This is a genomic window from Streptomyces sp. NPDC031121, from assembly GCF_055570615.1.
Genome location: NZ_JBVIGV010000009.1, coordinates 169921 through 283399, shown reverse-complemented (window position 1 = coordinate 283399; position 113479 = coordinate 169921). Strand labels below are relative to the sequence as shown.

Genomic DNA, 113479 nt, shown 5'->3' with positions numbered 1-113479 from the left:
GGGTGCGCCGCGGGCTCTGGTGCCGCGGGTTCGCGTCGGCGCCCGCGCCCCCGGCACCTTGCCCGGCGGCCCGCACCACGACGGCGGGCACGAGGAACCTCTCGCGCTGCTGCTCCCGCGCCGCCTGTTGGAGCCGGTCGTCCACCCGGAGGCCGGCGGCGCAGCCCACGGCCGGTGCGACCAGCAGGACGCTCACCAGTGCTGCGAACGCCACCCACGCCTCGACGAGATCGGTGCGCCGACGCAGCGGGTTGCGCCGCCAACGCCACACACCTGCCGCTGTCCACACGGTCCGGCACCCCCTTGCCTCCGCCTGTCTGCCGTCCATGCCCCCCGCGCGCCCGGAGACACGCATTCCGAGCGCTGGGAGGTGTGCCGCGCGAGCCGCTGCACGGTCCCCCGCGGTCGTGCGACACGTTCCGACTGCTCCAACGGGCGGCTGGTCGCGGTCGGTTCCGAACCGTCGGCAGAGCCCCCCGAAGGTGTCATTCCGAAGGCGATCCGCCCGCCGTGCGGCCGCGGACGTGGCAGCGCAGGCCGCCGAAGGCGGAGTCGGGCAGCCATGGGCCCGAGGGCCGCGGGCGACAAGGCGACAAGGCGACACACAGGGCGGGTGCCGGGGGTGCGTGCCGGGCGTCGCGACGCCGCGGGGCAACCCCATACAGGACCTAGGGGGGCGGGGGAGGAGCGGGCGGCGCCGGCCTCAGTCCAGGACGCGCACCTCGTCCCCGACCCGCACGGTGCCCGTCCGCACCGGCACCAGCTGCCGCCCGAACGCCAGGGACTTGCCGATCCTCCGGTGCCGGCCGAGCGTCATGAGCGGCTCCCTGCCGCGCTCCGCCGTCGCCTGGTCGGTCGTCGTGACGATGCACCTGCCGCACTCGCGGGCCGCGCGGAAGACCGCGTCGCCGATCGCGATCCGCCGCCAGCCGTCCTCGGCCCACGGCTCGGCGCCCGCGACGACGACGTTGGGCCGGAACCGGTTCATCGGCAGCGGCCCCTCCTCGGGGTGCTCGCCCTCCGCGATCAGCGAGTTGAGCGCGTCCAGCGACGCCAGCGAGGCGAGCAGCACGGGGTAGCCGTCGGCGAGGCTGACGGTCTCCCCCGGCAGGGCGTACTGCGGGTCCACGGGACGGCGTACGGCCGGGTCGTCGAGGTGCACGAGCCGCACCGGGATGCCCAGCCAGGCGCTGAACCAGTCGGCGGCGGCACCCGCCGCGACGACGGTCTCGACCTTCTTGCCGAAGAGCACCACCGGCTCCAGCGGCCCCGGCTCGGGCACCTCCACGACCAGCTCCGCCATGCCCGGCGCCGACAGTGCGACCGCGCCCCCGGCCAGCGGACGCGCGGCGGCCAACGCCAGGCGCGGCTGCTGCCGTTGCGTGACGACCGCACCCGACGTGTCGACCAGCGCCCACCGCCGGTCGCCGGACAGCCCCCAGGGCTCCACGGCCGCCTCGTCGGGAGCGGTGCCCGCCACCGACTTCACGGGATGGATGTGGAGCGCGTGCACGTACGGGTTCGCCATGCGTGCATCCTGCCAGGTGCTCCGCCGGCGCCCCAGCGCGCGCCGGCGGGCCTGTCAGGATGCCGCGAGGTGATCCTTCCGCCCGCTGGTCGGTCAGTAGCCGCGCCCCTGGTAGGGGCGGCCGTACGGGTCCTGGTACGGGGTGCCCGCGGCGGGTGCCGGAGTGGGAACCGGAACCTGCATGGGGCGCGGCGCCGCCGGGCGCATCGCCTCGTATCCGGTGCCCGCGGCGGCCGGTCGCGGCGGCTGCGGCTGGGCCTGCTGCATGTACCCGGGGCGGGGTGCGGCGGGCTGCTGCTGGGGGATGTACGGCGCGGGCGCGCTCTGTAGGGGCATGGGCGCGGGCGCCGCCTGCCCCTGGTACGGGTACCCGTATCCGCCCGTCTGCTGCTGCTGGGGCGGCGGTGCGGAGGGCGGGAGGGCGGCCGGCAGGGCCGGCAGCGAGGAGGACAGGGCCGGGAGGTTTCCACCGCTCGCATAGCCGGCGCCCGGCGTGTCGTAGGCGGCCGGAACCCGGATCGGGGCGATCTGCGGAGTCCCGCGTTCCGCCACGAGCGAGTCGTAGATGGGGGTGTCCGGGAAGGAGGGCGCGGAGTAGTAGCCGCCGCCATAAGTGGAGCGGGGGGAGGTCATGGGTCATAAGTTAAGCCCACGGCTTCACGGGGTCCATAGCGAGGCGTGACCAACCCCGCGCTGACCTGCATATTCCCAGGTCAGTGCCTCAGCTGTCACTTGACCTTCACGTGCACGATTCGCCGCTTCCGCCCCGGCTTGCTCCGACTCGTACTCGCCGGTTGGGTGTTGCACCGACTTGCCGCTGACGCAGCGTCACCGTGCGGTGGCCCCGTATGACATCGCTCCCGGGGTGAAATTTCCGTTTCATGCGTCGCTGGGGCGGGCGTAGGTCCGCCCCTTCCACGCGGCTCCGCGGCCCCGGTAGTGCTGCACCGCCGAGTCGACCGTCATGAGCAGGTACAGCAGGGCGGTGAACGGCAGCAGCGGCGCCAGCACGGCCGGCTGCCGGTAGTACCGCAGCATCGGCAGGTACGTCCCGGCCATCAGCAGCCAGGCCAGCCCGCCGGCCCAGGCGGTGGCCGGGCGGCCGCCGGCCAGGCCGGCCAGGAGCGCGGCCGGCGGGACGAGGTACACGAGCACCAGCGCGGCCACCGTCCCGGCCAGCAGCAGCGGTTGGTGGCGGAGCTGGGCGTAGGCGCTGCGCGACACCATCCGCCACAGGTCGGCGAGCGCCGGGTACGGGCGCACGCTGTCCACGCGCTCCGCGAGCCCCAGCCAGATCCGGCCGCCGGAGTCCCGGACGGTCCGGGCGAGGGAGACGTCGTCGATGACCGCGTGCCGGATCGCCTCCGGCACCCCGGCCCGTACAGCCGCCTCGGTCCTCAGCAGTACGCACCCCCCGGCCGCGGCGGCGGTCCGGCCGCCCGGGCGGTTGATCCGGCGGAAGGGGTAGAGCTGCGCGAAGAAGTACACGAACGCCGGGACGACGAGCCGCTCCCACGGCCCGGCGGTCCGGAGCCGGGCCATCTGCGAGACCAGGTCGAGGCGGGCGCTGGTTGCGGCGGCGACGAGTTCGCGGAGGCTGTCGGGGGCGTGGGCGATGTCGGCGTCGGTGAGGAGGAGGTAGTCCGGCTCGGCGGGCGCCGAGGCGCGGGCGACCGCGATGCCGTGGCGCAGGGCCCACACCTTGCCCGTCCAGCCGGGGGCGGGCTCGCCCGGGGAGACGACGGCGAGCGGCAGCCCGGGGTGCTCGCGCGCGAGGCGGCGGGCCAGGTCGGCGGTGCCGTCGGTGCTGCCGTCGTCGACGAGGACGATCCGGGCCTCGCCCGGGTAGTCCTGCGCGAGCAGCGAGGGGAGGCTGAGCGGCAGCACCCCGGCCTCGTCCCGCGCGGGGACGACGACGGCCACGGAGGGCCACCGCGCCGGGGCGGAACGCGGGGGCAGGCGGACGTCGGTCCGCCAGAACATCCCCTGCGCGAACGTGAGCCACAACCAGGCGGCGAGGGAGGCGCAGGCAGTACCGAGAAGGCCCATGCCGGGCAGTGTGCCGAACCCTCCGGGCCGTGTCCCGCACCCCGCCGGCGCGCCGCCGCACGGCGCGGAGCCACCCGGCCACCCCGGCCGGCGGCGGCCGCGTACCCGGGCGGGGCGTCTGCGAGAGCGGCGCCGGCAGAGCCGCCGGCGCTGTTAGCGTGCGGTTCATGATCAAGGGCGGCGGGGCAGGCCGAATAGGCCGAATAGGCCGAATAGGCCGAATAGGCCGGATGGCGGGGGACAGTGGCCCGGAGCGCGTGCTGGTCGCCGCGAGTTTCGTCAACCGGGTCGGCAACGGCCTGTTCAACGCGGCGTCGGCGCTCTACTTCACCCTGGTGGTGGGCTTGCCCGCGGCGCAGGTCGGTGCCGCGCTCACCCTCGCCGGAGTGATCGGTTTGGGCGCCGGGATACCCGGAGGGCATCTCGCCGACCGGTGCGGGGCGCGCACGGTCATGATGTCGGCCCTCGCGGTCCAGGCAATGTCGATGGCGGCCCTCGTCCTCGTCGAAAGCTGGGCCGCGCTCACGGTCCTCGCGACGGTCGACCAGATCGCCGCGGCGGTCGGCGGGGCGGCGTGGGGGGCTCTGGTGGCCCGGGTCGGGGGTGAGCGCCCGGCCGTGTTCAGGGCGAAGCTGCGCACCTTCGTCAACCTGGGCGTCGTCCTGGGAACGGTGGGTGCCGGGCTGGCGCTGGCCGCGGACACCCGCGGCGCCTATGTCGCGCTGATCCTCGGGAACGCGGCGAGCTTCGCCCTGTGCGCTCTGCTGCTGCTCCTGCTGCCCCGCTATCCCGTGCAGGCCGCACCACCGCGGCAGCGCCGCTGGCTCGCCTTCGCGGATCGGCCGTTCCTCGCGTTCGCCGCCCTCTACGGGGCCATGGGACTGCAGTACCCGGTGGTCTCCCTGCTCCTGCCGATCTGGATCTCCGAGCACACCGAAGCGCCGCGCTGGACGGTGGCCGCGCTGTTCGCCGTCAATTCCGCCTTCTGCGTGCTGATGCAGACCAGGATCGGCTCGCGTGTCGAGACCCCGTACGACGGCGGCAGGGCCTTCCGCATTGCGGGGCTGCTCTTCCTCGTCAGTTGTCCGACGATGGCGCTGGCGGCGTACGCCCCCGTCTGGGCGGCGGCCGGACTGGTCCTGGGGGCGGTGTTCGTCCACAGCCTGGGAGAGGTCTGGGAGTCCTCGGCCGGCTTCGCCCTGGGATTCGGTCTCGCCCCCGACCACGCCCAGGGCCAGTACCAGGGTGTCCTCGGCCTAGGCTTCAACGCGGGCCAGGCCCTCGCGCCCGCGATCCTCACCACGGTGGTGCTCGGCCTGGGCACGGCCGGCTGGCTGCTGCTGGCGTCGTTCTTCGCGGCGCTGGGTGCTGCCGGGCCGTCCCTCGCCCGCTGGGGCATGCGGACCCGGACGCAGCCGGGCGCTGCCGCGGGAGCGGCCTCGTAGGCCGCCTCTTTCGGATCTTGCGCAACCGGCAAGATCCGGAAAAGACGACCCAGCCCGGCGGGTGTGCCGCGGCCCACAGCGGGGCCCGTCGGGGCGGGCGGGAGAGGCCCGTCGATTAAGGTGACCAGGTGAAGATCGCCCTCATGGACTCCGGAATCGGCCTCCTCGCGGCTGCCGCCGCGATGCGGCGGCTGCGGCCGGACGTCGATCTGGTCCTGTCCTCCGACCCCGACGGCATGCCCTGGGGGCCGCGCACCCCCGCCGACCTGGCCGGGCGGGCGCTCGGTGTAGCGCGCGCCGCCGCCGCGCTGCGGCCGGACGCGCTGATCATCGCCTGCAACACCGCCACCGTCCACGCCCTCCCCGCCATCCGTGCCGAGCTGGAGCCGCAGATCCCCGTCATCGGGACCGTGCCCGCGATCAAGCCCGCCGCCGCGGCGGGCGGCCGCGTCGCCATCTGGGCCACCCCCGCCACGACCGGCAGCCCGTACCAGCGCGGCCTGATCCGCGACTTCGCGGCCGGGGCGCGCGTCACGGAGGTGCCGTGCCCGGGCCTCGCGGACGCCGTCGAGGCGGGCGACGCCGATGCCGTAGCGTCCGCCGTGGCGGCTGCCGCCGCCCTCACCCCGGCCGACGCCACCGACATCGTCCTCGGCTGCACCCACTACGAACTCGTCGAGCCCGCCGTCCGGGCGGCGCTGGCCGAGCGGACCGGCGGCGCCGACCTCGTCTACCACGGCTCCGCCGAGCCGGTCGCCGTCCAGGCGCTGCGCCGGATCGGCGCCGCCCCCGACCCGGGCGCACCCGCCACCGGCTCCCTGACCGTGCTGCTCAGCGGCAGCGAGGGCGCCCTGCCCGCCGCGGCGCTCGGATACGCCGAGGGCCGGCTGCTGGCCGGCGAGGGCGCCGCGGTCGCCGGCCGCTGACCGGGCCCGGGCGGCGGCACCCGTCCGCCGCCTACGCCGCCCCTGCCAGCCGGGTCGCGAGGGCGCGGAGGCCCTGGGCGTCCAGGACGCGTTCGCCGAACCCGGGCAGCGGTACGCGCAGGGGCCCGGTCCATGCCGCGGGGATCGCCGACTGGCCGTAGAGGGCCCCGGCCAGGGTGCCTGTGACCGCGGCCACCGTGTCCGTGTCTCCGCCGAGGTTCACCGCGGCCCGTACGGCCTCCGCGAAGCCGGTGGTCGTCCGCAGGGCCCACACCGCCGAGCCAAGGCACGGCCACACCGCGCCGTTGAACTCGGTGGCGAGTCCCGGGTGCCAGTCCGGGGCGAGGACGCGGGCGTAGCGCTCGCGCTGCTCCGGGGCCACCGCCGCGAGCGCCTGCGGCAGCCGCTCCAGGGGATGGACCCCGTCGAGCGCCGCGCGGACGAGCTCGTGGAGGAGGGCCGTGCCCTCCCAGGCGGCCGGGTCGCCGTGCGTCAGCGCGGCCAGGCGCCGGGCCGCGTCCATGGTGGCCTGCTCCCCGGCGGACGCGAAGAACACCGCCGAGGTGGACGCCCGCATGAGGGAACCGTTGCCCGCCGCTCGCGCGTTCACCTGGAAGTGCAGTGCCGCGGCGAGGTCCCAGGGGTCGCCGCTGGTGAGCACCTGTTCCGTCTGGATCCCGATGTCCTTCGGCCCGGCGGCCGCCCAGCGCCGGAACCGGTCGAAGACGTCGGGGAGTTCGAGCCCGCCGTGGTCGAGGAGGGATTCGCCGACGAGGACGGCCATCTGCGTGTCGTCGGTGGCCTCGCCGGGATCCCAGCCGCCGCCCCCGCGCATCTCCGACCCACGGGCCGCGAGTTCGCCGGCGGGCCCGAACTCGTAGGGCGCGCCGAGCGCGTCGCCGACGGCCGAGCCCAGCACTGCGCCTGCGGCGCGGTCGAGACGGGTCGTCAAAAGGCCTCCTCGTGCGGGTCGGGGCAGGCACAGTCCAGCACGTCTCGGGCGAACGCGTCCAGATCGTCCAGCCCTGCGGCGGCCATGGTGGCCGGGGCGCCGGAGAGGAGGTGCCAGAGCGCGCCGTGCAGCGCGAGGGTGAGGGAGCGGGCGTGCGCGGGCCCGGACGGCAGCCCGGCCGCGCGCAGCAGGCGCCCGTGCGCCATGGCGCCCAACCTCGGCCAGGGCGCCTGCACCGCCCTCCTCGACGCGGAGGCGCTCGGCCGGGCGGTCGCCGCCCACGGGCGGGCCGGGCTGCCCGCGGCGCTGCGCGCGTACGATCGCGAGCGGCGCCGCAGTGCGCAGCGCGTGGCGTTCGGCTCCCGCGCCCTGCACCGTTTCGCGACCGCCCGCCGCCCCGCCCTCCGGGACGCGCTGGTCGGCCTCCTGCCCGGCTGACCGCCCGCCCCCTGCCCGCACCGCAGCGGACCCGGCGGCTGTGGGCGCGGCCCTCCCCGGACAGGTGCGGCTGCGAGGCGGTGCCGCACATGCGGAACGTGAGTACGCTGCTACCCATGACGGGTCACCCCCCTGGTCCGCTCTGGGCGGGCCGGGCCTCGAACCGCGGCCAGTGGCTGCTGGCCCTCGCCGGCGCCGCGGCCCTCGCGCTCGGCATCCAGCTGGCCGTCGCCTCCTCCTGGGGCGCGGGCACCGTGGCGCTGCTCATGGCCGTCGTCGGCTGCATCGCCGTCGGCCTGCTGATCCTGTACGGCACCCTCGCCTTCGTGTACGTGGCCGTCACCATCGACGCCGAAGCCCTGGAGGTCCGCTGCGGGCACATCGGCCTGCCGCGGCGCACCGTCCGCCTCGCCGACATCACCCGCGCCGAGTACGTGCCCCACATCACCCCGCAGCAGTGGGGCGGCTGGGGCCACCGCTGGCGCCCCGAGAAGGGCACCGCCGTCATCGTCCGCCGCGGCGAGGGCCTCGCGCTCCACCTCGGCGACGGCCGGCTCTTCACCGTCACCGTCGACGACGCCGAGAACGCCGTCCGCGTCATCGACACCCACCTGCGGGCGCACACCCGCTGAGCACGCCACCCGACCCGCCAGCCTCCGACCCGGCGGACCGGCCGCGTACACTCCGCCAGATGAGCAGCAGTGTCATCCGAGAGCCCCGATCCGCCGGAGCGGAAGCCGATGCCGGTGGCGGTTCCGCGCGGGCCGGGGGCGCAGAGCAGCCCGGGCGGAAGGCCGCCGCGGTCCGCGCCCTCCTCGCCGCCGGCTCTGGTGCGCTGCTCTACCTGAGCTTCCCGCCGCGGCCCCTTTGGTGGCTGGCCCCCGTCGCCCTCGCCGTGCTCGCCGGCTGCCTTCGCGGCCGCCGCGCCCGTGCCGCGTTCGGGCTGGGCCTCCTCCACGGCCTGGGCTTCCTGCTGCCGCTGCTCGTGTGGACCAGCCAGGGCGTCGGCCCGGTCCCGTGGATCGCTCTGGCCTCCCTCGAAGCCCTCATGATCGCCGCGACCGCCGCCGGTATCGCCGTTGTCGGCCGGCTGCCCGCCTGGCCGCTGTGGGCGGCCGCCGTGTGGATCGCAGGGGAGGCACTGCGGGCCCGCGCCCCCTTCGGCGGCTTCCCCTGGGGCAAGCTCGCCTTCGGGCAGGCGGACGGCGTCCTCCTCCCGCTCGCCGCCCTCGGCGGCACGCCGCTGCTGTCCTTCGGCACCGCCCTGTGCGGCTTCGGCCTGTACGCGGCCCTGCTCGCCGCCCGCGAGAGGCCGGGCCGGGCCACCGCTGCGCTCGCCGCGCTCGCCGTGGCCGCACCCGTCGGAGCGGCCCTCGCGGCCCGCCCCATGGTGTCCTCCGCCGCCGAGGACGGCACCGCGGTGGCCGCCGTCGTCCAGGGCAACGTGCCGCGCGCCGGCTTCGACTTCAACGCCCAGCGCCGCGCCGTCCTCGACAACCACGCCAACCGGACCCTCCAGCTCGCCGAGGAGGTCCGTACGGGCAAGACGCCACGGCCGGACTTCGTGGTGTGGCCGGAGAACTCCTCCGACATCGACCCCTTCACCCAGCCGGACGCCTACCGCGTCATCGACAACGCGGTGAAGGCCGTCGGCGTGCCCGTCTCGATCGGCTCCGTCCTGGCCCCCGAGACCGGCCCGCTCCGCAACACGGTGATCCGCTGGGACCCGGCCAAGGGCCCCACCGACACCTACGACAAGCGCAAGATCCAGCCCTTCGGCGAGCGGATCCCCATGCGGTCCGTGGTGCGCCTGTTCAGCAAGGACGTGGACCGGGTGAGCCGCGACTTCGGCCCCGGCAAGGAGCCCGGCGTCTTCGACATGGGCGGGAGCCGCGTCGGCATGGTCACCTGCTACGAGGCAGCCTTCGACGACGCCGTCCGCTCCACCGTCCGGGCCGGCGCCCAGGTCATCGCCGTACCGAGCAACAACGCCACCTTCGGCCGGACCCAGATGACCTACCAGCAGCTCGCCATGGACCGCGTCCGGGCCGTCGAGCACAGCAGGACGGTCCTCGTCCCCGTCACCAGCGGCGTCAGCGCCGTCATCCTCCCCGACGGCAAGGTCGTGCAGCAGACGGAGATGTTCACCGCGGACGCGCTCGTCGCGGAGATCCCGCTGCGCTCCACCGAGACCCCCGCCACCCGCCTCGGCCCGCTGCCGGAGTACGCGCTCCTCGCGCTCGCCGCCGGCGCGCTCGGCCTGGTCCTGGTCCGGCGGATCCGCGCCCGCGGCCGCGCCGCCTGACGGGCCGCGCCCGCGGCCTCGTATGGTCGGGGGATGACACCTGAGTTCATCCGCGAGATCCGCGAGCACGCCGGGAACCGGCTCCTCCTGCTGCCCGGCGTCACCGCCGTCGTCGTCGACGACCTCGGGCGCGTGCTGCTCGGCCGCCGCGCCGACACCGGCGGGTGGTCCGTGATCGGCGGCATCCCCGAGCCGGGGGAGCAGCCCGCCGACACCGCCGCCCGCGAGGTGTACGAGGAGACGGCCGTCCGCTGCGTCCCCGAGCAGGTCGTCCTCGTCGAGATGCTCGAACCATTCACCTACCCCAACGGGGACGTCTGCCAGTTCCAGGACATCACCTTCCGCTGCCGCGCCACAGGCGGCGAGGCCCGCGTAAACGACCACGAGTCGCTGGAGGTCGGCTGGTTCGCGCCGGACGCGCTGCCGCCGCTGCCCCCCTTCGCCCTCCACCGGATCCGCCGCACCCTCGCCGGCGGGCCGACCTGGTTCGCACCCGCGTCCGAGCTGCCCGCCGAGCCCGCTGCCGTTCCCGCGGCGGCCGCCCCGGCGGCGCAGGAGGCGGCCCCCGCCTGGGTGCCCGAGGGGATCCCCGAGTAGGCCGCGCCCTCCCGGCGGAGGGGTCAGCCGCGCGCCGCCTCCCGGTACAGGCGTACCGCCCGGTCGCCCATCACCGCGCTGTACGAGACGTCCGGGTCCGTGCCCCCGCCCTCGTGCCCGCCCAGCACCCCGGCCACGGCGCCGCCCACCAGCCACGGACTGCCGCTCGTGCCGCCGCTCAGGCCGGGGCAGGCGATCCGCCGCTGCGTCGCCGAGTGCAGGGCCGTCGTGTTCGTGCAGCGCAGCGGCGCCTCCGCGGTCCGCGGGTAGCCGACGACCGTCGCCGCCGCGCCGGCCGGCTGCCCGCCCGCCACGGGGAAGCCGCCGACGGCCTCCTCCACGGGAAGGGCCGCCCCGCCGCCCTCCGGGACCACCGTGGCGAACGCCAGGTCGGCGTCCGGGTCCTCGCCCTCGGTCCAGGACCGCGCCGCGTGGACACCGGTCAGCCGCCACACCCCGTACGGGGCCCTTCCGTCGCGGTAGCCGGGCGCGAAGACCGTGTTCAGCGGGTCACCCAGGCAGTGCGCGGCGGTGGCTATGAGGTTGCGGCCCGCGCTGCGGACGACGGAGGCGGTGCAGAAGTGGCCGCCGTCCAGCCCTCCGGCGAACAGCGGCCCGACCCGGTCGGCCGCCGCGCCGGTCGGCGCGGGGTCGGTGGTACCCGGGGGCGGCATTGCGGACGCATCCGGCATGTGGACGCCCAGCAGGGCGGCCATCGCGGCGAGGGCCGCGAGCGTCCGGGCGGCCCGGCGGACGCGGGTGCGGCGCGGCGTACGGCTCGGCAAGCGCGGAATCATGGTCCGAGCCTCCCCGTCGAAACCATGAACGGAGCCAGCTGTTCCATATGAATCGGCTGTGAATCCCGACCCGGCCCCCGCCCCGAGCCCACCCCGCTGGGCCCTAGCGGCGCTCGTACACCGTCACCCGGCGGCCGCGGACCTCCCGGTCCGCCACCACCGCGAAGTGCTCCGCGAGCACCTTCGCCTTGGCCGCGTCCCGCGCCGCGCCCGACGGCTTCGCGACCCGGGCGGCATCCGTCACCAGCAGCACCCGGCGCTGCTCCAGCAGGGCCGCCCGGATCCGCGCCGGATCCGCCTCCTCGCCCTTGAGCGTCGCCGACTCGACCGGGCCGCGCTCCAGCGCCACGTCCGCCAGTCCCGCGAACGCGCCGGGCGACACCAGTGCCGTGTCCCTGCGGGCCGCCGGTACGAACACCACCGCGTCGCCCGGCCGTCCCAGCCGGGCCACCTCCCCGGCCACCGCCAGCACGTCGTCGACGCGGCTGGCCGGGGACCGCTTGGCCAGCGACTGCGGCAGCAGCGCGAGCACCGCCGCCGCCACCACGGCCGGCACCAGCAGCGCCGATGCCCTCGGGAACCGGGGTGCGAGGGCCCGTACGCCCGCCCCCAGCGCCGCGCCCACCAGCAGCGCCAGCCCCAGCATGCCGAACAGCACGTACCGCTCCAGGAACAGCGGCTGCACCAGCGACAGCGCGATCAGCGCCAGCTGCGGCACCGCCAGCAGCGGCAGCCCCACGGCGGCGGCCGACAGCCGCCCCGCACGCGGCCGGTCGGCGGCCGCGCACAGCCCGCCCACCGCCAGCAGGACGGCCGGACCGATCATCATGTGCCAGGTCAGCGGCGGTATCCAGGACACCTGGTCGGACTGGCTGCGGCTGAACAGCACCAGCGGCAGCGCCCCCGCGACCGCGCAGGCCGCCGCTGCCGCCCAGCGCCCCACCACCGCCCGCGGCGCGCCCGTCCACCACAGGGTCGCCGCGTGCGCCGGAAGGATCAGCAGCGACAGCCAGTTCAGCAGCGCGCACACCAGCACCGCCAGCGCGTACGCCGTCCAGCGCGGCCACCGCCGCCGGCCCGGCCGCCCGCCCTCCGCCTCGGCCCCGTCCGCGAGCAGCGACACCAGCAGCAGCGTCGACAGCCCCGCGCCGGCCGCGACGAGCGCGTACGGCCGGCCCTCCTGGAGGTGGAACTGCACGGCCGGCAGGAGGGGCAGCGCGAAGCCCGCGCCCAGGCCGGCCCAGCGGCCCGCCAGGCGCTCCCCGAGCAGCGCCGTGCACGCCGCGGCGGCGGCGACCGCCAGCACCGACGGCAGCCGCAGCGTCGCCGTGCCGGGCCCGAACACCTCGAAGAGGCCGTGCATCAGCAGGTAGTACAGCCCGTGCACGGCGTCGACGTTCCCGAGCATCGCCCAGATGTCCCCGGCCGACCGCCCGGCCACCTGCCAGGTGGCCGCCTCGTCCCGCCACACGCTGTCCTGCCGGGACAGCCCCCACAGTCCGAGGCCCGCCGTCCAGAGCACCGGCGGCAGCCATACGGGGAGGCGGCGGAGGGCGGTTCTCGTGGGAAAGGCCATGGGGCGGTTCGAATCCTCGAAGGAGTGTGCGAGCAGAAAGGGTCAGTCTATGGACGCCCCGGACGGTTCACCGCCCCGCTGTTGTGCACCGCGGCGCGGGAGCGCAACGCCCCGGCCGCCCCTGGCCTCACCGCACAGGAGCACGAACGAGGGGCGGTACCGGGTGAACCGGCTCATCCACGACCACCGCGAGAGCGATCTCGCCGCGGTCGTCCGCCTGCGTCACCGGCGAGGCCGACTTCACCGCCCACGCCCGCTGCTGACCCGGCCCCCGCGGCCGCGCGCCTCCCGGCCCCCGCGCCGGCCTGCCGGGCCCCGTCCCGCCCTGTCCGGCCCGCGCGGGCAGGCTACCGTCCCGGTACGGCCTTCCTCGTCTTCATGACCCTGCCGGGGCTGGCGCTGCTGCTCACCGCAACGGCCTTCCTCGACCTCGCCCTCGCCGGGCTGCTGCCCTGGCGCTGGGGCGGCCACACCGGCCAGGTCTCCTCGACCGGATTCGAGTAGCTGCACGCGTCCTTCTCGCCGGGCAAGCAGAACGAGCTGAAGGAGCGGCAGAGCACCCTCGTGCTGCGCGACGACGAAGAGGACGGCGCCCCGCCCCGCTCACGCCTCGACCTCGACGGCGGCCGCGCCGTGATCCGCCTCCCCGCCGGCCCGGACGCCGGCGGGGCTACCGCTCGCAGCGGTAGGTGAAGCCCGTCCGCGCCGTGTGCTCGCCGGGGGAGACGATCTCGACCGTGGCGGAGGCCGCGTAGGCGCCCTCGCCGCGGAACGTCCACAGCAGGTGGAGGCGGGCCTCGTCGCGGCCGCGCGGGACCCGTTCCGTGAGTGCCTCGGTGCGGGTGCCGTCGCTGCGGAGCCAGCGGTACGTGATCGTCCCCGGGCGCCCGTTGGTGCGTACGAGGGCCACCACGTCGGCGGTCGAGTCGCAGCCGGGGTCCCGGCCGTCCGCGGTGGCCGCCGACACCTCCCGTACCGCCAGGCCCGGCCCCCACTCCTGCCACGCCAGGTAGCCGAGTACGCCGGCCAGGACGGCCCCGGCCAGGGCGTAGCGGCGCCACTCCGGGCGGCGCCGCGGGCGGGGCGGGACCACCACGGGGAACGGGGCCGGCGCCGCCGCCGTCACGCCCGGCCCGAACCGCAGGACGGAGCCCTCGACCCGGTCGGGGACGGCGTCCCGGGGCTCCGGCGGCCCGTCGACCCAGTGGCTGCCGAGCACGGTGGCGCTGTATTCGTCGTCGTCGTTCATGCGGGGGAGCAACTCCTCACGACGAGGCTGTCGGTGGCCGGGCCCCGGCCCGCCGCGGGGGAGGTCGTGACCCGGACCCCCCAGAGGCAGCCGCCGCCCTTGAACGTGTGCGTGACCGGCCCGGCCGCTGCGAGGGCCGCGGTACCGCCGCCCGCCGTGTGGTCGTACACGGTGGTGCCGTCGGGTTCGGCGAAGGGGTCGCCGTCGTCGCCGGTGAACCACTGCACGGTGACGCGGACCGTACCGGTGCCGGTGGTCTTGAAGGAGATGTCCGCCGCCGCCGTGTCCGGGCCGGTCTGCGCCAGCTGCACGCCGACGGCGTGCACGACCGGCGTCGGCTTCGGCGTCGGCGTGGTGGTCGCCGAGGGCCGGGGAGACGGCGGCCGGGCCGGCGAGGCGGACACCGGCGGCCGCGCCACCGCCGAACGGCTCGGCGACGGGCGCGCCGACACCGACGGCGAAGGCGAGGGCTGACCGCTCGCCGACGGCGACGGGGCCCCCGGCGGCGAACCGGACGGCGACACGGACGGCGACCCGGACGGGTCCGCCGACCCGGACGACCCCGGCCCCGGCGAGCCGTACCCCGGCCCGGCCGGCTCCGGCCGCGACGTCGCGAACGAGTTCACCGCCCGCGCCCCGCCCGGCTCGCCGCCCACCGCGCTGTATGTGGCGCCGACGACCACCCCCAGCACGAGGGCCGCGCCCGCCGCGATCGCCCCGCGCCGCCCCGGGGCCCAGCCCGACCCCCGCCCCAGGGACGTCGTCGCGACCGCCGTCGTCCCCGAGGCCGTGCCCCCCGAGGACGGGAACAGCAGGGGCAGCAGCCCGGCCGCCGCCGCGAGCCTGCGCTGCCCGCGCTCCTCCCAGTCGGGCCCGTACGCGGCGAGCGCCGCGTGCTCCAGCTCCGCGACGAACTCCTCGGCGTCGGCGGGGCGCTGCTCCGGCGCCTTGGCCATGCCGCGGCGGATCAGCGTCCGGACGGTCTCCGGGGCCTCCTCCTCCGGTACGGGCGCCTCCACGTGCTGGACGGCGAGTTCCGCGAAGTTCTGCCCGGGGAAGGGCTTGTGGCCGGTCAGGCACTCGAAGAACGTGGCGGTCGCCGCGTACACGTCGGCCGCGGGCGAGGCCGGCCGCCCCTGCCACTGCTCGGGCGCCATGTAGGCGGGCGTCCCCGCCACGCCGGGGGTGGTGCCGCGGCGTGCCGCGATCCCGAAGTCGACGAGCTTGGAGGAGCCGTCGGCTGCGACGAGCACGTTCTCCGGCTTGTAGTCGCGGTGGACGACGCCCGCCCGGTGCGCCGCGGCCAGGCCGAGCAGCGAGCCCTTCAGTACGACGAGCGCCGCCTCCGGTCCGGTCTGCCCCGACTCCCGCAGCACGGCCCGCAGCGAGATCCCGTCGACCACCTCCATCACGATCGCGGCGCCGCCCGGCGCCTCCACGTACTCGTACAGCCGTACCACGTACGGGGAGTCCAGGCCGCCCAGGAGCCTCGCCTCGGCCCGGAACTCCGCGCGGAAGGCCGGGTCCTCGCGGAGCCGCTCGCCCAGGTACTTCACCGCGACGGGCGTACCGGTCGCCCCGTGCACGGCGAGGACCACGCGGCCGCCGCCGCCGGCGCCGAGCTCCCGGACGTGCGTGTAGCCGGGCACCGTCCAGCCGTACGTCGTCATCGTCTGCCCCCGTCCGTGGCGCCGCCGCGACCCGGTCCGGCCGCGTAGCCGTCCGGACACCCCCAGTGACACGGTTTCCGGCCGGGCCGGTTCCCAACCCGGCCGGCCCGCGCCTCGAACAGGCTCCGGTCAACCCGCCAGCAGCGCCAAGAGCCGGTCGAGGAAGGTGACCTGGGACGCGATCAGCTTCGCCTTCGCCTCCTCCGGGGTGAACCAGGCCACCCGGTCCAGCTCGGGGAACTCCGCGGTGCGGCCCGAGCGGGGCGGCCACTCCATCAGGAAGGTGCCGGGCACCATGAGCGCCGGGTCGAGGTCGGCGCGGACCGCCCAGACCACCACCTGCTTGCCGCTCGGCATCCGGGCCTCGCCCAGCGGGAGGTACGGGCCCTCGGGCGGGGGCAGGCCGATCTCCTCGGTGAACTCCCGCCGGGCCGCGTCGAGGGGCGCCTCGTCCGGTTCGTACTCGCCCTTCGGGATGGCCCAGCCGCCGGCGTCGCGGCGCTCCCACAGCGGGCCGCCCATGTGGCCGAGCAGCACCTCGACCGCGGGGGCGGCCCCGGCCGGGGCCGCCCCCGTCTCGCGGAAGAGGAGGAGCCCCGCGCTGCGCTTCGTCGTCATGGCCGCATGTATGCCCGGCGGGCGCGCCGGCAGTCCCGCCCCCGCGCGCGGCGGCGGCTCAGTGGTCGTGCGGGCCGTGGCGGTGGACCGGCCCGTGGGGCTCGCCGCAGTGCGGGTCGGCCGCGTCGTCCGCGGTGCGGCCGACGGTGAGCAGCGCCTCCTGGGCGTGGTCCACCTGGAGGGTGGTGTGCGTGATGCCGTACTCCTTGGCCAGCAGCCGCTCCAGGTCCCGCCGGACCGCGTGGCAGTCGCCCGCCGGCTCGACCAGCACGTGCGCCGACAGGGCCGCCTGGCCCGAGGTGATCGTCCAGATGTGCAGGTCGTGGACCTCGGTGACCGGCGGGTGCCCGGCCAGCCGGTCCCCCACGGCGTCCGGGTCCAGGTGGGCGGGGGCCGCCTCCAGGAAGATCCGGCCGGACTCGCGGACCAGCCCGTAGCCCGCCTTGACCATCAGCGCCACGACGACGAGCGTGGCGATCGCGTCGGCCTGCCGGAAGCCGGTGGTCAGGACGACGAGGCCGGCGACGGCCGTGCCGATGAACGCGAACAGGTCGTTCAGGACGTGCTGGTAGGCGCCCTCGACGGCGAGCGAGGAGCGGTTCGCCCGGGAGATGCACCAGGCGGCGGCGATGTTGACGAGGATCCCGGCGAGCGCGGTGACCAGCACCAGGCCGCCCGCCACCGGCGGCGGGTCGATCAGCCGCTGCACCGCCTCGTACGCCAGCCAGACGGCAAGCAGCAGCAGGGTGAGGCCGTTGGCCTGGGCGGACAGTATCTCGGCGCGCTTGAGTCCGTACGTGAACCCGCCGCGCGCCGGGCGGGCCGCGAGCCGCATCGCGATAAGCGCGAGGACGATCGAGACGGCGTCGGTCAGCATGTGCGCCGCGTCGGAGATCAGGGCGAGCGAGCGGGCGATGATGCCGATGGCCACCTCGACAGCCATGAACGTGCCGATCAGGGCCAGTGCGACGGCCAGCCACCGCCGGTCCGCGTCCGCGGACACGCCGTGGGAGTGGCCGCCGGGGCCGTGCCCGTGCCCGTCGTGGCCGCGGTCGCGGCCCCGGTCCTGTGTGTGTCCGTCGTCGTGCATGTGGTCGTGCACGCTCATCGCGTCCCCCGTCCGGTCGGTTCCGACGCGTGAAGTGAAGCGCACTGTGAAGCAATGGGCAAAGGCTGCAACGGGGACCGTTGTCATTATGGTTAAGACCCATCTGACCTGCGGTTATGCCCCGCCGTGAGGATCGTGGGAAAATCTGCTCATGGCCCAGCCCTCAGGTGTGCCGTCAGCCGCGCCCGAGCTCCTCCTGGAAACCGACGCGGGCTCGACCCCGATGAGCCCGAGCCGGACCTACCACGTCGGCCGCGACCCCCTCTGCGAGATCTGCCTCGACGACGCCCGCGTCTCCTGGCACCACGCCGTGCTGCGCCCCGAAGGCGACCACTGGACCGTCCGGGACGAGGACAGCACCAACGGCACCTGGGCCGACGGCCACCGCGTCCGCGAGTGGAGCGTCGGACCCGGCAGCGAACTCCGCTTCGGCAGCGCCACCGACGGCCCGCGCGCCCTCCTCGTCGACCGCGGCCCGGCCGCCCCGCCGCCGCCCGCGCCCCCCGTGGGCCCGCTCGCCGACCCGAGCCCGCGCGCCCCCGCGGCCGGCGCCCCCGCCCGCGTCTCCAGCCCGTCGCTGACGGGCACCTTCCGCCGCCCCACCTCCATCCGCCGGCTCCCCGCCGGCACCGCCGTCCGCATCGGCCGCGCCGAGGACAACGACCTCGTCATCGACGACCTCGTCGTCTCCCGCCGGCACGCCGAACTCCTCACCCTCCCCGACGGCACCCGCGAGATCCACGACCTCGGCAGCCACAACGGCACCTACCTCAACGGCGTGCGCACCGACCGCGCCGCCGTCTCCGAGGGCGACATCATCGGCATCGGCCACACCGCCCTCTGCCTGGTCGACGGCCGCCTCCAGGAGTACACCGACACCGGCGAGGTCTCCCTCGACGTCCAGGACCTCACCGTCGCGGTCGACCGCGGCCGCAAGACCCTCCTCGACGACGTCTCCTTCCCCGTCGGCGCCAAATGCCTCCTCGCCGTCGTCGGACCCAGCGGGGCCGGCAAGTCCACCCTGCTGGGCGCCCTGACCGGACTGCGCCCCGCCGACCAAGGCACCGTCCTCTACGACGGCCGCGACCTCTACCGCGACTACGCCGAACTCCGCAGCCGCATCGGGCTCGTTCCCCAGGACGACATCCTCCACGCCCAGCTCACCGTCCGCCGCGCCCTCACCTACGCCGCGGAACTCCGCTTCCCGCAGGACACGGCGAAGTCCGAGCGGCAGGCCCGCGTCGACGAGGTCATCACCGAACTCGGCCTCGGCCAGCGCGCAGGCCAGCCCATCCACAGCCTCTCCGGCGGACAGCGCAAACGGGTCTCCGTCGCCCTGGAACTGCTCACGAAGCCCTCGCTGCTGTTCCTCGACGAGCCCACCTCCGGCCTCGACCCCGGCATGGACCGCTCCGTCATGCACATGCTGCGCGGCCTCGCCGACGACGGCCGCACCGTCATCGTCGTCACCCACAGCGTGCTCAGCCTCGACGTGTGCGACCGGGTCCTCGTCCTCGCTCCCGGCGGCCGCACCGCCTGGTACGGGCCCCCGCAGGAGACCCTCCCCTTCTTCGGCTTCGACCAGTGGCCGGAGGCCTTCGAGGCGTTCGAAACCCAGCGCGACCGCGACTGGGCCGGCCAGTACCGCGCCTCCCCCCAGTACCGCCGGTACGTCCAGGGAGCCGCCCGCCAGCCCCGGCACCCCGAGGAGCGGCACTCCGACTCCTTCGCCGCCCCGCCGCCCAAGGCCCAGAGCTGGAGAGCGCAACTGTCCACGCTGGTGCGCCGCTACGCCGCCGCACTCGGCGCCGACCGAACCTTCCTCGCCATCATGGTCGCCCTGCCGTTCGTCATGGGCGCCATGGCGCGGGCCCTCGCCGGCGGCGCGCTCACCCGCGAGTCCGCAGTGAACGTCCTGCTGATCCTGTGCGTCGGCGCGGTCCTCACCGGCGCCGCCAACGCCGTCCGCGAGCTCGTCAAGGAACGCACCATCTACCAGCGGGAACGGGCCGTCGGCCTGTCCAGATCCGCCTACCTCATGTCCAAGGTGGCCGTGCTCGGCGCCGTCACCGTCGCCCAGGCGGCCGTCCTCACCCTCGTCGCCCTGTACGGCGTCGACACCAACGCCCCCGGCGGCCGCGGGGTGCTGCTGCCGCCGCTCGCCGAGATCACCCTCGCCACCGCCCTGCTGTCCTTCACCGCGATGATGCTCGGCCTCCTGGTCTCCGCCCTCGTCCGCAAGGAGGAGGTCACCATGCCGCTGCTGGTGCTGCTCGCCATCGTGCAGGTCGTCTTCTGCGGGGCGCTGCTCCGGCTCGACGGGGCACCGGTGATCGGGCAGCTCGCCTGGCTCGTGCCCTCCCGCTGGGCCCTCGGCGCGATGGCCGGAACCGTCGACCTCGGCGCGATCGTCCCCGGCGCGCTCACCGCCGACCCGCTGTTCGCGCACGACCCCGGCGTGTGGCTGCTCGACCTGGGCATGCTCGCCGCCCTGTCCGTGCTGTTCGGAGTGCTGGTCGTGCGGCTGCTGCGCCGCCACGAGCCGGCCATCATGCGGAAGTAGCGCGATGGGCGTACCCGCGGCATACGGCGGTGCCGAGTTCCGCCCCACGCACGTCGTCCCGCAGAGCGGGATGCCGGCCTGGGAGGAGCCCGACGTCTCCCGGCCCACCGTCTCCCTCGACCCCTTCCTGCCCGTCCAGCTGCTGTCCCGGCGGGGGGAGTGGGGGCAGATCCTGTGCGCCAACGGATGGTCCGCCTGGGTGGACGGCCGGCTCCTCGTCGCCGTGCCGCAGCCGCCCCCGACCGGCGGCCGGCCCGTCGCCCGCACCGAGGACCCCCTCCCGCTGCTCGCCCGCGCCGCCGACGCGCTGGACCGCTACCGGCAGGCCGCCGACGAGCTCGCCGCGGGCCGGCTGGACGCGGAGGGGTTCCGCAGCCGTACGCGCGGACTGCGGTCCGGGGCCGTCGTCGACGGCGAGTCCGCGTGGCTGTACGACGAGGCCTCCGGCCAGTGGATGTACGGCGACGGCACCCGCCTCGCGACGTACGCGGCCCCGGAGCCCGGCGGCGAGCCGGCCGCCCGGGCCGAACCGACGCCGACGGCCGTGGGAGAGGGCGGCTCCGCTGTGGAGCGCCCGGCCCCGGCCGCGCGGCGCGAGGGCCACGAGCCGACCCGGGTCGTCACCCCGCCGGAGGCGGGCGGCCGCTGAGCCCGCCGGTCACCGCCCCGGCGCCGCCGAACGCCCGCGGGCGGCGCGCCGGTGCACCGGCCGGGCCATGAGCGCACCGAGGAAGCCGGCGGCCGCGCCCCACAGCACGGCGAGGCCCACGTTCCGCCACAGGACGGGCAGCAGCTCCACCGTCGTGCCGAGCCCGCCCGCGTCGCCGATGCCCATCAGGGCCAGCCCGAAATGCGCCTCCACCGAGGCCAGCAGGGACACCGCCAGGGCGGCCGTCCCGAGGGCCACCGCCAGGTGCAGGGCGTGCTGCCGGGCCCGTACGTGCGCGGGGGAGCGGACGGCGGCCAGCAGGCCCGTGCCGAGCAGGGCGAGGACCGTGACGGCCACCAGCCACCACATGCGCCCGTCGTACCGGGCGAGGTCGCCGACGTCCACCGCCGAGCGGTCGGCGTCGCGCACGACCCGGTCCAGCACCTGCGGCATCGGCAGCCCGAACGGCCCCTCCGCCCGGGCGTCCCATGCCCCGCCGAAGCCGAGGGTGAGCGCGAGCCAGGCCAGGTTGGGCAGGGCGAGCAGGACCACCGCGAACACCCGATCGGGATGCCCGCGCGTGGCGGCCGCGACCAGGCCGGTACCGAGCCCGAGGGCCACGTACGCGAGGAGCAGCACGACGGTGGCGGACGCGGCGGGCCGCACCGCCGCGTGGAAGCGGACCAGCCGCGGCGGCAGCGGCGCGCGGCGCGACACGAGCAGCACCACCAGCAGCAGGCCCGTGATCCACAGCAGTCCGAACAGGAGCGTGGCCGGCAGATCGGCGCGGAAGCCGACCGTCGGCGCCGGCCCGAGGAGTTCGGCCGCGTCCTCCAGGGTCTCGTCTCCGGGGCTGACGGCGAAGTCCTGGCGGGCGAGCAGGGCGGTGCCGGTGAGCACGAGCAGCCACAGCAACACCAGCGGGGCGGCGCGGGCGAGGAGTTCACGCCCCCCGGCGACGGCCCTGTGCCGCAGCGGGCGCAGGAACAGCCATCCGGCGGTGAGGGCGCCCGCCAGGCTCACCGAGAGCGGCAGCAGTGACAGGCCGGCCTCCGCCCGGACGAGGAAGCCTTCGCCGCCCGCCACCTCGACCGAGCCCCCGGCCGCGAGGGCCACCACGGCGGCCACGACCCGCGGGAAGGCGCCGCCCGGCAGCCGGGCGGCGCCCGCACAGGCCAGTCCCGCGGCGGCGACGGCGGCCATCACCGCGAAACCCGCCACGACGGCGACGAGGGCGTCGCGCCAGGCGGGCCAGGCTCCCGGGGAGTCCGCGGAGGTACGGCTCACAGCGCCACCGTAGGCAGTCCCGGCTTGCGGCGACCACCGGAAGGCCGCACACAATGGTCCGCAGGAGTGGCCGCACCCCCGCGATCGGCCCATCCCGGCGACCGCGCCCCCGACCCGGCGGCCCCGTACCGATCCCGACCCGCCTCGGACCCGACCCGCCCCGACTCCGCCCCCGCCCCGGCGGCCCCGGCGGCGGGGCCCCGTCCGGCCGGGTCGCCCGCGCCCGGCACTGGAGCGCCCGTGACCACGCAGCCTTCCGGCATACCGCCCTCGGACCGCCCCGGCGGCCCTCCCTCCGGGCCGCCCGCCGGCCCGCCGGCGGGCCCGCTCTCGGGCGGCCCGGCCTCCGGCCCCCCGACGGTCACCGGCGGGAGCGCCCCCGGAGGCCCGCCATCCGGGGGTCTCCCGCCCGGCGGCGGGGGCGGTCCGGGCGGCGGCGGGCCGCCCGGGGCCGCCGGCCCGCCAGGCGGGCCCCGGCGGCCCCGGTGGCGCCTGCCCGCGGTGGCCGCGGCCGTCGCGGTGCTGGCCGCGGTCGTCGTGCTCGCGGTGGTGCTGACCCGGCCCGGCGGCGGACCGGCCGCGACGGGCGGCGAACTGTTCCTCGAACCGGCCTCCGCACAGGGCCGGGCGCCCTTCACCGAGTCCACGGCGACGGTCCCGGCCGGCGCCGCCGAAAGCCCTGCCCCGTCCGGGCAGGTCCCGGACCGGCCGCCCGCCACCGGCACGGTCACCACCCGCTCCCTCACGGGCGCATCCCCCGGCCTGTACGGCGGCACCCGCGACACGGCCAGCTGCGACATCGAGAAGCAGGTCCGCGCCCTGTCCGCGGAGCCGCCCGTGAACGCGGCCTTCGCCGAGGCCCTCGGCATCCGGCCGGCGGAGGTCCCCGGATTCCTGCGCTCGCTGACCGCCGTCACCCTGCGCGTCGACACCCGGGTCACCAACCACGGCTACCGGGACGGCCGCCCCCTGCCGTACCAGGCGGTCCTCCAGGCCGGCACGGCGGTCCTGGTCGACGACCACGGCGTGCCGCGGGTGCGCTGCGCCTGCGGCAACCCGCTGGACCAGCCGGTCGCGCTGAAGCCGGACTCGCGGCGCTTCGGGCAGCCCTGGACGGCGTACCGGCCGCAGGACACGGTCGTGATCAGGCCGACGGTCGTCGTCATCAACAAGATCACCTTCTACGACGCGCGGGACGGCCGCTGGTACCAGCGCCCCGCCGGCGGCGCCAAGGACCCGGACCGGCCCGTCACACCGCCGCCCGTCCCGCCCGGACTGGACCCCACCCGCAGCCCGGCGGCCACGGCGACCCCGACGGGCGGCCACACCCCGCCGACCGCGTCGGCGACCCCGACCGCCACCACGGAGCCTCCGACCGCCACCCCGACCGGGACGGGCAGCCCCGCCACCCCCACCCCGACGGCCGCCGAGACGGGCAGGGAACCGGAGCCGTACGGCAACCCCGCGAAGACCGGCACCCCGGCCCGCGCCACCACCCCCTCGGGGACGGAGCCCCGCTCGGCCACCCCGACAGGCGAGCCCGACCCCGGCGCGGCCGTCCCGACGGCCTCCCCCCGCCCGACCGAGGCCCCGTACGAGCCGACGCTCACCCCGACGGGCCCCACCCCGGGCTCCCCTCCGCCGACGTCCCCCTCACCGACCCCCCAGTGACCCGCCCGGCCGTCAGCCGGGACCGGCCGCCTCGACGGCCGCGGCCACGTCCGCCAGGTCCTTCGCGACCGCGCGGGCGACCGCCCGCGTCCCCAGCCGGTTCAGCAGCCGCATGAACACGCCCGGCGGCCTCCCGCCCGGCGCGGGCGACGCCGAGAACGCCATCCGGACGACGGTCCGCCCCGGCCCCCGCTCGTCCACCCGGAACTCCGACTCGTACCGCATGCCCGCGTTGAAGGCCTCGGCGACGTAGCGCCGCGGGGCCTCGCACACGGCGACCCGCATCTCCTCCGTCGCCCGCGAGCCGAACATGCGCCGCGTCTCGCGCCACCGGGTGCCCACCCCGAACGGGCCCGGGGTGAGCACCTCCACCGCCTCCACGCCCGACAGCACCCGCGGCATCGCCTCCAGGTCCGTCAGCGCCCGCCACACGCGCTCCGCCCGAGCGGCCACCTCGCGCTCCACGACCACCCGCTGATCTTCCATAAGCGGATTGTCGCGCCGCGCGGATCCCCGCGCGCGGCGCCGATCGGTGAGACCCTGGCAGCATGGCCGACAGGCGACCGAGCCCCGAGGTCCAGTGGCCGGCGCGGCCCGACACCAGTCTCGCGCTCAACCACATGGGCACCTTCGACTGGGACCTCGACAGCGGGCGGATGCACCTGGACGAGACCGCCCTCGAGGTCCTGGGCCTGCGCGCGGACGAGTTCAACGGCACCCCGGCCGGGCTGCGCGTCCGCCTCGCGCCACCCGAGGAGGCCCGCCTCGACGCCCGGGTGGCGCAGGCCCTCAAGGACGGGCGCAGCCACTACGGGGCGTACGTCCGGCGCCGCCGCCGCAACGGCACGGCCGCCTGGACCCACATCCAGGGGCACATCCTGCGCGAGCCGGGCGGCCGCCCGTACCGGATCATCGGGATCATCCGCGATGCCGCCCACGACCCCCGCGACTCCGGGGCGTCCGGCGACGAGGGCCGCCGCCGGATGACCGGTGTCGTCGAGCGGACCACGGCGATCCTCGCGCACGCCCGCACCGTCAACGACGTCACCGACGTGCTGAAGGACCCGGAGGCCCTCGGCCACCTCGGCGCCGTCAGCGTGATGCTCGGCATCGTCGACGGGGGCCGCATCCACCTCGTCGCCGAGGGCCAGCTCGGCACCTACGTCCCGGAGATCGAGTACACCCGCATCGAGGCCCGCTTCCCGATGAGCGAGGCCGTCCGCAGCCTCCAGCCCGTCTTCATCGCCTCCCGCGACGAGTTCCGGCTCCGGTTCCCCGACCTGTGGCCGTACATCGAGCCGCTGGACGTGCACAGCGGCGTCTACCTGCCGCTGATCGCGCAGGGCCGGGCCATCGGCGCGCTCGGCCTGCTCTACCGGCGGGAGGGCGACTTCACCGCCGAGGAGCGCAACGTGCTCGTCGCCCTCGGCAGCGGCATCGCCCAGAGCCTCCAGCGGGCCATCCTGTTCGAGCAGGAGCACGACCTCGCGGAGGGCCTGCAGCGGGCCATGCTGCCCCGGCGGATCCCCGACGTCCCCGGCACCCGGATCGCCGTCCGCTACCGGGCCGCGCGCATGGGGCGGAAGATCGGCGGCGACTGGTACGACGTCGTCCCGCTCGGCGAGGGACGCGTCGGCGTGATGATCGGCGACGTCGAGGGGCACGACACCGACGCGGCCGCCGTCATGGGCCAGCTGCGGATCGTCCTGCGCGCGTACGCCACCGAGGGCCACACCCCCGACACCGCCATGGCGCGGGCCTCCGCCTTCCTGCACGAACTGGCCACCGACCGCGTCGCGGCCTGCACCTACGCGGAGATGGACCTCGCCACCGGCATGCTCCGCATGGTCCGTGCCGCACACCACGACCCGCTGGTCCGGCGAGGCGACGGCAGCTGCCACACCGTCCCCGTGGCCGGCGGCCCGCCGCTCGGCGCACCCCCGCCCGAGCACCCCGGGGGCGGCACCGGCTACCCCGTCACCAGCGTCGAACTGCACCCCGGCGACACCCTCGTGCTGTGCACCGACGGCCTGCTGGAGCGGCACGGCGCCGACCGCGCCGCCGGCATGCGCGACCTCGTGCACGCGGTCAGCTCGGGCCCCGCCGACGTGGAGGAGCTGGCCGACGCGCTGTGCGACCTGATCGGGGACGCGGGCGGGCGCGACGACATGGCCCTCCTCCTGCTGCGCCGCCGCGGCACGCCCACGCCGCGCGGCGGCGGCCCCCTGCGGCTGCGCCTCGCCCCCGGGGACCCGCAGGGCCCCTCGGCGGCCCGGCACCTGATCCGGGCGGCCGCGGCGGCCTGGGGCGCCCGCGAGCTGACGGACGAGATCGAACTGGCGGCGGACGAGCTGATGACGAACGCCCTCGTCCACACCGACGGCGGCGGCCACGTCGGCCTCCGCATGACCGCCGAGGGCCGCATCCGGATCGAGGTGGAGGACTCCAGCAGCGCCCTGCCGCACCGACGCGAGGCCGGCGACTGGTCGGTCTCCGGGCGCGGGCTGCTGCTGGTGGAGGAGCTGGCGCAGGACTGGGGCGTGGAGCCCCGGGGCGGCGGCAAGTGCGTGTGGTGCGAGTTCGCCGTCCCGCAGCACCCGGCAGGCCCCTGAACACGGCCCCCGGGAACCCCGCCCCGGGGTGCGCCGCCCGGAAATCCGGATGAGGACAGTTGCCATGGCCACGTACCGTGGCCTCCCATGGAACCACTGACCGAGAAGCAGATCCGCGCGTCCTTCGTCAACTGCACCAAGGGCGAGGCCTCGCGGCTGAAGCTCCCGCCGGACTTCGGCGAACTCCCCTGGGAGGACCTGGACTTCCTCGGCTGGATCGACCCCGCGGCCCCGCTCCGCGCCTACCTCGTGCGCACCGGAGCCGACGGGTCCGCCGTCGGCATAGGCCTCCGCGTCCCGGTCGCCAACCGCACCAGCGCCGTCAAGTCCAGCGTCTGCCAGATCTGCCTGACCGCGCACGCCGCCTCCGGCGTGTCCCTGCTCGTCGCCCCGCTCGCGGGCGCCCGCGGCCGCGACGGCAACACCGTCGGCTCGTACTTCTGCGCCGACCTCGCCTGCTCCCTGTACCTGCGCGGCAAGCGGCTGCCCAAGCTGCGGACCCGCACCTACGAGGAGACCCTCACCCTGGAGGAGCGCGTGGAGCGGGCCCTGGCCAACCTCGACGCGCTCACCGCCCGCATCACCGCCTGACGGCACCCGGCGGCGCGTCACAGTCCGACGAGCGCGACCTCCGTGGCCTTGACGCTCGTCCACACCTGAGCCCCGTCGGCCAGGCCCAGCTCGGCGGCCGCGTCCGGGGTGATCTCCGCGACCAGGTCGGGCACGCCGGGCGAGGCGACGAGCACGCGGAGCCGGCTGCCGGCCGAGGTGATCTCCCGGACGGTGCCCGGCCACACGTTGCGCGGGCTGCCGGCCGGGCGTTCGCGGTGCACCGACACCGCCTCCGGTCCGAAGACCGCGAGCGCCGGAGCCCCCCCGGGCAGCGTCTCGGCCACCACCATCCGGCCCCCGCCGGGCAGCGCGAGCCCCTCGGCGGACGCGGTCCCCGGCCAGGCGTTCCGGCCCAGCATCCGCGCCACCCACGGCGACCGCGGATGGCGGGCCACCTCGGCGGGCGGCGCGTCCTGCAGGGTGCGCCCGCCGGCCAGGACGAGCACCCGGTCCGCCAGCGACACCGCCTCGACCGGGTCGTGCGTCACCAGCAGGCACACCCCGCCGAAGCCGGCCAGGTGCGTGCGCAGCGTGTGCCGTACGCGGGCCCGGGTCGCCTGGTCGAGGGCGGCCAGCGGCTCGTCGAGCAGCAGCAGCCGCGGCCGGGCGGCGAGCGCCCGGGCGAGCGCCACCCGCTGGGCCTGCCCGCCGGACAGCTGGGCGGGCCTGCGGCCGGCGAGGTCGCCGACGCCGAGCCGCTCCAGCCACCGCCGGGCCTCCCGCCGGGCCTCCGCCCGCGGCACGCCGCGCGCCCGCAGCCCGTACGCCGTGTTGGCCAGGGCGCTCAGGTGCGGAAACAGCGCCCCGTCCTGGGGGACCCAGGCGACCCGCCGCCGGTGCGGGGGCAGGGCGGTGGCGTCGGTGTCGCCGAGCCGCAGCTCCGCCTCGGCGCGCGGGGTCAGCCCGAGGAGGGCCCGCAGCAGGGTGGTCTTGCCGGCGCCGTTCTCGCCGACGACGGCGATGGTGGTGCCGGGCTCGGCGTCCAGGGTGAGCTCGGTGTACCCGGTGACCGCCGCGTGCAGGGGCCAGCGTCCGCCGCCGTACGGGGCCGCGGCCGCCTCCCCGGGCTCGTACGTGGCCTGCGGCGGAACATCCTCCGGGGGCTGGGGCGCGGGCCGGCGGCGGGGGAGCGGGGCGCCCGTCCAGCGTCCCCGCAGCGCGACCAGCACGGCCATGGCGATCGCGAGCAGCAGCAGCGACACGGACGTCGCCGCCTCCGGGCGGTCCTGGAGGAGCAAGTAGACCTGGAGGGGGAGGGTCTGGGTGGTGCCGGGCAGGTTGCCCGCGAAGGTGATGGTCGCGCCGAACTCGCCCAGCGCGCGGGCCCACGTCAGCGCCGCCCCGGCCGCGAGGCCCGGAGCCGCCATGGGCAGGGTGACCGTGAAGAACACCCTGACCGGGGCGGCCCCCAGCGACGCGGCGGTCTCCTCGTAGCTCGGCCGCAGTCCGCCGAGCGCGCCCTCCAGGCTGATCACGAGGAACGGCATGGCGACGAACGTCGCCGCGAGGACCGCCCCCGACGTGTGGAACGGCAGGGTGACGCCGAAGGACTCCTCCAGCCACGGCCCGAGCAGCCCGCGCCGCCCGAAGCCGAGCAGCAGCGCCACACCGCCCACGGTCGGCGGCAGCACCATCGGCAGCAGCACCAGCGACCGCACGAACGCCTTGCCCGGGAAGTCGACGCGGGCCAGCAGCCAGGCCAGCGGCACCCCCAGCAGCAGCGACAGGCCCAGCGCCCAGAACGACACGACGAGCGAGAGCCGCAGGGCTTCGAGGACGCCGGGGCTGCCGAGGTGGCCGCCGAGTTCGGACCAGGGGGTGCGGACGAGGATCCCGACCAGGGGCAGCAGCAGGAACGCGACGGCGAGCAGCGCGGGCAGCGCCAGCGTCACGGGCGGCCGGGTGCGGGGGGTGCGGAGTCTGCTCATGGCGCGGCTACGGCTTCTGGAAGCCGGCGTCCCGGAGGATCCTCTGCGCCTCCGGGCCGCCCAGCCAGGCGGTGAACGCGGCGGCGGCGCCGGCGTTCCCCGACTGCATGAGCGTGGCGGCCGGGTAGGAGGCGACGGCGTTCTGCTCGTCCGGGATGTCGACCGCGGCGACCTTGCCGGCGGACTTGGCGGCATCCGTCGCGTAGACGAGGCCGGCGTCGGCCTCGCCGAGTTCGATCTTGCCGAGCACCGCGCGGACGTTGGGCTCCTCGGAGACGGGAGCCACGCGAACCTGCTGGGCGTCAAGGATCTGGCGGCTGTAGCGGCCGACGGGGACCTCGGGCGCCGCGAGGACCACCTTGATCTTGCTGTCGGCGAGGTCCTTCAGTCCTGCGATCTTGAACGGGTTCCCCTTGCCGGTGGCGATGACCAGGCGGTTCCTGGCGATGACGGACGGGCTGCCGGTCTCCGCGGCCAGGCCGTCCATCGTCCTGGTGTCGGCGGTGACGAGGACGTCCGCGGGGGCGCCCTGCCTGACCTGGGCGGCGAGCTCCTGGGAGCCGGCGAAGGAGAAGGTGATCCGGGTGCCCGGGTGCGTCTTCTCGTAGGCCGCGCCGGCGGTCCTGAAGGCGTCGGTGAGGGAGGAGGCGGCCAGGACGGTCAGGTGGGCCGCCGCAGGGCCGGAACCGCCGGGGCTGCCGGCGCCGGTGCCTCCGCCACCGCAGGCGGACAGGGCGGGCAGCAGGAGGGCGGCCGCGAGGGCCGGGGCGGTGCGGCGCAGGCGGGCGGGGGACGGCATGCGGTGCTCCTCGGTCGGATGTGCGGCGGGCGGTCGGGGCGGACGGCTCGCGAACCGGCCGCCGCCTCCAGGACGCGCTGCCTGGCCGACGGAGTACGTCGACATATGCGACACGGTAGGCACCTCGATCGCGCACATGCAATCCTCTTCGGAGGAAGCGCATCGCAGATGCGGCAGACGTTGTGGCATCCGCCGAAACTCGTTCCGGTTTCGGGTCCTCCACTCGCTAGAGTCGTGCCATGGCAGAGGGAGCAACCGAAACGGGGACGGCCCGGGTGGACGCCTGGATCTGGTCCGTCCGGCTGACGAAGACCCGCTCGATCGCGGCGACCGCGTGCCGCGCGGGCCATGTGAAGGTCAACGGCGAGCGGGCCAAGCCCGCGCAGTCGGTGAAGGCGGGCGACGAGGTGCGCCTGTTCCACGCGGGCCGCGAGCGGATCGTGGTGGTCCGGCGGCCGGTGACGAAGCGGGTGGGCGCGCCGGTGGCCGCCGAGTGCTTCGTCGACAACAGCCCGCCGCCCCCGACGCCCGTCGAGGCGGCCGCGGTCGGCATCCGCGACCGCGGTGCGGGCCGGCCGACCAAGCGGGACCGGCGCGAACTCGACCAGCTCCGCCGGCGCTGACTTGCCCGGCGGGGCGGCGTGCACGGCCGGGGGCGGCAGCCCGCCCCGCGCGCGCCGCCCCGCCGCCTGGTCAGCCCTTGCGGTAGTCGTACGCCTCCTGCGCCGCCGAGGCGACGGCGTCCAGGGAGGCCCCCGACGAGGCCGCGACGAGCGCCGCGACCGCGCCCTCCACGAACGGGGCGTCCACCAGGCGGGAGCCGAGCGGCAGTCCGTCGTCCGCCAGGAGCGCCTTCACCGTCAGCACAGCGCTGCCGAGGTCCGCGATGAGGGCCACGCCCGCGCCCCGGTCCACGTCCCGCGCGGCCGCCGCGATGCGCTCCGCGCTCGTCCCCAGGCCGCCGTCCGCGGTGCCGCCCGCCGCGGCGACCGGGGCCACCGCCCCGCCCGCCGCCAGTCCGGCCGCCAGCTCCGCGACCGACTCCGCGACCTGCGCGCTGTGCGACACCAGGACGATCCCGACCGGCCCGCCGCTCATCCGGCCACCTCCGCCAGGGCCGCCAGCAGCAGCGCCGAGGACGTCGCGCCGGGATCCTGGTGGCCGATGCTCCGCTCGCCCAGGTAGCTGGCCCTGCCCTTGCGGGCCAGCATGGGGACCGTGGCCAGCGCCCCGGCGTCGGCCGCCTCCGCGGCCGCCCGGTACGACGTTCCGAGCGCCGCCACCCCGGGCAGCAGCGCGTCCAGCATCGTCTTGTCGCCCGCTGCGGCGCCGCCCAGCGCGGCGACCGCGGCGACGCCCGCGTCCAGCGCCTTGCGCAGGTCCTCGTCGGAGACCTCGGCGGCGTCGCCGAGCTCCTTGCCGGTGCGGCGCAGCAGCGTCCCGTACAGGGGGCCGGAGGCGCCGCCCACCGTCGAGATCAGGGTCCGGCCCGCCAGTTGGAGCACCGCGGCCGGCGTGGCCGGCGGCTCCGAGTCCAGGGCCGCCCGCACCGCCGTGAAGCCGCGCAGCATGTTGGTGCCGTGGTCGGCGTCCCCGATGGGGGAGTCGAGTTCGGTCAGCCGGTCCGCCTCGCGCTCCACGGCGGCCGCCGCGGTCGCCATCCAGCGCCGGAAGAAGTCAGTGTCACGCAACTCGGTCTCCTCGCCTCGCACCACACCGGCCGGCCGGTCCCGCCGCCACCTCAAGCTCAGGCCCCCCACCGCAGGGCGGCGGTCCGCACGGGCGCGTCCCACAGTCGCAGCAGTTCCTCGTCGGCGCGGCACAGCGTCACCGAGCAGCCCGCCATGTCCAGGGAGGTGACGTAGTTCCCGACGAGGGTCCGGGCGACCTGCACGCCCCGCTCCGCGAGCGCCGCGGAGACGTCGGCGGTGAAGCCGTACAGCTCCAGCAGCGGCGTCGCCCCCATGCCGTTGACGAGGGCGAGCACCGGACCGTCCTTCGGCGCGATGCCGTCGAGCTCCTCCACGACGGCGCCGACGGCGGTCCGCGCGATCTCCCGGGACGGCATCACCGGCCGCCGCTCGCGCCCCGGCTCGCCGTGGATGCCGATGCCCAACTCCAGCTCGCCGTCCGGCAGGTCGAAGGTCGGCGTGCCCTTGGCGGGCGTCGTGCACGCGCTGAGCGCCACGCCGAAGCTGCGCGAGGCCCCGTTGACCCGGCGGGCGATCGCCGCGACCTCCTCCAACGGGGCCCCCGCCTCGGCTGCCGCTCCGGCGATCTTCTCGACGAACAGGGTGGCGCCGGTGCCGCGCCGGCCCGCCGTGTACAGGCTGTCGGTGACCGCCACGTCGTCGTTGACCAGCACCTGCTCGATGCGGATGCCGTCCTCCTCGGCGAGTTCGGCCGCCATCCGGAAGTTCAGCACGTCGCCTGTGTAGTTCTTCACGACGAAGAGCACGCCCTGCCCGGAGTCGACGGCCGCGGCCGCCCGCAGCATCTGGTCCGGGACGGGCGAGGTGAACACCTCGCCGGGGCACGCCGCCGACAGCATGCCGGGGCCGACGAAGCCGGCGTGCAGCGGTTCGTGCCCGGATCCGCCGCCCGAGACCAGGCCGACGCGGCCGCCCTCGCGCGCGCCCCGCCGTACGACGATCCGCCGCTCGACGTCGACCTCCAGGTCGGGGTGGGCGGCCGCGATGCCCCGCAGGGCGTCGGCGACGACGGTCTCGGGACGGTTGATCAGCATCCTCATGGCGTCTCCCCGGGTGGAGCGGCGGCGGGCGGGCGGCAGGACGGGGTCCGGTGCAGGACCGGGCGGCCCCCGCCCGCGTCCCGGCGATCGGAGGCGAGCCTATGCCGCGGGGCGGTGCAGCGTCACGGAACGCGCAGGGGCCGCGGGCCCGGGTCACCCCGCGGCCCCGGGGCTGCCGGGCGGCGCCGCCGCGCGCACCCCGCACCACCCGTTATCGATCGAATGTTCGAACAAGGGGGTAGGCTGGACCCATGAGCACGCTTAGCGGCCCCTCCGCATCGGGCGGCCTCCCCGGCCTCCAGGGCTCCCTCTTCGACCAGGGGGAGGACGTCGGCCTCGGCCCCCTGGCCGGCCTGCGCCGCACGCAGCTCGGATCCGGCGCCTGGGTCGACCACCTGCCGGGCTGGCTCACCGGCGCGGACGCCCTCTTCGCACACCTCGCCGAGCAGGTGCCGTGGCGGGCCGAGCGCCGCCGCATGTACGAGCAGGACGTCGCCGTGCCGCGCCTGCTCGCCCACTACGGCGCGGGCGAGCCGCTCCCGCACCCCGTCCTCGAAGAGGCCCGCGACGCCCTCGGGCGCCACTACGCCGCCGAACTCGGCGAGCCCTTCGCCACCGCCGGCCTGTGCCTCTACCGCGACGGCCGCGACAGCGTCGCCTGGCACGGCGACCGCACCGGCCGCTCCGCCACCGAGGACACCATGGTCGCCATCGTCTCCGTCGGCGACCCGCGCGACCTGGTCCTGCGCCCGCGCGGCGGCGGCCCGACCCTGCTGCGCCTTCCCCTCGGGCACGGCGACCTCGCCGTGATGGGCGGCTCCTGCCAGCGCACCATGGAGCACGCCGTGCCCAAGTCCGCCAAGGCGGTCGGCCCCCGCATCAGCATCCAGTACCGGCCCCGCGGCGTGGCCTGAGGCTCAGGCGGGCCCCGGCCCCTCCGCCGCGGGCTCCCGGCGCACCGCCTGGGCTGCCGCCCGGAGCGAACGCAGCGCGAACAGCAGGACGCCGACGTCGTCGAGGTAGACCGGGTCGGGGAGCAGGTCCACCGGCGAGACCGTGTAGACCACGGCCACCCAGAACAGGGCCTTGTCGCGGAGCGGAACCCCCGCGTCGAGCAGCATCCGCCGCGCCCGCACCACCCGTACCAGCAGTACGGCGGCCGCGGCGGCCAGCACCAGGCCGGCCGCCGCCGCGGCCGTCAGCCAGAGCGTCGTCGAGTCCATGCACCCTCCCTGCCCGTTGCGTGCGCCGCCCGCCGGAGCCGCCGTGTCAGTCCTGTGCCCGCAGGCGGCGGCTTACCTCGCCGAGCCCGTCGGCGATCGCCTCCAGCTGCGCCGGGGTCAGGACGTCTATGAGGGCCTCGCGGACCGCCGACACGTGCCCGGGGGCGGCCTCCTCCAGGCGGGCCCGCCCGGCTTCGGTGAGGACGGCGAAGACCCCGCGGACGTCGGAGGGGCAGCTGCGGCGCTGCACCAGGCCGGCCTTCTCCATCTGCGTCACCTGGTAGGTCAGGCCGCTCTTCGAATTGATCAGGCCATTGGCGAGTTCCGTCATCCGGAGCTCGTTGCCGGGTGCGGCCGCGAGCCGCACGAGGATCTCGTACTGCGGGTGGGAGAGTCCGGAGTCGTCCTTGAGCTGCTGGTCCAGATGCCGGTTCACCAGGGCGGAAGCCGCCAGGAAGCCCCTCCAGGCGCGCATCTCCCGCTCGTCCAGCCATCGCGTTCCAGCCATGGCCCCAGGGTACACGGGTTGTTCCAATTTGAATCACTCGCTACTGTCGACCAGGATGGCGGTTCGAATTTGAACAACTCCCTCGCCGCCGAGGGCCGCCCGACCGGAAGGATCCCCATGACCAGCCCCTCCGTCGCCACGACGCAGTCGCAGGCCGCCGCACCGGCCGCCCCCCTCGCCCTGGCCGCGCCCGGACAGGACGCCGGCCTGCTCCTGCTCCGCCTCGTCCTCGGCCTGACGATGGCCGCCCACGGCAGCCAGAAGCTCTTCGGCTGGTTCGGGGGCGGCGGCATCAGCGGCACCGGCAAGTTCTTCACCTCCGTCGGCTACCCGGCGGGCGACGCGATGGCCGTCGTCGCCGGCCTCACCGAGACGCTCGGCGGCCTCGGCCTCGCCCTGGGCGTCCTCACCCCGCTCGCCGGCGCCGCCGTCACCGGCACCATGATCAACGCGATCGCCGTGCACGGCACAGAGTCCTTCTTCGCCACCAAGGGCGGCATGGAGTACGAACTCCTGCTCACCGCCGCCGCCGCGGCCCTCACCCTCACCGGCCCCGGCCGCCACGCCGTCGACCGCTTCGTGCCGTTCCTGCGCGCCCACCGGCTGACCCACGGCGCCGTCGCGCTCGCCATCGGCATCGCCGCCGCGGCCGTCACGCTCCTCGTCCGCGCCTGACGCACCGGCGCCCCGCCCGCCCGTCCGCCGCGGGCCGGCGGGGCGCCGCCCGCGACGTTTCCCCTGATTGGGGCAGCCGATCCGCGGGAAAAGCGCACGAATGACACAACCCATCGAAGACTACGCAATCATCGGCGACCTGATGACGAGCGCGCTCGTCGGCCGCGACGGGTCCATCGACTGGCTGTGCCTGCCCCGCTTCGACTCCGCCGCCTGTTTCGCCGCCCTCCTCGGCACCCGCGAGAACGGCCACTGGCGCCTCGCCCCCGCCGCGGCCGCCGAGGGCGAGCAGTGCACCCGCCGCGCCTACCTCGACGACACCCTGGTCCTGGAGACGTACTGGGACACCCCCGACGGCTCCGTCAAGGTCGTCGACTTCATGCCGCAGCGCGACACCGCCCCCGACGTCATGCGCATCGTCGAAGGCCTCTCCGGCAGCGTCACCGTGCGCAGCACCCTCCGCCTGCGCTTCGACTACGGGCACGTCGTCCCCTGGGTCCGCCGCATCGACAGCGAGCGCGTCGCCGTCGCCGGACCCGACTCCGCCTGGTTCCGAAGCGAACCGCCCGTGCCCACCTGGGGCGAGGCCAACAGCACCCGCTCCGAGTTCACCGTCTCCGCCGGCGAAAGCGTCGCGTTCGTCCTCACCTGGCACCCCTCGCACGAACCCCGGCCCCGCACCGTCGACCCCCGCACCGCCCTGCGGCACTGCATCGACGACTGGCGGGCCTGGACCGCGCAGTGCTGCTACGAGGGCCCGTACCGGGAGGCCGTCACCCGCTCCCTGATCACCCTCAAGGCACTCACCTACGCTCCCACCGGCGGCATCGCCGCCGCCGCGACCACCTCGCTCCCCGAGGAGATCGGCGGCGTCCGCAACTGGGACTACCGCTACTGCTGGCTCCGCGACTCCACCCTCACCCTGGGCTCCCTCATCGCCACCGGCTTCCTCGACGAGGCCCGCGCCTGGCGCGAATGGCTGCTCCGCGCCGTCGCCGGCGACCCCGCCGACCTCCAGATCATGTACGGCCTCGGCGGCGAGCGCCGCCTGCCCGAGACCGAGCTGCCCTGGCTGTCCGGCTATGAGCGCTCCGCGCCCGTCCGCATCGGCAACGCCGCCGTCGACCAGCTCCAGCTCGACGTGTACGGCGAGGTCCTCGACGCCCTCTACCTGGCGCGCACGGCCGGCCTGCCCGCCGAGCGCCAGGGCTGGCGCATCCAACTCGCCCTCCTCGACTTCCTGGAGCGCAACTGGCGCCGCCCCGACGAGGGCCTGTGGGAGGTCCGCGGGCCCCGCCGCCACTTCGTCCACTCCAAGGTGATGGCCTGGGTCGCCGCCGACCGCGCCGTGCGCACCCTGGAACGGGACCCGTCCGAGCTCGGTGACGTCGAGCGCTGGCGCGCCATGCGGGACGAGGTCCACCGCGACGTCTGCGAGAACGGCTACGACCCCGAACGCAACACCTTCACCCAGTTCTACGGCTCCCGCGAACTCGACGCCGCCACCCTCCTCATCCCCCGCGTCGGCTTCCTCCCGCCCGACGACCCGCGCGTGATCGGCACCGTCGACGCCGTCCGCGCCGAACTCGGCAGCAACGGCGGCCTCGTCCGCCGCTACAGCACCGAGGGCCCCTCCGTCGACGGACTCCCCGGGGGCGAAGGCGCCTTCCTCGCCTGCTCCTTCTGGCTGGCCGACGCCCTCCACCTCACCGGCCGCGACAAGGAGGCACGGGAGCTGTTCGAGCGGCTGCTCGCCGTCCGCAACGACGTCGGCCTCCTCGCCGAGGAGTACGACCCCGTCGCCGACCGCCAACTCGGCAACTTCCCCCAGGCCTTCAGCCACATCGCCCTCGTCGACACCATCCTCACCCTCGGTACCCCGGGCGGCCACCCCTTCGGCCCCCGCTGAGAGCGCCTCGGCCCGGCCCGGCCCGGCCCGCCCGCCCCGCCCAGCCCGGCAGGCTCACACCCGCCGCGGGACCGCCTCCCGCGACGCCAGCAGCAGCGCCACGTCGTCCGCCCTGTCGGCGACCCCGCGCGCCACGCCGATCAGCCGGTCCGCCGTCTCCGCCAGCGGCGACGGCCGGGCCGCGGCCAGCGCCGCCCGCAGCCGCTCCACCCCCACGTCGATGTCCGTGTCCGGCATCTCCACCAGCCCGTCCGTGTACATCGCCAGGACCGCCCCCGGCGCCAGCCGGAAGTCCGTCACCGGGTACACGGCCTCCGGATCGATCCCCAGCACCACCCCGCCCGGCAGGTCCAGCACCTCGGCCCGCCCGTCGGCGTGCCGCAGCAGCGGCTGCGGATGCCCCGCCCGCACCGCCTGCGCCCGCCCCGACACCGGGTCGAGGACCACGTAGCAGCAGCTCGCGAACTGCCCCGGGTCCAGGTCGATCAGCAGCCGGTTGGTGCCCGCGACCACCTGCTCGGGCGCGTTCCCGCTCAGCGCGAACGCCCTTACCGCGCTGCGCACCTGGCCCATCGTCGCCGCCGCCGCGACACCGTGGCCCTGCACGTCCCCGATGACCAGCGCCAGCAGGCCCCCGCCCGTCTCCACCACGTCGTACCAGTCGCCGCCCACGTCCATGCCCACCGTGCCGGGCAGGTACCGGCCCACCGTCGTGACATGCCGCCGCTCCGGCAGCCGGTGCGGCAGCAGGGCCGACTGCAGCCCCCGCGCCAGGGCCGCCTCCGAGTCGTAGCGCTGCGCCCGCTCCAGCGCCTGCGCGATCAGCCCCGCCAGCGCCGTCAGCACCGTCCGCTCCTCCGGGCTGAAGCCGCGGGGCGCGTCGAACCCGAGGATGCAGGAGCCCACCGGCCGGCCCGACGCGATCAGCGGCAGGAACGCCCGAGCCCCCACGTGCGCGTCCAGCGGGATCCCCGGGTACGCGGCCGCCAGGTGCTCCATCGACTCGAAGAAGATCGGCCGGCCCGACGTCAGGGTCTCCACGCCCGGCAGCCGCGCATCCAGCCCCACCCCGTCGAACCGGTCCAGGAACCCCTGCGGGAAACCCGTCTCCCACGCCAGGTACAGGTGGCGGTCGCTCAACAGGTAGATCGCCAGCTGGCGGCCCCCGAACGCCGGCAGAAGCTCCTGCGTCACCACCGCCGACACCTGCCGAGCCGTCACCGCCTCCGTCAGCGCGATCGCCAGCGCCACCGGCCGGTACAGGGCCGACGCCCGGTCCTCGGGCGCCCGCAGGTCCGCACCGCGCCGCGCCACCGCCTCCGGCGCGTACGCCGGCTGCTCGGTCCCGCCGATGACGACCGTCACCCCGTCCGGCCCCGGGTACAGGTCGACCGCCACCCACTCCCCGGGCGGCTGCCGGCCCCGCCGCGCGGGGAAGTGCACCGGGTCGCCCGCCATGAACACCGCCCGGAAGTGGTCCTCGTACGCCGGGTGCGCCAGCCAGGGCACCGCCTCCCACAGCAGCCGCCCCCGCAGCTCGGGACCGCCCGCGCCCAGCCGGCCCGCCGCCGCGTTCACGTACCGGATCCGCCCCCCGCGGTCCACGGACAGCACCGCCCGCGGAAACCGCTCCAACGCCTCCCGCGCACCCTGCGCCCGCCCCGGCGGCGGCACCAGCACCGGATCCCCCGACCACTCCACCACGGCCCCGTCCCCCGCCAGGGCCGCGAGCTCGGCGGCCAGCCGCGCCCCGACCGCCCCCAGCCGCTCCCGGTCTCCAGCCGGCACCGCCACACCCGGCGTGGCCGGCCGCAGCACGAACAGCACCCCGAACTGCTCTCCACCGGCGGAGACCGGCTCGTACAGCGACCCGAACGGGAACGGCAGCCCGGCCATCAGCTGCGGGAACCGCCGTGTCGCCGACTCCGCGTCCGGCAGGTACACGCCCGAACCCGTGCGGTGCGCCTCGGCGACCGGGAACGGCCGGTTCACCTGGATCCGCCACCACGGCCGGAACAACTGGCCCGGCACCCCGGTCAGCGCCGCCATCAGCAGCACATTGCCGGCTCCCGAGCGCAGGTACACCCCGCCCGCAAACCCGCCGACGGCCTCCACCGCCTCGCCGGCCGCCCGTACGAGCGCTCGGGCCAGGGCGTCGCGGCCCGGGCCGCTGTCCGGTCTCGCCGTCACACAGCCAGCATGCCCCCGCCCCGCCGCCACCGCGACCGCCGCCCGCCCGGCCCGGACGCCCGCCCGCCGGGTCCGGACGCCGCGCCGGCGGGGCGAACGACTCGCCCGTCCGGGGGGGACGGGCTCGCGCCCCCGCCGCCGCCCGCCCGGACGCGGGGCACGATACGCAGGCGTCCACCCCGCCCGCCCCCGGAAGGCAAGGCAGAGCATGCGGTTCCCGTACGACACCCTCGGCGAAGGGTTCCCGGAGTCGGCGACCACGGCGGCCTACTCCGCCGCCGACACCCACACCCTCCTGGAGGCGCTCGACGCGCTCGGCGGCGTCCACGGCCTCGACACCCTCGACCTGGCCTGCGGACACGGCCACAACACCCGGCTCCTCGCCCGCGGCGGAGCCCGCCGCGCCGTAGGCGTCGACACCTCCGAGGCGCTGGTCCGCAAGGCCCGCGCCCACGCCCGCCACATCCCCGGAGCCGTCGCCTACGTCGTCGCCGACACCGCCGAGCTCCCCAGGATGGGGCCCTTCGACCTCGTCACCGCCGCCTACCTGTTCAACGAGGCACCCGACCGGACCGCCCTCCACGGCATGTTCCGCTCCATCCGGGCCAACCTGCGCGACGGCGGCCGGCTCCTCGCCACCGTTCCCAACGCCGGGGCCTACCCCCACGTCGACTGGTCGCCGTACGGAGTCCGCATCGTCGAGCGCATCCCCGCCGGCGACGCGCCCCTGCTCAAGGCGCAGCTCGCCGACGACCCCTCCGTCGCGTTCGAGTTCCGCGAGTGGGCGCACTCCGACTTCGCGGAAGCCGCCGTCGAGGCCGGGTTCAGCACCGTCGCCTGGCAGCCCAACCGCACCCCGCCCGCCGACGCCGCACGCGACGAGGCCTACTGGAACGCGTACCGCGCCTGGCCCGTCAGCTCCCTCATGACCTGCACGGCCTGAGCCCGCCCGGCCCTCACTCCGCGGCGGCCGTCCGGACCAGCTCCACGATCCGGTCGCGGGCCGCCCGCCCCTCCGGCACCGGCAGCAGCGGATAGGCGTGCAGCAGCCCCGCCTCCTCGTGCAGCTCCACCTCGGAACCCGCCTCCCGCGCCCGCCGCACCAGCTCCCGGCTGTCCGTCGCCAGCACGTCCCGGGTCCCCGTGAACACCGTCATCGGCGCCAACCCCTCCAGCGACCCCCGCAGGGGGCTCACCCGCGGATCCTCCGCCGGCAGGGTCCCCGCGTACAGCCGCCCCGCCTCCCGCAGCCCCGACCGCGCCTGCACCGGATCCACGGCCTCCAACGCCGCCTGGTCCGGATGGCTCACCGTCAGGTCCAGCCAGGGCGATATCAGCACGATCCGGGACGGCTGCGCCCCCGTACGGTCCCGCAGCCGCTGCGCCGCGGCCAGCGCCAGCCCGGCGCCCGCCGCGTCCCCGACCAGCACCGTCCCGCCCTCCCCGCCGCCCTCGATCAGGCCGCTGAGCAGGTCCGCGGCGATCGGCACCGTACGGTCCGCCGTGCCCCGCGGGGCCAGCGTGTACGCCGGCACCACCACCCGGGCCCGCGCCTGCGTCACCAGCGTCCGCACCATCGCCCAGTGCGGCCGCACCAGCTCGTGGACGTAACCGCCCCCGTGCACGTACAGCACCCGGGCCGCCGGCTCGACACCCCGCGGGCAAGCGTCGTACACGGGCCACGCCCCGACGAACGTCCGCGATATCTCCGCGACCCGCCCCAGCGACCGGGGCGGCAGGTGCGATGCCGGCCGGCGCGCCGCCTCCGCGACCAGCGCCCGCACCGCCTCCGCACTCGCGAGCCGCCTCCGCCGGCCCGCCGCGACCAGCGCGACCGACAGCGCCCTGCTGCGCAGACTCGGCACGCCCGACACCTCCCCTTGCCCGACCCCCGCGGGCGGCCCATGCGCAGGCCACCCGCCCTTCACGGGAGGAGCATAGGCGTGAAGCTGCGCTGTCGACCCGCTTAAGAAATCCTCGATGGACTGATCACCGCGCAGGTCGGCAGATTGGACCCGTCGATACGCCGCACCAGCCCCACAGGCCGCGGCACCCCCTGCACATGCCTGGAGCCACCCCATGAAGGCACTCGTCAAGCACAAAGCCGAACCCGGGCTCTGGCTGATGGACGTCCCGGAACCGGAGTACGGCGCCGGGGACGTGCTGATCAAGGTGCTGCGCACCGGCATCTGCGGCACCGACCTGCACATCCGCTCCTGGGACGGCTGGGCGCAGGGCGCCGTCAAGACGCCCCTCGTCCTCGGGCACGAGTTCGTCGGCGAGGTCGCCGCGGTCGGCGCCGACGTCCGCGACATCGAGGTCGGCGCGCTCGTCAGCGGCGAGGGCCACCTGGTGTGCGGCAAGTGCCGCAACTGCCTGGCCGGCCGCCGCCACCTGTGCCGCAGCACGGTCGGCCTCGGGGTGGGCCGCGACGGCGCGTTCGCCGAGTACGTCGTCCTGCCCGCGCAGAACGTGTGGGTGCACCGCACCGCCGTCGACCTCGACGTCGCCGCGATCTTCGACCCGTTCGGCAACGCCGTCCACACCGCCCTGTCCTTCCCGCTCGTCGGCGAGGACGTCCTGATCACCGGGGCCGGCCCGATCGGCATCATGGCCGCCGCGGTCGCCCGCCACGCCGGCGCCCGCAACGTCGTCATCACCGACGTCAGCCCCGAGCGCCTGGAGATCGCCCGCAAGGCCGGAGCCAACCTCGCCCTCGACGTCTCGGACGCGACCATCGCCGACGCACAGGAGCGGCTCGGCCTGCGCGAGGGCTTCGACGTCGGCCTGGAGATGTCCGGCCGCCCCGAGGCGATGCGCGACATGATCGCCAACATGACGCACGGCGGGAAGATCGCCATGCTCGGCCTGCCCGCCCAGGAGTTCCCCGTCGACTGGGCGAAGGTCGTCACCTCGATGATCACCATCAAGGGCATCTACGGCCGCGAGATGTTCGAGACCTGGTACGCGATGACCGTCCTGCTGGAAGGCGGCCTCGACCTCAGCCCCGTCATCACCGGCCGCTACTCGCACCGCGACTTCGAGGCCGCCTTCGACGAGGCCGCCACCGCCCGCAGCGGCAAGATCATCCTGGACTGGACCGCGTAACCGCGGCCGCCCCGCACGCCACCTCCCCCCGGCCGGGTCCCGCAGAACCCTCCCCCCTCCGCGGGGCCCGGCCCCCTCCGTCTCCCTCAGCCTCCCTCCGTCCCCTTCCGCCGCACGGAGGAGAAAGCGAGCACCGCACCATGTTCGAGAACGTCCGCGAAGACCTTCGCGCCACCCTCGACGAGATCCGCTCCGCCGGTCTGCACAAGCCCGAGCGGGTCATCGGCACCCCGCAGAACGCGGCCGTCGCCGTGACCGCCGGCGGCACCCCCGGTGAGGTCCTCAACTTCTGCGCCAACAACTACCTCGGCCTCGCCGACCACCCCGAGGTCGTCGCCGCCGCCAAGGAGGCCCTCGACCGCTGGGGCTACGGCATGGCCTCCGTCCGTTTCATCTGCGGCACCCAGGAGGTCCACAAGGAGCTGGAGGCGCGCCTGTCCTCCTTCCTCGGCCAGGAGGACACGATCCTCTACTCCTCCTGCTTCGACGCCAACGGCGGCGTCTTCGAAACCCTCCTCGGCCCCGAGGACGCCGTCATCTCCGACGCCCTCAACCACGCCTCCATCATCGACGGCATCCGCCTCTCCAAGGCCCGCCGCTTCCGCTACGCCAACCGCGACATGGCCGAGCTGGAAGCCCGCCTGAAGGAGGCCGCGGAGGGCGGCGCCCGCCGCAAGCTCATCGTCACCGACGGCGTCTTCTCCATGGACGGCTACGTCGCCCCCCTGACCGACATCTGCGACCTCGCCGACCGCTACGACGCCATGGTCATGGTCGACGACTCCCACGCCGTCGGCTTCGTCGGCCCCGGCGGCCGCGGCACCCCCGAGCTGCACGGCGTCATGGACCGCGTCGACATCATCACCGGCACCCTCGGCAAGGCCCTCGGCGGCGCCTCCGGCGGCTACGTCGCCGCCCGCACCGAGATCGTCGAGCTGCTCCGCCAGCGCTCCCGCCCCTACCTCTTCTCCAACTCCCTCGCCCCCGTCATCGCCGCCGCCTCCCTCAAGGTCCTCGACCTGCTGGAGTCCGCCGGGGACCTCCGCGAGCGCCTCGCCGCCAACACCGCGCTCTTCCGCACCAAGATGACCGAGGCCGGCTTCGAGATCCTCCCCGGCGACCACGCCATCGCCCCCGTCATGATCGGCGACGCCGCCGAGGCGGGCCGCATGGCCGAGCTCCTCCTGGAACGCGGCGTGTACGTGATCGGCTTCTCCTACCCCGTCGTCCCCATGGGCCAGGCACGCATCCGCGTCCAGCTGTCCGCCGCCCACTCCACCGCCGACGTCGAGCGGGCCGTCGCCGCGTTCACCGAGGCCCGCGCGGCCCTCGCCGCCGCCCGGGGCTGACATCATGGAGGGGTGATCGACCCCCGCCGGCTGCGCATCCTGCGGGCCGTGGCGGACCACCGTACGGTGACCGCCGCGGCCGCAGCCCTGTACCTCACCCCCTCCGCCGTATCCCAGCAGCTCGCGGCGCTCGAACAGGAAACCGGGCACGCCCTGCTGACCCGCAGCGGACGCGGCGTACGGCTCACCGCCGCCGGCGAGATCCTCCTCGCCCACACCCACGAGGTCCTCGCCCAGCTCGAACGGGCCGAGGCCGAACTCGCCGCCTACGCCGGCGGCACCGCCGGCGAGGTCACCGTCGCCGCCTTCGCCACCGGCATAGCCGAAGTCCTCGCCCCCGCCATCGCCCGCCTCGCCCGCGACCACCCCGGCATCCGCCTCCGCGTCCGAGACGCCGAAGGCGACGAAAGCCTCCCCCTCGTCCTCGACGGCGAGGCCGACATCGCCCTCGCCGTCGAATACCGCGGCGCGCCCGGCGCCGACGACGGCCGCCTGTCCGTCGTCCCCCTCTACGCCGAACCCTTCGACGCGGTCCTCCCCGCCGGCCACGCCCTCGCCGACCTCCCCGAGGTCCGCCTGGCCGACCTCTCCGACTCCGACTGGGTCGGCCAGTACCCCGGCAACCCGTGCCACGACGTGACCCTCCTGGCCTGCGAACTCGCCGGCTTCCAGCCGCGCTTCCGCCACTCCTCGGACGACTTCCGCGCCGTGACGGCCCTCGTCGGCGCGGGAGCCGGAGTCGCCCTTGTCCCCCGCTCGGCCCTGCGGGGCATGGACCTCAAGGAGGTCCAGGTCCGCCCGGTATCCGGTCTCCCGGCCACCCGCCGCGTCTTCGCCGCAACCCGCAGGGGCGCCGAAACCCACCCCCTGCTGGCCCCGATCCTGACGGCCCTGACGACGGAGGCATCGCGGCTGGACACGCGGGAGTGAGGGGCGGCCCGGCGGGGGCGGGGGAGCTGCGGGGGGCGGAGGCGGAGCCGGAGGAGGCGGCGGGATGTGGTGTAACGGGAGCGGCGGGAGCGGCGGGAGCGGCGGGAGCGGCGGGGGCGGGATGGGCGGAGGCGGCGGGAGCCGGTTGGGCGGGAGCGGCGTGCTCGGGTCGGTCGGTGGCGGCGGGCGGGGCCGGTGGGAGCCGCGCGGGCGGGTCGGCCGAAAGCGGCGGGAGCCAGGTTTGGCGGCAGTTGCGCGCTCGTGTCGGCCGGAGGCGGCGGGAGCCGGTTGGGTGGGAGCGGCGCGACGGGGTCGGAGGGCGACGGCGGCGGCGGGGTTTTGGCGGGAGCCGGCCGGTCGGGGCCTGTGCGTGCCGGGGGTGTCCCGGCAGCCCATTGTCCTTCCGGGTCGGGCCGTCCTGTAAAGGGCGCGCCCGTTGGGCGCGTCGCTGCGCGATGGCCCTTGCGGGCCACCCTTGACAGGCCGTCCCGCCCCGGAATGCCAACAAGCTGCCGGGAAGCCCCCAGGGGAACGGCCTGGAGGGACCACGAGGCATGAGGGGCCATCAGAGCCCGTGCTCTCCCGCCCCGGCAGCCCCTTTCGCCCCACCGGCATCAGCCGTGCCCGCTCGGCGCCGGGGTCGGGCCACTTCCCGCCCCAAGGCCTGTTCGAGGCCTCGCCCGGCGGCCGGGCAGCCGTGACCGTACGAAACGACGCCCAGATCATCATCCGGCGACAGAAGCGCACCAGATCGCTACGTGCTCCCCTCGTCTCGGCGGCCGTCGGCCGTCCGTGGCCGCGAACCGCCCCACATCACGTCACGCCCCTGTTTGTCCGGCGGCTGTCGGCCGCCGGGGCCGCGAAGCGCCCCACCCCGCTCCCTGTTCCTCACGTCTCGGCGGCTGAAGGCCGTCCGTGGCGGTAATGCGCCGTAGATCGCACCACGCCCCTGTTTGCTCGGCGGCTGGCGGCTGGCGGCTTTCAGCTGTCGCGGGCGGCGAAGCGCCCCGCCCCGCTCCGTGTTCCTCACATCTCGACGACAGACGGCAGGCAGGCGGGATCCGTCCTCCTTGTACCGGCGGTTCGGCAGTCAGCCGCCGGTAAACGGCGCCCATGTAGCGATCTGGGGCGCTTGCCGGCCCCGGACGGCGGCCAGCCGCCGGAGGAGGTGAGGTGCGTGGCGATCTGGTGCGCTTCTGTCGCCGGATGATGATCTGGGCGTCGTTTCGTGCGGTCACGGCTGCCCGGCCGCCGGGCGAGGCCTCGAACAGGCCTTGGGGCGGGAGGTGGCCCGGCCCCGGCGCCGAGCGGGGACGGCTGATGCCGGTGGGGCGAAAGGGGCTGCCGGGGCGGGGGAGCAGGGTCGCTGATCCGCCCGGAAGGTCGAGGTTCCTCCAGGCCGTTTCCTCCCCCTGGGGGCTTCCCGGCAGCTTGTTGTCTTTCCGGTGTGGGACGTCCTGTCAAGGGTGGCCCGCAAGGGCCATCGCGCAGCGACGCGCCCAACGGGCGCGCCCTTTACAGGGCGGCCCGCGCCGGAACGACAATGGGCTGACGGGACGCCCCCAGCACGATTCCGACCCCGAGTCGTCGGCTCCCGCCCTTCCGCCGCCCGGGCCGTCGCCTTCCGCCGCCGCGTCCGTGGTTCCCGCCAAGCCCCGCCCCCGCCGTCGTCTTCCGCCGCCGCGTCCGCGACTCCTGCCAAGCCCCGCCCCCGGCGTCGCCCCTCCGACCCCTGCCCTGCCTCCGCCCCACCCCCTCACACCCGCCGGACCGCCACTCCCGCCGCCTCGAATCGGCTTGCCACCTCGTCGGGCAGAGCCGTGTCCGTGACCAGGGTGTCCACCGTGGACGTCGGGCAGATGCGGGCGAAGGCGCGGACTCCCAGCTTGCTGGAGTCGGCCGCGACGACCACGCGGCGGGCGCGGTCGCACAGCAGGCGGTTCATCGCGGCCTCGTCCTCGTGGCGGGTTGCCGCACCGTCGGCGGGGTCGAAGGCGTCCACGCCGACGATCGCCGTGTCCACGGAGAGTTGGCCGAGGACCTGCTGCGCCAGCGGGCCCGTCAGCTCGTACGACTGGGCGCGGGCGACCCCGCCCGTCAGGACGATCTTGAACTGTGGGCGGATGACCAGCTCGCCCGCGATGTTGAGGGCGTTCGTCACCACCGTCAGGGCGGGCGTGCCGGCGTCCTGGGCGCCGGCGCGGGCGAGGTCCGGGCGGGCGGCCAGGGCGCGGGCCACTTCCGTGGTGGTCGTGCCGCCCGTCAGGCCGATCACCTCGCCCGGGGTGATCAGGGCCGCGACCGCCTCGCTGATGCGGCGCTTCTCCGCGGCCCGGCGGGACGTGCGGTAGCGCAGCGGAAGTTCGTACGACACCCCGTGCACGACCGCGCCGCCCCGGGTGCGGACCAGGAGCTGCTGTTCGGCCAGGAGATCGAGGTCGCGGCGGACGGTCGCGGCGGACACGCCGAGCGTCTCCGCCGCGGGCTCGACCTCGATCTCTCCGCGCTCGACCAGCAGGTCCAGCAGCGTTTGCCAGCGCTCCTTGCGGGTCATGGATCCCACGCGTTCGCCCCCTAGGTGTTCCCGTGTGCCCGGCACTCCGGCCGGCGGCGCCTGCGCCGTGGCTCGTGCGCCGACATTAGCCCAGGCGCCGCGGGCACCGAGATGCTTGAAGTTGCGTGAAAGCGCCCGATACCTTGCAGGAAAGCGCATCGCCGCGCCGACATCCAGCGCCACGCCCACCCGACCCGCATCAGTCCGGCCAGGGAGCCGCCATGAGCCAGAGCCACGTCGCGTACGAACTGGGCACGCAGCCCGAGTGCTGGGAGCGGGCCGCCGAACTGGCGCCCAGGCAGCGGGCGGTGCTGCCGCAGCCGGGGGAGCGGGTGGCGATCGTGGGGTGCGGGACCTCGTACTACATGGCGCAGGCCGCGGCCGCGTTGCGGGAGGAGGCCGGGCAGGGCGAGACGGACGCGTTCCCCGCGTCCGAGTTCCCCCTGCACCGCCGCTACGACAGGGTGGTGGCGGTGACGCGGTCGGGCACGACCACGGAGGTCCTGGAGCTGCTGGCGGGGCTGCGCGATGCGGGAGTGGCGACGACCGCGGTGGTCGGGGACCCCGCGACGCCCGTGATGGCGCTCGCCGGCGACCTCGTCGTCCTGGACTTCGCCGACGAGCGGTCCGTCGTCCAGACCCGGTTCGCGACGACCGCCCTGACGCTGCTGCGCGCCCACGTCGGCCGGCACACCGCCGCCGCGGTCGCTGACGCGCGGACGGCGCTCGCCGAGGAGCTGCCCGAGCGGATCGCCCTGCACCGGCAGTTCACGTTCCTCGGGCGCGGCTGGAGCGTGGGCCTGGCGCACGAGGCGGCGCTGAAGATGCGCGAGGCGTCGCTGTCGTGGGCGGAGTCGTACCCGGCCATGGAGTACCGGCACGGCCCGATCAGCATCACCGGCCCCGGAACGGTCACCTGGTCGCTCGGCGGTGCGCCGGACGGGCTGGCCGGGCAGGTGGAGGCGGCCGGGGGCCGGTGGGTGGAGGGTGGGCTGGACCCGCTCGCCGAGCTGGTCCGCGTCCACCGGCTCGCGGTGGCGGTGGCCGCCGAACGGGGGCTGCATCCGGACCGGCCGCGGAACCTGACGCGCTCGGTGATCCTCGCGGCGGGCGAGGAGGCGGTCCGATGAGCCTCGTCCCGGCAGGTGCGCTGGTCGCGGAGGCGGCGGCCGCGGGCCGGGCCGTCGCGGCGTTCAACATCATCACCCTGGAGCACGCCGAGGCCGTCGTCGCGGGCGCGGAGCAGGCGGGCCTGCCGGTGATCCTCCAGCTCAGCGAGAACGCGGTGAAGTTCCGCGGCGGGGCGCTGCTGCCCATCTCGCGGGCCGCCGCGGCCTGTGCGGAGGCGGCCGGGATCCCGGTGGGGCTGCACCTCGACCACGTGCAGAGCGCCGACCTGCTGCGGCGGGCGGCGGACGCCGGCTTCGGATCGGTGATGTTCGACGCGGCCCGGCTGCCGTACGCGGAGAACCTGGAGGCGACGCGCGCGGCGGCCGAATGGGCGCACGCCAACGGGCTGTGGATCGAGGCGGAGCTGGGCGAGGTCGGCGGCAAGGACGGCGCGGCCCCGCCCGACCCGCACGCCCCGGGGGCGCGTACGGATCCGGAGGAGGCCCGGCGGTTCGTCGCCGACTCGGGGGTGGACGCCCTGGCCGTGGCGGTCGGCACGAGCCACGCCATGACGAGCCGCACCGCGTCGCTGGACCGCGCGCTGCTGGGGAGGCTGGCGAAGGCCGTGGACGTGCCGCTGGTGCTGCACGGCTCCTCGGGGCTGCCGGACGCGGAGCTTGCGGCCGCGGTCGCGGGCGGCATCCGGAAGGTCAACATCGGTACGGCGCTGAACGTGGCCATGACCGGCGCCATCCGTGCGCACCTGACCCCCGCGGACCCGCGCCCGTACCTGGCGGCCGCCCGGACGGCGATGGCGGCGACGGCCGTGGCCCTGCTGGGGGCGCTGGCGCGCTGAGCGCGCCGCAGCACCGGGCCGTGCGGGCGGGGTGTCCGCACGGTCGCCCTTCCGGATTGGTGGAACGCGTTCTACCCTGCCCCCCACTCGCAAGCCCCCGAACGCGACCGCGCCCGCGCCACCACACACCCGGAGGGCCCGTGCACCTCGAATACACGCCCGAGCAGCAGCGGTTGCGCGCCGAGCTGCGCGCCTACTTCGCCGCGCTGGTGCCGCCGGAGGAACGCGCCCGCCACCGGGACCCGGCCGCCCAGAAGCGCTTCTACCGGAAGACGATCCGCCGGCTGGGCGCCGACGGATGGCTCGGGGTCGGCTGGCCCGTCGAGTACGGCGGGCGGGGCATGTCCGCGGTGGAGCAGTTCATCTTCTTCGACGAGGCCGCGCAGGCCGTCGTGCCGCTTCCGCTCATGGCGCTCAACACCGTCGGTCCGACCCTCATGCGGTTCGGCACCGACGAGCAGAAGGCCTACTTCCTGCCACGGATCCTCTCCGGCGAGATCGACTTCGCCATCGGCTACAGCGAGCCGGACGCCGGCACCGACCTGGCCGCCCTGAAGTGCCGGGCGGTCCGCGAGGGGGACGAGGAGACCGGCACGTACGTCGTCAACGGGCAGAAGATCTGGACCACCAACGGCGACACCGCCGACTGGGTCTGGCTCGCGGTGCGCACCGACCCCGCGGCCCCGCCGCACAAGGGCATCACCCTGCTGCTGGTCCCCACCACCGACCCCGGCTACTCCTGCACCCTCATCAACACCCTCGCCTCGCACGACACGACGGCCGGCTACTACGAGGACGTACGCGTCCCCGCGAGCCGCCGCGTCGGCCGGGAGAACGAGGGCTGGCGGCTGATCACCAACCAGCTCAACCACGAGCGCGTCACCCTGGCCGCCCACGGCACCATGGCCATCCGGGCCCTGCACGACGTCCAGCGGTGGGCGGCCGGCACGAAGCTCGCGGACGGCCGCCGCGTCATCGACCTGCCCTGGGTCCGCAGCAGGCTCGCCCGCACCCATGTCCGGCTGGACGCGATGAAGCTGATGAACTGGCAGATGGTCGGCGCCGTCCAGGACGGCACGCTCACCCCGCAGGACGCCTCCGCCGTCAAGGTGTACGGCTCGGAGGCGCGCCGGGACGCGTACGCCTGGCTGATGGAGGTGGTCGCCGCGGCGGGCCCGCTGAAGGACGGCTCGGCGGGCGCGGTCCTGCACGGCGAACTGGAGCGCGGCTACCGCAGCGCCGTCGTCTTCACCTTCGGCGGCGGCAACAACGAGATCCAGCGCGAGATCATCGCCTGGATCGGCCTGGGCATGCCCCGGGTCCGCCGCTGAGGCCCCACCCGGAGGTCCGCCCGCCCCGGGTGGGCGGGCGGACCGGGGCGCCGTCAGGCGCCGACGTACTGCGCCAGGTGCTCCCCGGTGAGGGTGGAGCGGGCGGCGACGAGGTCGGCGGGCGTGCCCTCGAAGACGATCCTGCCGCCGTCGTGGCCGGCGCCCGGGCCCAGGTCGATGATCCAGTCGGCATGCGCCATGACGGCCTGGTGGTGCTCGATGACGATCACCGACTTGCCGGAGTCGACCAGCCTGTCGAGGAGGCCGAGCAGCTGCTCCACGTCCGCGAGGTGCAGGCCGGTCGTCGGCTCGTCCAGGACGTACACGCCGCCCTTCTCGCCCATGTGCGTGGCCAGTTTGAGCCGCTGCCGCTCCCCGCCCGACAGGGTGGTCAGCGGCTGGCCCAGGCTGACGTAGCCGAGTCCGACGTCGACGAGCCGTTCGAGGATCCTGTGCGCGGCCGGGGTGCGCGCCTCGCCGGCCCCGAAGAACTCCTCGGCCTCCGTCACCGGCATCGCGAGGACCTCGCTGATGTCGCGGCCGCCGAACCGGTACTCCAGCACCGAGGCGTCGAACCGCCTGCCCTCGCAGTCCTCGCAGGTCGTGGCGACGCTCTGCATGATCGCCAGGTCGGTGTAGATGACGCCGGCGCCGTTGCAGGTGGGGCAGGCCCCCTCCGAATTGGCGCTGAACAGAGCGGGCTTGACGCCGTTGGCCTTCGCAAAGGCCTTCCGGATCGGGTCGAGCAGCCCCGTGTACGTCGCCGGGTTGCTGCGGCGCGAGCCGCGGATCGGGGCCTGGTCCACCGAGACCACGCCCTCCGGCGCCGGGATGGAGCCGTGGATCAGGGAGCTCTTGCCCGACCCCGCGACGCCGGTGACCACGCAGAGCACCCCGAGCGGGATGTCGACGTCCACGTCCTTCAGGTTGTTGGCGCCCGCCCCGCGGATCTCCAGCGCACCGGTCGGCTTGCGCACGGCGTCCTTGAGCGCGGCCCGGTCGTCGAGGTGGCGGCCGGTGACGGTGCCGCTCGCCCGCAGCCCCTCGACGGTGCCCTCGAAGCAGACGGTGCCGCCCGCCGCGCCGGCGCCCGGCCCGAGGTCCACGACGTGGTCGGCGATGGCGATGGCCTCCGGCTTGTGCTCCACCACCAGCACCGTGTTGCCCTTGTCCCGCAGCCGCAGCAGCAGGCCGTTCATGCGCTCGATGTCGTGCGGGTGCAGGCCGGTCGTCGGCTCGTCGAAGACGTACGTGACGTCCGTGAGGGACGAGCCGAGATGCCGGATCATCTTGGTGCGCTGCGCCTCGCCGCCCGACAGGGTCCCCGCGGCCCGGTCGAGCGAGAGGTAGCCGAGGCCGATCTCCACGAACGAGTCGAGGGTGTGCCGGAGCTTGCCGAGCAGGGGGGCGACCGACGGCTCGTCCAGCCCGCGGACCCACTCGGCCAGGTCGCGGATCTCCATCGCGCAGGCGTCGGCGATGTTGACCTTCCCGATCCGCGAGGAGCGCGCGAGTTCGCTGAGCCGGGTGCCGCCGCAGTCCGGGCACTCGGCGAAGGTGACGGCCCGGTCGACGAACGCCCGGATGTGCGGCTGCATCGACTCCCGGTCCTTCGACAGGAACGTCTTCTGCAGCTTCGGGATCAGCCCCTCGTAGGTGAGGTTGACCCCGTTGATCTTCACCTTCGTCGGCTCGCGGTACAGGAAGTCGTGCCGCTCCTTCTTCGTGTACGCGCGGATCGGCTTGTCCGGGTCGAAGAAGCCCGACTCGGCGATGACCCGCACCACCCAGCCGCCGCCCGTGTAGGTGGGGATGGTGAACGGGTCCTCGGAGAGCGACTTGGAGTCGTCGAACAGCTGGGCCAGGTCGATGTCGGAGACCCGGCCGCGGCCCTCGCAGTGCGTGCACATGCCGCCGGTGCGGCTGAAGGACACCTTCTCCGTACGGGTCTTGTCGGTGCCGCGGTCGACCGTGAACCCGCCGCTCGCCGACACCGACGCCACGTTGAAGGAGTAGGCGGCCGGCGGGCCGATGTGCGGCTCGCCCAGGCGGCTGAAGAGGATCCGCAGCATCGCGTTCGCGTCGGTGGCGGTGCCGACCGTGGAGCGCGGGTCACCGCCCATCCGCTGCTGGTCCACGGAGATCGCGGTCGTCAGCCCGTCCAGGACGTCGACGTCCGGCCTGGCCAGCGTCGGCATGAAGCCCTGCAGGAACGCGCTGTACGTCTCGTTGATCAGCCGCTGCGACTCCGCGGCGATGGTGTCGAAGACCAGGGAGCTCTTGCCCGATCCGGAGACACCGGTGAACACCGTCAGCCGGCGCTTCGGGATCTCGATGCTGACGTCCTTGAGGTTGTTCTCGCGCGCGCCGTGGACGCGGATGAGGTCGTGGCTGTCCGCGGTGTGCGGCTCCGGCGACCGCTGGTCCGGCTTCCTGGCCATTCTCACTGCTCCGTCCGAGGGGCGGAGCCGCCCTTGCGGCTCCTTCGCGTATCGCCCGTTCCGATCCAACCAGCTTCGGACGGCCGCTGCGGCGCCGCCCGCCGAAACGTTCCACCCCGGTGCCGCCGCCCGGCGGGCTCCGCCCGCCCGCCGTAGCGTGGGCCGCATGGACATCACGCTTTCCCGGTGCTTCATCGCCGTCGACGACCACGACAAGGCGATCCCCTTCTACCGCGACGTCCTCGGCCTCGAAGTGCGCGGCGACGTCGGCTACGGCGAGATGCGCTGGGTGACCGTCGCCTCGCCCGCGCAGCCGGACGTCGCCATCGTCCTGGAGCCGCCCCTCGCCGACCCGAACGCCACCCCGGCCGACCGGCAGGCCGTCGCCGAGCTGATGGCGAGGGGCCTGCTGCGCGGGGTCGTCTTCGCGACGCAGGACTGCGACGCCGCCTTCGAGCGGATCCGCGCGGCGGGCGGCGAAGTGTTCCAGGAGCCGACGGACCAGCACTACGGCGTCCGGGACTGCGCCTTCCGCGACCCCGCCGGCAACGTCCTGCGCTTCACGCAGCCGCTCGGCACCGGCCCGGCCTGACCCGCGCGGCGGCCCGCAACCCCCCTGCGGGCCGCGGACGCTGGCGGCGCGCGCCGCGGAGTGCTTCCATGAAAGTGCGGGAAGAGCCCATTGCGAGGATGCGGAGAAGCGGACCCCCGTGCCGCGCACCGCACAATCGGGTTCCGCGAGAAGCGGGCGGGCTCTTCCCGCCCTCCGGGCCGTCCCGCCCTCCGGGCCGTCCCGCGCGGCCGGACCGGCGCGATCGGGGGAGGCGTGCGAGGGGCGGGGCCGATCCCGGGCCGTTCGCGCCCGGATCCGTCACCTGGCACTGCCACGGGGACCCGATGATGTGGATCGCCGGGGTCCGCGCCCTCTACCTCCAGGCCCTGCACCCCCGCGCCGTGCGCGCCGTCATGGAGAACTCCGACTTCCGCCGCGACGCCTGGGGCCGCCTGCTGCGCACCGCCGACTTCGTCGGCACCGTGACCTACGGCACCGCGGCCGACGCCGAACGCGCCGGCGCCCGCGTCCGCGGAATCCACCGCGCGCTCACCGCGGCCGACCCGGCCACCGGCGAGCGCTACCCCGTCGACGACCCCGACCTGCTGCTGTGGGTGCACTGCGCACAGATCGACAGCTTCCTGCACGTACTGCGCCGCTCCGGAGTCCGCCTCACCCCCGCCCAGGCGGACCGGTACGTCGAGGAGAACCGGACCGGCGCCCGCCCCGTCGGCCTCGACCCCGCCCTCGTACCCGCCGGTACGGCCGCACTGGCCGCCTACTTCGAGGAGGTCCGGCCCCGCCTCGCCGCCGGCGCGGACGCCCGCGCCGTCGACGACTTCCTGCGCTCCCCGCCCGTCCCCGCCCTGCTCGTACCTGGCCGAAACCTGCTGTGGCGGCCGGTCGCCGCACTGGCCTACGGATCGCTCCCCGCGTACGCGCACCGGCTGTACGGCAGGCCCGCGCCCGCCCCGCGCACGGTCACCCGGCGCCTGCGCCTCACCGGTACCCTGCTGCGCAGCATTCCCGCAGGTCTGCGCTGGCGGCTGCCTCCAGGTCACATCTTGAAAGCGATGCGCCGCATGGGCCCCGGGAGCCGTCCCTCGGCGTACACACTGCGTACACCAGCGTCCATACTGGACCGGCCGGGGAGGGCGTAGGACACAGCACGACAACGGGGGCGGCTTCAAGACATGGCGGAGTCCAGACTGATCCAGGGCCGGTACCGGTCGCTCGATCTGATCGGGCGCGGCGGCATGGGCGAGGTGTGGCGGGCCCGTGACGAGTCCCTCGGCCGGCACGTCGCCGTCAAATGCCTCAAACCGCTCGGCGGGCAGCAGGACAACCACTTCACCCAGGTACTGCGCGAGCGCTTCCGCCGCGAGGCCCGCGTCGCGGCCTCGCTCCAGCACCGCGGGGTCACCGTCGTCCACGACTTCGGCGACGACAGCGCCGCGGGCGGCCCCCTGTACCTGGTCATGGAGCTCCTCGACGGCCGCAACCTCAGCCAGCTGATGGAGGAGAACCAGGCCCGTCCGCTGCCCGTGGACGTGGTCGTGGACATCGCCGAGCAGTTGGCGGCGGCCCTCGGTTACACGCACGACCAGGGCGTCGTCCACCGGGACCTGAAACCGGCCAACATCATGCGGCTCACCGACGGGACGGTGAAGATCTGCGACTTCGGCATCGCCCGCCTCGCGCACGACATCGGCTTCACGGCGAAGCTCACCGGCGGCGGCATGGCGATGGGCACCCCCCACTACATGTCGCCGGAGCAGATCGCCGGAGGCGAGGTCGACCACCGCAGCGACCTGTACTCCCTCGGCTGCGTCCTGTACGAGATCGCGACCGGCGCCCCGCCGTTCGACCTGGGCGACTCCTGGTCGGTGCTGGTCGGGCACCGCGACAACGCGCCGGTGCCGCCGCGCGAGCACCGGCCCGAGCTGCCGGAGTACTTCGAGCGGGCCGTCCTGGACCTGCTCGCCAAGTGCCCCGACGACCGGCCCGGCGACGCCCGCGACGTGCACCGGCAGCTCGTCGAGGCCCGCGGCGGGCGCGGTGCGGCGCCCGGCGGCCCGGCCCCGCTGCCCCGGTGGGCGCTCGGCATGACCGCCGGCCGCAAGGCGGGGATCGACGCCAGGCCGGCGAGCGGGGAGTGGGCCGTGCTCACCGGCTCCTGGACGGCCGCACGCCACCCGGGCGCCGGCCTCTCCGCCGCCGTCGGGGCCACGGCCGGCGCGGCCATCCTGCGGCCCGCCCCGTCGGAGGACCCCCGGCTGACGGCGCCCTACGGCGTCCCGCGGCCCGCCGCGGCCCCGGACGACACCCTCGCCCACGGCACCCTCGCCCACGGCACCGGCGCGCACCGCGCGGGCCCCGGCCCGTCCGGGCCGCAGGGCGCCGCCGCGCTCGCCGCCACCCACGCCCGGGCCTTCGCGCTCAGCCGCGCCGGCCGCCCCGCGGAGGCCCTCGCCGCGTATGAGGCCGTCGCCCAGGGGCGCACCCGCGTGCTCGGCGCCGACCACCCCGACACGCTCGCCGCCCGCCAGGAGGCCGCGTACGAGCTGGGCCGGCTCGGCCGCCACCAGGAGGCGCACGACCTGTACCGGGCGGTGCTCGTCGCGCGGGAGCGCAGCGCCGGCCCGCTCCACCCCGACACGCTCCGCTGCCGCCACAACCTCGCCTGCGCCCTCGGCGCGCTGGGCCGCCACGCCGAGGCGCACCGCACGGCCGCCGCGACCGCCGCCGACCGGGCGGCCGTCCTGGGGCCCGAGCATCCGGACACGCTGCTGAGCCGGTACGAGGCGGCGTACGCCCTGGGCCGCCTCGAACACTGGGAGGACGCCTGCGACGCCTTCCGGGAGGTCGCCGCGGCACGCGAACGGGTGCTGGGCCGCGACCATCCCGACACCCTCGCGGCCCGGTACGAGACCGGCATCGCCCTCGGCCGCACCGGCCGCGCCGCCCAGGCCCTGGACCTGTTCCGGGGCCTGATCCGCGACCGCACCCGGGCGTACGGGGCCGCGCACCCGGAGACGCTGCGCGCCCGGCACGTCCTCGGCGTCAACCTCGGCCGGCTCGGCCGGTGGGAGGAGGCGGTCGCCGTGGCCCGGCAGGTCGCCGCCGCCCGGGCGGACGCCCTCGGGCCCGAGCACCCCGACACCCTGGTCAGCCGCCGCGAACTGGCCGTCGGGCTCAGCCGGCTGGACCGCTGGGAGGAGGCGCTGCCCGTCTACCGGGAGCTCGCGGGCATCCGCGAGCGCTCCCTGGGCGATGCGCACCCCGACACCGTCGCGGCCCATGCCGACGAGGCGCACTGCCTGGAGCGGCTCGCCCAGGTGTGCTACCAAGAGCCATGACGACCTTGGGCGCGACCAACGGGCAGGGCTCCTCCCGGCAGCCATACCGGGACGTGTACGACGACGTGATCGTGGGCGGCGGGCACAACGGCCTCGTCGCCGCCGCCTATCTGGCCCGCGCGGGCCGCTCCGTGCTGCTCCTGGAACGCCTCGGCGCCACCGGCGGGGCCGCGATCTCCACCCGCCCCTTCGCCGGGGTGGACGCCCGGCTGTCCCGCTACTCCTACCTCGTCTCCCTCCTCCCCGGGAAGATCGTCCGCGACCTGGGGCTGGACTTCGCGGTCCGCAAGCGGTCCGTGTCCTCGTACACGCCCTACGCGGCGGAGGCGCGCGGCGGCCGCGCCGACGGGCTGTTCGTCGGTGGCGACGCGGACCGGACGCGGGAGTCCTTCCGGCGCCTGACCGGCTCGGACCGCGCGTACGAGGCCTGGCGGGAGTTCTACGCGGTGACCGGGCGGGTCGCGGAGCGCGTCTTCCCGACGCTGACCGAGCCGCTGCCGACCCGGGCCGCGCTGAAGGAGCGCATCGGTGACGAGGCGGCCTGGCGGATGCTGTTCGAGGAGCCCCTCGGGCGGGCGGTGGAGGACCGCTTCGACGACGACCTGGTCCGGGGCGTCGTCCTCACCGACGCCCTGATCGGCACCTTCGCCGACGCGCACGACCCCTCGCTGGCGCAGAACCGCTGCTTCTTGTACCACGTGATCGGCGGCGGCAACGGCGACTGGGACGTCCCCGTCGGCGGCATGGGCGCGCTCACCGACGCGCTGGCCGGCGCCGCGCGGGCGGCGGGCGCGCAGATCGCGACCGGGCACGAGGTGCTCCGCATCGACACCGACGGCCGCGGCCCGGCCGAGGTGGTCTTCCGCACGGCGACCGGGGAGGGGCGGGTCGCCGGCCGCACCGTCCTCGTGAACGCCTCTCCGCGGGCCCTGGCCGAACTCCTCGGCGAGCAGGCCCCGGAGCCCGCCGCCGAAGGCGCGCAGCTGAAGGTCAACATGCTGCTGCGCCGGCTGCCGCGGCTGCGGGACGCCTCCGTGGACCCGCGGGAGGCGTTCGCCGGGACCTTCCACATCGCGGAGGGGTACGCGAACCTGGCGCGGGCGCACGCCGAGGCCGCCGCCGGCGAACTCCCCTCCGTCCCGCCGTCGGAGGTGTACTGCCACTCGCTGACCGACCCGTCGATCCTCGGCCCGGAGCTGGTGGAGCAGGGCTTCCAGACGCTCACCCTGTTCGGGCTGCACACCCCGGCGCGCCTCTTCGAGAAGGACAACCAGGGGACCCGCGAGGTGCTCCTGGCCGCCACCCTCGCCCAGTTGGACGCGCACCTCGCCGAGCCGATCACCGACTGCCTCGCCTTCGACGCGGACGGCCGCCCCTGCATCGAGGCGAAGACCCCGCTCGACCTGGAACGCGACCTGCGCCTGCCCGGCGGGCACATCTTCCACCGGGACCTGTCCTGGCCGTACCAGGACGTCGACGGCGGTGCCGGCGCGGCCGGCCGGTGGGGTGTGGAGACCCCGTACGCCAACGTCCTGCTGTGCGGGGCGGGCGCGGTGCGCGGCGGCGGCGTCAGCGGGGTGCCCGGCCACAACGCGGCCATGGCGGTCCTGGGCCGCTGACGCCCGCCCTGGCGCGGGCCCGCCGCCGGAGGCGCGCTGCGGTCAGGCGTCCGCGGCGGGCTCCCGCCCCGCGGGTTCGATCACGACGATCGGGATCTCGCGCTCCGTGCGGGCCTGGTAGTCCTCGTACGCCGGCCAGTGCCCGACCATGACGGGCCAGTACGCGGCCCGCTCCTCGGGGGTCGCCGTGCGGGCGGTGCCCTGCATCACCTGCGGGCCGACCTGGATGCGGACTTCCGGGTGGGCCGTCAGGTTCCGGTACCAGAGGGGGTGTTCGGCCGATCCGCCGCGGGAGGCGACGACGAGGTAGCGGCCGTCGGCCTCGCCGTAGATGAGCGGGGTCCGCACCGGGCTGCCCGAGATCCGGCCCACGGTGGTCAGCAGGAGCGTCTGCGTCCCCCGCCAGCGGTGCCCCTCGGTGCCGCCCGACTCGACGTACTGCCGGACGTGGTCGAGCTGCCAGCCGGGGCGCGGGTCCTTCGGGTGGTCCCAGTCGATGCCGGTGGTCATCATGTCCCTGCCTGCCTTCGCGGTCGGTTCCTCGCTGCCGGGCGGTGGCTGCCCTCGGGTGTCAACGGCGGCGGGCTTCCGGTTATGCCTCTGCGGGTGCCGGCCGGGGGAGGGGCGGCAGTGCGAACCCGCCGAGCAGCCCGTCCATCGCCCGCAGCGCCGGGCCGGCCGGTGCGGCCCGTACGGCGAGGTCGCGGACGGCCGCGGCCAGCGGGTTCCTCAGCGTGGCGATCCGGCCCGCCCGGTGGGCGCGCACCCGGACGGCGTCCGTACGGGCGCACCGGGCGGCGCTGTACGCGGCCAGCGCGGCGGACACGTCCGCGGGGGTGCGGGCGCCGTCCAGCAGGTGCGCGACGACGACGGCGTCCTCGACGGCCTGGCAGCCGCCCTGGCCGAGGTTGGGCGTCATGGCGTGGGCGGCGTCGCCGAGCCACGCGAGCCGGCCGCGGTGGTGGCGGGGCAGCCCCGCGGCGAGGTCGTACAGGTCGTGCCGGAGCACGGCCGCCGGGTCGATCCGCTCCAGGAGCTCCGGTATCGGGTCGTGCCAGGTGCCGTAGCGGCGCAGCAGCTCGGCGCGGAGGTCGGCCGGACGGTACCCCTCCGGGGCGACGGCGGTAGCGTAGACGTACACGCGGCCGTCGGCGAGGGGGACGATGCCGAAGCGCTCGCCGCGGCCCCAGGTCTCGGCGGCCTCCGGAAGGGCTGTGCCGGAGGCCGGCAGCACGGTGCGCCAGGCGGTCTCCCCGCTGTGCCGCAGCCCGGGGTGGCCGGGGAAGAAGCGGCGGCGGGTCGGGCTGTTGATGCCGTCGGCGGCGAGGACCGCGTCGGCGGCGAGCTCGCCCGCGGAGGTGCGGACGACGGGGGAGCCGTCCGGGTCTTCGACGGAGTCGACGGCAGCCCCGTAGCGGACGGTGCCCGCGGGGAGCGCGGCGGTCAGGCCGGCGGTCAGGGCCGGGCGGAAGACGGCGAGCGGCGGGACTCCGTAGCGGGCCGCGATCGCGGCGGTGTCGGCGCGGCTGAGCCAGCGGCCGTCCCGGCGGCGCAGTCCCAGCGCGGCCGGGACGGCCCGGCCGGCGGCGGTGCGGGCGTCGAAGCCGATCGCCTCGAAGGCGTGCAGGGCGTTCGGCGCGAGGACGATCCCGGCCCCGGCCGCCCGGGGCTCCGGGGCCCGCTCGCAGACGGTGACCCGCCAGCCGCGGCGGTGCAGGGCCACGGCCGCCGTGAGGCCGCCGATGCCCGCACCCACCACGACCGCATGACGCTGGGACATGGCGTCCCTCCCGATTCCTCGACGGTGCGCTCCACTGAGCATTTCCTCTACATCCGTAGAGGGGCGGTTCTCACTCTACAGCTGTAGAGTGGCGGCATGTCCAGCCCCGCACCCCGCAGCACCCCCCGGCCCGACCGCCGCACCCTCATCGCGGACACGGCGATCGGCCTCGTCGCCGCGGCCGGCCTGCGCGGGCTGACCCACCGCGCCGTCGACGCCGCCGCCGGACTCCCCGCGGGCAGCACCTCGTACTACTTCCGCACCCGGACCGCCCTGATCGGCGCCTGCTACCAGCGGCTCGCCGAACTCGACGTACAGGACATCGACGGCCCCTCCACGACCGCCGGCGGGGCGGGCGCGGACGGCGCGGCCCCCGACCGCGACGCGGTCGCCGCGGCCATGGCCGCCGCCCTCCACCGCTGGCTGACCGAAGGGCGCGCCCGGCAGCTCGCCCGCTTCGAACTGAGCCTGGAGGCGGCCCGCAGCCCCGAACTGGAGGCCGACTTCCACCGCGCCGGGGAGGTGCCGCGCGCCAAGGCCGCCGAAGTCCTCGCGGCGCTGGGGGCGCCCCGGCCCCGCGAGGCCGCGGAACTGCTGGTCGCCTGGATGGACGGACTGCTCTACGACAGGCTGGCCGGCGCCCTCGCCCGCTCGCGCCCGGAGCCCGATCCGGCCGAACTGGCCGCCGCCTCACGCCGGATGCTCGACGCGGTGCTCGCCTGAGGCCCCGGACCCGCGGACGGCCTCAGTGCGGCGCCGGACGTTGACAATCCGGGCGGGTGATCGTTCTAATGGCATCCGTGGCGCGTGGCGCCGGCCAAAGAGCAGTGGGCCGGCCGGCGATCGGGCGACCACCCTCTCCCCAGGACACCGCATGAGTCCTCGTCCCGCAGGCGGCCCGTACCGGCGCCGTCGCGCCGTGCAGGCAGCAGGCGCCCCGGCGCGCGGCCGCACCGCCGCGCCCTCCGCGGCACCGGCAGCAGCCGGCCCCTGACACCCGGCGCCCGCAACCGACGCCCGGCCCCGGCCCGGCGTCGCGCCCGGCGCCCCCAGCCATCCCCGCCCATCCCCGCCCGTCCTCCCCCGCACCCGCCTTCCGGTGTGCGGGCTCCGACGAGCCGCGGCCGGCCCCTCCCGCGGGGTCCTGCCGCCTCCGCAGCGCGCCCCTGCGCGCCCCACCATCCAGGAGAACCGCTTCCCCATGTCCGCAGACGACTTCAACCGGCGGGTCATCGAAGAGTTCCGGGCCAACGGCGGAAAGGTCGGCGGCCCCTTCGAGGGCGCCGACCTGCTGCTGCTCACCACGACCGGCGCCAGGACCGGCAGGCAGCACACCACCCCGCTGGGCCGCATCCCCCACGACGAGGGGCTGCTCGTCGTCGCCTCCAACCTCGGCGACGACCGCCACCCCGCCTGGTACCACAACCTGCTCGCCCACCCCCTCGTCCGCGTGGAGACCGCGACCGAGGAGTACGAGGCCGTCGCCGTGCCCGCCGAAGGGGCGCACCGGGAGCGGCTGTTCGCGTACGTCGCCGCCGCCGAGCCCGGCTACGCCGCCTACCAGGACCGCACCTCCCGCACCCTGCCGGTCGTGGTGCTCCAGCGCTCCGACCCCGCACCGGGGGAGGGGCCGGCGCAGGTCCGCAGCCTGGCCGACAAGCTCCTGGAGGTCCACGTGTGGCTGCGGGGGCAGCTGCGGCACGTCCGCGCCGAGACCGAGGCGCACTTCGCCGCCCGCGCGGAGGCCGCCCGGGACGGCGCGGCGCCGCCGCCCGCGCCCGGCCTGGGCCTGCAGATCCGCCAGCACTGCCTGGCGTTCTGCCAGGCGCTCGAGTTCCACCACAAGGGCGAGGACGCGCATGTCTTCCCCGCGCTCGCCGCCGCCCACCCGCACCTGGAGGACGCCTTCGCGCGGCTCGCCGCCGAACACCGCACCGTCGCCCGGCTCCAGCAGGAGCTGGGGGTGCTGCTCGCGGACGCCGCGACGGCCGACCCCGGCCGCTTCCGCACGGAACTGGAGCGGCTGAGCGAGGAGTTGGTGAACCACCTCGACTACGAGGAGGAGCAGCTCCTCCCGCTCCTCGCCGAGATCCCGTTCCCGCCGGGCCCGCCCGCCTGACAGGCCCGGCCGGCCGGGCCGGGTCAGTCCGCGGAGCGGCTCCAGCCGACCGCCTCGATGCCGGCCGCGTCAGCCGGGCGGTCCTCGGAGAACAGCAGCCGGGCCGGCTCCGAGACCCGTACGACATCGACGTACACGCCGCGGCCGACGTAGCGGCCGGTCGCCTCGTGCCGGAAGCGGAGCCGGACCGGCCGCCCCGCCCACGCGGCGCCGAGCGGGGCTTCCAGGCGGTGCCAGATCCGGCCCGACCAGCCGTCGAGACGGCCCTGCGGCCACTCCTCGGCGGTGCCGCCCGTGGCGCGGACCGTGCTGAACGGCAGCGGTTCCCACGCCCGGCCGTCCGCGGACGCCTCCACGTGCAGGAAGCCCGCCCCCGGCACGGTGTCCCACCACACGGCGCAGCGCAGCCGGGCGGAAGCCGTTGCCGGGGCCAGCGGGGGCAGGGTCAGCGTGCCGGCGGCGCCCGGCTCCATGCCCGAGTACCAGGCGGGGCCGCCGTGCCGGGTGCGGACGGGGACGGCGCGGGCGAGCCGGTTGCCGACCGCGACCCGCGGCGCGCTGCCCGCCCGCCACGTCCGCACCGGGTGCACGGAGTTGCCGAGCAGCACCAGGAAGGTGTCCGTGGACGGGTCCAGGACCAGGGAGGTGCCGGTGAAACCGGTGTGCCCGGCGGAGTGCGGGGTGGCCATCGCGCCCATGTACCAGTGCTGGTACAGCTCGAAGCCCAGGCCGTGGTCGTCGCCGGGGAAGGCGGTGTTGAAGTCCGTGAACAGCAGCTCGACGGAGGCGGGGCGCAGGATGCGCCGGCCGGCGTACGCGCCGCCGTCGAGGAGGGTGCGCGCGAGGACGGCCAGGTCCCAGGCCGTGCCGAAGACGCCGGCGTGGCCGGCGGTGCCGCCGAGGGCGTGGGCGTTCTCGTCGTGCACCTCGCCCCAGACCAGGCCGCGGTCCAGGCCGGACCACGGGGGCCGCTGCACCTCGGTGGCCGCCGTGGACCGGCGCCATGAGCGCGGCGGGTTGAAGCGGGTGCGGTGCATGCCGAGCGGGCCGGTGATCTCGTCGCGGAGCAGGACGTCGAGGGGGCGGCCGGTGATCCGCTCGATGAGCAGCTGGAGGGTGATCAGGTTCAGGTCCGAGTACCGGTACACACTGCCCGGCGGCTCCTGCGGGCGCACGGACCACAGCAGCCTCAACTGCCCCTCCCGGGTGGGCTCCTGGTAGAACGGCGCCCAGGAGCGCAGCCCCGACGTGTGCGTGAGCAGCTGCCGGACGGTGATCAGCTCCTTGCCGCCGCCGGTGAACTCGGGCAGGTAGCGGTCGACGGGCGCCTCCAGCTCCAGCCGGCCGCGCTCCATCTGCTGGGCGGCGAGCAGCGAGGTGAACAGCTTGGTGAGGGAGGCCAGGTCGAACACGGTGTCCTCCGCCATCGGGATCCGCTCCTGCGGCGGCAGCTCGCGCGCGGTGTCGGTGCGGCCGTCGTAGTCCGCGTACCGGACGGCATGGCCCATCGCCCGGTGCAGGGCGACGGTCCGGCCGCGGCCCGCGAGGACGACCGCCCCGGCGTAGTACGGGTGCTCGGGGGAGGGGCCGAGGAACCGCGCGGCCTCCTGCGCCGCCTCGTCCAGGTACCGCTCGACGAGGCCGGCCCGGCGGGCCGGGCCGTAGCGCAGCCGCAGCCCCTGGAGGGCGTGCCGCTCCACCGGGCTGCCCGCGGCCCCCGCGGCCCCGGGCAGCGCGCCGTGCAGCAGCAGTACCCCTCCGAGGGCGAGCAGCCGGCCGCCTAGCCGCCGCCGGCTCAGAGCGGGACCGCCGTCGCCCCGCCCCGGCGGCGGGGCGCCCCCGCGCTCCACTCCCGAGCCGTTCGGCGCCGTGCCGCTCCCGGCCCCCGTCCGTGCCTCCATCGCCTGGCCTCCCGTCCGGCCCGTCGGCCTCTCGAAGTATCTGCCCGCACGGGGCGCGCGGGCCGCACGCGCACCCCCGCAAAGAATCTGACGCTGCATCAGAAAAAGTCTTCCGTGGGCCGCCGCTCTGCGGCATGCTGCCGCCCATGCAGACGGAGCTGAGCAAACAGCTGGGAGTCCCGTACGCCCTCTTCGGCTTCACCCCTTTCCCCGCCGTCGCCGCCGCCCTCACCCGCGCGGGCGGGTTCGGCGTGCTCGGCGCGGTCCGCTACACCTCCCCCGACGACCTGCGGCGCGACCTCGACTGGCTGGACGCCCACACCGGCGGCCGGCCCTACGGCCTCGACATCGTCATGCCCGCCGCCAAGGCCGTCGACGGCATCGGCGAAGCCGAGATCGAGGCGATGATCCCGGCCCGGCACCGCTCCTTCGTCCGCGACACCCTCGCCAAGCACCACGTCCCCGAACTGCCCGACGGCGAGGCCTCCGGCTGGAGGATCACCGGCTGGATGGAGCAGGTCGCCCGCAGCCAGCTCGACGTCGCCTTCGACTACCCCGTCAAACTCCTGGCCAACGCCCTCGGTTCCCCGCCGGCCGACGTCATCGCCCGCGCCCACGACCGCGGCGTCCTCGTCGCCGCGCTCGCCGGCAGCGCCAAGCACGCCCGCCGCCACGCCGACGCCGGCATCGACATCGTCGTCGCCCAGGGGTACGAGGCCGGCGGCCACACCGGCGAGATCGCCACCATGGTCCTCGTCCCCGAGATCGCCGAGGCCGTGGCCCCGCTCCCCGTCCTCGCCGCCGGCGGCATCGGCAGCGGCGAGCAGATCGCCGCCGGCCTCGCCCTCGGCGCCCAGGGCGTCTGGCTCGGCTCCCTCTGGCTCACCACCACCGAGGCCGACCTGCACTCCCGCGCCCTCACCCGCAAGCTCCTCGCCGCCGGCTCCGGCGACACCGTCCGCTCCCGCGCCCTCACCGGCAAGCCGGCCCGCCAGCTGCGCACCGCGTGGACCGACGCCTGGGACGACCCGGACGGACCAGGCGCCCTGCCCATGCCCCTCCAGGGCCTCCTCGTCGCCGAGGCGCTCACCCGCATCCAGAAGTACGAGGTCCAGCCGCTGCTCGGGACTCCCGTCGGGCAGATCGTCGGCCGGATGACCAGCGAGCGCAGCGTCCAGGCCGTCGTCGACGACCTCACCCGCGGCTTCGAGAAGGCCGTCGACCGCATCAACCGGATCGCCGGCCGAGCCTGACAACCGTCGAAAGAGGTGTGTGCAACGTGAGCAGCCCGAGCGACACCACCGGCGGCGGGCCGCGGAGCCGGCCCCAGCCCCCGAACGGCTTCTGGGCCCAGGCCGCGGCCGACCCCGCACGCACCGTGCTGGTCACCCCCGGCGGCGAGGAGTGGACCGCCGGCCGGCTCCACGCGGACGCCAACCGGCTCGTCCACGGCCTGCGCGCCGCCGGCCTCGCCGCCGGTGACGCCTTCGCCGCCGTCCTGCCCAACGGCCCCGAGTTCCTCACCGCCTACCTCGCCGCCTCCCAGGCCGGCTTCTACCTCGTCCCCGTCAACCACCACCTCGTCGGGCCCGAGATCGCCTGGATCATTGCCGACTCCGACGCCAAGGTCCTCCTCGCGCACGAGCGCTGCGCCGAGGCCGCCGCGGCCGCCGCCGACGAGGCCGGCCTGCCCGCGAGCCACCGCTACGCCGTCGGACCGGTGCCCGGCTTCCGCCCGTACGCCGAACTCCTCGACGGCCACCCCTCGGCGCCCCCGGCCGGCCGCACCCTCGGCTGGGTCATGAACTACACCTCCGGCACCACCGGCCGCCCCCGCGGCATCCGCCGCCCGCTGCCGGGCCGGGCCCCGGAGGAGACGTACCTCGGCGGCTTCCTCGGCATCTTCGGGATCCGCCCCTTCGACGGGAACGTGCACCTGGTGTGCTCCCCGCTCTACCACACGGCCGTCCTCCAGTTCGCGGGCGCCTCCCTGCACATCGGGCACCCGCTGGTGCTGATGGACAAGTGGACGCCGCAGGAGATGCTCCGCCTGATCCAGGCCCACCGCTGCACCCACACCCACATGGTCCCCACCCAGTTCCACCGCCTCCTCGCCCTGCCGGAGGAGGTCCGCTCCGCGTACGACGTGAGCTCCATGCGACACGCCGTCCACGGCGCCGCCCCCTGCCCCGACCACGTCAAACGGGCCATGATCGAGTGGTGGGGCCACTGCGTGGAGGAGTACTACGCGGCCAGCGAGGGCGGCGGCGCGTTCGCCACCGCCGAGGACTGGCTGAAGAAGCCGGGCACGGTCGGCAGGGCCTGGCCCATCAGCGAACTCGCCGTCTTCGACGACGACGGCAACCGGCTGCCGCCGGGCCGGCTCGGCACCGTCTACATGAAGATGAGCACCGGCGGGTTCAGCTACCACAAGGACGAGGCCAAGACCCGCGGGAACCGCATCGGCGACTTCTTCACCGTCGGGGACCTCGGCGTGCTCGACGAGGACGGGTTCCTGTTCCTCCGCGACCGCAAGATCGACATGATCATCTCGGGCGGGGTCAACATCTACCCCGCCGAGATCGAGTCCGTCCTGCTGTCCCACCCGGCCGTGGCCGACGCCGCCGCCTTCGGCATCCCGCACGCCGACTGGGGCGAAGAGGTCAAGGCCGTCGTCGAGCCCGCCGACGGACACGAGCCGGGGGAGTCGCTCGTCGCCGACATCCTCGCCCACTGCGCCGGCCGACTGGCGGCCTACAAACGCCCCAGGACCGTCGACTTCATCACGGAAATGCCCCGCGACCCGAACGGCAAGCTGTACAAGCGCCACCTGCGCGCCCCGTACTGGCAGGACCGGGACCGCCAGGTCTGACCGCCGACCAACGGCCGGCCCCTACACGGACTTCCTCGCCGCACCACGCGGCCCGGCCCCCGCGGAGCACCGGACGGACGCCGGCCGCGCCGCGTCGGGCAGTCAGGTGGTTCCTGTTCCTTCGCCACGTTCGCAAGTTCAGGCGGGAAGGGCTGATCGTGGCAGGTTGGGGGCATGAGTTCGGCAGCCGCAAACTTCCCGTTCCCGACTGGACCGTTCTGGTGCCCGTCGCCGAGGTCCGCGCCATGGCGTTCAGCTGGGGGCGGGAGCTGCCGGGCATCGCGGTGGCCCTCGTCGCGTTGTGCCTGGCGGGGGTGCGGAGGAGATACGCGCGAAACGGGCGCGGTGAAGCGGACTTATGGCCGCCCGGAATCGCTCCTCCGTGCTGCTGGTGTTGCTGAAGTCCTGATCCCGGCTTGGCTATTTCCCGGGCCTCGACGAGGTTCCGGCTGTGGTCGTTGCCTGTGTGCGTGTGGCGGCGGGTTTGCCGGAGGACGTCGGGCCTGCGGCGGAGGAGCGGACGGCGAAGCGCTATCGCTCGTGGATCCGGGAGTACCCGGGCTTTCTGCACGACCCGGCCCGGGCCCGTGGGATTGCCGCTGCCGCGATGGAGGAGGCGGCGCCGGTCCGTGCCTCGGTGGTGGACCTGATGAATGTCGCGCTGGGAAGAGCTTGTCCGCGCGGGCTCGGAATTGCCGGGGTTTTCCACGCTGGACCGGATGGCGGGCTCCATCAAGACGCGGGGGAGGGCAAAATCTGTGCCGGGATCGCCGAGCGAGTGGGCTCGGCTCGGCCTCGCCTGGCCGGGCTGCTGGTGGTGCCGGACGGTGAGCGTCGCAGTCCGTTCGACGTGATGAAAGAGCCGGGGCGATGGGCGACGTGGTCCAGGTATCGGCGGCACGGCGACCGTGTCGACCTCGTCGATGGTTTCGGCGATGCGGCGAGGTGGGTCGAGTTCGGCGACTACACCACCGAAGGACTCCACATACCCCCACCCGCCTACAACCCGGCCCTCCACGCCACCACCGAGCGGCCGTGACGTTGTTCGACGGTTCCCGAAAGCGGCGGGGCAAAGGGCTTTCCGCGAGCCCGTAGAATCGGTGCGTGGCATTCATGAGCACCCCGCACTGCTGCTTTCTGTGATCAGGAGGCGTTGAGGGCGATGCCGGACGGCGTCGCCCTCCTTGGTGTGCCTGCTGCGTGAACCGGTTTCCTAGCGCTGCCCGTACCGAGGCGGCTGGACGCGGGGGCTCGTTTCTTCCTGAAGCGGCAACTTCCTGAACGCGCGTGCAGGCACGCTCCCTTCCCTTCACCGTTGCCAGGAGTGCCTTGTGCCTGCGTTGCTTCCCCCTGCCCTCGAACCGTTCCTCGACCTGTTGCGCTGCCCGACGTGCCGCGCTCGCATCCACTTCGGCCATGGCGCTCTGCGCTGCACGGCGGGCCACACCTTCGATATCGCCCGCCACGGCTATGTCAGCCTCCTGACAGGCACCCGCGCCATCAGCGGAGACGACGCGGCCATGGTCCGTGCCCGGGACCGATTCCTGCACACCGGCAGGTACGCGCCCATCCGCCAGGCTGTGGCTCAGCTGGCCGCCGACGCCGTACCTGACCGGGGCACAGTCGTGGACGTCGGTTGCGGTACGGGGTACTACCTGGCCGGCGTACTCGACCAGGTGTCCGGCGCCCGCGGTCTGGGCCTCGACACCTCGGTGCACGCGCTGCGCTCGTCAGCCCGAGCCCATCAGCGAGCCGCCTCGGCGAGCTGGGACGTCTTCCGGCCCTTCCCCCTGGCGGACCGGGTGGCTGACGTCGTGCTGGACGTGTTCGCCCCGCGCAACCCATCCGAGTTCCACCGGGTACTGCGCCCGACCGGCCGGTTGATCGTGGTACGTCCTGCCCAGCAGCACCTGGCCGAGCTACGCGGTCAGGTGCCCGCGATGGTCACGATCGATCCGGCCAAGGAACAGCGCCTGCACAGGGCACTGGATCCTTTCTTCGAGGCCGCCGAGACGCAGAGGGTCGAGTACGTCGCGTCCTTGGCCAGGCAAGAGGTTCTCGACCTGGTGGGAATGACGCCGAGCGCACGCCACCTGAACCGCATAGACCTTTACGGTGACGGCCTCCTGCCCGACCAGGCCACCGTCTCCGTGCTGGCCACCACCTACCGGCCTCGGTGACCACGACATCAGCCGCCTTGGTACAGCGCTCTGGTCAGGTTCCGGTTGGCCGCCCGCTCGGCTGGTGATGTCAAGGCAGTTCAGGCCGGTGAGTTCGGAGACACGCAGAACAGTGCGACGGTGACCTGGGAGCCAGTCATCACTCTGCGTACTCACCGGCCGAGGCATTTACTCCTCACATCAGCCCAGGCGGGTGCGGTGCTCCTGCCGTGCACCATGCGGAGGTTGTCGCACACCGGGCGGGTGAGCCGTTCGGCTCCCTCGTCCTCGCCGTCTCCGTCACCGTCATCGAAGTGGCCCTCGTCGTCACCCTGATGGCCGACGGGGGCGACAAGTCCGCCTCCCTCGCCCGGGAAACCGTGTTCGCCGCCATCGTGATCACCTGCAACGGCATCGCCGGCCTGTCCCTGCTCGTCGGCGCGCTCCGCAATCGCGTCGCCGTCTTCAACGCGGAGGGCTCGGGCGCCGCCATCACCACCGTCGCCTCCCTCGCCCTACTCGTCCTGCTCCCCGAGACGCTCGCCGCGGTGCGGGCCGCCCGCCGCGACCGCGTCCAGACCAGCCTCAACCTCGCGTACGGCTCCGCCCTCGCCAGCATCGGCCTGACCATCCCGGCGATCGCACGGGCCTCGCTGTGGCTTCCGGGGCTGCTGCTCCTCGGCCTCGGCCCCGTCCACATGGTGCTGCTCGCCCTGACGGTGGCCGTCAGCGCCCTCACCATCGCGCCGGGCCGGGCGACGCTCCTCCAGGGCGGCGTCCATCTGGTCCTCCTGGCCGCCTACCTCTTCCTCGCCGTCAGCCCCTGACCGCCGATCCACGCTGGATCGCGGCGGTCACCGCCATCGTGGTCCCCTCCGCGGGGACGTGTCGGAGGCGGAGCTGCTCGCCGGGGCGTCAGTCGATCGGCCGGCCCGTGTGGCCGAGGCGGCGGCGGGTGAGGTGCTCGTGGGCCAACCGGCCCACCAGGCCGCCGCCGAAGACGACGAACCCGACGCCGACGAGCCACGACTGGACGACCAGCAGCGTGCCGAACGGCCCGTACGTGACGGCGTTGGAGGCGATCAGCGGGGAGAACACCAGCTGGGAGAAGATCCGCAGCCCGAGCAGCCCGAGGCTGGTCGCCACCGCTCCGGGCAGGAGGGCCCGCCAGCGGACCCGCCCGCCCAGCAGGAGCCGCTGGGACCCCCAGAAGAACAGGCAGGTTCCTGCGAGGTCCCCCGCGGTGGCGAGGGCGGCGGTGGCGCCGTCCTGTGCGGTGGGCATCCCCACGAGCACGGCGAGGTAGCCGACCAGCAGGGCCAGCCACACGACGTGCCGCCACATGGTGTGCCAGCGGGCCGTCGGCAGGTCCCACACCTTCTCGTAGCCCCGTTGCACGGCCCACCCGAACGTCAGCCCGAACACCGCGAGGGCCGCGAGGCCGAACGCGGTCGTCCGCTCCAGTGCCAGGTCGGCCGCACCGAACAGCATCTCCACGCGGGCCCGCGAGGACACGCTCACCCCGAGGGCCTGCCCGAGCCAGCGCCCGAAGCCGGAGCCGGAGCCGGGCGCGGCCGCCGCCACCACGACCAGCAGCGGCACCAGGGTCAGGAACCCCAGGGCGGCGAAGCCCATGGCCCGGTGCATCAGCTCCATCTCCCGGCCCCGACTCCAGGCCAGCCCGGCGTACGAGGCCATGAGCCGGTCGTGGAGCCGTCGGAGCTTGGGGATCACGCCTCATGGACTACCCGGGCCGGCCCGGGGGCTCCCGGACGCCCGGCCGAAGTAGGGCCGAACGGGTGCTGCTGCCCGCGCTCAGCTCCTGCCGGACCGGGCCACACCGGACCGGGGGCCACACCGGGCCGGGTGCCACACCGGGCCGGGCCGGTCCGGCCGTCACCGGTCGCCGCGCAGGTCCGCCACCCGCCTGATCTTCCCCACCGACCGCTCCAGCGTCTCCGGGTCGACGACCTCCACCTCCACCGTCACCCCGATGCCCTCCTTGACCGCCCGGACGACGGCGGCCGCCGACTCCTCCCGCAGGCGGGCGTCCGCCTCCCGGCGCGCCTCCACGCGCACCGTCAGCACGTCCAGCCGGCCTTCCCGGGTCAGCCGCAGCTGGAAGTGCGGGGCCAGTGCCGGTTTCCGCAGCAGGACCTCCTCGATCTGTGTCGGGTACAGGTTCACCCCGCGCAGGATGATCATGTCGTCGCTCCGGCCGGTCACCCGCTCCATACGCCGGAACGCCGGCCTGGCCGTGCCCGGCAGCAGCCGGGTCAGGTCGCGCGTGCGGTAGCGGATGACCGGCATGGCCTCCTTCGTCAGCGACGTGAACACCAGCTCCCCGGGCTCACCCTCCGGCAGCGGTTCTCCCGTCAGCGGGTCCACCACCTCCGGATAGAAATGGTCCTCCCACACGTGCAGGCCGTCCTTCGTCTCGGCGAACTCCTGCGCCACGCCCGGGCCGATCACCTCGGACAGGCCGTAGATGTCGACGGCGTCGATGCCCAGCCGGTCCTCGATCTCGCGCCGCATCGCCTCCGTCCACGGCTCCGCCCCGAAGATGCCCGTCCGCAGCGAGGTGGACCGCGGGTCTATGCCCTGCCGCTCCATCTCGTCGATCAGCGTCAGCATGTAGGAGGGGGTCACCATGACGACCTCCGGCCGGAAGTCCTGGATGAGGCGGACCTGGCGGTCCGTCATCCCGCCCGACGCGGGCACCACGGTGCACCCCAGCCGCTCCGCACCGCAGTGCGCCCCCAGCCCGCCGGTGAACAGCCCGTACCCGTACGCGACGTGCACGATCTGGCCGGGGCGGCCGCCGGCCGCGCGTATCGAGCGGGCCACGACATCCGCCCAGGTGGACAGGTCCCGCTCGGTGTACCCGACCACCGTCGGCCGGCCCGTCGTGCCGCTGGAGGCGTGGATCCGGCGCACGTCGGCCCGCGGCACCGCGAACATCCCGAACGGGTACTGGTCGCGCAGGTCCGCCTTCGTGGTGAACGGGAAGCGCGCCAGGTCCGCCAGGGAGCGGCAGTCGTCCGGATGCACGCCCGCCTTGTCGAAGGCCTGCCGGTAGAACGGCACCCGCTCGTACGCCCGGGCCAGCGTGGCCCGCAGCCGGTCCAGCTGGAGTGCGGCCAGCTCCGCCGCGCCGAGCCGCTCGCCCGCGTCCCGCAGATCCCCGTGCACCGTCATTGCCCTCACCCCGTCATGAGCCGTGGAACCGACCGATCATTCGGTAGATTGCCCCACTCCGGCGACCGAAGGCAATGACTCGAACGAGTGATCGCATTGCGGGGGACGGCGTCGCAAGCCGGCAGTCCTGTGCCGGCGACGACCGCGCGGAACGGCCGGAATCAGCGGCAGGCCGGCCCCGCCCCGGAGGGCGGCGTCACTCCGCCTCGGCCGCACTCCCTGCCTCGTCGGCCCGCGCGTCCGATCCCGCCGCGCCGGCCGCCCCGGCGGCCACGGCCTTCGCCCACCGGTAGTCCGCCTTCCCGCTCGGCGACCGCTGCACCTGCGGCGCGATGACCAGCCGCCGCGGGATCTTGTACCCCGCCAGCCTGGTCCGGCAGTGCGCCTGGACCTCCTCCAGGGTCGGCGCGGGCGCGCCCTCGCGCAGCTGCACCACCGCCGCGACCCGGCTCCCCCACCGGGGGTCGGGCACCCCGGCGACCAGGGCGTCGTACACCCCCGGGTGCGCCTTCAGCGCCTGCTCGACCTCCTCCGGGTACACCTTCTCGCCGCCCGTGTTGATGCACTGCGAGCCCCGCCCCAGCACGGTGACGACGCCGTCCCCGTCCACCGTCGCCATGTCGCCCAGCAGCACCCACCGCTCGCCGTCCTTCACGAAGAACGTCTCCGCCGTCTTCGCCGGGTCGTTGTAGTAGCCGAGCGGAACGTGCCCGCGCTGCGCGAGCCGCCCCGGCACCCCGGCCGGCACCGGCTCGCGGGTCACCGGGTCCACCACCCGCGTGCGGTCGTTGACCACCAGCCGGAAGCCGCGCTCGGGCCCGGCGTCGTCGGCCGCCCTCCCGTTGGAACCGGATTCCGACGAGCCGAAGTTGTTCAGCAGCAGCACGTGCGGGGCAAGCCTCCGGAAGGCCGCCGCCACCGAGTCCGACAGGACCGCCCCGGACGACGAGACGCTGAACAGGGCGGACAGGTCCGTCCCCCGCAGCGGCCCCTCCAGGGCGTCCACCAGCGGCCGCAGCATCGCGTCGCCGACCAGCGACACGCTCGACACCCGCTCCTTCTCGATCGTGCGCAGCACCTCCTCGGGCACGTACTTGCGGTGCAGGACCACCCGCTGCCCGTAGTCGAACGCGATGAACGACGTGAGCGTGGACGTGCCGTGCATCAGCGGCGGGGCCGGGAAGAAGGCCAGCCCGGCCCCGCGCGCAGCCGCCCGCTCGGCCAGTTCCCCGGGCCGCTTCACCGGCTCGCCCGACGGATCGCCGCCGAACAGGCCCGCGAAGAACAGGTCCTCCGCCCGCCACATGACGCCCTTGGGCAGCCCGGTCGTGCCGCCCGTGTAGATGATGAACAGGTCGTCGGGGGAGCGCGGTGCGAACCCGCGCGCCGGCGAGCCCGCCGCCTCGGCGTCCCCGTACGCCACCGGCGCGATCACCGGCCCGGGCGCCCCCTCGGGCGCCGCGCCGACGCGCAGCAGGTGCCGCAGCCGCGGCGTGTGCGGCAGCGCCGCCGCGACCCGCCCGGTGAACTCGCCGTCGAAGACGAGCGCGGCGAGGTCGGCGTCGTTGTAGAGGTAGACCAGTTCCTCCTCGACGTACCGGTAGTTGACGTTCACCGGTACCAGACGGGCCTTGAGGCAGGCGAGCACGGTCTGGAGGTACTCGACCCCGTTGTACAGGTGCAGGCCCACGTGCTCGCCGGGCCGCAGGCCGCTCCCGAGCAGGTGGTGGGCGATGCGGTTCGCCGCCGCGTCCAGCTGCGCGTACGTGAGGCGGCGCTCGGCACCGGTCCCCGGGTGGTCCACGTACAGCAGGGCCTCGCGCTCGGGGACCGCGTCCGCGACCGATTCGAACAGGTCGGCAAGGTTGTACTCCACCGTTCCTCCCTCACCCCGGGACTGGCCCGCACGACGAGCGGCCCGCGGGACCGCCGGGCGGTCATTACAGCGCCGCGCACCCCAACTGGGAAGGGAGCCGCCCAACAAAACTGACTGAGTGTCAGAAAACTATTGAACTGCCCCCGCCCCTCCTGCACCCTGTTCTGGGTCCGGAGACGGGAGGACGGCAATGGGTGGGACGGAACACCTGACCGTGCAGCGGCACGGAGCCACACTGGTGCTCACCATGAACAGGCCCGAGGCGAAGAACGCGCTCTCGCTGCCCCTGCTGGTCGGCCTCTACGACGGCTGGCTCGAAGCGGACGCCGACGACGCCATCCGCTCCGTCGTCCTGACCGGCGCGGGCGGCGACTTCTGCGCCGGCATGGACCTCAAGGCGCTCGCCGGGCGCGGCATGGGCGGCGAGGCCTACCGCGACCGCCTCAAGGAGGACCCCGACCTGCACTGGAAGGCGATGCTCCGCCACCACCGGCCCCGCAAGCCGGTCATCGCCGCCGTCGAGGGGTACTGCGTCGCCGGCGGCACCGAGATCCTCCAGGGCACCGACATCCGCGTCGCCGCCGAAGGAGCCGTCTTCGGACTGTTCGAGGTCAGGCGCGGCCTCTTCCCGATCGGCGGCTCCACCGTCCGCCTGCCCCGCCAGATCCCGCGCACCCATGCCCTGGAGATGCTGCTGACCGGCCGCCCCTACTCCGCCGAGGAGGCCGCGCGGATCGGCCTCGTCGGCCGCGTCGTACCGGACGGGAGGGCCCTGGAGGCCGCCCTGGAGACCGCCGAGCTGATCAACGCCTGCGGTCCCCTCGCCGTCGAGGCCGTCAAGGCGTCCGTCTACGAGACCGCCGGCCTCACCGAGGCCGAGGGCCTCGCCGCCGAACTCGTCCGCGGACAGCCGGTCTTCGGCACCGCCGACGCCAAGGAGGGCGCCCGCGCCTTCGCCGAGAAGCGGCCCCCGGTCTACCGCCGCGCATAGCCCCCCGCCCTCCCGCACCCCTCCTCCCTCCCGCCGGGCCCGCACGCCCCCGGAGAATCCGGAGACCCCCATGACAGCCGCGCCCCCGCCCGAGGCGCTCCGCGCGCCCCTCGTCGTCGAGTTCCCCTTCACCCGCTCCCTCGGACCGGTCCAGAGCGCCTTCCTGACCGGGCTCCGCGAACGCGTCGTCCTCGGCGCGAGGACCCCCGGCGGCACGGTCCTCGTCCCGCCCGCCGAGTACGACCCGGCCACCGCAGAGGAGCTTCGCGACCTCGTCGAGGTCGCCCCCTCCGGCACCGTCACCACCTGGGCCTGGAACGACCGACCCCGCCCCCGCCAGCCCCTCGCCACCCCCTTCGCCTGGGTCCTCGTCCGCCTCGACGGCGCCGGCACCGCCCTCCTGCACGCCCTCGACGCACCCGGACCCGAGGCCGTCCGCACCGGCATGCGCGTCCGCATCCGCTGGGCCGCCGAACGCACCGGCGCCATCACCGACATCGCCTGCTTCGAACCCGAGGGACCCGACGACACGGACCCGCCCCGCCACCCGCCCGCCCCGGCCCCGCACGCGGGCCGCTTCCCCGACCCGGTCACCCGCATCGTCACCGAGGCGCGCCTCGACTACACCCACACCCCCGGCCGCGCGCAGAGCGCCCACCTCGCCGCCCTCCGCGAGCGGCGCACCATCGGCGAGCGGTGCCCCTCCTGCCGGAAGGTGTACGTCCCCCCGCGCGGCGCCTGCCCCACCTGCGGCGTCGCCACCACCGACCGCGTCGAGGTCGGTCCGGCCGGCACCGTCACCACCTTCTGCATCGTCAACATCAAGGCCCGCAACCTCGACATCGACGTGCCCTACGTCTACGCCCACATCGCCCTCGACGGCGCCGACCTCGCCCTGCACGGCCGGATCGGCGGCATCCCCTACGACCAGGTCCGCATGGGCCTGCGCGTCGAACCGGTGTGGACCCCCGACGGCCGCCACCCCGACCACTACCGCCCCACCGGCGAACCGGACGCCGACTACGACACCTACAAGGACCTCGTCTGATGGCCCGCCACGAACGCGACATCGCCGTCGTGGCGTTCGCCCAGAGCGACCACCGGCGCCGCACCGACGACCTCAGCGAACTCGAGATGCTCCTGCCCGTCCTCGAAGAGGTCCGCGAGCGGACCGGCCTGCGGGCCCGCGACATCGGCTTCACCTGCTCCGGATCGAGCGACTACCTCGCCGGCCGCCCCTTCTCCTTCACCATGACCCTCGACGGTGTCGGCGCCTGGCCCCCCGTCTCCGAATCCCACGTCGAAACGGACGGCGCCTGGGCCCTGTACGAGGCCTGGGTCAAGCTGCGCACCGGGCAGGCCGACACCGCGCTCGTCTACGCGTACGGCAAGTCCTCGCCCGGCTCCCCGCGCGACGTCCTGACCCGGCAGCTCGACCCCTACTACCTCGCCCCCCTGTGGCCCGACTCCGTCGCCCTCGCCGCCCTCCAGGCACAGGCCCTGATCGACGCCGGGGACACCGACGAGAAGGCGCTCGCCGCGATCGCCGCCCGCAGCCGCGCCGCCGCCGCGGCCAACCCGCACGCCCAGCTCGCCGGCGCCGTCCCGCACGGCGGCCACCAGGTCCGGCCGCTGCGCACCGGCGACTGCCCGCCCGTCGGCGACGGCGCCGCCGCCGTGGTCCTCGCCGCCGGCGACACCGCGCGCCGCCTGTGCGGGCGGCCCGCCTGGATCACCGGCATCGACCACCGCATCGAGGCCCACAGCCTCGGCGTGCGCGACCTCACCGACTCCCCGTCCACCCGCCTCGCCGCCCAGCGCGCCGGCCTCTTCACCGCGCCCGTCGACACCGCCGAGCTGCACGCCCCGTTCACCTCCCAGGAGGTCGTCCTGCGCAAGGCGCTGCGCCTCGGCCCGTCCACCGCCGTCAACCCCTCCGGCGGGGCCCTCGCCGCGAACCCCCTCATGGCCGCCGGCCTGATCCGCATCGGCGAGGCCGCCGCCCGCATCCACCGCGGCGCCTCCGACCGGGCCGTCGCCCACGCCACCTCCGGCCCCTGCCTCCAGCAGAACCTGGTCGCCGTCCTGGAAGGGGACCGAGCATGAGCAAGGAGCCCGTGGCCGTCATCGGCATCGGCCAGACCAAGCACGCGGCCGCCCGCCAGGACGTCTCCCTCGCCGGACTCGTCCGCGAGGCCGCCTCCCGCGCCCTCGCCGACGCCGAGCTGGCCTGGCAGGACATCGACGCCGTCGTCATCGGCAAGGCCCCCGACTTCTTCGAGGGCGTCATGATGCCCGAGCTGTACCTGGCCGACGCCCTCGGCGCCGTCGGCAAGCCGATGCTGCGCGTCCACACCGCCGGCTCCGTCGGCGGCTCGACCGCGCTCGTCGCCGCCGACCTCGTCGCCGCCCGGGTGCACCGCACCGTGCTCGCCCTCGCCTTCGAAAAGCAGTCCGAGTCCAACGCCATGTGGGGGCTGTCGCTGCCCGTCCCCTTCCAGCAGCCGCTGCTCGCCGGGGCCGGCGGGTTCTTCGCCCCGCACGTGCGCGCGTACATGCGGCGCACCGGCGCCCCCGCCGCCGTCGGCTCGCTCGTCGCGTACAAGGACCGCCGCAACGCCCTGAAGAACCCCTGCGCGCACCTCCACGAGCACGGCATCACCCTGGAGCAGGTCCAGGCCTCGCCGATGCTGTGGGACCCCGTCCGCTACTCCGAGACGTGCCCCTCCTCCGACGGAGCCTGCGCGATGGTCCTCACCGACCGGCCCGGCGCCGCCCGCGCCCCCCGCCCGCCCGCCTGGGTGCACGGCGGGGCCATGCGCAGCGAGCCGACGCTCTTCGCCGGCAAGGACTTCGTCTCCCCGCGGGCCGGGAAGGACTGCGCGGCCGACGTCTACCGGCAGGCCGGCATCACCGACCCGCGCCGCGAGATCGACGTGGCCGAGCTGTACGTGCCGTTCTCCTGGTACGAGCCGATGTGGCTGGAGAACCTGGGCTTCGCCCAAGAGGGCGAGGGCTGGAAGCTCACCGAGGCCGGCGCGACCGAGCTCGACGGGGACCTGCCCGTGAACCCGTCCGGCGGCGTCCTGTCCTCCAACCCGATCGGCGCCTCGGGCATGATCCGCTTCGCGGAGGCGGCGCTCCAGGTCCGCGGCCAGGCCGGTGATCACCAGGTCCCCGGAGCCCGCCGCGCGCTCGGCCACGCCTACGGGGGCGGCGCGCAGTTCTTCTCCATGTGGCTGGTGGGGTCCGGGCTACCGGCCTCCTGAGCCCGGGCAGACCGGGAGGCGTACGCACACCCCCGGCCGCGGGTGACGCCGCGCGGCCCGCGCGACACGCCGCGCGACGCCTGACCCGCCCCGCCACCCCACGGAGAACGCCCCGGCAGCCCCTCGCCGATCCGCGCGCCGGACGGGCCGCACCAGCCATTCCGGGGTGCCCGCGGCAGCGAACGGGCGCCGCGCCCCCGGATCCGGAAAGCGCCCCCGGCCACGTACCATGGCCGCATGTCCTTCCTCCGCCGCAACCGCGCCGCCACACCCGCCGGCCCGGACTTCGACGTCCTGGCCATGGATCCGGGGGACTGGCCGGGCAATCTCGGGGCCGGGCTGCTCCCCGCGCCCGACGGCAGCTGCCAGGGCGTCTTCCTCCGCTACGACCTCTTCGGCGGACGCGGCCCCGCAATGATCATCGGGAACCTCCCCGAGGGTTCCCCGGCCCGCGACCTGGCCGACGGCCAGATCCCCTTCGAGGTGGCCCAGCTCCTCGACGCCCTCGAGAACGACGAGGAGGTCGAGGTCACCGGCATCGAGGACTGCCCCGTCATGCAGGGCGACAACCTCCTCATCGTCCGCAAGGTCAAGCTCTCCGAGTCCCGGATCAGCTGCGTGCAGTTCGACCGCAGCGACAACGTCCTCGTGACGATCGCCAGCTGGGACCGGCCCATCAGCGACGACCTGTACGCCCTGCTCAAGCCGCTGCCCGCCGAGCTGTTCCAGCAGGGCTGACCGCCCGGCCGGATCACGCGTCCGCGATGTCGTTCGCCGCGGCGTAGCCGAACGCCATCGCGGGTCCGATCGTCGACCCGGCCCCCGCGTAGCTGCGGCCCATCACCGCCGCGCTCGCATTGCCCGCGGCCCACAGGCCCCGGATCACCGAGCCGTCCGGCCGCAGCGCCCGTGCCCGCGCGTCCGTCACGATGCCGCCCTTCGTCCCCAGGTCGCCCGGCACGATCCGGAAGGCGTGGAAGGGCGGCAGCAGGACCGGGGCCAGGCAGGAGTTCGGGTACACGCCGGGATCCGTGTAGTAGTGGTCGTACGCCGTCCTCCCGCGGCCGAAGTCGGCGTCCGTCCCGCTCCACGCCTGCGCGTTGAACCGGCTCAGCGTCGCCCGCAGCGCCGCCGCCGGTACCCCGATCCGCTCCGCGAGCCCGTCCCACGTCCACGCCGTGCGCACCGCGCCCGACGCGTACCAGGAGTCCGGGAGGGGGAGCGCCGGCAGCACGTCCTTGAACAGGTACTTGTTGCGGTAGTGCTGGTCCACCACCAGCCACGCCGGGATGTGCGAGCCCGGCGCGCCCCGGTCCTTCTCGTACATCATGTGCACCACGTCGCTGTAGGGCGCCGCCTCGTTGACGAACCGCGCCCCCGCCGCGTTCACGATCAGCCCGCCCGGCAGGGTGCGCTCCGCCAGGCAGAAGTACGGCTCCCCGGGCAGCGGGACCGTCGGCCCCCACCAGGCGTCGTCCATCAGGTCCAGCGCCGCTCCGGCCCGCTGCCCGGCTCGGATCCCGTCCCCGGTGTTCTCCCGGGCGCCCACCGACCACTGCGTGCCGATCGGCTGCTGCTGGTACTGGGCCCGCATCGCCGCGTGGTGCTCGAATCCGCCCGAGCCGAGGACGACGCCCCGGCGGGCCCGTACCGTGCCGCGGACGCCGCCCTTCGCCACGACGACTCCGGTGACCGCCCCGCCCTCCGTCACCAGGTCCACCAGGGGGCACTCCAGCCACACCGGTACGCCCGCCTGCGCCAGCCCCGCCCGCAGCCCGGCCGCGAGCGCCTGGCCCATCGTGAGCGGCTTCTCCCCGCGGAGCGCGGCCCGCGTGCCGCGCGCCAGGCACTCGGCGGCGACCGCCGCCCCCCGCGCGTTGACGGTCGCCAGGGTCAGCCACCGGTAGTCCTGGCCGAAGACCACCATCCCGGCGGGGACGGGCATGTAGGGCTGGTTCAGCCGGGCCAGTTCGGAGCCGAGGACGGAGCCGTCGAGCTGGTCGGGTTCGATGGAGCGGCCGTTCGCCATTCCGCCGGGAAGGTCGGGGTAGTAGTCGCTGTAGCCGTCCATGTAGCGGAAGCGGAGCGGGCTGCTGGCCATCACGAAGTCCAGCATCCGCGGCCCGTTCGCCAGGAAGGCAGCCTGCCGGTCCGCCGGCACGGACGGGCCCACGACCGCCGCCAGGTACGCTGCCGCCTTCTGCGGGGTGTCGGGGACGCCTGCGCGCAGGATCACCGAGTTGTTCGGCAGCCAGATCCCCGCGCCGGAGCGCGCCGTGGACCCGCCGAAGGTCGCCGCCTTCTCGACCAGCAGCACGCCGAGCCCCCGCTTGGCGGCGGTCAGCGCGGCCGTCATCCCGGCAGCGCCGGAGCCGACCACGACGACGTCGTACTCGCCGAACACGGGGCCCGTATCGGCCCGCGCCCGGACGGCCGGAAGCCCGGCGGCGAGCGCGCCGGCGCCGGCCCCGGCGAGGACCGCGCGGCGCGACGGATGGGTGGCGGGGCGCGGTTCGGAGGCGGCGCTCGCGGTCATGGCAGGCTCCAAGCGGGTTGCGAAGTCAACTATCTGATGCAATGTCAGAAACTTCTGCGCAGGACCCGGGGAAGTCAAGGCATCCGCACGCCCGCCCGGACGCACGAAATCCCGTGGAGCGCACACCGGTTGTGTGCGCCACGGGATTTTCGTGACGGTGCCGTCCGCCGGCTCTCAGCGGGTCCCGACGGCCGCGCGGACCGCCCTGCGGGCCATGCCGCAGTCGTCGTGCAGGCGGCGCAGCAGCAGCCGCTGCTCCTCGCCCGAGGACAGGGCGCCCGCCGGCAGGGGCTGGTTCGGGGCGGAGGCGGCCATGGACCGCTGCACCGCCGTCTCGCACATCCGGATCTCCCGGGTCAGCACCAGCATCAGATTGACCAGGAACGCGTCCCGCGCCGCCGGACCGGCCGCCTGGGCGAGCCGGCTGATCTGGCCGCGCGCGGCCGGGGCGTCGCCCAGCACCGTCCACAGCGTCGCCAGGTCGTAGCCCGGCAGGTACCAGCCCGCGTGCTCCCAGTCGAGCAGCACCGGCCCGGCCGGTGACAGCAGCAGGTTCGACAGAAGCGCGTCACCGTGGTTGAACTGCCGCTGCACACCCGCCAGTCGCAGCCCGCACAGCAGCTTCTGCAGGTCCCCCAGGTCCCGGTCCGTCAGCAGCCCCAGCTCGTGGTACCGCGCGATCCGCTGCCCGTAGTTCAGCGGGTCCCCGAAGAGATCCGCCGGCGGCCGCCACTGGTTGACCCGGCAGACCGCTCCCAGCGCCGCCCGGAGGTCGGCCCGCGGAGGGGCCTCCACCGGATGCCGCTGGAGTGCCGCGACCCGGCCCGCCATCCGCTCCACCACCAGCGTCCCGTTCTCGGGGTCCGCGGCGATCAGCCGCGGCACCCGGACCGGCGGGCGGTGTCGGACGAACGTCCGGTACGCCGCTATTTCGTGCCGGTACCGCTCGCGCCACTCCGGCGAGTGGTCCAGTAAAACCTTCGCCACGGCGGTCATCCGGCCGGTCGTCCCCACCAGCAGGACCGACCGGCCGCTGCGCCGCAGCACCTGCACCGGAGCGAACTCCGGGCAGATCCGCTGCACCGAGGCCAGCGCGGTGCGCAACTGCGCACCCTGCGGCCCCGACAGGTCGATTCTCCCGCTGAGCGGCTGCGCGGCGGCTCCCGGCATCCGCCGGGCCCGGACGGCGCCGGGAAGCGGCACCGAGGGGCGGGCGGCGTCGAGGTAGGACGCCCCGCCCGCCTGGAGCGTGCGGTGGGGCCGGACCGGGGCGGACACGGAGGACGTTGCTGCATACATGGCGTTGCGGTTCCCTTCGTGCGCCGACGAGATCTGTACGCCGCCCCGCCGGCCCCGGGCTTCGCCCTGGGGAGTTCCGCCCGGCGGCCGGGTCGGGGAGGCGCATTCCTACCTGACACCCTGGCGCGGGTGGCGGACCATCTGGCTGGCCCTGGCGAAGCCTGGCGAATAGTCGCTGGGCATCTGTCGGCGGGCTACTGTCAAACCAGCCGAGAACCTGGGGGCTTGACGTGAGCAAAGGACCAAACACCCGACTGAGCGACCTGTTCGGCCTGGCCGGCTGGTCGAAGGGTGAGCTGGCGAGGATGGTCAACCGGCAGGCGGCCGCGATGGGCCACCACCAGCTGGCCACGGACACCTCGCGGGTGCGGCGGTGGATCGACATGGGGGAGACCCCCCGCGAACCGGTGCCCACCGTCCTGGCAGCCCTGTTCACCGAGCGGCTCGGTCGTGTCGTGACCATCGAGGACCTCGGGTTCGTACGGCAGCGGCGCACCTCCAGGCGGCAGTCGGACGGGGTGAAGGACAACCCCGACGGCATGCCCTGGGCGCCCGAACGCACAGCCGCGGTCCTCACCGAATTCACGGGAATGGACCTCATGCTCAACCGTCGCGGTCTGATGGGCGCGGGAGTGGCGCTCACCGCCGGCTCCGTCCTCACCAACGCCATGTACGACTGGCTGCACACCGACCCGGGTGCGGGCGGCCAGGCCCAGCGCTTCGGCGAACCCTTCAAGGCCGACCCCGCCGGCTTCGACCGGTACGAGGCCGCGCCCGTCGGCGCGGAGGAGATCGAGGCCCTGGAGCGCTCCGTGGAGGTCTTCCGCGCCTGGGACGCCGCCAGAGGCGGCGGCCTGCAACGCAAGGCCGTCGTCGGCCAGTTGAACGAGGTCGGCGGCATGCTGGCGTACCGCCACCCCGACCACCTCCAGCGGCGCCTGTGGGGGGTGGCGGCCAACCTGGCGGTGCTGGCGGGCTGGATGTCCCACGACGTGGGCCTCGAACCCACCGCCCAGAAGTACTTCGTGATCGCCGCGCACGCCGCCCGCGAGGGAGGCGACCGGCCGCGGGCCGGCGAGGCGCTGTCGCGGGCGGCCCGCCAGATGGTGCACCTGGGCAGGCCCGGCGAGGCGCTGGACCTGATGAAGCTGGCCCAGTCCGGATCGGGGGAGGAGACCCTGCCGCGCACCCGGGCGATGCTGCACACCATCGAGGCGTGGGCGCAGGCCGCGATGGGCAAGGGGCAGGCCATGCGGCGCACCCTCGGCGAGGCCGAGGACCTGTTCGTCTCCGACAAGGCCGACGTGCCGCCGCCCTCGTGGATGCAGCACTTCGACGAGGCGGACCTGCACGGCATGCAGGCCCTGGCGTACCGGACGCTGGCCGACCACGAGCCGTCCGCCGCGCCGATCGCCCAGCGGCACGCCCGCGAGGCGCTGCGGCTGCGGGCCGGTGGCCACCAGCGCTCGCAGATCTTCGACTACATCTCCATGGCCTCGGCCTGCTTCATCGCGGACGACCCCGAGCAGGCGGACCGGTACGCGCGCCTCGCGCTCGTCTCCATGAACGAGACCTCCTCGCACCGGACGTGGGACCGCCTGCGGGAGATGTACCGGCTCACCGGCCAGTACGCGGGGTACTCGCGCATCGAGGACCTGCGGGACGAGATCAAGCTGGCCCTGCCCCACAGCCCGGTCCAGCAGACGGTCTAGGGTGCGCCGACCCCCGGACCGTCCCCCTTCTCCTCCGGAGGGCTTTTCCGCAGCCTTCCCGCACCATGACGGAAAGGCCGCGCCAGGGGCGCGGCCTCGGAACGGCCCGGTGTGAGGGACGGCTCTGCTCCGGCGGCCGTCAGGTGCCGATCCTGGCGACAAGGATGCAGGCGTCGCCTTCGCGCCCCTCCCCGCCCAACTCCTCGACGACGATGCGCAGGCAGTCCTGTGCGGATGCGGCCGCGGCGAGCCGCGGAGCGAGTGCCAGGAGCCGCCCGGTGCCGTCCGCCGCGCCGAGGCCGACGTCGTACGGCAGCAGCCCGTCCGTGTGCAGGACGAGCACGTCACCGGCTTCGAGCCGTTCCTCGGCCTGCCCGTAGCCGGCCCCGGACGTGGCGCCCAGAAGCACGCCCTCGGGCGGGGCCAGGGCGCGGCCGGTGCCGGCGCGGAACAGCAGCGGGGCGGGGTGGCCGGCCTGCGCCCAGGACAGGACGCGGCTTCCCGGGTCGTACCGGCAGCAGACGGCCGAGCCGAGCGCGGGCTGCACGGACGCTTCGAGCAGCCGGTTGAGCCAGCCCATCAGGGGGCCTGGCTCGATGCCGGCCATGGCCATGCCGCGGAGGGCCCCCAGCATCATCGCCATGCCGGAGGTGGCGGTGACACCGTGCCCGGTGAGGTCGCCGACCGTCAGGAGGGTGTGCCCGTCGGGGAGTTGCAGGGCGTCGTACCAGTCGCCGCCGATCGGTGCGCCCTCCGCGGACGGGAGGTAGTGCGAGGCGACGTCGAGGGCGCCGGCGGAGTCGTGCGGGAGGCGCAGGGAGGTGCGCCGCGGGGGAAGGACCGCTTCCTGGAGCTCGACCGCGAGCCGGTGCTCGGTCCTGGCGATCTCCCGGCGGTGCCGGAGGGACTCGCGGGACTCGTGCACGGCGCGCCGGCTCCGCCGCAGCTCGCTGACGTCGCGGAAGACGGCCCACATGGAAGCGGTGCAGCCGTCGGAGTCGAGGACGGGCTCCCCCCGCATGTGCAGGGTGCGGACCCGGCCGTCCGCCCGGACGATGCGGAACTCCCCGTCGAGGGGCTTGCCGTCGACGAGGCAGGCGGTGAGCATCGCGGTGAGCAGGGGCTGGTCCTCGGAGAACAGGGTGGAGCCGAGCTCGTCGAGGGGGAGGGGGCCGGCCGCGGGGGAGCGCCCGAAGATCCGGAAGAGCTCCTCCGACCAGCTGGCCTCGTCGGTGAGGAGGTCCCACTCGGCGCTGCCGATGCGGGTCTGCCGGGTGTCCGCCCCGTCCGCGCCGGGGTGCTCCTGCGCCGGGCCGTCTGCGGCCGCGGGCGGGGGCAGGCCCTTCTTGAGCTGGCCCAGTTGGTCGTGCAGGTCGTCGAGCTGGTGCACGGCGAGGTCGCACAGCGCCCGCTGCCAGCGGCCCTGCGCGCCGTCGTCCACGGCGGTGTCGCGGCGCACCGCGTCGAGGCCGCCGCGCAGCCGCCTCGCCTGCGAGATCAGGGCGTCCACCGATCCCGGCTCGGGCGGCTGCGCGGGACGGTCCGCGAACAGATGGGACGGCATGTGCACTCCGATACAGGCGCGGCGCGGCCAGGTCTGAAGCAGAAGGGCCTCTACGACTCTGGCACAGGCGCGAAGGGGCTGTAAGGCGATTGGCAACATCCGTCCCGGTCTTGCTCCTGGCATATGCCCGGGGCTTCCCGGCGGCCCGCCGGGGTGTACGAACGATTCCGGTCACCCCTTGGCGGGCCCCGCCGGGAGCCCCGTCCGTCACACCGTGATCGGCACCGGGTGGATCTCGTTGGCGGGGTGGCCCGTGCGCTCGTGGATCCGCTGGACCGCGTCCGCGGACGGCGCCTCCGACAGGCAGTACACGGTCCCGGACTCGGGGTCGGCCCAAGCCCGCTCGAAGTGCACGTTCTCCTCGGCCTCGATCGCCAGGTCGGCGCGGTGGGCGGCGGACAGCTGCTCCGCCGTGATGCCCTTCATGCCGTGGTGGACGTCCATGTACTTCGTCACCTCTGCACACCTCCTCCGTGCGCTCGGCAAGGACGGCTCTTCTGCTTCCATCGTCCGCCCTTGGCGGGAAAAAGGCGCCGCGGGCGCTCCCGCTCGAAGATGCGGCCGACACGGCTCACCCTGCCGGGGCGCCCCCCCTCGCACAAGGCGCCGGAGTGCGCCGCCGCGCGAGGACCCCCGAACGAAGGACCTCCGCCGGACGCACACGAGCGGCGGTCCGGGGCCCGTGCGGGCGTTCCGCTTCCGCGCACCCCCGGGCCCCCTGCGCTACCCGCCGGTAAGGGCCGGCCGCGGCGGAGCGCCCGCACCACTGCGGAGGGCGCCGCCCGCGCCCCCGCTACGGCACCCTCTCCGCGGCCGCGGCCGACACCGCCCTGCCCGTACCGGCGGCCGCGCCGAAGCAGCGGCAGGACCACGCCCTCGCCGGCAGGCCGGATCGCTCGCGCCATGCCCGGCGGGCTCCCCGTGGCCGCCATCCCCACCGGCGTCGCGAGACCCTCGGCCGGGCACTCGACGCCAAAGCCGCCCTGGACGCCGCCTGGTGGCCCGGCTGCCGACCTCGCCGACGGCGACCGGCTGCGCCCCGTGCAGGAGGCCTGGCTCGAACAGGACGTGTCCCAGTGCCGGTTCTGGCGGCCCGGCCGGATCACGGCCGCCGTCGCGGTGCTGCGGCGCACCGCCGAGCCCGCGGACGGGGACATCGACGCGATCGCCAACACCTGCCGCTGCGGCACCTGTCCGCGCATTGGGAGGCCATCCGCAGCGCCGCCGCGCGCGGGTGAGCGGGAAGGCCCCGGGAACCCCCCGTGGTACCCGGGACCGACGCCCGCACCCCAGCGTAGGCGGGCGGCGTCCGCGGTGCAGGTTCACCACCGCACAGCGAGCCGGCGAGAGCGGTGTCACAGCGCACAGTGGGGGACCGGTGGTTGAATGCGGCGGCGCCACCCGCACCGAACGGAGCCCGCCATCCCGAACCCGCCCGAACCGAACCCGCCGACGGCTCCGCCCGGCCTCCCGCCGATGAGGCCGTCCGGCACCCCGGCACCGGCGCAGAGCCGCTCCGACGACGTCCTGAGAGTCCACCGCCTCGCGCACTCCGGCGGTTCCGCCGCCGTCCTGCGGTGGCTCGGCGCCCGGCTGGGCGGCTGGACCGGCGTGGTCGGCACCGCCGCGGGCCCCGCCGCGCGCGGCGCGGCGGACCCCGGCGCTCCCCGGCTCGCCCTGCGGGGAGCGGCCGAACTCGCCGACCGCGGCGTACGGTCGGCCGTCCTCGACGTCGGCGGATCCACCGCACTGCTGTTCGCCCTCGGGGAGGACCGCGCGCTCGCCGCCGTGCTCTGCTCTCCGCACGACCCGGCCGCCCCGGCACTGCTGGCGGACGCCGCCGTCCCGCTGGCCCTGGTCCTGCGCGCGGAGGAGGCGGAACGGCGCGAGCAGCGGGCCGAACTCGCCGAGTCCCGGGCCCGCGAGGCGGTCCTCCACCTCCTGATGAACGGCCGGCTCTCCACCGCCCACCAGATCGCCGAGGCACTCTCCCCCTCGCTCCCCGAGCCCATGCGGATGTACGTCGTCGCCTGCCGGCCCGGCGAGCGGACCGCCGCCGCCCGGGTGTGCGAGGAACTGACCGGCGGCAGCGCCTGGGTGGTGCGCTGCCCGGTCTACGCGGGCCACCTGATCGTGCTGGTGCCCGCCGGCGGCCCGGACGGGCCCGGCGCCCTCGACGCGGCCCTCGCCGCCGCCGTCCCCGGTGGCGCCGTCGGAGCGAGCGGGGAGCTGCCGCTGCGCGAAGCCCCCGCCGCCTACACTCAGGCCTTCCACGCCCTGGCCGTCGCCGGCGCCCGCCCCGGGCGGCACGCCCGGTTCGGCCCCGGCCCCGAACCCGAGCTGGCGGCCCACGCGGCCGGGGCCGGCTGGGCGGCGGCCGTCCTCGCGCCCCTGCACACGCACCGGCCGCGCCGCCCCCAGGACCCCGGCGCGCAGGAGCTGCGGGCCACCGCCCGGGCCTGGCTTGACTTCGGCCCCCACGCCACCCGGCTGCTGAAGGTCCACCGCAACACCCTGGCGACGCGGCTGCGCCTGATCGAGTCGCTGACCGGGGCCGACCTCTCCCGGCTCGCCGACCAGGCCGCCCTCTCGCTCGCGCTGCGGCTGACCCCCGACGGCCCCCTCGCCGCCCCCGACGGCCCCGGAGCGCCGCCCCCGGACCTCGGCGCGGGCCTGGACGCCGTCCTGCGCCACCCCGACGTGGCCGCCTGGGCCCGCGCCCACCTCGCCCCGCTGGCCGGCCCCGACGCCCCGCCCGGCGCGCACGGGACGGTCCGGGCCTGGCTGCGCCACGACGCCCGCCTGGCCGCGACCGCGGCCGCGCTCGGCATCTCCGTACCCGGTACGCGCAAGCGGCTCGCCCGCACCGAGGCCGTCCTCCAGCGCTCCCTGCTCCGCTCGCCGAGCGCCCGCCACGACCTGTGGCTCGCCCACCGCGCCACCGAACTGGCCGAGCCGGACGAGGTGCCCTGAACCGCTACGGCGCCCTGCGCGGGCGGGGGCGCGGGGGCGGGGCGGGGGCGGTGTGCTGGAGGTACGCCGTGTGGGCCAGGGACAGCTCCACCACGTGCGCCGGGTCGGACAGGGAGCGGCCCGTCAGCTGCTCCAGGCGGCGCAGCCGGTTGGAGACGGTGTTGCGGTGGCAGTACAGGCGCTCCGCGGCCTGCGTCGTCGAGCCCCGGCAGCCCAGCCAGGTGCCCAGCGTGCCCAGCAGCACCCGGCAGTCCTCCGCGGGCAGCGCCAGCACCGGGCCGAGCACCACCTGCCGCAGCCGGTCGGCGAGTTCGGCCTGCGAGGCCACCAGCGCCATCGGCAGCCGCTCGTCGAGCAGCGCCGCGCGGCCGCCCGCCGAGGCCGGGACGGTGCGCAGCGCCAGCGCGGCCAGCCAGCGCGCCCGCGCGACATCGCCGGGCGCCGCCACCACCGGGCTGATGCCCGCGCGCACGCCCAGCGGGGCCAGCAGCTCCCGGAGCGCCTCCAGCGGATGCGGGCCGAGGTCCGCCAGGCCGGTCTCGCCGTCGGAGCGGATCCGCCACAGCACCCGCGGCCCGGCCGCCGCCCCCGGCGGCTCGGCCGGCGCGCCGCCACCGGAGGCGCCGGGGCCGAGGACCACCACCGCGAACCTGCCCCGCTCGGGGAGCCCCAGCTGCGCCGCCGCCTCCGATACCGCCGGGCCGTCGGCGGCGCCCCCGCCGTCCAGCAGGGTGTCCAGCAGGGCCGCACGGCGCTCCCGGTCGCGGTGGCAGCGCGCCGCCTCCGTACGCCGGTACGCCTCCGCCACCGCGTCCGTCATCTGGTCCAGGACGTCCCACAGGACGGACGCGAGCGGCAGCAGCCGGGGCAGCGCGCCCGGGTCGTGCGCCGTGACGGCCTCGGTGAGGGTGTGCCACAGCAGCCGGCCGCCGCGCCGGTAGGTGCGCAGGAGGGAGGCGAGCGGCAGGCCCTGCTCGGCGCGCAGCGTCCCCGTCGCCCGGGCGTCGGCGAGTTCGACCGGCAGCCCGCGCGAGCTGCGGACCAGGCCCTCGACGGACTGCGCGAGGTTGTGGTGGATCCGGTCGCGCAGCTCGCTCCGGCCGAGCAGGGCGGCGTACGCGGGGTCGTCGGCCAGCGTCCGCTCGGCGAGCCGGTCGGCCGTCACGGCGATGCGGCGGGAGAGGTCCTCCCGTATCTCGTCGATGATGATCGGCTCCATGAGCGGCAGGGTGGCACGGAAGCGGGGCCGGGGGACAGGGCCGGTGCGGCCCTTCCGCGGGCCGGTCCGCAAGAGGCGGCCGCCGGACACCCGCCGCGCCGTGATCAGCAATCACGGTCAAAAATTGTCGGGTTCCGGCCAAGGTGTCGCGCGGTTCCGTGCATGTTCCCGCGGAAAATGCCGGAAGGCCCTTGCACGCTGCGGAACTTGAGTAGGTTCCCTCCTGTCGCGCCGAAGGACCGTGCACCTCGCACATTTGGCCGGGAGGGGAGCCTGCGTGCCCGGGATCGACGAATGCCTGCTCGAAGCCATGGCGCTGCCCGGTGCGCGCGGCGCCGCGCTGGTCGACTGGAGCAGCGGGCTGGCCCTGGGCACCGCCGGGGACTCACCGGTCGGGGACCACGAGACCACCGCGGCGGAGACGGCGGAGCTGGCCCGGGCGGCCGCCGAGTACGAGTCGTTCGCGCAGGCGGGCCCCGATGCGGCGCCGGGCGCCCCGGCCGACCGGGGCCAGCCCGTGGAGGACGTGATCGTGACCACCCGCAGCGGCTACCACGTGCTCCGCTTCGTCGAGACCAGCTTCGACAGCAGCGTCTTCCTCCACCTGTGGCTGGACCGCACCGAGGGCAACCTCGCCCTCGCCCGCCACAGACTGAGGGCCCTCGCGGAGGGGCTGGTGCTCAGGTGACCGTCCTCGCCACCGCCGCCGTGTCCCCCCTGCTCACCCGGCTCGCCGCCGAGCGCGCCACCGGCGCCCTGCTCCGCGACCGCGGCACCCTCTTCCTGGAGGACGGCCGCATCGTCCACGCGGAGAGCCCCGCCACCCCCGGCCTCGACGTCCTCCTCACCACCGGCGGCGGCCTCGCCCCCGAACGCTGGCGGGAGGCCGTCGACCGGGCCGGCGCCCGCCGCCAGGTGGCCCGCTTCCTCGTCGACAGCGGCGGCCTCGCCGGCGGCGAACTGGAGATATGCCACCTCGCCGCCATCTTCGACGCAGCCTTCTTCGCCCTCTCCCCGGGCAGCGGCCCCTCCCGGTTCCGCCGTGGCGCCACCCACTGGATCGGCTCCGTCCGCTCCGTCCCGGCCGCGGCCGTCGAGCGCGAGACACGCCGTCGGCGGGAGCTGCTCGACGCGGTGTGGCCCTACCCGCAGCTCGACACCTCCCCGGTGGTGCCCCGCGCGGCCGCCCCCGGCCAGACCGTCACGGCCCGCCAGCGCGCCCTCCTCGCGCAGGCGGACGGCCTGCGGACACCGGCGGACCTGGCCTGGGTGCTGGGCCGGCCTGCCTTCCACACCCTCCTCGACGTGCGGCGGCTGGCCGCGGCCGGACTGGTGGAGACCCCGCTCGCACCGGTCCGGGCCGAGCGCGCCGCGACCACCCTGCCCGACTGGATGACCGACACCCAATCCCCGGACGTGGCGCTGCTCCGCCGGTTACGCGACGCACTGGAGGCAAGCCTGTGAGGCTCCCGCTGCGACCGGCTCTGCGCTCCGAGCGCACCGACCGCTCCGAGCGCACCGACCGCGCCGAGCGGAGTCAGCCCGAAAGGAGAAGAGCCGACATGAGCACGGCGATGGTGCCCGCCGAGGCAGAAGCCGAGATACTCGCCGAGCTCCGCCGGCTCCGAGCCCGGGTCCCGCAGCTCAGCGGCGCCCTGGCCGGCAGCTCCGACGGGCTCGTCCTCGCCCAGGACAGCGCCGCCACCGAGGTCGAGGCCGTCGCGGCCCTGACCGCGGCCGCCCTCGGGGTGGCCCAGCGGCTCAGCGACAGCACCGGGCAGGGCGGATTCCGCGAACTGCTCGTCCGCGGCGAGCACGGCTACGTGGCCACCTACGCGGCCGGTGAGGCCGCCGTCCTCACCCTCATCGCGGAGCCCCGCGTCAACGTGGGCCGGCTGCACCTCGAAGCCCGCCGCTCCAGCCTCCGCATAGCGGAGCTGCTCGACCACACCCTGGCCCGCCGGGTCGCGGCCACCGCCCCGCCCCGGCCCCCGCTGCCGCCCGCGCTCCCGCCGGCGCGGCCGGGTCCGGCCGGCTGATCCGCATGAAGCACCCCACCACCCGAAGAAAGAGGAACACACCGTGAACGTCGAAACCGCGCTCAAGGAAGCGACCACCGTGATCGACGGCGCGATCGGCGCCGCCCTCGTCGACTACGGAAGCGGCATGGCGCTCGGCACCGTCGGCGGCGGCAAGGAGCTCGACCTCGGCGTCGCCGCGGCAGGCAACACCGACGTGGTCCGCGCGAAGGTCCGCACGATGGAGATGCTCGGCCTCAACGACGAGATCGAGGACATCCTGATCACCCTGGGCGGCCAGTACCACCTGATCCGGCTGATGAAGGGGCGCGGCTCCTCGGGCTTCTTCCTCTACCTCGCGCTGGACCGCGGCCGCGCCAACCTGGCCATGGCCCGGCACCAGCTGAAGAAGATCGAGGGAGAGCTCGAAATCTGACCCGGGATTCGGTCGGACACCGACGCCGAGGCGGCGGGCGGCGGAATTCTTTGCCGTCCGTCCCGACGGACCAAGGGATATGTCCAGGATGGGGGGACTTTATCATCCTGTAACCGAGTAGGATGCTCTCACCTACTGATCATCCCAAGAGCTTTCCCACGCTGGAGAACCCGCACCCCATGCCCCCGCGCCTGAGCATCGTCGTCCCCGTCTACAACGTCGAGCTCTACCTCGACGAGTGCCTGGAGTCCATCGCCGCCCAGACGTTCGCCGACTTCGAGTGCATCCTGGTCGACGACGGTTCCACGGACAACAGCGCCGCCATCGCCAAGGCGTTCGCCGCGCGGGACAAGCGGTTCCGGGTGGTCATGCAGGAGAACGCCGGCCTCGGCGCCGCCCGCAACGTCGGCGCCCGGCACCTCACCGACGGCACCGAGTACCTGGCGTTCGTCGACAGCGACGACACCATGCCCGACTACGCGTACGAGCGGCTCATCGCCGCCCTCGACGAGACCGGCTCCGACTTCGCCGGCGGCAACGTCAAGCGCTTCCGCTCCGTCGGCATGCAGCAGTCCTGGGGCCACCGGGCGGCCTTCGCCAGGACGCAGCTGAAGACCCACATCTCCAAGTTCCCCGCGCTCGTCACCGACCGCACCGCCTGGAACAAGGTCTACCGGCGCAGCTTCTGGGACGAGCACGGCTTCCAGTACCCCGAGGGCATCCTCTACGAGGACGCCCCCGTCAGCATCCCCGCGCACTACTTCGCCACCAGCGTCGACATCCTGAGCGACTGCGTCTACCACTGGCGCGTCCGCGAGACCGGTGAGCGCTCCATCACCCAGCGCTCCACCGACCCGGTCTCCGTCATCGACCGCGTCACCTCCGTCCGCCTGGTCCGCGAGTCCCTCAAGGCCAAGCAGGGCGCGAAGTACGCCCGCTACCTGCGCGACTACGACCACAACGTGCTGAGCGAGGAGCTCCCGCTCATCTACAAGTACGTCGGCGAGGGCGGCCCCGAGTTCCGCGCCGCGTTCGTCGAGCACGTCGGCGGCCTCATCAAGGAGATCGGCCCCGAGCCGTGGCCGAACCTGACCGTCGCCGACCGCCTCAAGGCGTACCTGGCCGCCGAGGGCCGCGTGGAGGACTTCATCGCCCTCTGCCACCACCAGCGCGACTACGACTACAGCGTGCCCGTCAAGGGCCTCGCCCGCCCGCAGGCCGACTACCCCTTCCTGCAGGGCCGCCCGCCGGTGCCCGCCAGGCTCCTCACCCTCGGCACCCGCGAGCGCCGCGTCGTCAGCCGCCTGGAGCAGGCCGTCTGGAAGGACGGCAAGCTGCTCCTGCGCGGCTACGCGATCCCCGGCCACCTCGGCGCCGAGAACCGCCTCGCCTCCCGCAAGGCGCTGGTCTTCCGCGAGGGAGGCAAGCGCCGCCGCACCGTCGTCGGGGCCCGCACCGTCGCCTCCCCGATGGCCACCGTCAACGCCCCGCACCTGGCCCTGCGCCATGCCGACTGGGCCGGCTTCGCCGCCGTCGTCGACCCGAGCGTCTTCCAGTCCGGCGGCAAGTGGCGCGACGGCATATGGACCACCTCCATCGCCGTCACCGGCCCCGGCGGCCTCCACCGCGCCCGCCTCAAGGGCGGCGAGTCCGACAGCGGGCAGAACCCGCCCTCCCACTGGGTGGCCCCGGACGTCCGGATCCTCCCCGACGCCAAGGGCGCCCTGACCATCCAGGTCGAGGTCGTCCGCGCCCGCGCCCTCGACGTCCGCCCCAGCGGCGACGACGCCCTCGAGATCGCCGGCGAGCTCGCCGCCGGCATCAGCGGCGCCACCCTGCGCGCGGAGCACGTCTCCACCGGCACCGTCGCCGCCTTCCCGATCGAGACCGGCACCCCCCGCGGCGGACGCACCCCGTTCACCGTCCGCGTGCCGCTGGCCGACCTCGCCGCCGTACCGGACGCGGAGACCGGGCCCGGCGAATGGGTCCCCGAGCCGTGGAGCCTCTCCGTCACCGGAGCCGACGGCCGCGAGCACCGCCTCGCGCACGACGAGCGCGGCGGCTTCCCCGGCCTCGTCCTGCCCCTGCCCGGCGGGGACGCCGGCCGGTCCGTCTACGCCAAGCGCGGCAACACCGGCCACCTCACCCTGTCCGTGCAGCCCTCGCCGCCGCTCGTCGACACGGTCTCGGCCCAGGACGGCACCGTCACGCTGACCGGCCGCTTCACCGCCCCGACCGACGAGCCGTACGAACTGGTCTTCCACGACGCCCGCGGCACCGAGTTCAGCTACCCCGTCACCCGGGACGGCGACCGCTTCGAGGCGGCCTTCGCGCCCCTCCTCCCCGAGCCGTACGCGGGCCGCACCACCCTGCCCAGCGGCCGCTGGTGGCCCACCCTGCGCCCCGTCTCCGAGGGCGGCACCACCGCCGGCCTGCTCGGCGTCGACCGCGGCGCCCCGGTCCAGTTCGCGCCGACCGCGCTGCACCTCGGCCCCGTCGCCCTCTCCGCCGAGGGCCGCCGGATGCGCGTCGAGGCCCGCTTCCACGACCGCATGGTGCTCGTCTCCGACCCGATGCTCAGCCCGCACGACCGCTCCCGGTACGCCCAGCGCGTCCTGCGCTTCGAGACCTACCCGGAGCGCCGCTCCCTTCCGCTGAAGGACGTCGTCGTCTACGACGTCTTCCAGGGCAACGGCGCCGGCGACTCGCCCCGGGCCATCCACGAGGAGCTCCTGCGGCGCGGCGAGAAGCTCGACCACGTCTGGCTGGTCCGCGACGGCCGCGCCGAGGTCCCGCCGACCGCCCGCGCCGTCCAGCACGACAGCGTCGAGGCCTGGGACGCCCTGGCCCGCGCCCGCTACTACGTCGTGAACGACAGCGTGCCGCGCCGCTTCCGGCGCCGCCCGGGCCAGGTCGTCGTCCAGACCTGGCACGGCACGCCGATCAAGGAGATCGGCCACGACTTCATCCACGACTACTACACGAGCCCCGACATCCTCGAGGGCCTGGAGCACGACAGCGCCCAGTGGACGCTGCTCGCCTCCCCGAGCTCGTACGCGACCCCGATCCTCAAGCGGGCCCTCGGCTACGAGGGCGAGGTCATCGAGTCCGGCGCCCCCCGCACCGACGCGCTGGTCCGCCCCGACGCCGGGCGGATCGCCGAGGTCCGGCGCCGGCTGGGCCTGCCCGAGGGCAAGAAGGTCGTCCTGTACATGCCGACCTGGCGGGAGAACCGCGAGGACTGGTCCGGCGGCTACAAGCTCGACCTGCAGATCGACCTCGACGCGGCGCGCCGCGAGCTCGGCGAGGACCACGTCCTGCTCGTCCGCGGCCACCACCACGTCACCGAGCAGGTCCGCGACAGCGCCCGCGACGGCTTCGTCGTCGACGTCTCCCGCTGGCCCGACGCGACGGACCTGCTGCTCGTCGCCGACGTACTGGTCTCGGACTACTCCTCCGTCCTCTTCGACTTCGCGCTGACCGACCGGCCGATCCTGCTCTTCGCCTACGACCTGGAGCACTACCGGTCCACGCTGCGCGGCTTCAACTTCGACCTGGCGGAGAAGGCCCCCGGCCCGCTCCTGGAGGACTCGGCCGCCCTCGTCGAGGCGATCCGCGGCGCCGACGCCCTCAGCGAGCAGTTCAAGGAGGCGCGCGCCGCCTTCCGCGCCGAGTTCTGCGACCTGGACGACGGCCGCGCCGCCGAGCGCGTCGTCGACCGGATGCTCGCGAAGGGCGCCGCCGGAGAGGCGTAGGCAGTCCGAACGGGTGCATTCCGGGCACCCGGCGCACCCGGCCCCGGGCCACCGATGAGTTCGGGGCTCGGGGCCGGTCTACAAGGGAAGCAGGACGGCGCCGACCGGGCGCCCCCGCGTACCCTCCCGGAGGCAGTCATGAGCAGCAAGGGCTTCACCACGTGCCTGTGGTTCGACGGGGAGGCCGAGGCCGCCGCCGCGTACTACACGTCCGTCTTCAAGGACGGCCGGATCGGCAGGACGGCCCACTACACGGACGCCGTGCCCGACCGGGCCGGCGAGGTGCTCACCGTCGAGTTCGAGATCAACGGGCAGAAGTTCGTCGGCCTCAACGGCGGCCCCGAGTTCCGCTTCTCCGAGGCGATCTCCTTCCAGATCCACTGCGACGACCAGGCCGAGGCGGACCGCTACTACGACACGCTGGTCGGCGACGGCGGCGAGGAGTCGGCCTGCGGCTGGGTCAGGGACCGGTTCGGGGTGTCCTGGCAGGTCATCCCGCCCGGGGTCATCGACCTGGTCACCGACGCGGACCCGGGCCGGGCGGCCCGCGCCACCGCCGCCATGCTGGAGATGAAGCGGCTGGACGCGGCGGAGCTGCGGCGGGCCGCCGACGCCGCCTGAACGGCGGGGGAGGCCCGGCGCCGGTCAGCCGGCGAGCGCCGCGAGGAGCGCCGGCAGGGCCGTCCCGATCGGCTCCCGCACCACCTCGTCCGCGAGCGCGTCGTACGGGGTCTCCTCCGCGTTCACGATGACCAGCCGGGCGCCGGCCTCGGCGGCCATCCCGGCCAGCGAGGCGGCCGGCTGCACCTGGAGCGTCGAGCCGACGGCGAAGAACACCGTGCAGTTCCTGGCGACGGCCACGGCCTGCGCCAGCACCTCGGGGTCCAGCCGCTGGCCGAACATCACCGTCGCCGGCTTCAGGATGCCCCCGCACGCCGTGCAGGCGGGGTCCGCCTCGCCCGCGGCGACCCGGGCCAGCGCCTCGTCCATCGGCGTGCGGGCGGCGCAGGCCGTGCACACCACGGCCCGGGCGGTGCCGTGCAGCTCGAGCACCTTCCGCGGCGGCATGCCGGCCAGCTGGTGCAGCCCGTCCACGTTCTGCGTGATCACGCGCACCGGGACGCCGCTCCGCTCCAGCGAGGCCACGGCCAGGTGGGCGGCGTTCGGCCGGGGCCGGAGCGCCCCGACCTCGGCGCGCATCCGCCAGGACCGGCGGCGGACCTCCGGATCGGCCATGTAGTGCTCGTACGTGACGAGCCTCTCGGCCTCCGGGTCGCGGCGCCACAGCCCCTGCGGCCCCCGGTAGTCGGGGATCCCGGAGTCCGTGGAGACCCCGGCCCCGGTGAACACTGCGACGAGCGGCTTTCCCATGCGGCGACCCTACGGACGGCGCCGGGCCGCCCGCGACCGGATTTCGCCGGGCAGGGCCGTTTCCGCGGTGAATCCCGCCCTCCACCGGAGTGAGATCCGGGCCCCGCCCCTGCCCGGGCCCCGGGCCGCCGGTTACACATCCCGTATGAAGCTCATGCCGTACGGCCTCGGCGCCGCGCTCTCCGCCCTGCTCGTGCTCCCCGCGGCCGCCCCGGCCTCCGCGTCCGCCCCCGCCGATCCGGGCCCGGCGGCCGCCGCAGGCCACAGCCCCACGGCCATCGGCGCCTTCCTCACCGACTTCTACGGCGAGCACGGCCCCTCCGAGCGGGACCGGGAGCTGCGGGTCTCCCAGCACCTGAAGGACAGACAGGCCCACCACGCCGACCTGGACATCCTGCTGTGCGCCCGCGCCGAACCACGGGCCATCGGCGTCGGCCCGGTCACCGTGGCCCCGGGTGCCGGCATCGGCTGGGCGCCCGTCACCACGTACTGGGGCGAGGACCGGACGGACACGTTCACGGCGTACGTACGCCTGGACTCGCGGCCGATCAAGCTGGACGACGTCGTCTGCGCGGGCTGACGGAGCGCGCGCGGACCGGCGGACCTCCGGGGGCCTCCGGGGCGGCTGCGGGCGTTCCGCCCCTTCTGCTACAACACGGGACATGACGGGATTCGAGATCACCGGCGCGAGCGGCGCCGACATGGAGCTCATCCGCACCTGGGCCGACGCGGAGGGCTGGAACCCGGGCGACACCGACAGGTTCGCGTTCGCGGTCGCCGATCCGGCGGGCTTCCTCGTGGGCAGGCTCGACGGCGTGCCGGTGGCCTGTATCTCGGCCGTTCGCTACGGAGCCGGCTTCGGGTTCATCGGCTTCTACATCGTCCGCCCCGAGTTCCGCGGCCGCGGCTACGGCCTGCAGGTGTGGCAGGCCGGGATGAAGCGGCTCGACGGGCGGCTCGTCGGCCTCGACGGGGTCGTCGAGCAGCAGGACAACTACCGCAGGTCCGGATTCCTGCCGGCCTGGAACAACGTCCGCCACGAGGGCCGGCCGCGGCCCGGCGGGGGCGGCCCCGCGGGCGGCGCCACCGCCGGGTTCGAACTGGTGGACGCCGCCTCGCTGCCGTTCGAGCAGCTCGCCGGCTACGACCGGCGGTTCTTCCCCGAGGCCCGCGACGGCTTCCTCGCCGCCTGGACCGGACTGCCCGGCCGCACCGCTCTCGCCGCGGTCCGCGACGGCCGTGTCGAGGGCCTCGGCGTGGTCCGGCCGTGCAGCGGCGCCGCCCGGATCGGCCCCCTCTACGCGGCCGGCCCGGACATCGCGGCCGCCCTGCTGCACGCGCTCGCGGAGCACACCCGGGACGGGGCCGTCGCCGTGGACGTGCCCGACGCCAACGGCACGGCCACTGCCCTGCTCGCCGGGCTGGGCATGGAGCCCGTCTTCGAGGCCGCCCGCATGTACACGGGGCCCGCCCCGCGGATCGACATGGCCGGCCTGTACGGGGTGACGAGCCTGGAGCTCGGGTGACCGGCGGCGGGGGCCGGACGGCGGTCGCACGGCGCCGCCCGGCCCCCGCCGGGAGCGGAGGCGGCCGTCAGAAGGCGAACAGCGCGCTGCTGGTGTGGTACAGGCCGCAGGGGTTGGCGAAGGTGTGCGCGTAGCTGAACTTGCGGCCCTTCCACACGCCCTCCGCGGTGACCGTCAGCGGGTTCCACTCGCGCGTGCAGTCGATGCCCGGGCCGGGCTCGACGATCCTGTCGAGGTGTGCGGAGTGCCGGCGCATGTCGGCGCAGGCGCGCGCGGGGGAGGGGTGCGTTCCGCGTGCCTTGGGGGCACAGCTCAGGGTGACCGCGCGCTGGACCGTCCCGTACGCGGGGTCCTCCCCGGCGGTGACGGCGAGGACGAGGGCGGAGGGCGCGTACATGCTCTCCGTACCGGTCGGCGCGGCGTCCGCCGCCCCGGGCCAGGCCAGCGCGGTGACCGCGGTGAGCGCCATGGCGGCGGAACCGAGGCCGAGACTCCGTGCGATGGACCGCATTGCGAACTCCTTCGGATGGTTGCTTCGGATAGCGGACAGGAGTCTTGCCGACACGCGCCGTGAACGCCCGTTCGCACCGTGATTTTCCGTCACCGTTCGTGAGCGAGTGTATGCAGCCCGAAGTGGTCGGGGGTGGACTGACCTGTGGGGGAGCGCGGCGCGGAATCGGCCGAACACACACGCTGAAACGTTTCCCGAACGGCGTGTCCGGCCGCTCCCGGGCGGTCGCGGAGGGCGCGGGGGCTACTGGACGGCCGACGCCGCGCGCGGCGCGTACATGTCCAGCAGCCGTGTGCGGGTCTGCTGCAGGCGCAGGGCGAGGACCCGCCCCACCCAGTGCCCGACCGCGGACCCGAACGCCGGGTCGGCGTCCATCGTCATCCGCACGGCGGTCGCGTCGAACTCGTACGCCCGCACCGGGGTCATCGCCTCCGCGCTCAGCTGCCACACGTACGGCGGGAACAGCCAGGACCAGCCGACGAGCTCCCCGGGCCCGAGGTTCTCGATCGGCGTCGGCCGCCGCCCCCCGGGCACCGGGGTCTGGAGGGTGACCGTGCCGGAGCGCACGATCCAGAACGCCTCGGACGGCGATCCCTCCTCGAAGATCCGGGCGCCTTCGGGGAAGTTGACCTCCACGGCGTGGGACATCAGCCGGCCGCGGTGCTCGGCGGAGAGGACTGCGGCGATCCGGACAGGGGATGGTGTGCTCACGACGGCCTCCGATCAGGGCCCCCCGCTCTCCCCAGTGTCGCCGACGACCCCCGGAATCCGGGGCACGACGCAGGCGCCCGTCGTCAGTCCTCCGCGCCGGCCTCCAGGCAGGCCAGCTCCATCGCGTCGAGCACCGCCTCGTGGCTGCGCCGGCTCAGCTCGGCCACGTTCTCGATCTGGGCCGTCGCCCAGGCGGCCAGCGTCATCACCAGGACCCGCAGCCCGTCCGTGCCGTGCTCGGCGAGGATCGCGTCGGCGACCGCCATCGCGTCCTCCGGCACGCGCTCCGCCGGCTCCAGGCCCGCCAGCCCGCGCAGCATGACGAGGGTGCGGCGCGAGATCTCCGGCGTCATCCTCGCCAGCCTCAGGTCCTCTTCCTCGTCCATCCGCCCCACCCTCCGGTCCCGCTGGCTTCCGCTGAGGGCACGGTAGAGGCAGGAGCGCGTCGAAGGGGGCCGTTTCGCCCGGCCGGGCCGCCCGAGGTGCCCGCGCACACGCCTTCCACCCGCGCGAACCGGCCGGTGACTCGCCGTCGGCGGCCGCCCGGCCCGCGGGCGCCGACCGGCGGGAGCCGCCCGCGCAGAGCCCCGTCCGTTCCCGCCTGCGCCGCAGTCGGGTTTCGGCCGCGCCGTGCGCGCCGGCCCGCCCGGCCCTCCGCGCCGGGCCGGGCCGCACCGATTTCCCCTCCGATATGCCAAGTGTGGTGAACCGGCGCCCGATTCCCCCTAGGGTGCCGGTACGCAGGGCCGCGGGGGGCGCCCCACACGTCCGTTTCCGGCCATCAGCGCACCGTTGTACCAACCACCTGGGGGGTTCATGCGTCGCAGATCCAGAGGGGCGGCCGCCGCGCTCGCCCTGTCCGTGGCCGGGACCGGCGCCTGCGTCGGCCTCGGCGTCCTCCCGCAGGCGGCGGCCGTCACGCCGCCCGTGGCCTTCACCGCCGACGCCCTGCCGACCTGGCAGCCCAACGGCGTCGTCTGGGCCCTCGCCGAGGCCGGCGGGACCGTCTTCGCCGGAGGCACCTTCTCCGCCGTACGGCCGCCCGCGGGCGGCGCCGGCGCCGAGCAGCCCGCCGTGAACTTCACCGCGCTGGACGCCGCGACCGGAGCTCCGACATCCTGCAAGCTGTCCTTCACCATCGGCAGCGGCACCGCCACCGTCCGGGCGCTCGCCCTCTCACCCGACAAGGAAACCCTCTACGCGGGCGGCTACTTCGGCGCCGTCAACGGCATCCCCGTCTCCAGCCTCGCCGCCATCGACGTCGCCACCTGCACGGTCAAGCAGTCCTTCCGCCCCGCCTTCGCGGCGACCGTCCGCGCGCTCGCCGTCAGCGGCGACACCGTCTACGCGGGCGGCGACTTCCTCACCGTCGCCGGCCAGCCGCGCCAGCGCTTCGCCGCCGTCGCCGCCGCCGACGGCGCGCTGCGCCCCTTCCGGGCCGACGCCGACGAGCCCGGCCGGGCCGTCGAGCTCACCCCGGACGGGCGGAGCGTCCTCCTCGGCGGCGACTTCTTCACCGTCAACGGGGCCTCCTCGCACGCCCTGGCCGTCGTGGACGCCGCGAGCGGCGCCGTCACGAAGACGTATCCGAACTTCATCCACGGCAACTCCGTCGTCAAGGACATCGCGACCGACGAGAGCGGCTTCTACACGGCCAACGAGGGCACCGGCGGCGGCGTCTTCGACGGCCGCATAGCCCTCGACCTCGCCGGCTTCGGCCAGCGCTGGCGCGACACCTGCCTCGGCGCCACCCAGGCGGTCCTCCCCGACCAGGGCGTGCTCTACAGCGCCTCGCACGCCCACGACTGCTCCAGCGTCGGCGAGTTCCCCGACGGGGCGCGCCACCACCTCCTCGCCCAGCCCACCACCGGGACCGGGAAGCTGGGCTGGTCCCCCGACACCAACGACGGCATCGGCGAGGGCATCGGGCCTCGGGTGATGGCCGTCGGCGCCAAGGGCGGCGTGCGCTACCTATGGGTCGGCGGCGAGTTCACCACCGTCAACGGGGCCGCCCAGCAGAGCCTGACCCGTTTCGCGTCCACCGGCGACACCGGCGCGCCGACCACGCCCGTCGCGAGCGCGGCGAGTTTCCGGCCGGGCGAGGTGCAGGTGCGCTGGCGCACCAGCCTGGACCCGGACGACAGCAGGCTGACGTACCGGGTGTACCGGAACGGATCGGCCACCCCCGTCGCCACCGTGGACGCCGACTCCCTGTTCTTCCGGCGCCCCCAGGCGTCGTGGACCGACACGGCCGTCACGCCCGGCCAGACCTACACCTACCGGGTGACGGCGACCGACGCGGCCGGCAACACCAGCGCGCTGTCGGCGACGGCGGCGGTGACCGTCCCGCACTCGGCCGAAGCCTACGCCGAACGCGTCCGCGCCGACGGAGCCCAGCTGTACTGGCGCTACGACGACGCGGTCCTGCCGTACGCCGCCGACTCGTCCGCCGGCGGCAACCAGAACGGCGTGCACCTCGCCGGCCCGGCCCTGCGCCAGACCCCGGCGGCCGTCACCGGCGCGAGCACCGCCATCGGCTTCGACGGCGCCGCGACCAAGGTGTACGGGGACCGCCGGCAGACGGTCGGCGCCACCTACAGCATCGAGACGTGGTTCCGTACGAACACCACGCGCGGCGGCAAGCTCTTCGGCTTCGGCAGCAACCAGGACCGCCGCAGCAGCCAGTACGACAAGCACCTGTACATGACCAACGACGGCCGGCTCGTCTTCGGCGTCTACAACGGCGCCACCCGCACCGTCACCACCGCCGGCTCCTACAACGACGACAAGTGGCACCACGTCGTCGCCACGCAGGGCCCCGGCGGGATGGTCCTCTACGTCGACGGCGTGCAGCGGGGCACCCTGAACGTCACCACCCACGAGAACTTCGCCGGCTACTGGCACGCCGGCGGCGACAACCTGACCAGCTGGCCCAACCGGCCGTCCAGCGACTTCTGGGCGGGGCGCCTCGACGAGACCGCCGTCTACGGCAGCGTCCTGACCCCCGCGCAGGTCCAGAACCACTACACCCTCGCCTCGGCGCCCGCCGACTCGGTCGTCCGGGTGTCCGCAGCCGAGGACACGTACGCGAACGCGGGCGCGCCCGGCACCGCCTACGGCACGTCCGGGTCGCTCGCCGTCCGCGGCAACCCGCTGTACACGTCCTACCTGCGCTTCGACCTGCCGGCGGCGCCGCCGGGCACGGTGCTGAAGTCGGCTTCCCTGAGCGTGAAGACCAGCACGATGAGCGGCGCCGGAACGGCCGACACCGTCTCGGTGGTGCCGGTCGCCGGCGCGTGGAGCGAGGCGGGCACCACGTACGACACCCGCCCGGCGCTCGGCGGCCCGGCCCTCGGCGCCTTCGGTCCGATCCCCGACGGCTCGGCGGTCCACACCACGGGCCTGTCCACGGCGCCGCTGGCCGCCGCCCTGGGCTCCTCCTGGAGCGCGGCGCTGACCGGATCGGGCTCGGACGCCCTGTGGCTGTGGTCCTCCGAGGCGGCGGCCGCGGAGGGCACTCCGCAGCTGACCCTCACCTTCGGCGCACCGTAGCCGGGGGAGGGCGCGGACCGCACGGCTCCGCGCCCTCCCCGCTCCGGGTCGGCCCCGCTCGTTCCCCTCCCGGCCGAGCACCGCACCCGCCAGCAGCTCCACGCCGGTGTACGAGCCCGGCACCCCCCGGTGGAGGCGATGGTGTGCGCGCCCGCGCCGTCGGCGGCGGATCAGCGGGGCGCCTCGACCTCCACGAAGCGCCGACCGCGGGGGCCCCGGTAGAGCAGGCAGACCCACCCGAGCCGCTCCAGGGCGGCCGCGCACTCCGCCAGCCGCTCCCGCTCCTCGCCGACCGCGCCACCGCCCGGCGGCCCGACCCAGGACACCTGCGCCCGCCCCTCGGGCCCTTCCGCGACCCGGTAGCCCGTACGCACCCGCCGGCGCTCCCCGTCCACCGCCGACGCCGGGACACCCGCCGCCTCCAGCGCCAGCGCCACCGCCCGCGGCATCCGCCGCACCTCCCACGGAGCGGGAACTCCCTCGCCGTCCGGCCCGTTCACCACACGACGAATCTGCAGCAGACCCTCATAAGCCGTGCGCACCTCGCCGATGCGCCGCCCGCCGCCGACCACCGCGGGCCCGTCCCCGCTCGCCGCCTCGAACCCCTCCCCGGACACGACCACGCCGACCACCTCCCCTGCGCCCCGGCGCACCTGAGTACACCGCACCCGACGACCTGAGTATCCGCCCCGATACGCCGCCGTGGCGCCGCTGGTCGAATGGGGCCATGACCAGCGACGCCACTCCCCGCACCCCGCGCCCCCGCATCCGGCAGGCGGCCATCGCCGGCTCGGCCCTGGCCGTGGCCGTGCTGCCGCTCGTGGTGGGCGTCCTGGTGGCCAAGGGCATGGCGACCGACCCGCACGCCCCGGTCAACGCCCTCATCACCAGCGGCGGCCATCGGGCCGCCCTGCCCCGCGGCGAATGGCGGCGCCGCGGCCACACGACCATGCGCCGCCTGCGCACGGCCCGCCGGCACACCGCCCGGCGCTGCGCCGCGGTCGCCGCGAGCGTCCGCCGGGGCGCCTGAACCAGTCAGCGCCCGTACTGCCGTACGCACAGGTCCATGACCGACGGCGGCACGGCACCCTCAGCGGCCGCACACGGGTCGTCGCCGTACGGCGGGAACGCCTCCGCCCCCGCACCGGACGGCTCCCCGCCTTCCGGGGACGGCACTGCGGTGTGCCGCCGGGGCTGCCGCACCGGCCTCGGACGGGGCGGCTGCACCCGCCGCGGCGCCTCCGGCACCACGGCCCGCGCGGACGGCCGCGGGGCGGCGGTCTCCTCATCGGCCCGCACGGCCGGATCCGGTGACCCCGGCGGGGGCTGCTCCGCCCCGCCCACCGGAGCCGTCCGCGGCGGGGGCGGCCGCCCTGCCGTCGGCGCCGGCCCGCGCGGGGCCTCCCGCGCCGCCTCCCGCGCGGGCGGGGACGGCACGGAGGTCCGCGGCGGCACCGACCCGCGGGGCGGCGGCTCCGGGCCGGCCGCGGTGCAGCCGCCGGCGAGCAGCGCGACGAGGGACAGGGGCAGGGCCCGGCGTAGCTGCATGCCGACCACGATGCCCGACGGCTGTCCGCCCGGTGCCCTGTCCCTCACGCGTCCGGGTGACACCGCCGTGTTCCGCCCTCCCCGCGCCGCCGACCGCGGCAGGGCGCCTGACCGGCCGGACGGATGGGGCAGTTCGGACACCGGGCTTGACCGGGCCCGCCAGGTCGGCGAGAGTGCGCCGGTCAGGAACCGCCCACCGGAACGGCCCCGACCGGCCGGGGGCCGGCGCCGCACCGCCACACCGGCCCCAGTCCCCGCCGGGAGAGCACGATGTCCCCAGACGCCCGCGAGTCCGGGCCCGAAGACGGTCGCCTCGTACGCCCCTACATGACCCCGGCGGCCGCCCCGTCCCCGCACGCCCACGCACCCGAACCGATCGCCTGGCCGGAGCCCGATCCCGCGGCCCCGGCGGCCTTCCCGGAGCCCGCAGCACCCCCGGCCTCCCCTCCGGGCGGCCGCGCCGCGGCCCGCCGCCGACTGCGGGAGGACCGCCGCAGCCGCAAGCCCCTGTGGGCGGCCGGCGGTGCCGTCCTCCTGCTCGGCGCCGGCGCGCTGGCCCTCCTGCCGGGCGGCGCCGAACCGGAGTCGGCGTTCTCCTCCCAGCGCCCCGACGTGTCCGTCCCGGAACTGCACGCCCCCGGCACCGGCCCGGACGCGGCCTCCTCCGCTTCCGCGACCGCGACCGCGACCGCCTCGGCCTCCCCGTCGGCGAGCCCGAAGACCGACCGCTCCTCCCCGCCGCCGTCCCCGTCGGCCGCATCCGACCGGCCGCAGACCGGCGACGGCGGCACCCTGCGCATGGGCGACCGCGGCTCGGAGGTGACCGCCCTCCAGGAAGCGCTGTACGGGCAGGGGTTCACGTACGTGAAGGTCAGCGGCGTCTACGACGGGCAGACGAAGCGCGGCGTCGCCCAGCTCCAGCGCGACCGCGACATCACGGGCGACCCGTCCGGCGTCTACGGCCCGGCCACGCGGGCGGAGTTCGGCATCTGACGGCACCCGGGAAGGCAAGCACCCGCGGACGGCGTCCTGCCGCCGGGTTCGGGGCAGCGCGCGCCCGGCCGCGGACCGTGGTGGGATGGGACCGGCCCACACCCACACGAGAGGTCGGTGCGATGTCCGAGGACACCATGCGGGCGATGGCGTACGACGAGTACGGCGGGACGGAGGTGCTCCGCGAGACCCGCCTGCCGATGCCGAAGGTGGCGCCGGGGGAGGTCCTCGTCAAGGTCCGGTGCGCCGCGGTCAACCCCGTCGACTGGAAGATCATGGCGGGCGGCCTGGACGGACTGATGGACGTCCTCTTCCCGGTCGTCCCCGGCTGGGACGTCTCGGGAACAGTCGAGCGGCTCGGCATCGACGTACCGGAGTTCGCGGTCGGCGACGAGGTGATGGCGTACGCGCGCAAGGACTACGTGCACGGCGGAACCTTCGCCGAGTACGTCAGCGTGCCCGCGCGCGCCCTCGCCCGCAAGCCGGCCTCCCTCGACTGGCGCGAGGCGGCCGGCCTGCCGCTGGCCGGCCTCACGGCCTACCAGCTGCTCACCCGCCTGGGCACCGGCAAGGACGACACGGTCCTCGTCCACGGCGCGGCCGGCGGTGTCGGCAGCTTCGGCGTGCAGATCGCCCGGGCGCTGGGCGCCCGCGTCATCGGCACGGCCTCCCCGCGCAACCACGACCGCCTGCGCGAACTGGGCTGCGAGCCGGTGCAGTACGGGGAGGGCCTCGTCGACCGGGTCCGGGCGCTCGCCCCGGACGGGGTCTCGGTCGTGGCGGACTTCGTCGGCGGCGTCCTCGACGTCACCCAGGCCGTCCTCGCGACGGACGGCCGCCACGCCTCCATCGCCGACCCCAACGTCCTGGGCGCCGAAGGCCAGTGGATGTGGGTGCGCCCCATCGGCAGCGACCTGGCCGAACTGGGCAAGCTCGCCGACAGCGGCCGACTGAAGGTCACGGTCGCCGAAACCTTCCCCCTCGCCGACGCCGCAGCGGCCTTCGCCCTCAACCAGGAGGGCCACACGGCAGGCAAGATCATCATCGAACTCTGACCGCGTCGCAGCCCGGCGCACCGCGGGGACCCCCGGACACGGCGGCGGAACCGGGAGGGGGAGTTCCCCTGCCGACCTCCCCACCCTCGTCCCTGCTCCCGCTCCTCCGGGGGCTTCCCGGCAGGTTTTCGGCGTTCCGGGGCGGCCCGCTCCCCAGGGACGAAGGGGACTGCCGGGCACCCCCGCGCCACCCACGCCCGACCCACCGGACTCCCGCCCCTACCCCACCGTCGGCACTTCTCCCCCCTCCGCCCACTCCACGCTCACGCCCGGCAGGGCCGCACACCACCGGGAGGCCGCCTCGGCCAGGCGCGCCCGGTCCGGCGGGGCGGCCCCGAGCCCGACGGCGTACCGCACGACCACGGACGAGGAGGCAAAGGGCCGCGGCCAGGCATGCACGCCCCCGCCGGCAACACGCCCGTCCGCAACACCCTCGCCGCCGACACCTCCGCCCGCAACCTCCTCCAACGCCCTCACCAGGGCCCGCATCCGCCCCCGCGCCCGCCCCAGGGCCTCCTCGCACTCCTGCGGCGTGTCGCCCCGCACGGTGACGACGGCCCAGGCCGCGTGCCGGCGGTGCAGCGCCGGCACGGCGAACAGCTCGGCCGCACCGGCCGGGTCGGCTTCCAGCAGCTCCCAGGCCCGGTACAGCTCCTGCGTCAGCAGGTCACGCATCCCGGGCCCCACCTGCGCGGTGCAACTCCGCACCGGCTCCGACGGGGTGAGCACGGTGACGGCTCCGCACTCAGGGCCACCGGGCACCGACCGCTCGACGCCGCCCGCCCCGCTCAGGGCGACCGGCTCACGCCAGTCCCAGGCGGCCCATGCCGCGAAGAAGGCGCGCAGCAGCAGAACACCGCGCAACTCCGGAGCCTCCGCCACGGTGCGCGCCGCCAGAACCGCCCAGGCCACCCCGGGAAGCCCGCCGAACGGCGCCGAATCCACACCGCGGACCCGGGCCCAGGCCTTCACCTGCCGTGCCAGCCAGGCGAACACCGCCTGCCGCTCCGGGCCGGCCGCCGCGGTGGCGGCGCACACGGCCTCAGCGTCCGACACCGCGCTCAGCGCGACCGCCGCCGCCTCGCCGAGCTCCGCCCGGCGGGCCACGGCCTCCTCGGGCCGGATTCCGCCGGTGCCGACGACAACCACATCCACGTCCAACCCGTCCACGTGCAGCCGCAGCCCGGGCACGCGCGCGCCCCTGACGACCCGGAGCCGCCGGGCCTGCGGGAGCGCTTGGGCGACGCGCTCCCGCACGGTGTCGATGCCAGGGCTGCCGGGCAGGGCCGCGACGAGGTCCAGGTCGGCTCCCGGCAGGGCGCAGCCCGTGCGGCGCGACCCGACGACGTGCACGACACCGCCGAGGGCTCCCGCGAGGCGCTCGGCGACACCCTCGGCGACGGCGCAGTCGCCCTCACCCTGCGCCTCCCACGGCGTGCCCGGCACGCCGGGTCCCGGCCCCGGCCCCTGCCCCGACTCGGGCAGCCAGCGGACAGTCCCCGTACCCAGCTCCACCGTGGCCCGTACCCGCATCGGCTCATCGCCGCGCCGCGAGAGCACGGCCAGCTCCCCGACGCGGGCGTCGCGGCCGGCCGAGGGGCCGCCGAGCCGTGCGGTCAACTCGGCCAGTGCCTGCTGCGGGTCCGGGCTGCGGCCCAGCGTCAGGTGCGGGGTGAAGCCCCCGCCGCGCCCCCGGCAGGCGGGGAACCGTTCGACCAGGGCCTGCCGCAGCTCCTGCCACGGGGCTTCGCCGGCCGCGGCCGGGTCCAGCCAGAGCGTGGCGTCCTCCCGGTGCCCGAAGCCGTGCACCCCGGCCATCCGCACCCGGAACGGGGCCGTCGCGGCGGCGGCTTCGGCCAGCACGGGCACCGCCTCCTCGAAGCGGGCCTCGGGAACGAACCCGAACAGCAGGTTCACGTGGGCGGGCCAGCGTCCGAAGGCGGGATCGTGCTCGCGCCGCAGCGCATCCACCACCGGATCGGACGGCGGCAGCCACGCGACGGCAGTCCGCGAGGTCGGCACGCCGAAGGCGCTGCGGACGCCCTCGACACCTGCGCCCTCGACACCTGCGCCCTCGGGACCCGCCCCCGCCCCCTGGCCCGCAACACCCTCCGCCCGAACCCCGGGACCCGCGTCGGCGCCGAGGGCGACATCACCATCGACGTCGACCTCCACCTCGACCCCGTAGTGATCGGAGGCGAACAGCCCGCCCTCCGCGGGAACACGGCCCCGCAGACGAGCGTCCCGGACCCGCACCGCGTCCGAGCGCAGCAGGACGCGGTCCAGCCGTGCGGCCCGCCCGGTGAGGGAGCCGACCGCCGCCAGCGGGTTGGCGCCCGGGTCGAAGGTGGGCGTGTCGTCGGACGCCCCGTGCACCTCGCTCCAGGCGTCCCGCATCCCCAGGACGGCCGCCGGCCCGTCCGCGCCGCCCCGCCCGTCGTTGAAGTCCCCGAGCAGCGCGACATGGGCGTCGACACCGCCGAGTCCCTCGGCAGTGAGACGCAGCTCCTCGGCCCGCCGCGCGGCCCCGTCCCTCGTGTGGTCGCTCGTCAGGTGGACGGCGGCCACGACCAGCGGCCCGGCCGCGGTCCGCACCACCACCGCGGAGACCGCCTTGTGCGGGCCGAGGCGGTGCAGCCCGGCCTCCGCCACGGGCAGCCGGCTCAGCACCAGCAGGCCGCAGTCGGCGACGTCCCGGCCGTCCGGGGCGGCCGACATCGTGTACGCGCGGCGCACCCACGGCTGCTCCAGCAGCATGTCGAGCAGCACCGGCTCCACTTCCTGGAGCGCGATGACGTCCGCGTCGGCGGCCTCCAGTTCGGCGCACAGCAGCGGCCTGCGCCGGTCCGTGTCGATCCGCGGCGCGTCGTAGCGGTCCCACAGCGTGTTCCAGGTCAGCAGCCGCACCCGGGCCGGCGAACCGGCCGTCACGGCCGGACGGCGCGCGCCGCCCGCGTCGGAATCCCCGGCGGGCCGCCAGGCCCCGCCCGCGGACGGATCCCACGCATGCGGTGTCCGGGCGGCGAAGAAGGGGGAGCGCAGCAGGCGCGGCTCGCGGACGCGCCCGGCGCTGGTGGAGTCGATCCGGTCCGTGCCGGTGGCGCGGTCCCAGACCAGTTCGCCGTCCGCCTCGACGAACACCACCCGGTGCCACGGGATGTCCCCGCCGGGCACGAACGACGGCAGCGGGACCCGCTTGGGCGGCGCCCCGCGCTGGTGCAGGCCGAGGACGAACCGCGCCGGGTCGAACCGGGGGTCCCACCGGACCTGGTGGTACAGCTGCTCACTGGTGCGCATCGGCGCGGTCCCTCCCCGTACGCCGCCCCGGGCCGCCTACCGCGCCCAGGCTGCCGGCGGTGTCCTCGACGCTCCCGCCGGCCCCGAGGTAGCGGATGCGGTGCCCCTGCCCGTCGCCGGGGTAGGGCGGGGCGAACCGGTGCAGTTGCGACGCCAGCACCCGCGGCGGCACCGGATGCTCCCGCACACCGTTGCGGCGGACCAGCTCCGCCTCCTCCACCAGCGGCACGACGTGCGTGACGAGGGCGTCGCGGCGCCGGGCGACCGCCGCGGGCAGCCCCCGCTGCTGCCCGGTCAGGGACGTGGCGTCCCAGACCACCGTGCCGCCGGCCGCGAGCGCCGCGTCGAGCCGGTCCAGGCCCTCGCGCAGCACGTCGGCGTTGTCCCGCTGGTCGGCGCGGTTCCCGCGGGCGGCCCGCAGGTCGTCCAGGGCGATGTACGCGTCTACCCCCGGCAGGCTCCGGGCGTACGTGCTCTTGCCGCTGCCCGCGGGCCCGCACAGCTGCACCAGCCGCGGGAAGCGGCCGTCCCGCCACCGCCAGGTCGCGGCCACGGCCTCCTCGGCGGTGGATATGCGGCCCTGCGCGAACAGCTGCAGCGCCTCGGCCCAGCACCGGTCCGCGGCGTCCGGATCCAGCCCGGCGAGCGCGGCACGCAGTCCGCTCCGCAGCGGACGCAGCGGGTCGGGCCCGAGCAGCCCCTCCTCCTCCGCGTACAGCGCGGACCACTCCACGCACTCCGAGGCTTCGGCGAGGGCGGCCCGGTCACCCCTCACCCCGACGGCCGCAGCGAGCGCGTGCAGCACCCCGAGATCGGCAGCCGCAGCCATCCGCACGAGCCCGGCCCGCCGCTCCCCGTCCGGGAACGCCCGCGTGAGGCGCGGGAAGAGGCCGACGAGGTCCGCGACCCGCCGGGCAAGCGGCATACCGACCGGCCCCGCCGCGAGCCGCGACCCGACCGCGGCCCGCGGCATCCGGTGGAGCAGGGCGGCCAGCACGCCCGCGAGGCGGGCGTCACCGCTACGGCCGGCCGCGTCGAGCCGACCCGCCGCCTCGGCGACGGTGGAGGACACCCCCGCACCGCAACCGGCCCCGGCATCGACGCCGACGGCGGCCGCCAGCGCAACCGGATCCGGATCCGCACCGGACCGCACCGCCCACAGCGCGGCCTGCGGCCCGAGCCCGTTGGGCACGACGGGCGAGTACATCCAGTGCGCGTCGGTGGTGACGTGCCCGCGCCGCACCCACTTCCCCACGCACCGCCCGAAGTCCTCCCGCGGGAAGCCGGCCGCGGTGCGCACGACGTACCCCTCCTGCCGTGCCGTGTCCAGGCGCAGTCTGCGCAGCGCCCGCTCGTCGAAGACGCCGCGCCACAGCACGCGCGGGACGGGCACGCCGAGTCCGTGCAGGAAGCTCACGCTCTCGTCCCAGCCCAGGCAGCGGTCGCCGCCGTCCCACACCGAGAACCCGTAGAACCAGCTGTCCAGGTCCTCGTACGCCAGCGAATGCCGGGCGTACAGGTTCTCGCCGCAGATGCGCCACCCCGCCGGGATGCCCGCGCCGATCCGGCTCTGCAGGCCCTTCACCCAGGCGCGCGAGGGGTGGTGGCCCGAGTCGAGGGAACGGGCGTGCAGGCCGTCCGCGTACAGGGTGGTGTTCTCCCCGTCGAGCTTCTCGGTGACGACCACCTCCCGGCCCGCGAACCACTCCGCCCCGGGGGCGCGCACGTCGTCCGCGGTCGCCCCCGGTGACCAGGGGAGGTGGGGCGTACGGGGGTAGTGGGTGCGCATGGTGGACTCTCTGCATCGGCGGCGGGTGCCCGGTCACTGTACGTAGCGGTGCACACGGCACTCCACCGATTAACCGTGCCCCTCACCGGCACGCCCGCGCAACGGCCGGCGCCGACGCGCCGACGGGCGGCGGACGACACGACCGGCCACACTGCCGCCATGGCCGCAGCGAAAACCGTGGACGAGTACCTCGCCACCCTTCCCGAGGAGGCCCACCCCGCCCTGGAAGCCGTACGCCGCACCCTGCACGCAGCCGTCCCCGGCGCGGCCGAGACGATCTCCTACGGGATCCCGGCGCTCACCCGGGAAGGCCGGGCGGTGGTGTACTTCGCGGGCTGGAAGCACCACATCAGCGTCTACCCGGTGCCGGACACCGCCGACGACGCGGCACTCGAGGCGGAGCTGGCCCCCTACCGCGCGGGCCGCGGCACCCTGAAATTCCCGTTGTCCCACCCGATCCCGCTCCCCCTCCTGAAGCGGGCCGCCACACTGCTGCTGGAGCAGCAGAACCGGCCACCGGACGTCACCGACTGACACGGGCCCTCATGCCGGGCGGATGCCCCGCGCTCGCACGGCTGCTTCCAGCCGGGTGATGTCCTCGCTGTCCTTCGTCCGGCGAGGCCGCCCGGGAACCCAGACCGGCATCATCCGCTTGATCGTGATCTGAGCGCGGGGACTGATGATCCGGCACGTGAGCGCCCCGATACGGCCGGGAGAGGCATCGAGCATGCCGTCCGGCCACGGTTCTCCGGCCCAGGGACCGCCGGCCACCACAACGCGCCCGAGCCGGTCCCACCTCAGGAGGGCGAAGCTGCTCTCGACGCCCTGCTTGCGGAAATCGAGCTGCTGCTCGGCGGGCGGCCCCGCCAGGGGCTCGTACCCCGAACGCAGCAGGCCGTCGGCCAGAGCGGGTGCATCCTCCGCCCAGGCGAACCAGTCGATGTCCACATGGTCACGTGTGACCTCGCCGACGAAGAAGTCCATGGCCCAACCCCCGCGGAGCCATACCTCCAGGCCGAGGGCCGTCGCCCCCTCCACCGTCTCGCCGATCAGCCGGAGCTGCCGAGCACTGCGCTCCCTGTCCACAGCCGAGCAGGCTATGCGGCAACGCCCGCCGCAGCAGCCTGATTTCCGGCCGCGAGGGCAGGCGAACGGGTCCGCGCGGCTAGCCGCAGAGGGCGGTGATCGAGGGGGAGACCGTGCCCTTGGCGGCCTCGCACAGGGAGGCCATGTCGTACGGGTGGCGTGGTGCCGGGCGGGGCTTCGGGCGGGCGGGGGCCTTGCGGGTGGGCGGGGCCGCCGGTTCGGCGGTGCGCGGCTGCTTCCGGGGGCCGCGCGGCGTCCGCTCCGCCTCACGCGGCTGTGTGCGCGGCGCGGGTGCCGCCGGCTGCGCGGTGGGTGCCTCGGGGGCCGGTCCCGACGCGGTGACCGTGGATCCCCCGACCGGCAGGGCGCTCAACGGCAGTGCCACGGGGCCTCCGCGGCCCGCCGCCGGCTCGGGACGGTTCGCCGGCGCGGATCCGTCCGGCCGCACGGTCACGCAGCCCGAGGCAAGCACCAGGGCGGCGAGGGTGAACGGCAGGGGCAGCGCGGCGCGGCGTAA

The 113479-nt window shown here is 75.4% G+C and carries 97 protein-coding genes and 4 pseudogenes (2 of these 101 running past the window's edge); 55 read left to right on the top strand and 46 right to left on the bottom strand.

The window, feature by feature from the left end; translation table 11 throughout:
• The 4 genes from ACZ462_RS19085 to ACZ462_RS19070 form a co-directional block, all read right to left on the bottom strand.
• Positions 1–289, bottom strand: partial view of an Rv1733c family protein gene (locus ACZ462_RS19085; protein WP_467804267.1) — the beginning only. Its footprint begins 323 nt before the window's first position; the window shows 289 of its 612 coding nt (coding positions 1–289); its start codon is at positions 287–289; its stop codon lies off the left edge, out of view.
• A gap of 414 nt (positions 290–703) precedes the next feature.
• Positions 704–1528 (bottom strand): MOSC domain-containing protein, encoded by an 825-nt coding sequence (locus ACZ462_RS19080; protein WP_467804268.1) that lies wholly within the window; start codon positions 1526–1528, stop codon positions 704–706.
• 93 nt (positions 1529–1621) lie between these two features.
• Entirely contained in the window at positions 1622–2161 is a 540-nt protein-coding gene (locus ACZ462_RS19075) for a DUF6643 family protein (RefSeq protein WP_467804270.1), read from the bottom strand.
• 246 nt (positions 2162–2407) lie between these two features.
• A complete protein-coding gene (locus ACZ462_RS19070; protein ID WP_467804271.1) occupies positions 2408–3577 on the bottom strand; it encodes a glycosyltransferase in 1170 nt (389 codons plus the stop codon).
• A gap of 230 nt (positions 3578–3807) precedes the next feature.
• On the opposite strand from ACZ462_RS19070, the gene ACZ462_RS19065 reads away from it, so the two are divergent.
• Together ACZ462_RS19065 and ACZ462_RS19060 are read left to right on the top strand one after the other, a co-directional pair.
• On the top strand, positions 3808–5022 hold the full coding sequence (locus ACZ462_RS19065) for an MFS transporter (protein WP_467804272.1): 1215 nt from the start codon (positions 3808–3810) through the stop codon (positions 5020–5022).
• A gap of 128 nt (positions 5023–5150) precedes the next feature.
• On the top strand, positions 5151–5948 hold the full coding sequence (locus ACZ462_RS19060) for a glutamate racemase (RefSeq protein WP_467804274.1): 798 nt from the start codon (positions 5151–5153) through the stop codon (positions 5946–5948).
• Between the two features lie 31 nt (positions 5949–5979).
• On the opposite strand, the gene ACZ462_RS19055 is transcribed toward ACZ462_RS19060, so the two are convergent.
• Entirely contained in the window at positions 5980–6900 is a 921-nt protein-coding gene (locus ACZ462_RS19055) for an ADP-ribosylglycohydrolase family protein (protein WP_467804275.1), read from the bottom strand.
• Entirely contained in the window at positions 6897–7106 is a 210-nt protein-coding gene (locus tag ACZ462_RS19050; RefSeq protein WP_467804407.1) for a hypothetical protein, read from the bottom strand. Before ACZ462_RS19050 ends, ACZ462_RS19055 begins: the two co-directional genes overlap by 4 nt.
• On the opposite strand from ACZ462_RS19050, the pseudogene ACZ462_RS19045 reads away from it, so the two are divergent.
• The 4 genes and pseudogenes from ACZ462_RS19045 to ACZ462_RS19030 all read left to right on the top strand — a co-directional run.
• Positions 7102–7338, top strand: a pseudogene (locus tag ACZ462_RS19045) (FAD-dependent oxidoreductase); the annotation flags it as partial. The gene ACZ462_RS19050 and the pseudogene ACZ462_RS19045 sit on opposite strands and share 5 nt — an antisense overlap.
• A 116-nt stretch (positions 7339–7454) precedes the next feature.
• On the top strand, positions 7455–7970 hold the full coding sequence (locus ACZ462_RS19040) for a hypothetical protein (protein ID WP_467804276.1): 516 nt from the start codon (positions 7455–7457) through the stop codon (positions 7968–7970).
• 59 nt (positions 7971–8029) lie between these two features.
• On the top strand, positions 8030–9643 hold the full coding sequence (gene lnt, locus ACZ462_RS19035; RefSeq protein WP_467804277.1) for an apolipoprotein N-acyltransferase: 1614 nt from the start codon (positions 8030–8032) through the stop codon (positions 9641–9643).
• Positions 9644–9676: 33 nt separating this feature from the next.
• Positions 9677–10141, top strand: a pseudogene (locus ACZ462_RS19030) (NUDIX hydrolase); the annotation flags it as partial.
• Positions 10142–10263: 122 nt separating this feature from the next.
• Here ACZ462_RS19030 and ACZ462_RS19025 read toward each other — a convergent pair.
• Together ACZ462_RS19025 and ACZ462_RS19020 are read right to left on the bottom strand one after the other, a co-directional pair.
• Entirely contained in the window at positions 10264–11025 is a 762-nt protein-coding gene (locus tag ACZ462_RS19025; protein WP_467804278.1) for a trypsin-like serine peptidase, read from the bottom strand.
• Positions 11026–11140: 115 nt separating this feature from the next.
• Positions 11141–12613 (bottom strand): glycosyltransferase family 39 protein, encoded by a 1473-nt coding sequence (locus ACZ462_RS19020; protein ID WP_467804279.1) that lies wholly within the window; start codon positions 12611–12613, stop codon positions 11141–11143.
• 378 nt (positions 12614–12991) lie between these two features.
• Here ACZ462_RS19020 and ACZ462_RS19015 point away from each other — a divergent pair.
• Positions 12992–13306: pseudogene (locus tag ACZ462_RS19015) on the top strand (DUF6191 domain-containing protein).
• Here ACZ462_RS19015 and ACZ462_RS19010 read toward each other — a convergent pair.
• The 4 genes from ACZ462_RS19010 to ACZ462_RS18995 form a co-directional block, all read right to left on the bottom strand.
• Positions 13284–13862, bottom strand: a complete 579-nt coding sequence (locus ACZ462_RS19010; RefSeq protein WP_467804280.1) for a hypothetical protein — start codon at positions 13860–13862, stop codon at positions 13284–13286. The pseudogene ACZ462_RS19015 and the gene ACZ462_RS19010 overlap by 23 nt on opposite strands.
• Positions 13859–15532 carry a serine/threonine-protein kinase gene (locus tag ACZ462_RS19005; protein WP_467804281.1) on the bottom strand — a complete coding sequence of 558 codons (1674 nt, stop codon included), beginning with the start codon at positions 15530–15532 and terminating at the stop codon, positions 13859–13861. Before ACZ462_RS19005 ends, ACZ462_RS19010 begins: the two co-directional genes overlap by 4 nt.
• 129 nt (positions 15533–15661) lie before the next feature.
• Positions 15662–16150, bottom strand: a complete 489-nt coding sequence (locus ACZ462_RS19000) for an NUDIX hydrolase (protein WP_467804283.1) — start codon at positions 16148–16150, stop codon at positions 15662–15664.
• A gap of 58 nt (positions 16151–16208) precedes the next feature.
• Positions 16209–17258 (bottom strand): cation diffusion facilitator family transporter, encoded by a 1050-nt coding sequence (locus ACZ462_RS18995; RefSeq protein ID WP_467804284.1) that lies wholly within the window; start codon positions 17256–17258, stop codon positions 16209–16211.
• 151 nt (positions 17259–17409) lie between these two features.
• Here ACZ462_RS18995 and ACZ462_RS18990 point away from each other — a divergent pair, with 151 nt between their 5' ends.
• Both ACZ462_RS18990 and ACZ462_RS18985 read left to right on the top strand, forming a co-directional pair.
• Entirely contained in the window at positions 17410–19821 is a 2412-nt protein-coding gene (locus ACZ462_RS18990; RefSeq protein ID WP_467804285.1) for an FHA domain-containing protein, read from the top strand.
• A gap of 4 nt (positions 19822–19825) precedes the next feature.
• The gene (locus ACZ462_RS18985; RefSeq protein ID WP_467804286.1) at positions 19826–20470 is read left to right on the top strand and encodes a hypothetical protein; all 645 of its coding nucleotides are present in this window, start codon (positions 19826–19828) and stop codon (positions 20468–20470) included.
• Positions 20471–20479: 9 nt separating this feature from the next.
• Here the strand turns inward: ACZ462_RS18985 and ACZ462_RS18980 are convergent, their stop codons facing one another.
• Entirely contained in the window at positions 20480–21757 is a 1278-nt protein-coding gene (locus ACZ462_RS18980) for a streptophobe family protein (protein WP_467804287.1), read from the bottom strand.
• A 501-nt stretch (positions 21758–22258) separates the two neighbouring features.
• On the opposite strand from ACZ462_RS18980, the gene ACZ462_RS18975 reads away from it, so the two are divergent.
• On the top strand, positions 22259–23428 hold the full coding sequence (locus ACZ462_RS18975; protein WP_467804289.1) for a DUF6777 domain-containing protein: 1170 nt from the start codon (positions 22259–22261) through the stop codon (positions 23426–23428).
• 12 nt (positions 23429–23440) lie between these two features.
• On the opposite strand, the gene ACZ462_RS18970 is transcribed toward ACZ462_RS18975, so the two are convergent.
• Positions 23441–23914: an SRPBCC family protein gene (locus tag ACZ462_RS18970; protein WP_467804290.1), complete on the bottom strand. Its 474-nt coding sequence runs from the start codon at positions 23912–23914 to the stop codon at positions 23441–23443.
• Between the two features lie 62 nt (positions 23915–23976).
• Between ACZ462_RS18970 and ACZ462_RS18965 the strand changes: the two genes are divergently transcribed.
• A complete protein-coding gene (locus ACZ462_RS18965) occupies positions 23977–26040 on the top strand; it encodes a SpoIIE family protein phosphatase (protein ID WP_467804291.1) in 2064 nt (687 codons plus the stop codon).
• 87 nt (positions 26041–26127) lie between these two features.
• On the top strand, positions 26128–26631 hold the full coding sequence (locus ACZ462_RS18960) for an FBP domain-containing protein (RefSeq protein WP_467804292.1): 504 nt from the start codon (positions 26128–26130) through the stop codon (positions 26629–26631).
• Between the two features lie 17 nt (positions 26632–26648).
• Here the strand turns inward: ACZ462_RS18960 and ACZ462_RS18955 are convergent, their stop codons facing one another.
• Both ACZ462_RS18955 and modA read right to left on the bottom strand, forming a co-directional pair.
• Positions 26649–28580, bottom strand: a complete 1932-nt coding sequence (locus ACZ462_RS18955; protein ID WP_467804293.1) for an ABC transporter permease — start codon at positions 28578–28580, stop codon at positions 26649–26651.
• Between the two features lie 7 nt (positions 28581–28587).
• On the bottom strand, positions 28588–29379 hold the full coding sequence (modA, locus tag ACZ462_RS18950) for a molybdate ABC transporter substrate-binding protein (protein ID WP_467804294.1): 792 nt from the start codon (positions 29377–29379) through the stop codon (positions 28588–28590).
• Between the two features lie 239 nt (positions 29380–29618).
• Here modA and ACZ462_RS18945 point away from each other — a divergent pair, with 239 nt between their 5' ends.
• The gene (locus tag ACZ462_RS18945) at positions 29619–30002 is read left to right on the top strand and encodes an RNA-binding S4 domain-containing protein (protein WP_467804295.1); all 384 of its coding nucleotides are present in this window, start codon (positions 29619–29621) and stop codon (positions 30000–30002) included.
• A gap of 70 nt (positions 30003–30072) precedes the next feature.
• Here the strand turns inward: ACZ462_RS18945 and ACZ462_RS18940 are convergent, their stop codons facing one another.
• Genes ACZ462_RS18940 through dhaK form a run of 3 tightly spaced genes read right to left on the bottom strand, consistent with a single transcriptional unit; the run spans position 30073 to position 32131 of the window.
• Positions 30073–30477: a PTS-dependent dihydroxyacetone kinase phosphotransferase subunit DhaM gene (locus ACZ462_RS18940; protein ID WP_467804296.1), complete on the bottom strand. Its 405-nt coding sequence runs from the start codon at positions 30475–30477 to the stop codon at positions 30073–30075.
• A complete protein-coding gene (dhaL, locus tag ACZ462_RS18935; RefSeq protein ID WP_467804298.1) occupies positions 30474–31070 on the bottom strand; it encodes a dihydroxyacetone kinase subunit DhaL in 597 nt (198 codons plus the stop codon). The genes ACZ462_RS18940 and dhaL overlap by 4 nt, the downstream gene beginning before the upstream one ends.
• Before the next feature lie 56 nt (positions 31071–31126).
• Positions 31127–32131, bottom strand: a complete 1005-nt coding sequence (gene dhaK / locus ACZ462_RS18930) for a dihydroxyacetone kinase subunit DhaK (RefSeq protein ID WP_467804299.1) — start codon at positions 32129–32131, stop codon at positions 31127–31129.
• A 251-nt stretch (positions 32132–32382) separates the two neighbouring features.
• Between dhaK and ACZ462_RS18925 the strand changes: the two genes are divergently transcribed.
• Complete coding sequence (locus tag ACZ462_RS18925) at positions 32383–33045, top strand: alpha-ketoglutarate-dependent dioxygenase AlkB (RefSeq protein WP_467804300.1); 663 nt, start codon at positions 32383–32385, stop codon at positions 33043–33045.
• Positions 33046–33048: 3 nt separating this feature from the next.
• Here ACZ462_RS18925 and ACZ462_RS18920 read toward each other — a convergent pair whose 3' ends face one another.
• Positions 33049–33354 carry a YkvA family protein gene (locus tag ACZ462_RS18920; protein WP_467804301.1) on the bottom strand — a complete coding sequence of 102 codons (306 nt, stop codon included), beginning with the start codon at positions 33352–33354 and terminating at the stop codon, positions 33049–33051.
• A gap of 46 nt (positions 33355–33400) precedes the next feature.
• Positions 33401–33862 carry a MarR family winged helix-turn-helix transcriptional regulator gene (locus tag ACZ462_RS18915; RefSeq protein WP_467804302.1) on the bottom strand — a complete coding sequence of 154 codons (462 nt, stop codon included), beginning with the start codon at positions 33860–33862 and terminating at the stop codon, positions 33401–33403.
• 117 nt (positions 33863–33979) lie between these two features.
• On the opposite strand from ACZ462_RS18915, the gene ACZ462_RS18910 reads away from it, so the two are divergent.
• Both ACZ462_RS18910 and ACZ462_RS18905 read left to right on the top strand, forming a co-directional pair.
• Positions 33980–34537, top strand: a complete 558-nt coding sequence (locus ACZ462_RS18910; protein ID WP_467804303.1) for a DoxX family protein — start codon at positions 33980–33982, stop codon at positions 34535–34537.
• Between the two features lie 100 nt (positions 34538–34637).
• Complete coding sequence (locus tag ACZ462_RS18905; RefSeq protein WP_467804304.1) at positions 34638–36446, top strand: glycoside hydrolase family 15 protein; 1809 nt, start codon at positions 34638–34640, stop codon at positions 36444–36446.
• A 54-nt stretch (positions 36447–36500) separates the two neighbouring features.
• Here ACZ462_RS18905 and ACZ462_RS18900 read toward each other — a convergent pair whose 3' ends face one another.
• On the bottom strand, positions 36501–38636 hold the full coding sequence (locus ACZ462_RS18900; protein WP_467804305.1) for a SpoIIE family protein phosphatase: 2136 nt from the start codon (positions 38634–38636) through the stop codon (positions 36501–36503).
• Positions 38637–38844: 208 nt separating this feature from the next.
• On the opposite strand from ACZ462_RS18900, the gene ACZ462_RS18895 reads away from it, so the two are divergent.
• Positions 38845–39579, top strand: a complete 735-nt coding sequence (locus tag ACZ462_RS18895) for a class I SAM-dependent methyltransferase (protein WP_467804306.1) — start codon at positions 38845–38847, stop codon at positions 39577–39579.
• 13 nt (positions 39580–39592) lie between these two features.
• Here ACZ462_RS18895 and ACZ462_RS18890 read toward each other — a convergent pair whose 3' ends face one another.
• Positions 39593–40501: an alpha/beta hydrolase fold domain-containing protein gene (locus ACZ462_RS18890; RefSeq protein ID WP_467804307.1), complete on the bottom strand. Its 909-nt coding sequence runs from the start codon at positions 40499–40501 to the stop codon at positions 39593–39595.
• Positions 40502–40715: 214 nt separating this feature from the next.
• Here ACZ462_RS18890 and tdh point away from each other — a divergent pair, with 214 nt between their 5' ends.
• From tdh to ACZ462_RS18875, 3 genes are all read left to right on the top strand, one after another.
• Positions 40716–41744: an L-threonine 3-dehydrogenase gene (tdh, locus tag ACZ462_RS18885; RefSeq protein WP_467804308.1), complete on the top strand. Its 1029-nt coding sequence runs from the start codon at positions 40716–40718 to the stop codon at positions 41742–41744.
• Between the two features lie 140 nt (positions 41745–41884).
• Positions 41885–43093, top strand: a complete 1209-nt coding sequence (locus ACZ462_RS18880) for a glycine C-acetyltransferase (RefSeq protein ID WP_467804309.1) — start codon at positions 41885–41887, stop codon at positions 43091–43093.
• A gap of 12 nt (positions 43094–43105) precedes the next feature.
• A complete protein-coding gene (locus tag ACZ462_RS18875) occupies positions 43106–44023 on the top strand; it encodes a LysR family transcriptional regulator (RefSeq protein ID WP_467804310.1) in 918 nt (305 codons plus the stop codon).
• A 1756-nt stretch (positions 44024–45779) separates the two neighbouring features.
• On the opposite strand, the gene ACZ462_RS18870 is transcribed toward ACZ462_RS18875, so the two are convergent.
• A complete protein-coding gene (locus ACZ462_RS18870) occupies positions 45780–46577 on the bottom strand; it encodes a DeoR/GlpR family DNA-binding transcription regulator (RefSeq protein ID WP_467804403.1) in 798 nt (265 codons plus the stop codon).
• A gap of 221 nt (positions 46578–46798) precedes the next feature.
• On the opposite strand from ACZ462_RS18870, the gene ACZ462_RS18865 reads away from it, so the two are divergent.
• The 3 genes from ACZ462_RS18865 to ACZ462_RS18855 all read left to right on the top strand — a co-directional run bounded on the left by ACZ462_RS18865 (position 46799) and on the right by ACZ462_RS18855 (position 49874).
• Complete coding sequence (locus ACZ462_RS18865) at positions 46799–47707, top strand: SIS domain-containing protein (protein ID WP_467804311.1); 909 nt, start codon at positions 46799–46801, stop codon at positions 47705–47707.
• Positions 47704–48543: a class II fructose-bisphosphate aldolase gene (locus tag ACZ462_RS18860; protein WP_467804312.1), complete on the top strand. Its 840-nt coding sequence runs from the start codon at positions 47704–47706 to the stop codon at positions 48541–48543. Before ACZ462_RS18865 ends, ACZ462_RS18860 begins: the two co-directional genes overlap by 4 nt.
• Positions 48544–48683: 140 nt before the next feature.
• The gene (locus ACZ462_RS18855; protein ID WP_467804314.1) at positions 48684–49874 is read left to right on the top strand and encodes an acyl-CoA dehydrogenase family protein; all 1191 of its coding nucleotides are present in this window, start codon (positions 48684–48686) and stop codon (positions 49872–49874) included.
• 53 nt (positions 49875–49927) lie between these two features.
• On the opposite strand, the gene ACZ462_RS18850 is transcribed toward ACZ462_RS18855, so the two are convergent.
• Entirely contained in the window at positions 49928–52315 is a 2388-nt protein-coding gene (locus ACZ462_RS18850; RefSeq protein WP_467804315.1) for an ATP-binding cassette domain-containing protein, read from the bottom strand.
• Positions 52316–52481: 166 nt separating this feature from the next.
• Between ACZ462_RS18850 and ACZ462_RS18845 the strand changes: the two genes are divergently transcribed.
• The 4 genes from ACZ462_RS18845 (at position 52482) to ACZ462_RS18830 (ending at position 57846) form a co-directional block, all read left to right on the top strand.
• Complete coding sequence (locus ACZ462_RS18845) at positions 52482–52907, top strand: VOC family protein (protein ID WP_467804316.1); 426 nt, start codon at positions 52482–52484, stop codon at positions 52905–52907.
• A gap of 305 nt (positions 52908–53212) precedes the next feature.
• The gene (locus ACZ462_RS18840) at positions 53213–54028 is read left to right on the top strand and encodes an oxygenase MpaB family protein (protein WP_467804317.1); all 816 of its coding nucleotides are present in this window, start codon (positions 53213–53215) and stop codon (positions 54026–54028) included.
• A gap of 33 nt (positions 54029–54061) precedes the next feature.
• On the top strand, positions 54062–56227 hold the full coding sequence (locus tag ACZ462_RS18835) for a serine/threonine-protein kinase (protein ID WP_467804319.1): 2166 nt from the start codon (positions 54062–54064) through the stop codon (positions 56225–56227).
• A complete protein-coding gene (locus tag ACZ462_RS18830) occupies positions 56224–57846 on the top strand; it encodes a phytoene desaturase family protein (RefSeq protein WP_467804320.1) in 1623 nt (540 codons plus the stop codon). The genes ACZ462_RS18835 and ACZ462_RS18830 overlap by 4 nt, the downstream gene beginning before the upstream one ends.
• A 42-nt stretch (positions 57847–57888) precedes the next feature.
• On the opposite strand, the gene ACZ462_RS18825 is transcribed toward ACZ462_RS18830, so the two are convergent.
• Positions 57889–58359, bottom strand: coding sequence for a nitroreductase family deazaflavin-dependent oxidoreductase (locus ACZ462_RS18825; RefSeq protein ID WP_467804321.1), 471 nt, complete (start codon positions 58357–58359; stop codon positions 57889–57891).
• A gap of 79 nt (positions 58360–58438) precedes the next feature.
• Positions 58439–59626: an FAD-dependent oxidoreductase gene (locus ACZ462_RS18820; protein ID WP_467804322.1), complete on the bottom strand. Its 1188-nt coding sequence runs from the start codon at positions 59624–59626 to the stop codon at positions 58439–58441.
• A gap of 96 nt (positions 59627–59722) precedes the next feature.
• Between ACZ462_RS18820 and ACZ462_RS18815 the strand changes: the two genes are divergently transcribed.
• Both ACZ462_RS18815 and ACZ462_RS18810 read left to right on the top strand, forming a co-directional pair.
• The gene (locus ACZ462_RS18815) at positions 59723–60349 is read left to right on the top strand and encodes a TetR/AcrR family transcriptional regulator (RefSeq protein WP_467804323.1); all 627 of its coding nucleotides are present in this window, start codon (positions 59723–59725) and stop codon (positions 60347–60349) included.
• 478 nt (positions 60350–60827) lie between these two features.
• Entirely contained in the window at positions 60828–61745 is a 918-nt protein-coding gene (locus tag ACZ462_RS18810) for a nitroreductase/quinone reductase family protein (protein WP_467804324.1), read from the top strand.
• A 23-nt stretch (positions 61746–61768) separates the two neighbouring features.
• On the opposite strand, the gene ACZ462_RS18805 is transcribed toward ACZ462_RS18810, so the two are convergent.
• Entirely contained in the window at positions 61769–63646 is a 1878-nt protein-coding gene (locus tag ACZ462_RS18805) for a serine hydrolase domain-containing protein (RefSeq protein WP_467804326.1), read from the bottom strand.
• A 146-nt stretch (positions 63647–63792) separates the two neighbouring features.
• Here ACZ462_RS18805 and ACZ462_RS18800 point away from each other — a divergent pair, with 146 nt between their 5' ends.
• The 5 genes and pseudogenes from ACZ462_RS18800 to ACZ462_RS18780 all read left to right on the top strand — a co-directional run.
• Positions 63793–64899 (top strand): nitronate monooxygenase, encoded by a 1107-nt coding sequence (locus ACZ462_RS18800; protein WP_467804327.1) that lies wholly within the window; start codon positions 63793–63795, stop codon positions 64897–64899.
• A 26-nt stretch (positions 64900–64925) separates the two neighbouring features.
• On the top strand, positions 64926–66518 hold the full coding sequence (locus ACZ462_RS18795) for an acyl-CoA synthetase (protein ID WP_467804328.1): 1593 nt from the start codon (positions 64926–64928) through the stop codon (positions 66516–66518).
• A 484-nt stretch (positions 66519–67002) separates the two neighbouring features.
• Entirely contained in the window at positions 67003–67557 is a 555-nt protein-coding gene (locus tag ACZ462_RS18790) for a hypothetical protein (RefSeq protein ID WP_467804329.1), read from the top strand.
• A 292-nt stretch (positions 67558–67849) separates the two neighbouring features.
• On the top strand, positions 67850–68698 hold the full coding sequence (locus ACZ462_RS18785; RefSeq protein ID WP_467804330.1) for a putative RNA methyltransferase: 849 nt from the start codon (positions 67850–67852) through the stop codon (positions 68696–68698).
• 171 nt (positions 68699–68869) lie between these two features.
• Positions 68870–69504 (top strand): annotated as a pseudogene (locus ACZ462_RS18780) (calcium:cation antiporter); the annotation flags it as partial.
• Between the two features lie 88 nt (positions 69505–69592).
• Here the strand turns inward: ACZ462_RS18780 and ACZ462_RS18775 are convergent.
• The 3 genes from ACZ462_RS18775 to ACZ462_RS18765 form a co-directional block, all read right to left on the bottom strand.
• Positions 69593–70375: a YhjD/YihY/BrkB family envelope integrity protein gene (locus ACZ462_RS18775; protein WP_467804404.1), complete on the bottom strand. Its 783-nt coding sequence runs from the start codon at positions 70373–70375 to the stop codon at positions 69593–69595.
• A 198-nt stretch (positions 70376–70573) separates the two neighbouring features.
• On the bottom strand, positions 70574–71875 hold the full coding sequence (paaK, locus tag ACZ462_RS18770) for a phenylacetate--CoA ligase PaaK (RefSeq protein WP_467804331.1): 1302 nt from the start codon (positions 71873–71875) through the stop codon (positions 70574–70576).
• Positions 71876–72071: 196 nt separating this feature from the next.
• Positions 72072–73751 carry an acyl-CoA synthetase gene (locus tag ACZ462_RS18765; RefSeq protein WP_467804332.1) on the bottom strand — a complete coding sequence of 560 codons (1680 nt, stop codon included), beginning with the start codon at positions 73749–73751 and terminating at the stop codon, positions 72072–72074.
• 190 nt (positions 73752–73941) lie between these two features.
• On the opposite strand from ACZ462_RS18765, the gene ACZ462_RS18760 reads away from it, so the two are divergent.
• From ACZ462_RS18760 to ACZ462_RS18740, 5 genes are all read left to right on the top strand, one after another.
• A complete protein-coding gene (locus ACZ462_RS18760; RefSeq protein ID WP_467804333.1) occupies positions 73942–74742 on the top strand; it encodes a crotonase/enoyl-CoA hydratase family protein in 801 nt (266 codons plus the stop codon).
• 70 nt (positions 74743–74812) lie between these two features.
• Positions 74813–75790: a Zn-ribbon domain-containing OB-fold protein gene (locus ACZ462_RS18755; RefSeq protein ID WP_467804335.1), complete on the top strand. Its 978-nt coding sequence runs from the start codon at positions 74813–74815 to the stop codon at positions 75788–75790.
• Entirely contained in the window at positions 75790–76848 is a 1059-nt protein-coding gene (locus tag ACZ462_RS18750; RefSeq protein ID WP_467804336.1) for a thiolase domain-containing protein, read from the top strand. The genes ACZ462_RS18755 and ACZ462_RS18750 overlap by 1 nt, the downstream gene beginning before the upstream one ends.
• Entirely contained in the window at positions 76845–78011 is a 1167-nt protein-coding gene (locus ACZ462_RS18745) for a thiolase domain-containing protein (protein WP_467804338.1), read from the top strand. Before ACZ462_RS18750 ends, ACZ462_RS18745 begins: the two co-directional genes overlap by 4 nt.
• A gap of 237 nt (positions 78012–78248) precedes the next feature.
• Complete coding sequence (locus tag ACZ462_RS18740) at positions 78249–78749, top strand: hypothetical protein (protein WP_467804339.1); 501 nt, start codon at positions 78249–78251, stop codon at positions 78747–78749.
• Positions 78750–78762: 13 nt separating this feature from the next.
• Here the strand turns inward: ACZ462_RS18740 and kstD are convergent, their stop codons facing one another.
• Entirely contained in the window at positions 78763–80547 is a 1785-nt protein-coding gene (gene kstD / locus ACZ462_RS18735; RefSeq protein WP_467804341.1) for a 3-oxosteroid 1-dehydrogenase, read from the bottom strand.
• Between the two features lie 174 nt (positions 80548–80721).
• Entirely contained in the window at positions 80722–81846 is a 1125-nt protein-coding gene (locus tag ACZ462_RS18730; protein WP_467804342.1) for an aminoglycoside phosphotransferase family protein, read from the bottom strand.
• Between the two features lie 230 nt (positions 81847–82076).
• Between ACZ462_RS18730 and ACZ462_RS18725 the strand changes: the two genes are divergently transcribed.
• Complete coding sequence (locus ACZ462_RS18725; RefSeq protein ID WP_467804343.1) at positions 82077–83558, top strand: DNA-binding protein NsdB; 1482 nt, start codon at positions 82077–82079, stop codon at positions 83556–83558.
• Positions 83559–83697: 139 nt separating this feature from the next.
• On the opposite strand, the gene ACZ462_RS18720 is transcribed toward ACZ462_RS18725, so the two are convergent.
• Together ACZ462_RS18720 and ACZ462_RS18715 are read right to left on the bottom strand one after the other, a co-directional pair.
• Positions 83698–85122, bottom strand: a complete 1425-nt coding sequence (locus ACZ462_RS18720) for a PP2C family protein-serine/threonine phosphatase (protein WP_467804345.1) — start codon at positions 85120–85122, stop codon at positions 83698–83700.
• Between the two features lie 207 nt (positions 85123–85329).
• Complete coding sequence (locus tag ACZ462_RS18715) at positions 85330–85578, bottom strand: SCO4226 family nickel-binding protein (RefSeq protein WP_467804346.1); 249 nt, start codon at positions 85576–85578, stop codon at positions 85330–85332.
• 99 nt (positions 85579–85677) lie between these two features.
• Between ACZ462_RS18715 and ACZ462_RS18710 the strand changes: the two genes are divergently transcribed.
• Both ACZ462_RS18710 and ACZ462_RS18705 read left to right on the top strand, forming a co-directional pair.
• Complete coding sequence (locus tag ACZ462_RS18710; RefSeq protein WP_468252462.1) at positions 85678–86508, top strand: 2Fe-2S iron-sulfur cluster-binding protein; 831 nt, start codon at positions 85678–85680, stop codon at positions 86506–86508.
• Between the two features lie 90 nt (positions 86509–86598).
• Complete coding sequence (locus ACZ462_RS18705) at positions 86599–88095, top strand: helix-turn-helix domain-containing protein (protein WP_467804348.1); 1497 nt, start codon at positions 86599–86601, stop codon at positions 88093–88095.
• Between the two features lie 4 nt (positions 88096–88099).
• Here the strand turns inward: ACZ462_RS18705 and ACZ462_RS18700 are convergent, their stop codons facing one another.
• Positions 88100–89314: a PucR family transcriptional regulator gene (locus ACZ462_RS18700; RefSeq protein ID WP_467804350.1), complete on the bottom strand. Its 1215-nt coding sequence runs from the start codon at positions 89312–89314 to the stop codon at positions 88100–88102.
• 277 nt (positions 89315–89591) lie between these two features.
• Here ACZ462_RS18700 and ACZ462_RS18695 point away from each other — a divergent pair, with 277 nt between their 5' ends.
• From ACZ462_RS18695 to ACZ462_RS18670, 6 genes are all read left to right on the top strand, one after another.
• A complete protein-coding gene (locus tag ACZ462_RS18695; protein WP_467804351.1) occupies positions 89592–90002 on the top strand; it encodes a hypothetical protein in 411 nt (136 codons plus the stop codon).
• Complete coding sequence (locus ACZ462_RS18690; RefSeq protein WP_467804352.1) at positions 89999–90778, top strand: transcriptional regulator; 780 nt, start codon at positions 89999–90001, stop codon at positions 90776–90778. The genes ACZ462_RS18695 and ACZ462_RS18690 overlap by 4 nt, the downstream gene beginning before the upstream one ends.
• A gap of 110 nt (positions 90779–90888) precedes the next feature.
• Positions 90889–91353, top strand: a complete 465-nt coding sequence (locus ACZ462_RS18685) for a roadblock/LC7 domain-containing protein (RefSeq protein WP_467804405.1) — start codon at positions 90889–90891, stop codon at positions 91351–91353.
• Between the two features lie 43 nt (positions 91354–91396).
• Positions 91397–91768, top strand: coding sequence for a hypothetical protein (locus tag ACZ462_RS18680; protein WP_467804353.1), 372 nt, complete (start codon positions 91397–91399; stop codon positions 91766–91768).
• Positions 91769–91947: 179 nt separating this feature from the next.
• Positions 91948–95523 carry a bifunctional glycosyltransferase/CDP-glycerol:glycerophosphate glycerophosphotransferase gene (locus tag ACZ462_RS18675; protein ID WP_467804354.1) on the top strand — a complete coding sequence of 1192 codons (3576 nt, stop codon included), beginning with the start codon at positions 91948–91950 and terminating at the stop codon, positions 95521–95523.
• Between the two features lie 138 nt (positions 95524–95661).
• Positions 95662–96144 (top strand): VOC family protein, encoded by a 483-nt coding sequence (locus tag ACZ462_RS18670; protein ID WP_467804355.1) that lies wholly within the window; start codon positions 95662–95664, stop codon positions 96142–96144.
• 24 nt (positions 96145–96168) lie between these two features.
• Here the strand turns inward: ACZ462_RS18670 and ACZ462_RS18665 are convergent, their stop codons facing one another.
• Complete coding sequence (locus ACZ462_RS18665; RefSeq protein ID WP_467804357.1) at positions 96169–96894, bottom strand: SIR2 family NAD-dependent protein deacylase; 726 nt, start codon at positions 96892–96894, stop codon at positions 96169–96171.
• Positions 96895–97039: 145 nt separating this feature from the next.
• Between ACZ462_RS18665 and ACZ462_RS18660 the strand changes: the two genes are divergently transcribed.
• Together ACZ462_RS18660 and ACZ462_RS18655 are read left to right on the top strand one after the other, a co-directional pair.
• Entirely contained in the window at positions 97040–97474 is a 435-nt protein-coding gene (locus tag ACZ462_RS18660; RefSeq protein ID WP_467804358.1) for a hypothetical protein, read from the top strand.
• Positions 97475–97556: 82 nt separating this feature from the next.
• A complete protein-coding gene (locus ACZ462_RS18655; protein WP_467804359.1) occupies positions 97557–98420 on the top strand; it encodes a GNAT family N-acetyltransferase in 864 nt (287 codons plus the stop codon).
• Positions 98421–98487: 67 nt separating this feature from the next.
• Here the strand turns inward: ACZ462_RS18655 and ACZ462_RS18650 are convergent, their stop codons facing one another.
• From ACZ462_RS18650 to ACZ462_RS18640, 3 genes are all read right to left on the bottom strand, one after another.
• On the bottom strand, positions 98488–98931 hold the full coding sequence (locus ACZ462_RS18650; protein ID WP_467804360.1) for a subtilase-type protease inhibitor: 444 nt from the start codon (positions 98929–98931) through the stop codon (positions 98488–98490).
• Between the two features lie 243 nt (positions 98932–99174).
• Complete coding sequence (locus ACZ462_RS18645; protein WP_185902570.1) at positions 99175–99642, bottom strand: Crp/Fnr family transcriptional regulator; 468 nt, start codon at positions 99640–99642, stop codon at positions 99175–99177.
• Between the two features lie 83 nt (positions 99643–99725).
• Positions 99726–100028, bottom strand: a complete 303-nt coding sequence (locus ACZ462_RS18640; RefSeq protein ID WP_189810093.1) for a hypothetical protein — start codon at positions 100026–100028, stop codon at positions 99726–99728.
• 430 nt (positions 100029–100458) lie between these two features.
• On the opposite strand from ACZ462_RS18640, the gene ACZ462_RS18635 reads away from it, so the two are divergent.
• Positions 100459–103194 (top strand): LamG-like jellyroll fold domain-containing protein, encoded by a 2736-nt coding sequence (locus ACZ462_RS18635; RefSeq protein ID WP_467804362.1) that lies wholly within the window; start codon positions 100459–100461, stop codon positions 103192–103194.
• A 170-nt stretch (positions 103195–103364) separates the two neighbouring features.
• On the opposite strand, the gene ACZ462_RS18630 is transcribed toward ACZ462_RS18635, so the two are convergent.
• Complete coding sequence (locus ACZ462_RS18630; RefSeq protein ID WP_467804363.1) at positions 103365–103817, bottom strand: hypothetical protein; 453 nt, start codon at positions 103815–103817, stop codon at positions 103365–103367.
• 104 nt (positions 103818–103921) lie between these two features.
• Between ACZ462_RS18630 and ACZ462_RS18625 the strand changes: the two genes are divergently transcribed.
• Positions 103922–104224, top strand: a complete 303-nt coding sequence (locus ACZ462_RS18625) for a hypothetical protein (protein WP_467804364.1) — start codon at positions 103922–103924, stop codon at positions 104222–104224.
• A gap of 5 nt (positions 104225–104229) precedes the next feature.
• Here ACZ462_RS18625 and ACZ462_RS18620 read toward each other — a convergent pair whose 3' ends face one another.
• A complete protein-coding gene (locus ACZ462_RS18620) occupies positions 104230–104742 on the bottom strand; it encodes a hypothetical protein (protein ID WP_467804366.1) in 513 nt (170 codons plus the stop codon).
• Positions 104743–105012: 270 nt separating this feature from the next.
• Between ACZ462_RS18620 and ACZ462_RS18615 the strand changes: the two genes are divergently transcribed.
• A complete protein-coding gene (locus ACZ462_RS18615; protein WP_467804367.1) occupies positions 105013–105735 on the top strand; it encodes a peptidoglycan-binding domain-containing protein in 723 nt (240 codons plus the stop codon).
• 137 nt (positions 105736–105872) lie between these two features.
• Entirely contained in the window at positions 105873–106790 is a 918-nt protein-coding gene (locus ACZ462_RS18610) for an NADP-dependent oxidoreductase (protein ID WP_467804406.1), read from the top strand.
• Between the two features lie 219 nt (positions 106791–107009).
• On the opposite strand, the gene ACZ462_RS18605 is transcribed toward ACZ462_RS18610, so the two are convergent.
• Together ACZ462_RS18605 and ACZ462_RS18600 are read right to left on the bottom strand one after the other, a co-directional pair.
• Positions 107010–110087 carry a poly(A) polymerase gene (locus ACZ462_RS18605; protein ID WP_467804368.1) on the bottom strand — a complete coding sequence of 1026 codons (3078 nt, stop codon included), beginning with the start codon at positions 110085–110087 and terminating at the stop codon, positions 107010–107012.
• Positions 110074–111876 (bottom strand): RNA ligase family protein, encoded by a 1803-nt coding sequence (locus ACZ462_RS18600; protein ID WP_467804369.1) that lies wholly within the window; start codon positions 111874–111876, stop codon positions 110074–110076. Before ACZ462_RS18600 ends, ACZ462_RS18605 begins: the two co-directional genes overlap by 14 nt.
• Positions 111877–112035: 159 nt before the next feature.
• Here ACZ462_RS18600 and ACZ462_RS18595 point away from each other — a divergent pair, with 159 nt between their 5' ends.
• Positions 112036–112410, top strand: coding sequence for an iron chaperone (locus tag ACZ462_RS18595; protein WP_467804370.1), 375 nt, complete (start codon positions 112036–112038; stop codon positions 112408–112410).
• A 9-nt stretch (positions 112411–112419) separates the two neighbouring features.
• Here ACZ462_RS18595 and ACZ462_RS18590 read toward each other — a convergent pair whose 3' ends face one another.
• Positions 112420–112914: a nucleotidyltransferase domain-containing protein gene (locus tag ACZ462_RS18590; RefSeq protein ID WP_468252460.1), complete on the bottom strand. Its 495-nt coding sequence runs from the start codon at positions 112912–112914 to the stop codon at positions 112420–112422.
• Between the two features lie 127 nt (positions 112915–113041).
• Positions 113042–113479, bottom strand: the 3' portion of a protein-coding gene (locus ACZ462_RS18585) for a hypothetical protein (protein WP_467804372.1). 6 nt of this gene lie beyond the right edge of the window; 438 of the gene's 444 nt are visible here — the last part of the coding sequence; its start codon lies beyond the right edge, outside the window; the stop codon is at positions 113042–113044.

Coding starts and splice junctions, on each gene's coding strand:
- ACZ462_RS18945 (WP_467804295.1), top strand. CDS start 29,619: ATGGCAGAGGGAGCAACCGAAACGGGGACGGCCCGGGTGGACGCCTGG.
- ACZ462_RS18895 (WP_467804306.1), top strand. CDS start 38,845: ATGCGGTTCCCGTACGACACCCTCGGCGAAGGGTTCCCGGAGTCGGCG.
- ACZ462_RS19075 (WP_467804270.1), bottom strand. CDS start 2,161: ATGACCTCCCCCCGCTCCACTTATGGCGGCGGCTACTACTCCGCGCCC.
- ACZ462_RS18840 (WP_467804317.1), top strand. CDS start 53,213: ATGATGTGGATCGCCGGGGTCCGCGCCCTCTACCTCCAGGCCCTGCAC.
- ACZ462_RS19080 (WP_467804268.1), bottom strand. CDS start 1,528: ATGGCGAACCCGTACGTGCACGCGCTCCACATCCATCCCGTGAAGTCG.
- lnt (WP_467804277.1), top strand. CDS start 8,030: ATGAGCAGCAGTGTCATCCGAGAGCCCCGATCCGCCGGAGCGGAAGCC.
- ACZ462_RS18675 (WP_467804354.1), top strand. CDS start 91,948: ATGCCCCCGCGCCTGAGCATCGTCGTCCCCGTCTACAACGTCGAGCTC.
- ACZ462_RS18845 (WP_467804316.1), top strand. CDS start 52,482: ATGGACATCACGCTTTCCCGGTGCTTCATCGCCGTCGACGACCACGAC.
- ACZ462_RS18850 (WP_467804315.1), bottom strand. CDS start 52,315: ATGGCCAGGAAGCCGGACCAGCGGTCGCCGGAGCCGCACACCGCGGAC.
- paaK (WP_467804331.1), bottom strand. CDS start 71,875: ATGACGGTGCACGGGGATCTGCGGGACGCGGGCGAGCGGCTCGGCGCG.
- ACZ462_RS18920 (WP_467804301.1), bottom strand. CDS start 33,354: ATGGACTCGACGACGCTCTGGCTGACGGCCGCGGCGGCGGCCGGCCTG.
- ACZ462_RS18620 (WP_467804366.1), bottom strand. CDS start 104,742: ATGCAGCTACGCCGGGCCCTGCCCCTGTCCCTCGTCGCGCTGCTCGCC.
- ACZ462_RS18655 (WP_467804359.1), top strand. CDS start 97,557: ATGACGGGATTCGAGATCACCGGCGCGAGCGGCGCCGACATGGAGCTC.
- ACZ462_RS19000 (WP_467804283.1), bottom strand. CDS start 16,150: ATGACGACGAAGCGCAGCGCGGGGCTCCTCCTCTTCCGCGAGACGGGG.
- kstD (WP_467804341.1), bottom strand. CDS start 80,547: ATGACCGCGAGCGCCGCCTCCGAACCGCGCCCCGCCACCCATCCGTCG.
- ACZ462_RS18880 (WP_467804309.1), top strand. CDS start 41,885: ATGTTCGAGAACGTCCGCGAAGACCTTCGCGCCACCCTCGACGAGATC.
- ACZ462_RS18710 (WP_468252462.1), top strand. CDS start 85,678: ATGCGGCCGACACGGCTCACCCTGCCGGGGCGCCCCCCCTCGCACAAG.
- ACZ462_RS18940 (WP_467804296.1), bottom strand. CDS start 30,477: ATGAGCGGCGGGCCGGTCGGGATCGTCCTGGTGTCGCACAGCGCGCAG.
- ACZ462_RS18995 (WP_467804284.1), bottom strand. CDS start 17,258: ATGAGCGTGCACGACCACATGCACGACGACGGACACACACAGGACCGG.
- ACZ462_RS18650 (WP_467804360.1), bottom strand. CDS start 98,931: ATGCGGTCCATCGCACGGAGTCTCGGCCTCGGTTCCGCCGCCATGGCG.
- modA (WP_467804294.1), bottom strand. CDS start 29,379: ATGCCGTCCCCCGCCCGCCTGCGCCGCACCGCCCCGGCCCTCGCGGCC.
- ACZ462_RS18750 (WP_467804336.1), top strand. CDS start 75,790: ATGGCCCGCCACGAACGCGACATCGCCGTCGTGGCGTTCGCCCAGAGC.
- ACZ462_RS18870 (WP_467804403.1), bottom strand. CDS start 46,577: ATGACCCGCAAGGAGCGCTGGCAAACGCTGCTGGACCTGCTGGTCGAG.
- ACZ462_RS18615 (WP_467804367.1), top strand. CDS start 105,013: ATGTCCCCAGACGCCCGCGAGTCCGGGCCCGAAGACGGTCGCCTCGTA.
- ACZ462_RS19040 (WP_467804276.1), top strand. CDS start 7,455: ATGACGGGTCACCCCCCTGGTCCGCTCTGGGCGGGCCGGGCCTCGAAC.
- ACZ462_RS19050 (WP_467804407.1), bottom strand. CDS start 7,106: ATGGCGCACGGGCGCCTGCTGCGCGCGGCCGGGCTGCCGTCCGGGCCC.
- tdh (WP_467804308.1), top strand. CDS start 40,716: ATGAAGGCACTCGTCAAGCACAAAGCCGAACCCGGGCTCTGGCTGATG.
- ACZ462_RS18635 (WP_467804362.1), top strand. CDS start 100,459: ATGCGTCGCAGATCCAGAGGGGCGGCCGCCGCGCTCGCCCTGTCCGTG.
- ACZ462_RS18970 (WP_467804290.1), bottom strand. CDS start 23,914: ATGGAAGATCAGCGGGTGGTCGTGGAGCGCGAGGTGGCCGCTCGGGCG.
- ACZ462_RS18685 (WP_467804405.1), top strand. CDS start 90,889: ATGGTGCCCGCCGAGGCAGAAGCCGAGATACTCGCCGAGCTCCGCCGG.
- ACZ462_RS18960 (WP_467804292.1), top strand. CDS start 26,128: ATGGAACCACTGACCGAGAAGCAGATCCGCGCGTCCTTCGTCAACTGC.
- ACZ462_RS18810 (WP_467804324.1), top strand. CDS start 60,828: ATGTCCGCAGACGACTTCAACCGGCGGGTCATCGAAGAGTTCCGGGCC.
- ACZ462_RS18925 (WP_467804300.1), top strand. CDS start 32,383: ATGAGCACGCTTAGCGGCCCCTCCGCATCGGGCGGCCTCCCCGGCCTC.
- ACZ462_RS18760 (WP_467804333.1), top strand. CDS start 73,942: ATGGGTGGGACGGAACACCTGACCGTGCAGCGGCACGGAGCCACACTG.
- ACZ462_RS18600 (WP_467804369.1), bottom strand. CDS start 111,876: ATGCGCACCCACTACCCCCGTACGCCCCACCTCCCCTGGTCACCGGGG.
- ACZ462_RS18670 (WP_467804355.1), top strand. CDS start 95,662: ATGAGCAGCAAGGGCTTCACCACGTGCCTGTGGTTCGACGGGGAGGCC.
- ACZ462_RS18955 (WP_467804293.1), bottom strand. CDS start 28,580: ATGAGCAGACTCCGCACCCCCCGCACCCGGCCGCCCGTGACGCTGGCG.
- ACZ462_RS18965 (WP_467804291.1), top strand. CDS start 23,977: ATGGCCGACAGGCGACCGAGCCCCGAGGTCCAGTGGCCGGCGCGGCCC.
- ACZ462_RS19070 (WP_467804271.1), bottom strand. CDS start 3,577: ATGGGCCTTCTCGGTACTGCCTGCGCCTCCCTCGCCGCCTGGTTGTGG.
- ACZ462_RS18825 (WP_467804321.1), bottom strand. CDS start 58,359: ATGATGACCACCGGCATCGACTGGGACCACCCGAAGGACCCGCGCCCC.
- ACZ462_RS18665 (WP_467804357.1), bottom strand. CDS start 96,894: ATGGGAAAGCCGCTCGTCGCAGTGTTCACCGGGGCCGGGGTCTCCACG.
- ACZ462_RS18805 (WP_467804326.1), bottom strand. CDS start 63,646: ATGGAGGCACGGACGGGGGCCGGGAGCGGCACGGCGCCGAACGGCTCG.
- ACZ462_RS18775 (WP_467804404.1), bottom strand. CDS start 70,375: ATGGCCTCGTACGCCGGGCTGGCCTGGAGTCGGGGCCGGGAGATGGAG.
- ACZ462_RS18910 (WP_467804303.1), top strand. CDS start 33,980: ATGACCAGCCCCTCCGTCGCCACGACGCAGTCGCAGGCCGCCGCACCG.
- ACZ462_RS18745 (WP_467804338.1), top strand. CDS start 76,845: ATGAGCAAGGAGCCCGTGGCCGTCATCGGCATCGGCCAGACCAAGCAC.
- ACZ462_RS18830 (WP_467804320.1), top strand. CDS start 56,224: ATGACGACCTTGGGCGCGACCAACGGGCAGGGCTCCTCCCGGCAGCCA.
- ACZ462_RS18640 (WP_189810093.1), bottom strand. CDS start 100,028: ATGGACGAGGAAGAGGACCTGAGGCTGGCGAGGATGACGCCGGAGATC.
- ACZ462_RS18660 (WP_467804358.1), top strand. CDS start 97,040: ATGAAGCTCATGCCGTACGGCCTCGGCGCCGCGCTCTCCGCCCTGCTC.
- ACZ462_RS18800 (WP_467804327.1), top strand. CDS start 63,793: ATGCAGACGGAGCTGAGCAAACAGCTGGGAGTCCCGTACGCCCTCTTC.
- ACZ462_RS18915 (WP_467804302.1), bottom strand. CDS start 33,862: ATGGCTGGAACGCGATGGCTGGACGAGCGGGAGATGCGCGCCTGGAGG.
- ACZ462_RS18700 (WP_467804350.1), bottom strand. CDS start 89,314: ATGGAGCCGATCATCATCGACGAGATACGGGAGGACCTCTCCCGCCGC.
- ACZ462_RS18705 (WP_467804348.1), top strand. CDS start 86,599: ATGAGGCCGTCCGGCACCCCGGCACCGGCGCAGAGCCGCTCCGACGAC.
- ACZ462_RS19020 (WP_467804279.1), bottom strand. CDS start 12,613: ATGGCCTTTCCCACGAGAACCGCCCTCCGCCGCCTCCCCGTATGGCTG.
- dhaK (WP_467804299.1), bottom strand. CDS start 32,131: ATGAGGATGCTGATCAACCGTCCCGAGACCGTCGTCGCCGACGCCCTG.
- ACZ462_RS19010 (WP_467804280.1), bottom strand. CDS start 13,862: ATGAACGACGACGACGAATACAGCGCCACCGTGCTCGGCAGCCACTGG.
- ACZ462_RS19065 (WP_467804272.1), top strand. CDS start 3,808: ATGGCGGGGGACAGTGGCCCGGAGCGCGTGCTGGTCGCCGCGAGTTTC.
- ACZ462_RS18815 (WP_467804323.1), top strand. CDS start 59,723: ATGTCCAGCCCCGCACCCCGCAGCACCCCCCGGCCCGACCGCCGCACC.
- ACZ462_RS18740 (WP_467804339.1), top strand. CDS start 78,249: ATGTCCTTCCTCCGCCGCAACCGCGCCGCCACACCCGCCGGCCCGGAC.
- ACZ462_RS19005 (WP_467804281.1), bottom strand. CDS start 15,532: ATGACGACGTACGGCTGGACGGTGCCCGGCTACACGCACGTCCGGGAG.
- ACZ462_RS18905 (WP_467804304.1), top strand. CDS start 34,638: ATGACACAACCCATCGAAGACTACGCAATCATCGGCGACCTGATGACG.
- ACZ462_RS18820 (WP_467804322.1), bottom strand. CDS start 59,626: ATGTCCCAGCGTCATGCGGTCGTGGTGGGTGCGGGCATCGGCGGCCTC.
- ACZ462_RS18985 (WP_467804286.1), top strand. CDS start 19,826: ATGGGCGTACCCGCGGCATACGGCGGTGCCGAGTTCCGCCCCACGCAC.
- ACZ462_RS18860 (WP_467804312.1), top strand. CDS start 47,704: ATGAGCCTCGTCCCGGCAGGTGCGCTGGTCGCGGAGGCGGCGGCCGCG.
- ACZ462_RS18730 (WP_467804342.1), bottom strand. CDS start 81,846: ATGTATGCAGCAACGTCCTCCGTGTCCGCCCCGGTCCGGCCCCACCGC.
- ACZ462_RS18990 (WP_467804285.1), top strand. CDS start 17,410: ATGGCCCAGCCCTCAGGTGTGCCGTCAGCCGCGCCCGAGCTCCTCCTG.
- ACZ462_RS18625 (WP_467804364.1), top strand. CDS start 103,922: ATGACCAGCGACGCCACTCCCCGCACCCCGCGCCCCCGCATCCGGCAG.
- ACZ462_RS18605 (WP_467804368.1), bottom strand. CDS start 110,087: ATGCGCACCAGTGAGCAGCTGTACCACCAGGTCCGGTGGGACCCCCGG.
- ACZ462_RS18595 (WP_467804370.1), top strand. CDS start 112,036: ATGGCCGCAGCGAAAACCGTGGACGAGTACCTCGCCACCCTTCCCGAG.
- ACZ462_RS18835 (WP_467804319.1), top strand. CDS start 54,062: ATGGCGGAGTCCAGACTGATCCAGGGCCGGTACCGGTCGCTCGATCTG.
- ACZ462_RS18610 (WP_467804406.1), top strand. CDS start 105,873: ATGCGGGCGATGGCGTACGACGAGTACGGCGGGACGGAGGTGCTCCGC.
- ACZ462_RS18720 (WP_467804345.1), bottom strand. CDS start 85,122: ATGCCGTCCCATCTGTTCGCGGACCGTCCCGCGCAGCCGCCCGAGCCG.
- ACZ462_RS18865 (WP_467804311.1), top strand. CDS start 46,799: ATGAGCCAGAGCCACGTCGCGTACGAACTGGGCACGCAGCCCGAGTGC.
- ACZ462_RS18755 (WP_467804335.1), top strand. CDS start 74,813: ATGACAGCCGCGCCCCCGCCCGAGGCGCTCCGCGCGCCCCTCGTCGTC.